This window comes from Paenibacillus sp. MY03 (genome assembly GCF_002165585.1).
Classification (GTDB): Bacteria; Bacillota; Bacilli; order Paenibacillales; family Paenibacillaceae; genus Pristimantibacillus; species Pristimantibacillus agaridevorans.
Genome location: NZ_MXQD01000040.1, coordinates 1 through 84139, shown reverse-complemented (window position 1 = coordinate 84139; position 84139 = coordinate 1). Strand labels below are relative to the sequence as shown.

Genomic DNA, 84139 nt, shown 5'->3' with positions numbered 1-84139 from the left:
CGCACCCCTACAAAGGACTGCGCTTTGACGTCAAGCTTTAAAAGGTTGTTCAAAAAGTCCGCTTTTGATCACGAAGTATGCCACGGAGCTTATTCGACATCGAATATGTAATGTAAGCGAAACTTCCGGTGCTCACGTAGCTTCCACTACGCTCCGCTCCTCAGTTTCTACTTGCATTCCATCTTCTACAGCGTTTTTGAAAAAAACGCAGCATCGGAAGCATTAGCTCATGTGCTGAAAACCGAACTTTTTGAACTCGCACTTTAAAAGGTTGTTCAAAAAGTCCGATTTCTCTTTAACAAAATGGAAGGGCGGTAGTTCAGGTGGAGCCATGGCATTACATCGCGTTGCTGGGCGCCGTTATAGCAGTATGGGCGCTCAGCCTGCCCAGGAATAAAGCGCCGAATCCGCCTGTACAGTCTGTGCAGAACATGGAGACGGCGCTGGAGCAATTTATGGAGAATATGGAGAAGGATAATGAAGAGCTAATGGAGATGATCGCCAATGCGCAGGCAGACTCCAAGCAGGAAACGGAACGCAAGGATGCACGCATAGCCGCGCTGGAACAACGTTGCGAGGCGTTGGGCGATCAACTGCAGCAAACGCTGGACAAGCTGGCGAACACAGCATCAGCGGCGGCCGCTGCTAACGTACCCGTCCATGAGGAAGCATCTGTTGTTTCGATGCCGGCACAAGGGGAGAGCTCCCGCTTGGACTACCATGATGCGCAATCTCAGCTAAGTGAGCAATCAAGCGCGAGACCTTCCGACCAATCACAATCCATAGCATCCAGATACTCGGATCTGTTCCGCCTGTATCAGGAGGGCAAATCCATCGAAGCGATTGCCAAAAAACTTGGCATGAACAAAGGCGAGGTTCAATTGATCATCGGCCTTGCCAAGCAGGAAGAGGCGCGGCATGTTTAACAAACGTTCATTTATGTTGGGATTAGGTCTTGGCATTATCGTCGGCGCCATGCTGCTTCAGTTGTTCTACATGGGCGAATCCAGTCAGAATCGATTGGATGAGCTTGGCAAGGAGATTGAACAAGGCGGTTTGCCAACCTCCTCGCAAGAGCCCGTTGAAAGCGGGGCATCGCAAGCTTCAACCGATTCCCGCGATCAAGCCGCAGCCGAGTCGGAGGAACCTGTACCATCGCTTCAGCCGGAAGCGACTGCTGCGACGGCTACGGAAACTCCGTCCGCTACGCCTCTTGCCGAGGCAACCTCCGAACCATTCGAACCATTTGTCGTACGGATCAAGCCCGGCATGAGTCTCACCGAAACAGCCGAGCTGCTGCTGCAAGCAGGCGCTATTAAGGATTCGCAATCATTTATCGATGAAATGAAGTCATCAAGCACGCCGGTACGAGCCGGTTATTTTTTGTTTGACCGCGATGAACTAAACGCGGAGCAAGCAGCCGCCATCGTCTCCGGAAAACCGATTACGGCTAAACAAGCCGAAAGATATCCTGCAAGGTGAAATGTCTATCGCCATCCTATGGCGGCGCAGAGCGTTTCATTGCGGGAATTAAACGATAAATTCAACGAAATTCGGCAAATATTGAGAAAAGCTTGTTGCATGCGTCAGTACAATGTGATATATTAATTGACGGTGTTAAAAACACACGCCGCTCAATTCCGTTGACGGTGCTTTCGCCCGGCGAAAGTTTCGACGGAAGAAGCGAACGGCGGAGGGACACACAAAAACCATTACAGGAGGTGTTGAAGAAATGGCGGTTATTTCCATGAAACAGCTTCTCGAAGCTGGGGTACACTTCGGTCACCAGACTCGTCGCTGGAACCCTAAGATGGATCGTTATATCTTCACAGAAAGAAACGGAATTTACATTATCGACTTGCAAAAAACGGTTAAAAAAGTTGACGAAGCATACAACTTTGTTAAATCGATCGCGGCTGAAGGCGGCACAATGCTGTTCGTAGGCACGAAAAAGCAAGCTCAAGACTCCGTAAAGGAAGAAGCTGAGCGTTGCGGCAACTTCTACATCAACCAACGTTGGCTCGGCGGCACGCTGACGAACTTCCAAACGATTCAGAAGCGTATCGATCGTCTGAAGCAACTGGAGAAGTGGGAAGAGGATGGCACTTTCGAGGTTCTGCCTAAGAAAGAAGTTATCATCCTTCGCAAAGAAAAAGAACGTCTTGAGAAATTCTTGGGCGGCATCAAAGGCATGAAGGGTCTGCCAAGCGCGCTCTTTATCATCGATCCGCGCAAAGAGCGCATCGCGGTTGCCGAAGCTCGCAAATTGGGTATCCCAATTGTAGGCATCGTCGACACGAACTGCGATCCGGACGAAATCGACTACGTTATCCCTGGTAACGACGATGCAATCCGCGCGGTTAAGCTGCTGACAGCTAAGATGGCGGACGCTATCGTAGAAGCTAACCAAGGCGAACAAACAACGGCTTAAGCCATACTTGCGAATTTACAATTTAGCAAACAACAAAGGGTGGTCAGATGGTGCAAACCTCTCGCTACCCTTTTTTTGACAAAAATTATGAGGCAAACTTTTAGGAGGGTTTTTTATGGCGGTTAGCGCTAGCGCGGTTAAAGAGCTTCGTGAAAGAACGGGAGCAGGCATGCTCGATTGCAAAAAAGCACTTGACGAAACAGGCGGCGACGTTGAAAAAGCGATCGCATTGCTTCGCGAAAAAGGCCTTTCGGCAGCAGCGAACAAAGCTGGCCGTATCGCCACTGAAGGCGTAGTAGAGTCTTACATCCATGCAGGCGGCCGTATCGGCGTTATCGTTGAAGTCAACTGCGAGACGGACTTCGTTGCGAAGACGGACCAATTCCGCGAATTCGCCAGAGATATCGCGATGCAAATCGCTGCATCTAATCCGAAATTCGTAAGCCGCGAAGAAGTTCCTGGCGACGAGATCGAAAAGGAAAAAGAAATCCTTAAAAACCAAGCTCTCAACGAAGGCAAACCAGAAAAAATCGTTGAAAAAATGGTCGAAGGACGTATCTCCAAGTACTACGAGGAATATTGCCTGCTGGAGCAAAGCTTCATTAAAGATCCAGACAAAACGATCAGCAACTTGCTGAACGAAAAAATCAGCAAAATCGGCGAAAACATCTCGATCCGTCGCTTCGTTCGTTACGAGCTTGGCGAAGGCCTCGAGAAAAAAGTCGACAATTTCGTAGAAGAAGTTATGGCTCAAGCAAAACTGTAATCCGAACGCGAGAGGCGGGGCGGGGCGTCCGCCCCGCCTCCTTTTTTTGAAACGGGAACGATCAGAAATACAATTCAAAGAACCTCACCCGAGGTGCATGATGGAGGTTAACATGTTGGAGCATCCTGTATACAAACGCATCGTGTTGAAAGTAAGCGGAGAGTCCTTGTCCGGGCAGGAAGGCTACGGCATCGAGGCATCGGTTATTTCGTCGATTGCCAATCAAGTAAAGGAAGTCGTGGAGCTTGGCGTTGAAGTTGCCATCGTCGTTGGCGGCGGCAACATCTGGAGAGGCATCGCCGGTACGGCGAAAGGAATTGATCGTGCTACGGCCGACTACATGGGCATGCTGGCGACGGTCATGAACTCGCTTGCGCTTCAAGACGCGCTAGAGCAAATCGATGTGCCAACTCGCGTTCAAACTTCGATCGCTATGCAACAAATCGCAGAACCGTATATCCGCCGCCGTGCGATTCGTCACCTGGAGAAAGGCCGCGTCGTTATCTTCGCAGCAGGCACGGGCAACCCGTTTTTCTCTACGGATACAACGGCTGCGCTGCGCGCCGCTGAAATTGAGGCCGAGGTTATCCTGATGGCGAAAAACAAGGTGGACGGTGTCTATTCGGCCGATCCATTTAAGGACGACACTGCGGAGAAATTCGAAGAGCTGACTTACCTGGATATGCTCAACCGCAATCTTGGCGTGATGGATTCTACGGCATCCTCGTTATGTATGGATAACAATATACCGCTAATTGTCTTCTCGATTACGGAGAACGGAAATATTAAACGTGTCGTCCTTGGCGAAAAGATCGGCACGATCGTGAAAGGAAGTGCGAAATAATGCCGCAAAGCATCAAAAAAAGCGCCGATGAGCGCATGGATAAAGCAATTGGAGCGTTCCGGCGCGATCTGGCCACGCTTCGCGCGGGAAAAGCAAGTCCCGCTCTGTTCGATCGGATTCAGGTTGAATACTACGGTGCAATGACGCCGCTTAACCAACTTGCGAATATTAATACGCCTGACAGCCGCACGCTGATGATTCAACCATGGGACAAATCGTCCGTATCCGCAATCGAGAAAGCGATTCTGAAATCCGATCTCGGTCTTACTCCATCCAACGATGGTTCCGCGATTCGTATCTCGGTACCGCCGCTTACGGAAGAACGTCGTGCCGATCTTGTGAAAACAGCCAAAAAATTCGCCGAAGAAGCAAAGGTCGCCATCCGCAACATTCGCAGAGATGCGAACGACGATATTAAAAAGCTGGAGAAATCCGATATTTCCGAAGATGAATCCCGTCGCCATCAGGAAGATATCCAGAAGGCAACCGACAAATTTATCGCAGAAGTCGAGAAAGTATTGTCCGCCAAAGAAAAAGAGATTATGGAAGTCTGATTGGCGAAGAACCTGCCTCTACACGCGGCCGCAAACGCATTGCGGCTCCCGATAGAGGTTTTCTCATTTCTTATTTCTGATTGGGAGGAAGTCAGATGATCAAGCGGCTTTGGGCAAATCGAAGCAAAGCGAAAGCGTCCTTACCGCATACCGAAGGCATTCCGCCCGAGAATGTACCGGAACATGTAGCGATCATTATGGACGGGAACGGCCGTTGGGCCAAGCGCAGGGGTCTGCCTCGCATGGCAGGCCATCATTCCGGCATGAAAACCGTGAAGCGCATAACCATCGAGGCTAATCGGCTTGGCGTCAAATATTTGACGTTGTATGCGTTCTCGACTGAAAACTGGAAACGTCCAAAAGCGGAGGTGGATTTCCTGATGAAGCTGCCTCAGCAATTTTTGGAGATCGAGCTGGAAGATCTGATCGCGAACAATGTGCAGGTTAAGATGATGGGACATCGAGAGGACTTGCCGCCTCACACGCTTAGCGCGGTTGAAGAGGCAATATCGAAGACAGCCGGCAATACGGGGCTAGTTCTAAACTTCGCCCTCAATTATGGGAGCCGCAAGGAGATGCTGGAGACGGTGCAAGCGATCGCTGCGGATGTGCGCGAGGGCAAGCTGACACCCGAACAGATCAATGATGAGTTATTCAGTCAAAGGCTGCTGTCCGGCGAACTGCCGGATCCGGATCTTCTCATTCGAACAAGCGGAGAGCTCCGATTAAGCAATTTCATGTTATGGCAATTGGCGTACTCCGAGCTGTGGTTTACGGACGTCTATTGGCCGGAATTCACGGAACAACATTTTCATGAAGCGATAGAAGAGTATGGACGCCGCGCCCGCCGATACGGCGGCGTGTAGCGCAACTAGACGGAGTGTGACCATCCTTTGAAACAACGATTGATAACGGGTATTCTCGCCGGGGCTTTATTTGTTGCGCTAACGATCGCGGGAGGCGCTTTCTATACCGGATTGCTCATTCTGCTTGCCATTATCGGATTTAGTGAATATGTACGCATGAATGGCGTTAAGCCGCTGCATCCAGCCGCACTGGTTGGTTATGCCGGCGTATTGCTGTTTGTGCTGCCCTGGGCTTCTTGGGAGATTGAGATTCCTTCGATGCCCACCATCGTTTGGATGCTCATGTTTCTGCTGTTAGCCGTTACCGTTTTGAGCAAAAACAACTTTACTATCGACGGTGCCGCTCTAATGCTGCTAGGAGCCATCTACGTCGGCTATGGCTTCTCCGCTATGATTGATGTCCGTACGATGGAATCAAACGGACTTTTCTGGTCATTCTTGTCATTCGGCTGTATATGGGCTTCAGATGTGGGTGCCTACTTCGTGGGCAAAGCGATCGGCAAACATAAGCTGTGGCCGGAAATCAGCCCCAACAAAACCGTGGAGGGAGCGCTTGGCGGAGTTGCGCTGGCACTAATCGTTGCGGTTGTATTCGCTTTGTCGGCCCCGGATATTATTGGCTTGCCGAAGGCGCTGCTGATCGGACTTGTGGCAGCTGTCGCCGGACAATTCGGCGACCTCATTCAGTCTGCCTACAAACGGGTCAGAGCGATCAAGGATACGGGAACTTTGCTGCCTGGGCACGGCGGCGTACTTGACCGCTGCGACAGCTGGATTATCGTATTTCCGCTGCTGCTGTTATGCGGCCTCATTCCGGTGTAGCAGTAATGGAGGAACATGGATGAAAAAAATAGCTTTGTTAGGCTCCACAGGCTCAATCGGTACGCAAACATTGGATATCGTTCGGCATCATCCCGAACGATTTACGATTACCGCTTTGACCGCAGGCTCGAATACAGAGCTGGTCGTTGCCCAAGCGAAAGAGTTCAAGCCGTCAATCGTGAGCATGGCTACCAAAGATCTTGCCGACCGCGTGTCGCCGCATCTGCCTGCGGGTACGCGTGTTGTATACGGCGATGAAGGTTTAATCGAAGCGGCCTCGGAGACGGACGCAGATACGGTAGTTACGGCCATAATGGGCAGTCGCGGCCTGCCAGCGACATTGGCGGCGATCGAAGAAGGCAAGGCAATCGGACTAGCCAATAAAGAGACGCTTGTCACAGCGGGGCATATCGTAATGGCTCGAGCCCAAGAGAAAAACGTTCCGATCATTCCAATCGACAGCGAGCATTCGGCCATCTACCAATGCTTGAACGGAGAACCAATGAGAGGTGTTCGGGGCATTACGCTCACCGCCTCCGGCGGATCGTTCCGCGACCGAACACGCGGCGAGCTGGAAGGCGTGACGGTTGCAGAAGCGCTCAGCCATCCGAACTGGTCCATGGGAGCGAAGATCACCATCGATTCGGCCACTATGGTCAACAAGGGATTGGAAGTCATTGAAGCGCATTGGCTGTTCGATCTTGCTTATGATCAGATAAACGTACTTATCCATCCCGAGAGCATCATTCACTCCTATGTGGAATTCGTCGACCATAGTATCGTCGCGCAGCTCGGCATGCCGGATATGCGTGTACCGATCCAATATGCCTTAACGTATCCGGAGCGTCATACGACTCCGACCGAAAGGCTGGATCTGGCCGCAATCGGCAAGCTGCATTTCAGGGAGATGGACTTCGAACGATATCCATGCCTGAGAATGGCATTCGATTGCGGTCGATTAGGTCGTTCGGCTCCTGCCGTATATAATGCAGCCAATGAAATCGCCGTGGATCGTTTCCTTCGAGGGGAGATCGCCTTCCTTGACATCGAACGGGTGCTGGAGACGGTGCTGGAGCGGCATGAGGTCAGCGAAGTCAATGATTTGGAAAGCATTGCAGAAGCAGACAATTGGGCTCGCCGCCTGGCGGCATCGGTCTGACTATCATCCCAGAAAGTGGTTCTCTTGTTTCGTACGGGAGAATAATGATAATCTATGTACAGGCCGTAACGAACAGGAGGCAAGGCTTCTATGGAAACAATTCAGGTCGTATTTATGACCGTGCTCGTTTTTTTCGTCATTGTGACAATCCATGAATGGGGCCATTACTTTTTCGCCAAGAGAGCCGGCATTCTCGTCAGGGAATTTGCAATCGGCTTCGGACCCAAGCTTTTCTCCGTCAAACGTGGAGAAACCAGATATACGCTAAGGCTGATTCCCGCGGGCGGCTTTGTCCGCATGGCTGGTGAAGATCCCGAAATAGTAGAGGTTCAGCCAGGTCAGACGGTAGCGGTTCGGATCAAGGATGATAAGGTGACGCGCATCTTTCTCGATCGCCTGGACGAGCGCAACGATACCGTTCGCGGCGAGGTTGAGCACGTCGATCTGGAGCGCAGCTTGTCCATCAGGCTAAACGTAGAGGGCGAGTCCGAAACGTATGTCGTGCACACGCAAGCGCTTGTGATCGCGAGAGGCAAAGATACTCAAATTGCTCCTATCGACCGTCATTTCGGCAGCAAACCTCTGCGCCATCGCGCGATGGCAATTTTTGCCGGTCCGATGATGAATTTTATCCTGGCTTTCGTTCTGTTCGGGGCATACGTCCAGATGGTCGGCGTTCCGGCAGAGAATCCGACCTACATGTCCATTACGAGAGTGGAAGAAAGCATGCCCGCTGCGGAAGCAGGTCTTAAGAAAGGCGATATCGTCAACTCCATTAACGGTATAGCGATCGGCACCGATCTCGACAAGCTGATTGATATTATCGCCAAGTCGCCGAACGTGGAAGTCAAGATTGATATTGTCAGGGACGGAGCGCCGCTCAGCATAAATGTGACCCCGAAACCGAATGAAGCCGGCGAAGGCAAGGTAGGAATCAGCGCCGCGCCTCCAAATCGCTCGGCATCGTTCGGGGAGACCATTACGAGATCAGCCACGCTCATGAAGGATATGACCGTTTATATTTTTGAAAGCTTCAAAATGCTGATTACGGGCCAGTTCAAGCTCGACGATCTGGGCGGTCCGGTTAGAACGGCGGAAGTAACGAGTCAAATTGCCAAACAGGGGATCGTACAGTTGACCTCATGGACGGCATTGCTCAGCTTGTACTTAGGCATCTTTAACCTGTTGCCCGTACCTGCACTGGACGGCAGCAGACTGCTGTTCCTTGGGCTGGAGGCGGTCAGAAGGCGGCCGCTCGATCCCAATAAAGAAAGTATGGTTCATTTCATCGGATTCGCGATGTTGATGTTATTGATGCTGGTTGTGACCTATAACGATATTTTACGATTAGTACGAGGGGAGTAGTCAGTCGCTCATGTCCAAGGATAAAGGATTCGTAACGGAAATTACGCCGCAAAGCGAAGATTTCTCAAAATGGTATATCGATGTCATCAAAAAAGCGGAATTAATGGATTATTCTCCTGTGCGCGGATGTATCGTATTCCGTCCGGAAGGATATGAGCTGTGGGAGAACATGCAGCGCGAACTGGACTCGAAGTTCAAGGAGACGGGACATCGCAACGCATATTTCCCGCTCTTTATTCCGGAGAGCTTCTTCCAAAAGGAGAAGGAGCACGTGGAAGGCTTCAATCCCGAGCTTCCTTGGGTAACCGAGGCGGCAGGCGAAAAGCTTGAAGAACGTCTGGCGATTCGCCCAACCTCGGAGACTATGATCGGCCATATGTATGCGAAGTGGATTCAGTCCTATCGCGACCTGCCTGTTTTGATCAACCAATGGGCGAACGTCGTACGCTGGGAAAAGCGCACGCTGCCTTTCCTGCGGACCAGCGAATTCCTGTGGCAAGAGGGTCATACGGCGCACGAGAACGAAGAGGAAGCCCGCCAGGAAACGATGCAAATGCTTGAGGTATACACCAATTTCGTCGAGAATTTCTTGGCGATTCCGGTTATTAAAGGCGAGAAAACGCCTTCCGAGCGGTTCGCCGGCGCGGTGGATACGTATTCCATCGAAGCGATGATGAAGGACGGGCGCGCGGTGCAGGCAGGAACGTCCCATTACCTGGGCACAAAGTTTGCCGTAGCGTTCGATATCAAATATTTGGACCGCGAGAATACGTTGCAGTTCTGCCATACGACTTCGTGGGGCGTCAGCACGCGCCTGATCGGCGCGCTGATCATGGTTCATGGCGACGATCGCGGCCTGGCGCTTCCGCCGAAGGTAGCTCCGACGCAAGTGATCATGATTCCGATTGGTCCCGCGAAGACTCGCGACCAAGTGGTCGGAAGAGTGGACGAGCTGTATGCCGAGCTTAAGAAAGCCGGAGTGCGCGTCCGCGTCGACGATCGCAGCGACGTAAGCCCTGGCTGGAAGTTCAACGAATACGAAATGCGAGGCGTACCGCTTCGTCTGGAGCTTGGACCTCGCGATATGGAGAACGGCGTTGTCGTCCTTGTTTCGCGCATTACAGGGGAAAAGCGCATTGTGCAGCAAGCCGATCTTCTTGTTGAAGTTCAGCGTATGCTGGACGAGACGCAGGTCGAAATGTTTGAGCGTGCCAAGTCGTTCCGCGAAAGCAACTCCCGCAGCGTGGACACGTTGGACGAGATGAAGGCATTCCTGGAGGAGCAGCGCGGATTCGTGGAAGCGGGCTGGTGCGGTTCCGAGGCATGCGAGAAACAAGTGAAGGAAGAGACGGGAGCGACGAGCCGCAACATTCCGTTTAACCCTGCATCGCAGAAATCAACCTGTTTGGTATGCGGCGACGCCTCCAAACACACTGTCGTATTTGCGCGCGCATATTAATATCGGCGTAGATCCAAAAGTTCGAATCGACAGGAGTGAACGATCATGACCAACGACAAGCGACAGCGCTTCGAGCTGCTTATGCAGCAAGCGGAGCTGCCGCAGGAGCTTATTCATACTTATTTCCAGGATGGCCATATCGAGCAAGTAATTGTAAGCAAGTCCAACCGTGAATGGACGTTTTGCATCCGCAAAACGTCCATAGTGCCTTTACAGGCCTATACTGGCTTCTGTGAAGCGGTTCGCCGGAAATTCCATCACATTGCCGACGTTTCGTTTTTGATCCAATATGAACCTGTCATCGATACGGAAAATATCGTTATGCAATATTGGCCGCTCTTTATGGAATGGGCTCAGCGAGAGATCGCTTCCGTTAACGGCTGGTTGCAGAAGGCGGCGCTTGCCGCTCAAGGCGATGCTATTACGCTGACGCTCATGGACTCCACAGGGCTTGAGCTTGCACGGAAAAAAAAGGTCGACGAAGCGGTCGTTTCATTCTATCGGACTTACTTTGACCGCGAATGCAAGGTGAAGCTGGCCGTAGGGGAAGCGAACCAGGAGATTTACGACCAATTTATGATGAAGATCGAGCAGGAGGAGCGGGAAGCCGTTCAGCAACTGATGGCGGAATCCTACGCGGAGAGCGAAGCCGGCGACGACGGCGAAGAAGCCGTGCGATTGGCTGTCGGCTACGACATTCGCGATGAAGCCGTGCCTCTCATGAACATTCAGGACGAGGAAAAGAAAATAACGGTGCAAGGCGCCGTATTCGGGCTTGATATGAAGGAGCTGCGCAACGGCAGCACGCTCTTTACCTTCAACGTCACCGACTTCTCGGATTCCATTGCGATGAAGATGTTCGCCAAGACAAAAGATGATGTCAAAATTTTGTCTCAGCTCGCAAATGGAAAGTGGGTGAAGGCGCGCGGACGGATCGAATACGACCGTTTTATGCAGGAGCCGGAGCTCGTTATGATGCCGAACGATCTGCATGAGGTTCTCGCACCGCCAGACCGTAAGGATCATGCCGAGGAAAAACGCGTCGAATTCCATCTGCATACGACGATGAGCACGATGGATGCCGTGACATCGATTGGCGACTATGTGAAGACGGCGGCAAAGTGGGGGCATAAGGCGATTGCCGTGACGGATCACAGCAACGTTCAATGTTATCCCGATGCCGTCAAAGCCGCCAAGAAACATGACATCAAAGTGCTGTTCGGCGTGGAAGCGAACGTCGTCAACGACGCGGTCCCCATGGTTCTGAATTCCCGGCAGGAGCCTCTTGCCACGGCAACCTACATCGTATTCGACATCGAGACGACGGGTTTGTCCGTCGTAAACAATAAGATCATCGAGCTCGCGGGCGTTCGGATGCGGGAAGGCAAAGAAGTGGATCGGTTCTCGACCTTTATCAACCCGCATGAGAAAATTCCGTATCATATTCAGCAGCTCACGAACATTAATGACGAGATGGTGCAGGATGCGCCTGAGCTTGAACCGAAGCTGCGCGAGTTTATCGAATTTATAGGCGACGATGTTCTGGTTGCGCATAACGCCCGCTTTGACATCGGCTTTATCCAGGCGAACTGCAAATCGCTGGGATTGCCCGAAGTAAACAACCCGGTGTTGGACACGCTGGAATTAGCGAGATTTTTACACCCGACGATGAAGAATCACAGGCTTAATACGCTGTCGGACAAGTATAAGATCAGCCTGGACAATCATCACCGTGCCATCGACGACTCCGTCGCGCTTGGCGGCGTATTGTTCGGCTTGATAGGCGACGCTGCGGAGCGCAACGTCAGGGATTTGCATCAATTAAATGATTATGTCGGTCTGGACTTATCCAATCAACGTCCTTTTCACTGCAATATTTATGCTCTAAATGCCGTGGGCAAAAAAAATCTGTTCAAGCTGATTTCGATTTCCCACACGGAATATTTTAAACGCGTTGCTACCATTCCGAAGAGCAAGCTGGTGGAGCTCAGAGAAGGATTGCTTGTCATCTCCGGCTGCGAGAAAAGCGAATTTTTCGAAACGGTGCTAAACAAGTCGCATGAAGAAGCGCAGGATATCGCGGAGTTCTACGATGTGCTGGAGATTCAGCCGATCGACTTCTACATGCATCTCGTGGAAAAAGGACTCGTGGGCAGCCGGGCCGAGATCGAAGGCGCGATGCGGCGCATCTGTCAGATCGGCGACGCGCTGGGCAAACCTGTCATCGCGACGGGCAACGTACATTATTTGAACCCGCGGGACAAGATGTATCGGGACATCACGATTGGCGGCATTACCGGATTCAGTCCGCTTAAGGGCATGCGCAAGCCGGACGCCCACTTCCGCACAACCGAAGAGATGCTGGAGGAATTCGCGTTCCTCGGCGAAGCGCGCGCCCGCGAAGTCGTCGTGACGAACACCTCGGCGCTCGCAGATCGCTTTGAGGCCTACGACATGTTTCCGAAGGAACTATTTACTCCCAACATCGAAGGAGCAGACGAGGAAATTCGGAACACCTGCTATGATACGGCGAAGTCCATGTATGGGGAAGATCTGCCGCAGGTCGTTATCGACCGGCTGGAGAAGGAGCTTGTCCCGATTATCAAATACAAGTTTTCCGCCAACTATCTCATATCCGAGAAGCTGGTGAAGAAGTCGAACCGGGACGGGTACTTGGTCGGCTCCCGGGGCTCCGTAGGCTCATCGGTCGTAGCGACGTTCCTCGGCATCTCCGAGGTTAACCCGCTTCCCGCCCATTACCTGTGCCTGAACAAGGAATGCAAAACAAGCGAATGGTTCCTCGACGGCAGCGTGCCGAGCGGCTTCGACCTGCCTTCCAAAGCTTGCCCGAATTGCGGGCAGCCGATGAAGGGCGAGGGACAGGACATACCGTTTGAAACGTTCCTCGGTTTCAAGGGCGACAAAGTTCCCGATATCGACTTGAACTTCTCGGGCGAATATCAGCCGATAGCCCACAACTTTACAAAAGAGATGTTCGGCGAGAAATGCGTATACCGTGCGGGTACGATCGGCACGGTCGCGGAGAAGACGGCATACGGCTTCGCCAAAAAATACGAAGAAGAGCATCACAAGAAGTGGCGCGGGGCTGAGCTTGCAAGACTTGCGAGCGGCTGTACGGGCGTTAAACGAAGCACGGGCCAGCATCCGGGCGGCATCGTGGTCGTGCCGGATTATATCGAGGTCGAGGACGTCACTCCGGTCCAGTATCCGGCCGACGACGTAAACGCCGAGTGGAAGACGACCCACTTCGACTATCATGCCTTTGACGAGAACTTGCTCAAGCTCGATATTCTGGGCCACGACGATCCGACGATGATGCGCATGCTCCAGGACTTGACCGGCGTCGATCCGACGACAATCCCCATGAACGATCCAAAAGTCATGAGCATGTTCAACTCGACGGCTGCGCTCGGCGTATCGCCGGAACAGATTCGCTCCTCTGTCGCCACTTATGGCGTGCCGGAGATGGGGACGAAGTTCGTCCGCCAGATGCTTCAGGAAACGCAGCCGTCGTCGTTTGCCGACTTGCTGCAAATTTCCGGATTGTCGCATGGCACTGGCGTCTGGCTCGGCAACGCGCAGGAGCTTATCAAGAACGGGACCTGCAACATCAAAACGGTAATCGGCTGTCGTGACGATATCATGTTGTATCTTATCTATAAGGCAGGGATGGACGCGGGTCTCGCCTTTAAAATTACGGAGAGCGTCCGAAAGGGCAGAGGTCTGACGCCGGAATGGATAGACGAGATGAAACGTTGCAAAGTGCCGGCGTGGTACATTGATTCCTGCTTGCGCATCGAATACATGTTCCCGAAGGCGCATGCGGCGGCATACGTTATATCCGCCGTGCGCACCGCCTTCTTCAAGCTGTATTATCCTATCCAATATTACGCGACCTACTTTACTGTTCGTGCGGACGATTTCGATTTGGAGCTGTTGTGCCAAGGTTACGAGGCTATCCTGCGCAAGCTGATCGAGATCGAAGCCAAAGGATTCAACGCAACGCCAAAGGAGAAAAACATGGTATCGCAGCTGGAGATGTCGCTGGAGATGACGGCTCGCGGCTTCTCGTTTAAGCCGATCGATCTGTATCGCTCCGATGCCATCAAATTCCAGGTGGATGGCGACTCGCTGATTCCGCCGTTTGCCGCAATTGCGGGAATTGGCGACAATGCAGCACGCAATATTGCTGCCGCAAGGAATGAAGGGGAGTTTCTGTCGATCGAGGACTTCCAGATGAAGTCCAAAGCGACGAAAACCATTATTGAAGTGCTAAACGGCATGGGCTGTTTCCGCGGACTGCCGGAATCCAATCAATTGTCGTTATTCTGACGCTAGGCCGTTGTGCAGCGCTAGAAATCATTCCTTGTCACTTATTTGGGATTATGTTATAATTTTTGTGGCAATGATGAGGATAGATCTTTGATGCAGAAGAGTGGGGAAACCCACTCTTTACGTTTTGTAATCGGACATTCTCGTTGCCCCGATCAGCGGAATTTACTTTTCCGCGCACGCAACCATTACAGGAGGTTTACTCAATTTGAGCACATCCACTATCAAATCCTCGATTGAGGCTATGGTGACGCCTTACCTCAACGAACAAGGTTTTGAGCTGGTCGATATCGAATACATCAAGGAAGGCAGCAACTGGTTCCTCAGAATCTTCGTCGACAAGGACGGAGGCATCGACATCGATGAATGCGGACGGATCAGCGAATTCGTCAGCGAGCAGTTGGATAAAAACGATCCCATCTCAGGCGCTTATTTCCTGGAGGTATCGTCCCCCGGGGCGGAGCGTCCGCTCAAGAAGCCCGAGGACGTGGTTAAGGCGATAGGCAAACATGTGTTCATCACTACATATGAGCCTGTTGACGGCTCCAAGGAATTTGAGGGTTTGCTCGTATCGTTCGATGGCGTGCAAGCCGTCATTCGCATAGGCAAAAAACAGCATACGTTGCCGTACGCCAAAGTCGCCAGCGCCAGATTGGCTATCGTATTTTAAGCGTTTAAGTACGTGTTCAAAAAGTTCGGTTATCAGTACCGAGAAGATTGGATGAAGGTAGAACCTGAGGAACGGAGCGTAGTGGAAGCTACGTGAGTACCGGAAGGTTCGGCTGAATTCAATATTCGACGTCGAGTAAACTTTCAGGATTACTTCGTAATGGGAAGCGGACTTTTTGAACTACCTCTTTAAAACTATTATCGTTTTTATTTTCGAAAGGAGGATCAACGTTCCAATGAGCATGGATTTTATTGAGGCGTTGCAAGAGATCGAGAGAGACAAAGGGATCGCCAAGGATGTGCTGCTCGAAGCCATTGAAGCCGCGCTCATATCCAGCTACAAACGTAATTTCAACACTGCTCAGAACGTGAGAGTGGACATTAACCGCCATTCCGGCGTGATTAAGGTATATGCTCGCAAAACGGTCGTCGATGAGGTGTTGGATCCGCGCCTGGAGATTACGGTGGAAGCATCTCGCGAAATTAACCCGCATTATCAACTGGATGATGTCGCCGAGATCGAAGTTACGCCGCGGGACTTCGGCCGTATTGCTGCACAGACAGCCAAGCAGGTCGTTACCCAACGGATACGCGAAGCCGAGCGCGGCCTTATCTACAATGCCTTTATCGACAAGGAAGAAGATATCGTGAACGGCATCGTGCAGCGTCAGGACGTTCGCAATCTGTTCGTCGATCTGGGCAAGGTAGAAGCGGTAATGCCGCTGACGGAGCTTATGCCAACGGATAAGTTCAAGCATGGCGACCGGGTGAAGTCTTTTATTACGAAGGTCGAGAATACGACCAAAGGTCCCCAAATCATTTTGTCCCGCACGCATCCGGGTCTGCTTAAGCGTTTGTTCGAGCTGGAGGTGCCGGAAATTTACGACGGCGTCGTAGAAATTCGTTCCGTCGCGCGCGAAGCGGGCTTCCGCTCTAAGATTGCGGTTCATTCGCGCAATGACGAGGTGGATCCTGTCGGCTCTTGCGTCGGACAGAAGGGGATGCGCGTGCAGACGATCGTGGGCGAGCTTAAAGGCGAGAAGATCGATATCGTTCGTTGGTCAGAGAATGTCGAGGAGTATGTCGCGAACGCGCTTAGCCCTTCCAAGGTGCTGGAGGTTATCGTATTCGAGCAGGAAAAGATGGCCCGCGTTATCGTGCCCGATTATCAGCTGTCGCTGGCAATCGGCATCAAAGGTCAAAACGCCCGTCTCGCAGCCAAGCTGACTGGCTGGAAGATCGACATTAAGAGCGAGACGCAGGCCGAGCAGGAATACGGCCGTCCGAAGTCCGCGATGGGCACCATGCATCAGGATTCCGTCTCGATCGATTAGTTAAGGCGGGCTAGTGCCGTAGATGTAGATAAAGGAGGGTGTGCGGTGAGACCGAGAAAAGTGCCGCTTCGCAAATGCGTCGCCTGTCAAGAAATGATGCCCAAGAAGGAACTTATCCGGATTGTTCGGACACCGTCCGGCGAAGTCGCGATCGACCTGACCGGCAAGAAGGCGGGACGCGGAGCGTATCTGTGCGGCAAGGTAAGCTGCTTTAAGCTGGCGAAGAAGACCAAAGCGTTGGACAGGGCGCTTAAGCAGTCCGTCGGCGATGATATTTATGATGCGCTCGAAAAGGAATTTGTTGCGGTAGAGGAACAGTTTATAGCCGCAAAGGAGCTGGAGTCCGATGACGAGGAAGCCTGACAAAGCGTTGTCGGCGCTTGGCATGGCCATGCGTGCGGGCAAGCTTATAACAGGTGATGAAATCGTGCTCAAGGCTGTCAGATCGGGCAAGGCCTGTCTGGTCATTCTTGCCGGTGACGCATCTCCGAATACGAAAAAAAAATTTAAAGACAAGTGCGGCACCTACGGAATACAACTCGCCGAGGCATACGACAGGGAACAGCTTGGCATGGCGATAGGAAAAGCGGAACGCGTCGTTCTTGCCGTGACCGATGTGAACTTCGGAAAAATGATCGAAAATCATCTGAGCCAAAATACGGAGGTGGATCCTATTGAGCAACAAACAGGACAATAAAGATAAGCTTCGCGTATATGAATATGCGAAGTCGCTAAATATGAGCAGCAAGGAAATTATTACGATTCTTAAAAGGCTGAACTTGCCGGTCAACAACCATATGAGCGTAATGGAGAACGAAATGGTTCATAAAGTGGAAGGTTTCTTCCGCGACATTAAAGCGAATGCGGCGGCGAAGCGCGCTCAGGAAAGCGGCGGAGCAGCCGTATCTGCGCAGGCTCGTCCGCAGACCGCGCAGCAGCAAGGCAATCGCGGCAACACAACTCAAGAGAGACAGGGGACAACGAACTCTATTAATACGAAAACACAACCATCCGAACAGCAGCAAACAAGGGATCAGCAGCGTGAGCAAAAACCACAGCAAGGCAATCGTCCAACCGGTCAAGGCCAAGGTCAAGGCGGAAACCGTCCATCCGGCGGTCAGGGACAAGGCCAAGGCGGAGGACGCTCCTATAACGGCGGTCAGGGACAGGGCCAAGGCGGCAATCGCCCATCCGGCGGTCAAGGACAAGGCCAGGGCGGCAATCGCCCATCCGGCAGCCAAGGTCAAGGCAGCTTCCAACGTCAGGGAGGACAAGGCGGTCAAGGAGGCCAAGGCGGCAATCGTCCTTCCGGCGGTCAAGGCGGAAACCGTTCAGGCTTCGGTCAAGGCGGTTCCGGCGGCCAGGGCGGCAATCGCTCCGGTTACGGTCAAGGCGGCCAAGGGGGCCAGGGCAATCGTACAGGCGCTCAAGGCGGCGGCCAAGGCGCTCAGGGTGGCGCTCGCACGGGCACTGCGCCTCAAGGACAGGCTCGCAGCTTCGATTCCCGTCCGGCACCGGCACGTACAGGCGGCGGAAGCGACGATCGCAGAGGCGGCGGCGATCGCTTCGGCAAGGGCGGCAACAGCGGCAACGGCAGTTCCAGACGTTTCGAAGATGGCCGCGGCGGCGGCTTCAACAAAGGGAACAATCGCGGCGGCAAAGGCCGTGGCAAAGGTCATCAGAATCAGCCTCCTCGCGAGAAGATCGACAACACGCCTAAGAAGATTATCGTCCGCGGCACGCTGACGGTCGGCGATCTTGCCAAGCTGCTGCATAAGGATGCTTCCGAGGTTATCAAGAAGCTTCTATTCCTGGGCGTTATGGCTACCATCAATCAAGAGATCGATATGGATGCGATCATGCTGATCGCAGGCGAATACGGTGTTGAGGTTGAAGTGAAAATTCCGGTGGAGGAAGACACCTTCGAGACCGTGGAAGAGACGGACGAAGAAGAGGATCTGCTCGTTCGCCCGCCAGTCGTTACGATTATGGGTCACGTCGACCACGGTAAAACGACGCTTCTCGACGCCATCCGCAAGTCGAACGTTTCAGGCGGCGAAGCAGGCGGCATTACGCAGCACATCGGCGCATACCAAGTCGAGATTAATAACAAGAAGATTACGTTCCTGGATACACCAGGTCACGAAGCGTTTACACTAATGCGTGCACGCGGCGCGCAAGTAACGGATATTACGATTATCGTAGTAGCAGCCGACGACGGCATTATGCCTCAGACGGTAGAAGCGATCAGCCATGCCAAAGCGGCTGGCGTTCCAATTATCGTAGCGGTTAATAAGATCGATAAGCCGGAAGCTAACCCGGACAAAATCAAACAGGAAATGACAGAATATGAGCTCGTGCCGGAAGAGTGGGGCGGAGATACGATCTTTGTGGAAGTATCCGCGAAGCAGCGCATCAACCTGGAAGGTCTGCTCGAGATGATTCTGCTTGTAGCGGAAGTCAATGAATTCAAGGCGAACCCGAACAAGCGCGCCCGCGCAACGGTTATCGAGGCAGAGCTGGACAAAGGCAAAGGTCCTGTAGCCCGTATTCTCGTGCAGCACGGAACGCTCCGTATCGGCGACGCATTTGTAGCGGGCAACTGTTTCGGTCGTGTTAGAGCCATGGTAAATGACAAAGGCCGCCGTCTCAAGGAAGCTGGCCCGTCGACGCCTATCGAGATTACGGGTTTGACGGAAGTGCCGCTTGCCGGCGATCCGTTTATGGTATTCGAAGACGAGCGCAAAGCACGCGCGATCGCAGATCGCCGCGCCATCAAACATCGCCAATCCGAGATGGGCGCCAATACGCGCGTTACCTTGGACGATCTGTTCAGCCACATTAAAGATGGAGAGATCAAAGATCTTAACGTCATTATTAAAGCAGACGTACAAGGCTCGCTCGAAGCGCTTAAAGGCTCGCTTGCCAAGATCGACATCGAAGGCGTTCGCGTCAAGGTCATCCACAGCGGCGTAGGCGCGATTACGGAATCCGATGTCATTCTCGCGGCCGCATCGAACACGATCGTTATCGGCTTCAACGTTCGTCCGGATCCTCAGGCGGAAGCAACGATTGCCCAAGAGAAGGTCGACGTCCGCATGCACCGCGTCATCTACAACGTCATCGACGAGATCGAGCAAGCGATGAAAGGCATGTTGGATCCGATCTACAAGGAAGTCATCATCGGACATGCCGAAGTTCGGAACGTGTTCAAGGTGACGAAAGTCGGCGCGATTGCCGGTTGCATGATTATTGACGGCAAAGTAACCCGTTCGGCCGAAGCGCGCATCGTTCGCAGCGGCATCGTCGTGTACACGGGCAAGATCGATTCGCTTAAGAGGTTCAAGGACGACGCCAAGGAAGTCGCTCAAGGCTACGAGTGCGGTATAACACTGGAACGCTTTAGCGATATTAAAGAAGGCGACGTAATCGAAGCCTTCATCATGGAGTCGGTTGAGAGGTGATTAAGCAATGGCAAAAATTCGGGTAGGCCGCGTAAGCGAGCAGATCAAAAAAGAGCTTAGCAGCATTATTCAAATGGAATTGAAGGATCCGCGCATCGGATTTATAACCGTTACGGGCGTGGAGACGACAAGCGATTTGTCGCAAGCGAAGATTTACCTTAGCGTACTCGGCAATGACGAGCAGAAGGAAGCAACGCTCAAAGCGCTGGCAAGCGCGACAGGCTTCCTTCGTTCGGAGCTTGGCAAGCGCATGAAGCTTCGCCACACGCCGGTGCTATTATTCAAGTTCGACAGCAGCATCGAATACGGCAGCCGGATCGAATCCTTGCTCGAAGATATTAACAAAGGAAGCGACGCGAAGTGACGCGGCCCCAGAGCTATAACGACTTGTTGAAAGAAGCATTGGCCTTCATCGAAGGTCATGCTTCCTTTCTTGTTGTCTCCCATGTCCAGCCGGACGGAGACGCCATTAGCTCAACATCGGTTGTGGCTTGGCTGTTATCCAAACTTGGGAAGACCGCTGTTCTGGTGAACGAAAGTTTGCTGCCTTCAAGGCTGTCATTCTTGCATCGATTCGAGGAGATTCATTCTTTAAAGGCTGTTAAACTTGAAGGCACTTACGATGCGATCATTGCGGTCGATTGTGCGGATTATCGCCGCATCGGGGAGGCAGCGAGCTTATTTGCATCCGGAGCAGCGCTGCTGAACATCGATCACCATCCGACAAATGACGGCTTCGGGACGTTGAATATCATTCGGCCGGAAGCTGCGGCAACCGTTGAGATTTTGTACGACTTGCTTGAAGCGGCGGACATCACGCCCGATCTCGATTGCGCGACTGCGATCTATACGGGGCTGCTGACGGATACGGGAGGTTTCCGCTATTCCAACACCAGCCCGCGCGTGATGGAGATTGCGGCGAATCTGCTCGCTATTGGCGTGTCCGGCAGCAGGCTTGCGGATCATCTGCTGGAAAAGATGACGATCGGCAAGCTCAAGCTGCTGCAAACCGCGCTTAGCCGTTTGACTTTCTCCGACAATTTGGAGATTGGCTGGCTGTACATGACAAAGGATGATCTGCGGGAATGCGGTGCGGTGCCTGACGATCTCGAAGGCATTGTGAACTACGCGCTTAACGTAGATGGCGTAGAAGTCGGCATTCTGTTTAAAGAGACGGAGTCCGGACAAGTCAAAGCCAGCCTTCGTTCCGCCGGCAAAGCGGATGTTGCCGCCATTGCCCAATCATTTGGTGGCGGAGGGCATGTCCGGGCCGCCGGCTGCACGCTGGATGGGCCGATATCGGCCGCGTCGGCGTTGCTCGTCGAAGCCGCTAGAAAGGCGCTGGTCTAACAATGGATGGCATACTTGCGGTATGGAAGCCGGCTGGCTGGACATCCCATGATGTTGTGGCCAAAGCAAGGCGACTATTAAAAATGAAGCGGATTGGTCATGCGGGCACTCTTGATCCTATGGTTACTGGCGTTTTGCCTCTATGCCTGGGCCGGTCGACGAGAGTCGTCGAGTATGTGCAGGAGCGGCCAAAGGCCTACGAAGCGGTACTGAAGCTGGGCATTGCTACAGATACAGAGGACATGACGGGCGACGTTCTGGCACAGGAACCTGTCCGCCGTTTCACGGAGCAAGAGCTGGAAGCCGTGCTGGGACAATTCCTGGGCGAGATTGAACAAGTGCCGCCGATGTTCTCCGCTGTCAAGGTAGACGGGAAGCGATTGTACGAGCTTGCCAGGGAAGGGAAAACAGTAGACCGGAAGTCTCGCAAAGTTCGCATACATGAGATTCGGCTCCTTGCTTCCGAGCTCGATATGGAACACCCGGAAATTACGTTCTCGGCCGTATGCTCCAAGGGGACATATATTCGCACGTTATGCGTCGATATTGGCAAGGCTCTCGGCGTGCCAGCCACGATGAAGAGCTTGACCAGAACGATGTCCGGCGGAATTCAGGCCGAGCAGTGCCTGACTCTGGAGGAGATCGAGCAATTGCAGGCCGCAGGCGAGCTCGAGAGCCGTCTTATCTCTCCAGAGGAAGCCATCGACCATATTCCGAAGGCAGTCGTTACGGAGGAAGCTGCAGCCAAGGCGCTGCGCGGACAAAAGCTGTCGCTTCGATCGGCATCTATTCAAGAGCCCTGGGTACATGGCACGCTGTTCCGCGTAACGGATACCCGCGAGTCGTTCATTGGCATTTTCGAATGCGACATGGAAATCTACGGCTTGCGCCCGGTCAAGGTTTTCTCTTGAAATTTCAATAAGGTTCAAAAAGTTCGGTTTTCAGTACCGTAGCGTATGCTTCCGATACTGCGTTTTTTTAAAAAACGTTGTAGAAGGTTGGATGAAGCGAAGTTTTTGAACTACCTCTTTTATGGAAATGCAGGTGTATTCGCGGTGAAAATGATTTCGATCTCTTATCCTTTTACGAATCTGGCAGAGCTTGTGCAGGAGAAGGCGGTCTCCATTGCGATCGGTCACTTCGACGGCGTACATCGAGGGCATCAAAACGTCATCCGGCAAGCGGTTGACGTTGCCCGCAAGGAAGGAATGCTGTCGGCTGTCATGACCTTCTCCCCGCATCCCAAGGAAGTGCTGGGCCATGGAGAACACTATTACAGCTGTCTGACTCCGCTTCACAAAAAGCAGGCGTTGTTCGAAGAGCTCGGCGTTGATATTATGTATGTGATGCGCTTCGACCTCAGCTTCGCCGCGGTATCGCCTTCCAAATTCGTCAGCGGCGTATTGCGTCCGCTCGGCGTCGGTCATGCCGTGGTTGGATTCGACTTTACTTTCGGCAGCAAAGGCGCGGGCAATGCTTCGACTCTGCTTGAGCTGTGCAAGCCGGATATCGGAGTCAGCATTGTCGAGCCATTATACGATAACGGCGTCAAGGTTAGCAGCACATATACGCGAGATTCGCTGGAGCAAGGCAATCTTGACAAGGCGAACAGCCTGTTGGGTCGTCCTTATGAAGTATCAGGAACCGTCGTTCACGGCGACGGGAGAGGGCGTACCATCGGCTTTCCTACTGCCAATCTCGAGCTGCATGATCCTTACGTAGCCCCGAAGCTTGGCGTCTATGCCATTACGGCATGGCTGGACGGTGTCGCATACAACGGCGTACTTAATCACGGAATGAAGCCGACCTTCAACAAGTCGGAGATCAAGCCCGTTATGGAAGCGAATCTGTTTGATTTCGACCGGGACATTTACGGCAAGGAAATCAGGGTGCAATTTAAAGCTTTCATTCGCTCGGAGCAAAAGTTCGGCTCGATTGATCAATTGATCAGCCAGATCGCTGCCGACGCGGCACAAGCTCGTGCGATTAATCAAAGTCTTTAGAACTCGACAACCTGCCTTGTCATGTGATATACTGATCAAAGTTGTGACCGAACGAAGTTTGTACAAGCATTCGGAAGCGGTCCAGCCGAACCTTGGCTTGGTTGTCCGCTCTCACCGGCGGCGGCGAGGCTAATGGCGATTAAGATAGAAGGAGGTGAACAAGGATGGCAATTACACAAGAACGTAAACAAGAGCTGATCGAGACTCACAAGACGCATGCAAGCGACACGGGGTCCGCTGAAGTTCAAGTCGCTATCCTTACGGAAAACATCGTGAACTTGACGCAACATTTGCGGGAACACAAAAAAGATCATCACTCCCGCCGTGGTCTGCTCAAGATGGTCGGTCAACGCCGTAAGCTGCTGGCTTACCTGAAGAACAAAGACGTAAGACGTTATAGCGCATTGATTGAAAAACTCGGCCTTCGCCGTTAAAACATGCGTAACAGAAAGCAACCTGATCGTCCCCATTGAGAGGGATACGGGTTGCTTTTTGTAAAATTACAAGAGGTTGTTCAAAAAGTCCGCTTTTGATCACGAAGTATCCCAAGAAGCATACTCGGCATCGAATATTGAATTCAGGCGAAACTTCCGGTGCTCACGTAGCTTCCACTACGCTCCGCTCCTCAGTTTCTACCTTTATCCAATCTTCTGCAGCGTTTTTGAAAAAAACGCAGCATCGGAAGCATATGCTATTGTGCTGAAAACCGAACTTTTTGAACTCTCACTATAAGAATCTTGATTCTACTATGAACGGAGGCTCGCGAATGATACATAAAGTTGAAATGACGCTTGGCGGAAGACCGTTAAGCTTGGAGACAGGCCGACTGGCCAAGCAAGCGAACGCAGCCGTAACGGTTCGTTACGGAGAGACGGTTATCCTTTGTACCGTCACTGCTTCTTCAGAACCAAAAGATCTGGATTTCTTCCCGCTGACTGTCAACTACGAAGAGAGATTGTATGCGGTGGGCAAAATCCCGGGCGGTTTCATTAAGCGCGAGGGCAGACCGAGCGAGAAGGCGATTCTGTCCAGCCGCTTGACGGACAGACCTATTCGTCCGCTGTTCCCGGAAGGATTCCGCAACGATGTGCAGATTGCCAACATCGTCATGAGCGTCGATCAAGACTGCACGCCGGAGATTGCGGCAATGATTGGTACTTCGGCAGCACTTTCGATCTCGGACGTTCCGTTCAACGGGCCGATTGGCGGGGTTGTAGTCGGCCGCATCGATGGCAAATTCATCATCAACCCAACGGTTGAGCAGGAACAAGAGACGGATATTTTTGTCGTTGTTTCAGGTACGAAGGACGCTATCATGATGGTGGAAGCGGAAGCGAACGAAGTATCCGAGGAAGTCATGCTGGAAGCCATCATGTTCGGGCACGACGCGATCAGAGGCATCGTGGCTACGATCGAAGAGCTGACGGCAGCTGCAGGCAAAGAAAAAATGGCAGTCAAGCTTCACGCCGTAAACGTAGAAGTGAACGCTGCGGTTCGCGCATTCGCATCGGAACGTCTGGTAGAAGCGATCAAGATCGCCGAGAAACACGCGCGTCAAGAAGCAATCGACGCCGTAAACGGCGATACCGTGACGCACTTCGAGACGGTCTACGCCGATACGCCAGAATGGCTGGGCGACGTGAAGGAAGTGCTTTACGACATCGTGAAGGAAGAAGTACGCCGCCTTATTACGCATGACAAGGTACGTCCCGACGGCCGCGGTCTCGATGAGATTCGTCCGATCGAATGCGATGTATCCTTGCTCCCGCGCACGCACGGCTCTGGCCTGTTCACACGCGGTCAGACTCAGGCGCTAAGCATCTGTACGCTCGGCGCAATGGGCGACGTGCAAATTCTTGACGGCATCTCGCCGGAAGAGACCAAGCGCTTTATGCACCATTATAATTTCCCGCCATTCAGCGTAGGCGAAGCTCGTCCTTTACGTCCTCCAGGACGCAGGGAGATCGGCCACGGCGCGCTCGGAGAACGCGCATTGTCCAAGGTTATTCCTTCGGAAACGGATTTCCCTTACACGATTCGTCTCGTATCCGAAGTACTTGAGTCCAACGGCTCTACGTCGCAGGCGAGCATTTGCGCCAGCACGCTGGCCATGATGGACGCAGGAGTTCCGATCAAAGCGCCGGTAGCGGGTATCGCGATGGGTCTGATCAAGGACGGCGAACATTTCTCCATCCTGTCCGATATTCAAGGGATGGAAGATCATCTGGGCGATATGGACTTCAAAGTGGCTGGTACCGCTGCCGGCGTTACGGCGATTCAGATGGACATTAAGATCGATGGCATCGACCGCGCGATTTTGCAGCAATCGCTGGAGCAAGCGCGTCAAGGACGGTTGCATATCCTCGGCAAGATGATGGAAGTGATGAGCGCGCCGCGTACGAACTTGTCGAAATACGCGCCTAAGATTTTGACGCTCCGCATTAATCCGGACAAGATCCGCGACGTTATCGGCGCCGGCGGCAAAATCATCAACAAAATTATCGAGGAAACAGGTGTCAAAATCGATATCGAGCAAGACGGCATGGTGTTTATCGCTTCCTCCAACGAAGAGATGAATCAAAAAGCCAAGTCGATTATCGAAGGCATCGTCAAGGAAGTCGTTGTCGGAGAGATTTATCTGGGAACGGTCAAACGGATCGAGAAGTTCGGCGTATTCGTCGAAATTTTGCCGAACAAGGACGGCCTTGTCCACATCTCCCAACTGTCTACGGAACGCGTAGCGAAATGCGAGGACGTTGTTAAAATTGGCGACCAGATTACCGTGAAGGTAACGGAGATCGATCAGCAAGGCAGAGTCAACCTTTCGCGCAAAGTGCTCCTGACGCAGGAAGCGTCCCCGGAAACCAAGTAATTTCGCTCGAAACTAAATAGGCACCAAGCGAAGAGTCAGATATCATCTGCCTCTTTTTGTTTGGGTACAAGCCGCATAAAGTTGTCCTTCCGCTCATAAGATGGTTCATAACCGCATATCGGACTCCAACAGCACCGCCGTTTTAGCTGTTCAGGCGCTGAAGGATTCCGGATGGGACTGGATAAGCGGGGAGTGGGGGACATGGCGCTGCGCAAAGCTGCTGCAATAGCGGCAAGCCTATTGATGGTGCTCGTATTTATACGATTAAACGGGGATATTAGCGCTTTTATCCACTCGGTTAAGGCCGGGCATGACGCGACTTACGCGTTCGGACCGCCTTCCTTGTCGGAAGAAGAGAAGAAGGAGCTGTACAATCGGATCGTCGCGGAAGCAGAAAGTCGGTATTCGGCGCCAATCGATGCTAGGATTGATCGGGTTTGGCATGCCATTCCCGGCTATAACGGACTTGCGGTCGATATCGAGCGTACCTACGAAGCGGCTCTTCAAGCAGCCAGGACGGATCCCATCCCATATCAATACAAAGAAATCGAACCGAAGATCGGTCTCGGGGATCTTGGCGCGCAGCCGGTCTACAGAGGCAATCCTAACAAACGGATGATCGCTTTTATGGTCAATGTCGCTTGGGGCAATGAGTACATTGATCCCATCCTGGAGACGTTTGCCAGGGAGAATGTCAAGGCAACGTTTTTTCTGGACGGTTCCTGGCTGAACAAGAACAGCGAGCTTGCCCGCAAAATTATGGATGCCGGTCATGAGTTATCCAATCATGCGTATTCGCATCCGGATATGAAAAATTTGAATCGAAGCGATCAGTCTTCCCAAATAACGCGTACAGAGAAGCTGCTGCAAGAGAGGCTGGGCATTGGCGATAATCGGTGGTTCGCCCCGCCGTCCGGTTCCTACAATGGAGCCACCTTGCAGGTCGCGAAGGAGCTAGGCTTGCAGACGGTGCTGTGGACCATCGATACGATCGACTGGATGAAGCCGGCGCCTAGTGCCATTGTGGAGAAAATCGACAGAAAGCTGGAGCCGGGGGCGCTGATTCTCATGCATCCGACAGCTTCTTCGAGCCAAGCGCTGCCTGGCATGATTGCAAGCGCCAAAGCGAAGGGATACTTGATCGGCACAGTAAGCCAGACGCTGTCTTCGGAGCGGACGCCCGCTGTTGTTGAGGGCGGAGTTGGATTCTGATATAGTGGAATCATTCGTGTTAATACAGATTGGCATAACGCCAATATAGGGGGACGCTTGGTGAATAAATACGTACTTAGCAACGGCTTGCGCGTCATGGTGGAAAATATACCTACAGTTCGTTCCGTTTCGTTCGGTATCTGGGTGAAGACAGGCTCGCGCAACGAGACGGTAGACAACAGCGGCATCTCCCATTTTATCGAACATATGTTGTTCAAGGGTACAGAGAAACGGTCCGCCAAGGACATTGCGGATCTGTTCGACGGCATCGGAGGCAACGTCAATGCTTTTACGTCGAAGGAATATACGTGTTACTTCGCGAAAGTGCTTGACGAACATCTGCCGCTTGCCGTGGATGCCTTGTCGGACATGTTCTTCCATTCGCAGTTCGACGAAGGAGAGCTGGCCAAGGAAAAAAACGTAATTCTTGAAGAAATCGCGATGTACGAGGATACTCCGGACGACAAGGTCCATGATGAAGCTTCGCGCGCCGCGTTCGGCAGTCATCCGCTTGCCTATTCCATTCTCGGGCTTAAGGAACGGCTTGAGTCGATGGGTCCCGATACGCTGCGCGGTTACATGAACGACAGATACACCATTGAGAACACCGTCATCAGCGTGGCGGGCAATGTGGAAGACGAGAAGCTGCTGGCGATGCTGGAGCAGTACTTTGGCGCCTTCTCGCGGCATTCGGAGCCTGTAGTCGTAACGCCGCCGGCTTTCCACGGGGACTATATCTTCTTTAAGAAAAAAACGGAGCAAAATCATCTCTGCATCTCCTTCCCAGGCTGCTCCAACGCCGATCCGCTGCTGTATCCGATGGTGCTGCTTAATAACGCGCTCGGCGGTGGCATGAGCTCGCGGCTTTTCCAGGAAATCAGGGAGAAACGAGGACTTGCGTATTCCGTCTATTCGTATCATACGGGTTATGCGGATTCGGGTCTGTTTACGGTCTATGCGGGTACGGCTCCGAAGCAGACGAAGGACGTGCTGGAGCTGACCATGGAACAGCTGCACGAATTGTCCGTCAAGGGACTAGGCGAAGACGAGCTTCATCGAGGCAAAGAGCAGCTTAAGGGATCTCTTATCCTGAGCCTTGAGAGCACGAGCAGCAGAATGAACCGGATCGGCAAAAACGAGCTGATGCTGGGACGCCATTACACGCTTGACGAGTTGCTTGCGCGTATCGATAATGTGACGATGGATCATATCCGCGAAGTAACCAAGCGGATGTTGGCCGTGCCTTTTGCAGTAGCGACAGTGGGCACGACCGACAAAGAATTTGCGGGATTGAGGAGAGATCAGCTTGTACCAGGTTCTGTTTAAACGATTGGAAGGCAACGAAGACATCGCGGTTCCTCGCAAAATGTCGGAGTGGGCTGCGGGCTTCGACCTGCAGGCTGCCGTAAGCGAGCCTGTAGTCTTGCAGCCGGGAGAGCGCAAGCTCATTCCGACGGGCTTCTCCATGGCGATGCCCATGGAGCTGGAAGCGCAGATTCGTCCGCGCAGCGGACTGGCATACAAGCATGGCATTACCTGCTTGAATTCGCCAGGCACGATCGACGCGGATTATCGCGGAGAGGTGAAGGTGCTGCTCGTTAATCTGGGGGCGGAGCCATTCGCCGTCACAAGAGGCGAACGTATTGCGCAAATGGTGTTCCAGGTCGTGCCCCAGGTGACGATCGAGGAAGCGGAGGAGCTTCCGGATACGGTGAGAGGCGCAGGCGGTTTCGGACATACCGGAGTGAAGTAATGAGGAAGTCGTACGGCTATCGGCTGTACGGCTTTTTTTGTTGCGCGCAAACTTTCACCCCGCTTTGGGCGGCGGCATAAGATGGTCTATATCCTTATGAGCATCTGATTGCTTATTTGTTTTTGAAAGGAGTGACGCTTAATGCTTACAGGCGTTCAAGTGCTGATGCTCGGCGGCGATGCCCGGCAACTGGAGGTTATACGCAAGCTGAGCGAGCTGGACGCTTCCGTCACCGTATGCGGCTTCGATGGCTTGCACTCTTCGCTCGACGGCGCCGTGCATGCCGAGTTCGAAGAAGCTTTGTTCGAAAATGTCGACGCGCTGCTGCTGCCTGCCGTAGGTACCGAAGACAATGGCCTGATTCACGCCGTATTCAGCGATCGGGAAATTGTGCTCGGCGAATCGCATATGGCGAAACTGCCCGCACATTGTACGGTTTATACGGGCATGGCAAAGCCTTACTTGAAACAATTGTGCGGGCAATACGGCCTGAAGCTGGTCGAGTTGTTCGATCGGGACGATGTAGCCATCTATAATTCCATCCCAACGGCGGAAGGCGCCCTGATGATGGCTATTCAGAATACGGATATTACAATCCATGGTTCACGAAGCATGGTGCTCGGCTTTGGCCGGACCGGCTTTACGATGGCTCGAGCCTTGCATGGATTAGGGGCTAAAGTCAAGGTTGGCGTCAGGCGCTCAGAGCATTTTGCAAGGGCGGCGGAGATGGGCTTCGAGCCTTTCTATACGGGGGCTTTACTGCATAATGCGGGCAACATTGACTTGCTTTTTAATACAATTCCGACTATGATAGTCACAGCGCAAATTATCGCAAATCTACCATCGCGAGCGGTTATCATCGACCTTGCCTCGAAGCCTGGCGGAACCGATTTCCGCTTCGCAGAGAAACGTGGCATCAAGGCGATGCTCGCACCCGGACTCCCCGGAATCGTCGCACCCAAAACAGCTGGACGCATCATAGCGGATTGCTTGACTCAGTTGATCATGGATGATACGAATAAGCGGGGGAATGGGATATGAATTGGAACGGAATTACGGTAGGTTATGCATTGTCCGGCTCTCACTGCACGTTCGCAGAAGTGATGCCGGAGATCAAGCGTTTCGTCGATGCCGGTGCAAATGTCGTGCCGATCGTTTCGAATACGCTGATTACGACAGATACGAGATTCGGAACGGCGAAGGAATGGCAAGAGCAGCTTAGGGGCATTACGGGCAACGAGATCATTTCGACGATCGTTCAGGCGGAGCCGCTTGGACCTTCCAAGCTGCTTGACGTTCTTGTTATCGCGCCTTGCACGGGCAACACGACGAGCCGGCTCGCTAACGCAATTACGGACAGCGCCGTATTGATGGCCGCCAAGGCGCAGATGCGCAACGGCAGACCGATCGTACTCGCCATTTCGACGAATGACGGCTTGGGCCTTAACGCCGCGAATATAGCGAAGCTATTAGTAGCTAAACATATTTATTTCGTACCCTTTGGTCAGGATAATCCGATTCAGAAGCCCAATTCGCTGGTCGCTCGTATGGATCTGGTGCTGGAAGCTTGCGAGGCCGCGCTTCAGGGCAAGCAGCTTCAGCCGATGCTGGTAGAGCGGCACGGATAATTGAGGCGTTCCACGACATTAGAAAACTTTGATGGATAACGAATGGGATTAAACGATCGAGGATGTTAAGCAGCTGCCTCTGACTTCCGAGGACCATCTACAAGGCTTGGCAAGGATCATGATCATATCGCAGCAATTATTTTCCACGGGTTCATGGATTCATTACGGATAACGTGCTGCTTCTCGTCTTCACTCGAAGATAGGAGGCTAACGGCTTGCGAATCCTCATACAGAAATTCGGAGGAACCTCGGTATCCAGCCCGGAAGCTAGAGAACGTGTTATTTATCATATCAATAGGGAACGGGGCGACGGCAATAGTCTTGTCGTCGTCGTTTCCGCTATGGGACGCAGCGGTGATCCGTACGCCACGGATACGTTGTTAGAGCTTGTCCGGCAAAGCGGAGACAGTCTACCGGCAAAAGAAAGGGATATGCTGCTTGGCTGCGGCGAGATTATATCGGCAGCCGTATTGTGCAGCATGCTCAATGCCAGAGGCATTTCCTCTGTTGCGTTAACGGGTGGAAGCGCAGGGATTTTAACGGACGAAAGCTTCGGGGCGGCGCGAATTAAGCGTATTGACCCGGAGCCCGTCCTCACGCAATTGGCTAAAGGCCAAGTTGTCGTGGTCGCCGGCTTCCAGGGCTTAACCGCCCAAGGCGACCTGACGACGCTTGGACGGGGCGGCAGCGATACGACGGCGACGGCAATCGGCGCTGCTTTGCGCGCGGAAATGGTCGATATTTACACCGACGTTAATGGCATTTTGACCGCGGATCCTCGGATCGTGGCCGATGCCAAACCGCTTCCTGTCGTAAGTTATGCGGAAATTTGCAATTTGGCAAGGCAAGGGGCCAAGGTTGTGCACCCCCGCGCGGTCGAGATTGCCCAGCAGGCGAAAATCCCGGTAAGGGTTCGCTCCACCTTCTCGGAGGAGGTCGGCACGCTCGTTACGGATGATGCTTCTGCGGCAGCCGATCATGATTTCAGGGACAGACATGTGACCGGCATTGCGCATGTGCCCGGCATTACCCAGATAGCGGTAAAAGCGATCGAGGGACAGAGCGACATGCAACTGCAAGTGTTCCAGACGATGGCCAGACATCATATCAGCGTAGACTTTATTAATGTTACGCCAAGCGGCGCTCTATACACGGTCTTTGACCGGGACGCGGATACCGCGGAACGGCTGCTTCGGGAAGCGGGCTTCGCGCCGGTGCTGACCCCTGGCTGCGCCAAGATCTCCGTCATAGGAGGCGGAATGAACGGTCAGCCGGGCGTCATGGCGCGTATCGTCGAGGCGTTGACGGAGCAAGGCATCAGCATCATGCAATCCTCCGATTCCAATACTACAATCTGGGTCCTGGTCCGCGACGAAGATATGGCGGTCGCGCTTCGGGCGCTGCATTCCAAGTTCGATCTTCATTTATGAAGCAATTAACAGCATTATTGTACAATTCTAGGAGGAGTCTCTATGGATTTCGGAAGATTGATTACAGCGATGGTTACACCATTTGATGCGGAAGGATCTATCGATTGGCAAACCGCCGGTAAGCTGATTGATTACTTGATTGACGAGCAAAGCAGTGACAGCATCGTTGTCTCCGGCACGACGGGCGAGTCGCCTACCTTGACGGAGGAAGAGAAGCTGAAGCTCTTCGCATTCGCGGTCGAGCACGCCGCTGGACGTTGCAAGATCATCGCCGGTACGGGCAGCAACGACACTGCCCATACGATTCATCTGACGAAATCTGCCCAGCAATGCGGCGTGGACGGAATCCTGCTTGTCGCTCCTTATTATAATAAGCCTTCCCAAGAAGGTTTGTACCGCCACTTCAAGGCTATAGCAGAATCGACCACGCTGCCGATCATACTCTATAACGTGGAGGGGCGCACGGGCGTCAATATTTCCGTAGAGACGACGCTTCGCCTGGCACAGCTTGACAACATTGTTGCAACGAAGGATTGTGCTTCGCTGGAGCAACTTACTCTGATCGTAAGCGGAGCGCCGGACGGATTCCGCGTATACAGCGGGGACGACGCCATGACGCTGCCGGCACTCGCTGTCGGAGCATACGGAATCGTCAGCGTGGCGAGCCACATTATTGGAGCCGACATGAAGGCGTTGGTTAATGCCTATGTAGAGGGTAATGTCGCGGAAGCAGCAAAGCTAAATGGAAAGCTGTTCACCATTTTCAAGGGTTTGTTCAACTGTCCTCATCCCGTGCCGAATCCGGTCGCGGTTAAATATGCGTTGTCGCTCAAAGGTTATCCCGTTGGCGGGGTGCGGCTTCCGCTGATCGATGCAAACGAAGCGGAGCGGGCTTTTCTTCGGGATTTGATTTCATAGTAAAACGGACATAACTGACGCTATTTTTCGATTTTTTTAGTTTTTCGACAGTCTAATGGACTAACAGAGGCTATCGATTCATTGTGGACGGCCGTCATCTGAGTCCGTTAGATTTGTTTGAGGTTAAAAATCGGACAAATAGCGTCGCTGGCGTCTGTTAGAGCAAGGACCGATGCGCTGCATCGGTTTTTTTTGCATATCTAAGGATGAAACGTTTTGGAGACGCTATCGGATAGAGGATTATCCGGTTGCACTTGTATTCCATCTTTTTCATCATGTATAATGATCACAAGTGATTGGGTGCGGCAAACAAAATCAATTCCAGTTCTTACCGTCAGAGCGGCATCTGGCGTTATCTGTAATACCAATAATCGGATAAAGCATGAATAATGACACTTTCTATAGGAGGTATAGATCCATTTGTCTAAGAAAAACAACAACCAAGATAAGCTGCTTATATTCGCACTGGGCGGAGTAGGCGAGATCGGCAAAAACATGTACGTGATCCAATATAACAACGATATCGTCGTTGTGGATTCGGGTCTCAAATTCCCGGAAGAGGACATGCTCGGCATTGATATTGTCATCCCGGATATTTCTTACCTGACGGAGAACCGCGACAAGGTTCGCGCCATCCTCATTACACACGGTCACGAAGACCACATTGGCGGTCTGCCATACGTGCTCAGACATCTTAATGTCCCTGTCTACGGAACAAAGCTGACGCTCGGACTGATCGAAGGAAAGCTAAAGGAAGCGGGCCTGCTGGGCGAGACGAAGCGCATCCTGATCAATGCGGATTCCGAGATTCAACTCGGCGCCATTCGTGCGAGCTTCTTCAAGACCAACCACAGTATTCCGGACTCCGTAGGCGTCTGCCTGGATACACCGGAAGGCATCGTCGTTCATACGGGCGACTTCAAGTTCGACCATACGCCAGTAAACGATCAGTTCGCCGACCTGCAGCGTATTGCCGAAATCGGCAGCCGCGGCGTACTGGCATTGCTGTCCGACAGTACAAACGCAGAACGGCCTGGCTACACGCCTTCCGAGAGCAAGGTAGGGGACGAGCTTGAAGATATCTTCCGCAAGTCCACTCAACGCGTCGTCGTTGCCACCTTCGCTTCCAACGTGCATCGGATTCAACAGATCATCAACGCTTCGATTGCAACTCGCCGCAAGATTGCAGTCGTTGGCCGCAGCATGGTCAACGTAGTCGGTATCGCATCGGAGCTTGGCTACCTTAACATCCCTGAAGGCATGCTGATCGAGCCGGAAGAAGTGAACAAGCTGGCCGCCGACCGCGTCGTTATTCTTTGCACTGGCAGCCAGGGAGAACCCATGTCCGCTTTGACGAGAATGGCGCGCTCCACGCATCGCAAAGTCGATATTTTGCCTGGCGACACGGTTATTATCGCCGCTACGCCGATTCCTGGCAATGAGCGTTACGTAGGACGTACGGTAGACGAGCTGTTCAAGCTCGGCGCCAATGTCATCTATGGACCAGGCTCCGTGTCTGGCGTCCACGTATCGGGTCACGGCAGCCAGGAAGAGCTTAAGCTCATGCTGAACCTCATCAAGCCAAAGTACTTTATTCCAATTCACGGCGAATATCGTATGCTTCGCTTGCATGGCAGACTGGGCGAGTCAATCGGCATCGATAAGGAAAATATTTTCATTGTCGAGAACGGCGATACGGTAGAATTCCAAGGCGGCGCAGGTCGCAAGGGCTCCAAGGTGCCGGCAGGCAATGTTCTTATTGACGGACTTGGCGTCGGCGACGTAGGCAACATTGTATTGCGTGATCGCAAGCTGCTGTCGCAAGACGGCATTCTGGTCGTAGTCGTGACGCTCAGCAAGCAGGATGGCACGATTCTATCCGGTCCGGACATCATCTCCCGCGGGTTCGTATACGTTAGGGAGTCGGAAGGCCTTCTGGACGAAGCCAACCGGATCGTCACTTCAACACTCAACAAGCTTATGAACGACAAAGTTAACGAGTGGGCATCGCTCAAGACAAACGTCAAGGACGCACTTGGACGATTCCTCTACGAACAGACACGTCGCCGCCCTATGATATTGCCGATCATCATGGAGGTTTAGACGGTATACAAATACCCATCACGATATAGAAATCGCTTTTCAGCCGGGCAACCGGAGGGAAGGCGATTTTTTTTTGGTCGGCTGCACCGTTATTTTAGTTCGGATAATTGTTCTCATGACATTCCATACTATGACAAGCTGCAGAACTACATGATGGATATGAGGGGGATATAAGCATGTCGTTTGGATACATGAATGAAGGAATTAAAAGCAATGGATCGGAGCCGCCGCCGGCCCAACCTGAACCGCAAGGAGCGCCTCAAGACGAGAAGCGGAAATCGGCTGCAATTGAAAGCATTCAGCAATTGGGAACCGTATCTCCGCCAGTTCCGGCGGAATCCAATATCTTTTGCATGACAATCATCGGACAAGTCGAAGGCCATCTCATTCTTCCGCCGCAAAATAAGACGACGAAATATGAACACATGATCCCCCAGCTTGTAGCCGCCGAACAGAATCCGAAAATCGAAGGGGTGCTAATCGTACTAAACACGGTGGGAGGAGACGTTGAGGCCGGACTCGCGATCGCCGAGATGATCGCGTCATTGTCGAAGCCGGTGGTAACGTTAGTGCTTGGCGGCGGGCATTCCATCGGCGTACCCATAGCGGTGTCAGGAGACCTATCCTATATCGCGGAAACCGCAACAATGACGATTCATCCCATCCGGATGAACGGACTGGTCATCGGAGTGCCGCAAACGTTCGAATATTTGGAGAAAATGCAGGAACGCGTCGTACGATTCGTTACTTCTCATTCGAATATCTCTGAGACTACTTTTAAAGAACTCATGTTCAAGACTGGCGAGCTTACACGCGATATCGGTACGACAGTAATCGGAGCTGATGCCGTAAAGCATGGCCTCATTGACAATATCGGCGGATTGGGAGATGCGCTTCGGAGTTTAAATGGATTGATTGAAACGAAACGTGCGGCAGCGCCTCAACCTTCGAGCATAGACGCATCGGTTGCAGCTGGAATTATGGCTGCGTCAAGCGAGGTCGGTTTAGAAGGAGGCGCTACGCAATGACCCTGCATACTATCATGCCTCTAGAGCTGGTTCTACAGGGCTACGGAGAAGAGGGGGAACCCATGCTTGACGTTACGGCAAAGGGTATAAGAATGCTTGTTATTCCCGTAGCGCCAGGCTGCGGTAAAATTGTAAGACTGTTGGATTGCTCCTTGTACGACTATCTGGATCCAACGCTGGCGCCGGGATCATTGATTGCGTTCGGCTTCGAATAGTTGTTCGGAAGTGAAATAGTCCGTCACCCGGAACTGTGCTATAATGGAAATCCGAGGTGACGGCATGGCAAAGAAAAAGGGACGCAAAAAATCGATTGGCGCTCAACTGAAGTATGAAGTATACGGTATTCTCATTATTACAATATCCATCATCGCATTATCCGGCGAAGCGACTGTTGGACGCGCCTTATCCAAGCTGTTTGGTTTGTTTCTGGGCAAATTTTATTTCGTGCTTGCGCTTGTCGGCATATACATAGGTCTTACTGTAATGGTTAAGAGGGCATGGCCCCGGGGCTGGACAAGCCGCAAGACGGGGCTGCTTGTGCTTGTGCTGGGCCTTGCGCTCAGCAGCTCGATCTCCGATGTAAACGCCAGATTCCAGGGCGTCGAAAGAGAGACGTTATCAGGCGGCGTTATTTTGGGAGCGCTTAGCCAGGGGCTGCAGGAGCAGCTTCTGACCTCGGCCTCTGACGGGGTGAGCGAACTCCGAATTCAAGACAAGCCTATTAGCGGAGGTTATGTCGGCGCGCTGATGTTAGCAATGTTATTCACCTTGTTTGGCTATTACGGAGCCGTCATTATTAATATTGTCATGTTCGCCATAGCGATCATGTTGATAACGGGCAAGTCGTATGTCGAGCTGGTCCGATTGATACGGACAAGATTCATACGGATGTTGAAGCTGCTTAACGCCAAACGAAGCAGCCACAAGGCGAAGCGTGAAGCTGCCGCTGCCGCTGCGGGAGCGACGGCTGCTCAGCCAAGCGGATTATACGATGACAATACGATCGATGATGATGATCAATTCTCCAAGCCGAGGCCAAAGAAACGTAAATCGATATTCTTCGCTTGGCGGAACGAAGAGAGCAAGAGCCATGCCTCCGAGGATGACGAGTGGGAGTTCACTGGCGATAAGGACGAACAGCCAGGCGCAGCGGTTAGTTCATGGGAAAACGGACTTGCCGAGCAGCCATGGGAGAAAACGGGCGAAAGCTCCGCTGAAAACGGCATAGGGACAGAAACGCATTTTGACGATAATAATGATTCGCTCCCTCCATGGATGCGGCAGGATGATCATAACCTTGCTGACACAGGAGAGACGGAGGGGAGCATACCTAACGATCCATCCTCCCCAACAGGAGAAGAGTACGGGGAGGCGCAGGCATGGGGGAATCCCGATTGGCCTCCTAACGCCCAACAGCAAGAATACGACGACAATCAAACCTATAACGAGATGAAAGAGACTGACGTGCTTGCGGAGAATCTTGACGATGTCGTAGACGGCATGCAAGACGAAACGTTCGACGAGGACGACAATAGCGCCGAGGCCGTTCAAGCAAGCGGCGAAACGGTTCCGCGAAGGCCGGTTGGCGAAGAAATGGTCGTCAGCGGAGCTCCTCCTGCACCGCCCGCACCCAAGCCATATCGTCTGCCGCCGTTCACTTTGCTGCAGAAGCCGCTTGGCATGAGCAGAGGCTCCGACGCTTCAGATATGTACGATTCCAGGCGCAAGCTGGAAGCGACGCTGGAAAGCTTCGGCGTACGCGCGAAGGTGCTGGACGTCGTTCGGGGGCCAGCGGTTACCCGTTACGAAGTTCAGCCCGCGACGGGCGTCAAGGTAAGCCGAATCGTTGGCCTTACCGATGATATTGCATTGGCTCTTGCGGCTAAGGATGTAAGGATGGAAGCGCCGATACCAGGCAAGTCCGCCATTGGCATCGAGGTGCCCAACATGGAAGTGTCCGTCGTCACCATGAGAGAGGTGATGGAGACGCCTGCCTTCCAGACGGCTACCTCCAAGCTCTCCATTGCGTTCGGCCGGGATATATCCGGTCAGACGATCGTCGGCAACCTTGCACGTATGCCTCACTTGCTGGTTGCTGGCGCTACAGGCTCCGGCAAGTCCGTCTGCATCAACGGCATTATTACGAGCATTCTGTATAAGGCCAAACCGGACGAAGTGAAATTCCTTATGATCGATCCTAAGATGGTGGAGCTGAACATCTACAACGGCATCCCGCATTTGTTGGCTCCGGTCGTCACGGATCCGCGCAGGGCATCGCTAGCGCTTAAGAAGATCGTCGTGGAGATGGAGAAACGCTACGAGCTGTTCTCCAAATCGTCGACGCGCAATATAGAAGGCTACAATACGCTGATGGCTGACAATCCGGCCGCCGTTTTGCCGTACTACGTCATCATCGTGGACGAGTTGGCGGATCTAATGATGGTAGCCGCGAACGATGTCGAGGACTCCATTGCGAGACTTGCGCAGATGGCCCGTGCAGCGGGAATTCATCTCATTATTGCTACTCAGCGGCCATCCGTCGACGTCATTACAGGCGTCATCAAGGCGAACATCCCTTCCCGAATCGCGTTCGGAGTCTCGTCGCAAGTCGATTCCAGGACGATTCTCGATATGGGAGGAGCCGAGAAGCTGCTCGGACGCGGAGATATGCTGTTCTTGCCCGTGGGCATGTCGAAGCCGATTCGCGTACAAGGCGCCTTCCTCTCCGATCAGGAGGTGGAAGCACTGGTAAGTTTTGCGAGGAATCAGGGAGAGGCGGAATACAAGGAGGATCTCGTGCCAGAAATTGACGCGGAATCCGAGGACGAAGACATGCAGCTTGACGAGCTGTTCGACCAGGCCGTACAGATCGTTGTGGAGGCGAAGCAGGCTTCCGTATCGCTGCTCCAGCGCAGGATGAGAATCGGTTATACACGTGCTGCGAGACTGATCGACCAGATGGAGGCACGCTCCATCGTTGGCCCTTACGAAGGAAGCAAGCCGCGCGAGGTGCTGATGTCACTCGAGCAGTTCCAAGCGAACCGCGCCAGCTCCTAAAGAGGTTGTTCAACACGCATTTAAACTTCTCTTTTGCCGAATTCTTGCATAGAAGGGAATCAATTTTCTCATACTACTCTCAGGTAACGCTATCCGTAGCGAACTAACTTGCATGAGAAAGGCAGATCCCTACATGAGAATTCGTTTGATCGTGGTGACTTCGCTCGTCGTGCTGCTTGCATTTAGCTCCTTCTACGCTATTAAGGGAAGCTTTGGTCCCGTATCGGAGACATTTAGCAGCGCAACTCTTAAGGTCGGCTCATCTGGTGCGGACGTGCAGGAGCTGCAAGGCAGACTGACCCATCTCGGCTATTATAATGGCAAGATAGACGGTGTGTTCGGTTCCAAGACGAAGGGGGCCGTGACCTGGTTCCAATGGAAATTCGGCCTGAAATCCGACGGTATCGTCGGCGCCGAGACGAAGAAGAAGCTGGTGAATGCAACGAAAAACTGGAAGCCGGGTTCTACTTCTCCCGGCGGCGCGGCTTCAGGCGGTACCGGAGGCGGGAGCAATACCGGAGGTAATGCAGGCACCGGCTCGGGAAGCAATTTGGCTCAATCCAATCGACTGGGACTTTCGGAGAACGACTTGAAGATTATGGCGAATGCCGTCTACGGCGAAGCGCGCGGCGAACCATACGAGGGGCAGGTTGCGGTAGCCGCAGTCATTCTGAATCGCGTCCGATCCGAGAGCTTTCCGAACACGGTTTACGGCGTTATTTTCCAACCGCGTGCGTTCACGGCCGTGGCTGATGGCCAAATCTATTTGACGCCGAATCAGAAGGCGAGAGAAGCAGTCGAGGACGCCCTTAACGGCTGGGATCCGACGGGCGGATGTCTGTATTATTTTAATCCGGATACGGCAACTTCCGCGTGGATTTGGACAAGAACGCAAATTAAGACGATTGGCAAACATATATTCTGTATGTAGGCCAAGTGCCGGCAATCGTCGGACAAACCTTGAAGCGACCGCTTCTGCTCGCAAGCAGGAGTGGTTGCTTCTTCCATTTCTGATCGGTTAAAATGGTAAAAACGGTTGCACCAGAAGGTGAAGCCGCTGAAAGGAGCCAACCTACGTGAGTGCATTCCAACGAGGGCAATTAGAGCGTATTCGCTTGCATGTACTGCCCACCAATCGGTTCAAAACGTTTGCGATTTCGTTGTTCGCGGGCCTTCCTCTCCAGGAGGATACGGTCACGCCTGTTGCTCTGATCCCGTTCGTGCTTCGCAGGGGGACGGCGTCCACGCCGGAGACGATCAATTTCCGCGAGAAGCTTGACGATATGTACGGAGCCGGCTTCGGCTTCGATGTATACAAACGGGGCGATTCCCAAATCATTCAATTCAAAATGGATGTCATTAACGACGCATTCGTCTCTTCCGAACATTCGCTGCTGGCTTCCTCGATCGAATTTTTGGGCGATGTCGTCACGAATCCGCTCATCGAAAACGGGGGCTTCCGTGCCAAGTACGTGGAGGCCGAGAAGGAAACGCTGCGCAAGCGACTGGAGGCTATTGTCAACGACAAGATCAGATATGCAGCGGAACGCTGCATCGAGGAGATGTGCGCGGACGATCCATATCGCCTGCATCCGCTGGGACAGCGGAGCGACATCGCGGCTATTACTCCGCAATCGCTGCGCGAGACCTATGATCAGTGGCTAAACGACGCAGCGCTGGATCTCTATGTCGTAGGCGATACGACACTGGAAGAAGTAACGAAGCTTGTACGCGGGGCTTTCCAACTGAAGAGCGGATCACCTTCTGCTTATAAGCATCCCGTAACGCAGCATGATGTGACGGAAGTGAAGAATGTCGTCGATCGTCTCGAAGTGAGTCAGGGCAAGCTGAACATGGGCCTTCGAACCGGAGTCGGCTATAATGATGCCTTGTATCCTGCCGCTCTGCTTTATAATGGAATTCTAGGCGGATATCCGCATTCCAAGCTGTTTATGAACGTAAGGGAGAAGGAGAGCCTCGCCTACTACGCGGCCAGCCGGCTTGACGGCCATAAGGGCATCTGCACGATACAGTCCGGCATCGAATTCGCTAATTACGAGAAAGCCGTCGCCATCATCAAAGAGCAGCTGGAATCCATGAAGCAAGGCCAACTGTCCGATCTGGAAATCAATCAAACGAAAGCGATGATCTCCAATCATCTCCGGGAGATGCAGGATTCCGCTTACGAGATGCTTTCGTACGATTTCAATAGCGTGCTGACGGGCAAGGAACGAACGGCGGGCGAGCTGCTTAAGCAAGTACAGGACGTGACGGCGGAAGATATCGTAGCGGTTGCGAAACGGGTGCAGCTGGATACGATCTACTTCCTGCGCGACCGGAAGGAGGCTTAGGGCAAATGGAAACTTTACGCTATCCGCATGTTCAAGAGACATTGTACCGGGAAGTGCTGAGCAACGGCCTTGAGATCGTCGTGCTCCCAAAGGAAGGCTTCCAGAAGACATACGCCACATTCTCGACGAAGTACGGCTCTGTCGACAATCATTTCTCCGTCTCGGGACAGGAGCCGGCAAAAGTGCCGGACGGCATCGCGCATTTTCTCGAGCACAAGATGTTTGAGGAGCCGGAAGGCGATATTTTCTCCGTGTTCGCGGCGCAAGGCGCATCGGCGAATGCTTTCACGACCTTTGACCGCACGGTCTATCTTTTCTCGGCCACGGAACAAATCAACGAAAATTTAACGACATTAATCAATTTCGTTCAAAACCCTTATTTCACCGATGCCAACGTAGACAAGGAGAAGGGGATCATCGAACAGGAAATCAATATGTATCGGGACAACGCGGATTGGCGCGTTTATTTCGGACTTATTGACGCCCTGTACCATACCCATCCGGTTCATATCGACATTGCCGGCACGGTGGAGTCGATCAAGCAGATCGATAAGGAGACGTTGTATCGCTGTTACGAAACCTTTTATCATCCGTCCAACATGATGCTGTTTGTCGTGGGAGGAGTCAACGCCGAGGAAGTGTTCCAGCTTGTCCGCGCCAACCAGGATGCCAAAACGTTCCAGCCGCTGGGTGAAATCAAACGTTATTTTGACCAGGAGCCTTCGTCCGTCAAAATTCCGCGCAAAGTCTCCAAGCTTCAAGTGTCGCTGCCTAAGTGTATGCTGGGCTTCAAGGAGAAGAACGTCGGCCTGGCAGGAGACGCCTTGCTGAAACGGGAAATCGTGACGAAGCTGATGCTGGAGGCGCTGATCGGTCCAAGCTCGCCATTATATCAATCGCTCTACGAACAGGAGCTGATCTCCGATTCGTTTGGCCACGAATATAATTCCAGCACCGACTACGCCTTCTCCGTTATTGGAGGCGATACGCCGAAGCCCGATACGCTTATCGAAGCGATTAAGTCCGCTGTATCCGAGGCGGTGGGCAGCGGCATCGAACAGACATCGTTCGAGCGCGCCAAGCGCAAAAAAATCGGCGGTTACTTGCGAATGCTGAATTCCCCCGAGTCCATCGCCGGAGAATATACCCGTTACCGGTTCCGGGACAGCGATATGTTCGACGTGATCAAGTTCTACGAGCAATGTACGCTTGACGAAGTCAATGCGCGGCTTCGCGAACACTTCGACTTCGGTCAGTTGGCCGTCTCCATCGTGGAACAAGGGACAGAATGAAGACGCTGCAAGAAACGACGGTATTGATAACGGGGGGAAGCCGCGGTATCGGCGCTGCCATCGCGCAGCGCTTCGCCGCGGAGGGTGTCAATATCGTCCTGCATTATTTGGAATCGCACGAACGAGCGAATGAAACGGCCCGGCGCTGCATGGCGCTGGGGGCCAATGTCATGACGATCGCAGCCGATCTAAGATCGAAGGATCAGCTTGCCCGCATGCGCGACAAGTTGTTAAGCCATAACATTAGGCCCGATATTCTGGTCAACAACGGAGGGATCGCCCACTATGGCATGCTTGCCGATGTTACGGAGGATGAGTGGGACGACGTTATGTCGGTAAATTTAAAGGGCATGTTTCTCAGTACGCAATTATTTATGCCGCATATGATTGCCCAACGCTACGGACGAATTATTAATGTATCGTCGGTATGGGGAATGTCGGGCGCTTCCTGCGAGGTGTTGTATTCGACGACCAAGGGAGGCGTTAACGCCTTTACCAAGGCGTTGGCCAAGGAGCTTGCTCCATCGGGTGTTACCGTCAACGCAGTTGCTCCAGGAGTAGTGGACACTTATATGATGGACGGATTTAATATGGAGGAGAAGGCTGCTCTGCAACAGGAAATACCGGCAGGCCGCTTCGGCTCGGCGGAAGAAATCGCTTCGCTCGTTTATTTTTTGTCGTTGCCGGAATCGTCGTATATTACCGGACAGATTATAAGCCCGAACGGCGGCTGGCATACTTAACCTTCGACCCACACGCGTAAGGGCTGTATAACGAAAGCTCGAAAGGTGCAGAATAAGGACTGTTGCTGATTCTTTTCCAAACCAATGAGGAGGCGAAGAGCCGTGTCAACTGTCCTTTCGAATTTCGATACTTGGAAACATTTTTTGTCCGACCGTGTAACGCAAGCGAAAAAGATGGGGCTTACCGAAGATACCATCGCTAATCTGGCGTATGAGATCGGCTCCTTCCTGGACGAGAAGGTCGACCCTAAGAATGATGAGGAAAGCGTGCTGAAACAGCTTTGGGATGTTGGCGACGAATCGGAGCGCAAAGCCATCGCAAGCTGTATGGTCAAGTTGGTCGAGCACTCGTAGTATTTTTTAAAAATTATAGGAAAGTATAATTTTTCTCATACTTGACCTATAATGCTCGAAATGAAACCCGCTGCGCCAAAAAACGGCAAAGGCGTTTCACCTTGACGTTTGCAGAAAGCCTCCACAACGGGGGCTTTTCTGCAATGTTTAATTTATATTTGCAGGAATGTGACGAAATTTGTAGAATAGAGAATTAGGGTTGCCCATCATACTTTATCTATTTTTTACGCTTCCAGGGGACGGTGAGAACAGATTGGAAATCAAGCAATGGTACATGGAATACAAGATACATAAAAATAGACCGGGTCTGCTTGGCGACATCGCTTCGCTGCTAGGTATGCTTGAAGTTAATATTTTGACGATCAATGGCGTCGAGGATCGGACACGCGGCATGTTGTTGCAGACGAATGACGAAGAGAAAATCGAGCTGCTTGGCAAGATGCTTCAAAAGGTAGATAATATTACGGTGAACAAGCTTCGCGCGCCAACAATCGTCGACATTCTGGCTGTACGTCATGGCAGATATATTGAACGGGATTCCGATGACCGGAAAACATTCCGCTTTGTTAGAGACGAGCTTGGCATGTTGGTCGACTTCCTCGGAGAAGTATTCAAGCGCGATGGCAATCATGTCATTGGACTCAGAGGGATGCCGCGGGTCGGCAAAACGGAATCCATTATTGCAGGAAGCGTATGCTCCAACAAACGATGGACATTCGTATCGTCCACGCTGCTTCGTCAGACGGTTCGCAGTCAACTGTCCGAAGAAGAGATGCAGCCGAACAACATCTTTATTATAGACGGGATCGTCAGCACGATTCGTTCCAACGAGAGGCATTACGCGCTGCTGCAGGAAATTATGGCTCTGCCTTCCACGAAGGTTATCGAGCATCCCGATATTTTTGTCAAGGAATCGCAATACGACTACAGTCATTTCGACATAATCATCGAGCTTCGCAACACGCCGGACGAAGAGATTTCATACGAATCCTTCACCGCTAATTACACGGACGAATTTTAATCTCCGTACTTGCCATTTATTGTTATGCTGAAAGGAGGATGTCCACATGTCAGAACTCGGAGCTTTGCTTAGAAGGGCCAGAGAGGAACGCGACTTGTCGCTGGATGACATTCAGGAATTGACGAAGATTCGCAAACGTTATCTGGAGGCGATCGAATCCGGCGATTACCGCGTGCTCCCCGGAACCTTCTACGTTCGCGCTTTCGTCAAAAACTATTCCGAAGCAGTAGGACTTGAGCCTGATGAAGTTTTGAGACTATACCAACATGAGATTCCTGCCGCGCCAATCGAGCAAACCGTCGAACCGATTCCTGCCCGTAAGCCGAGGCAAGTCAAATCCCAGACTTCGGAGCGATTTGGCAAGATCGGCTTCAATCTGGTTATGTGGCTGTTCCTCATTGTCATCGTTGTTGTGGTATGGTATTTTGTCATTAACAAAAATACCGATGATCCCAAGGCCGTCGACGAGACTCCGATAACGGAAAACTCGGAGCAGCCTCAAGAAACAAGCACGGGTTCATCGCCGGATGTGGCTCCTACGCCTCCACCTCCGACTAAAGCTCCGACAACTGTCGTATTCGACCGCAAGGCGGGCAGTGCCGATCAATACCTAATCGGTCCAGCCGGTGGTACACATCAATTGGAGATTAAGGTGAACGGCGGCCGCAATTGGATTGAGGTTCGCGAGGGCAGCTCCTCAGGCAACAAATTGTTTTACGCCAATGCGGAGGACGGCGCCGTGCAAACCTATGAATTGACAGGCGTTCTCTACATAAACGTCGGTCGCGCCGATCTCGCGGAGATCAAAGTCGATGGCGTTCTGGTGCCGGACGGCGACCGCGCGAACTCCAAGAAGCTGCTGCTTAAGCCGACTGAGGAAGATGCTGCTGCTGGCGACGGAACCGGTGTTGGTACGGAAGGCGGAGCGGGAACTGAAATGTCCGGCGAGGGCTCGAACTCCATTACCAAAGGCGAATGATGCTTATCATTATTCGAAAGTGTTTCAATTTTCATTAACAGCATTAATAACTAGAAGGGAGACCTATTACATATGAGTTCCGAAAGTTCATTTGACATTGTATCGAAGGTAGACATGCAGGAGCTGTCCAACGCGATTACGCAGGCAGAACGCGAGATCGAGACGAGATTTGACTTCAAAGGCAGCAAGAGCAGCATTGCCCTTGAAAAAGAAGAGCTGGTAGTCGGCTCGGACGACGAATACAAGCTCAAAAGCGTAATCGATATTCTTCAATCCAAGATGATAAAGCGGGGCGTGCCCATCAAGAATATGGACTTCGGCAAGCTCGAGGGCGCTTCCGGCGGCACGGTTAAACAGCGTATCAAGCTGAGACAAGGGATCGAACAGGACATCTCCAAAAAAATAAATATTCTCATTCGCGATTCCAAGCTGAAGGTGAAAAGCCAAATTCAGGGCGATCAATTACGTGTTACAGGCAAGAGCAAAGATGATCTGCAAGCGGTGATGGCTTTGCTGCGCGGCGCCGATCTGCCTATCGAGCTGCAATTTACAAATTATCGTTAAATGCGTCTTATGTATTAGAAACAATAAAATCGGCAATGAATTGGATGTATTGGTCGAACGGTACGGTGGTAGAAGCGATACTTATAACGGTCGTTCCATCCAGAAGGTTCGCGTAACGCATGCCTGTTAGTTTGACCTTTCTGGGGAGGGAAAATAGTGAATTTAGCCAACAAGATTACGCTGGCCCGCATCTTTCTCGTGCCAGTCATTATGTTTTTCCTATTAATTAAAGTGAATCTGGGATCGGTCAGCTTCTCGGACTTCACGATTTCCTACAATCAGATCGTAGCCGCGATCATCTTTATTATTGCGGCAAGCACGGATGGGCTGGATGGTTATATCGCCCGCAAAAACAAGATCGTTACGAATCTCGGCAAGCTGCTGGATCCGCTGGCGGACAAACTGCTCGTAGCCGCGGTGCTGATCTCCCTGGTGGAGATGGACAAGCTGAACGCGCTGATTGCCATCATTATTATAAGCCGCGAGTTCGCGGTAACAGGTCTGCGCCAAATTGCGCTTCTCGAAGGTTCCGTCATGGCCGCAAGCACTTGGGGCAAGTGGAAGACGGCGATACAAATTACGATGATCATCGCGCTTTTGATCAACAATTTCCCGTTTGCCCTTATCCACTTTCCGTTCGATGTTATCGCGAGCTGGGTGGCGGCTGCAATAACCGTGTATTCGGGCATCGATTATTTTGTCAAAAACAAACATTTAATTCCGGTCGAGTAAAGCGTGAGAGCACTTCCCTGCAAGCGGGAGGTGCTCTTGTCCTTCTGCAGGACTCGGGTGGAATTTTAGAGCATGGGGGCGAGGAATCATATGAAAGCGGAAATTATTGCCGTGGGAACAGAACTGCTGCTGGGTCAAATTGTAAATACAAACGCGCAAGCGATCTCGCAGCAGCTCGCTGATCTTGGCATCGATGTTTACTTCCAGACCGTGGTGGGGGATAATCCGGAACGTCTGCGCCAAGCAATCGAGATCGGCCGCGGCCGGGCAGATCTGCTGGTGTTCACTGGCGGTCTGGGACCGACTCAGGATGATCTGACAAAGGATGTGCTGGCTGACTACCTGGGAAGACCTATGGGAATACATGAGCCCTCTATGAGGGTTATCGAGGAACTGTTCTCGTCCCGCGGAGCCCACATGGTGGAGAGCAACATACGGCAAGCTCATCTTATATTGGGGGAAGGAAGCGATCCGCTCGATAATTCCACGGGACTTGCCGTTGGCAATGGAATAGAAGACAGCGGCACGCTCTACATGCTTCTTCCGGGCCCGCCCAGAGAGATGGCGCCGATGCTGCTGGGACCTGGAACCGCTTGGCTTAGAAGCAAGTTGCGGGAGGAGCGGCCTCTCTACTCCAGAGTGCTTAAATTCGCAGGAATCGGGGAGTCCAATCTGGAAGCGGCCTTGATCGATCTGATCGACGGCCAGAGTGATCCTACGATAGCTCCTTATGCGAAGGAAGGCGAGGTCGCGCTGCGGGTGTCGACCAAAGCTTCCAGCGAGGAGGAGGCCGCCATCAAAATCAACGCGACGGTATCCGTCGTCGCCCAGCGCGTCGGAGAGCATCTCTACGCGCAGAAGGATGTACCTATCGAGGATTCCGTCGTGGAACTGCTCAGAAACGCCAGGAAGCGTCTTGCAAGCGCCGAGAGCTTAAGCGGAGGACTGTTCGGAGAGCTGATTACGCGCGTCCCTGGAAGCAGCGGGGAATATGTCGGCGGCGTGATCACGTATACGAACTTAATGAAACACAAGCTGCTGGACATCCCGATGTCCCAGTTGGAGGGCGATGGCGCTCCCGGCGCCATCAGCGAGTCTACCGCCAAGTTAATGGCCGAAAACGTCATGAATATAACGGGAGCGGATTTCGGCGTCGCGCTTACCGGCGTAGCCGGCCCTGCGGAATCCGAAGGCAAGCCGGTCGGCCTCGTTTATTTCGCGGTTGCGGAGAAAGGCAAGGAGACGGTCGTGTATACGTCGCACTTCAAAGGCGTACGCGAGATGGTGCGCATTCGCGCCGTGAAATCCGCGTTGTACCGATTGTGGCAGGCGCTTAAAGCATAAGTTCGGAATTGTGCCCGATATTCTCAGCTGTATACGGTTGCCAATTGTCGAACCGTGCGCTATAATGAGGACTAGTTACCGGAAGAACCGTGGCGAAGATTACTTTGCTGCGGTTTTTTATTTTTTTGGGCCGGATTTAAGGTTCTGAAGAAGGGGGACGGGGGATGCGGTGAGCGCCTGAATAACGGGGTCGAAGATGCCTGGGAGTCAAAATTGCGAATGTGTGTTCGAAAAAACTATTGGCAACCCGTCCGAAATAAGGTATTATACAAATATAAATTATGAAGGATGTGAGTGAGTTGGCGGATCGTCGCGCAGCTTTGGATAATGCTCTTCGTCAGATCGAGAAGCAATTTGGCAAAGGCTCCATTATGAAATTAGGGGAATCGACTCATATGCAAGTAGAGACCGTGCCGAGCGGCTCGCTTGCCTTAGATATTGCACTTGGAATCGGCGGCTTGCCGCGTGGCCGGGTTATCGAAGTATACGGTCCGGAATCATCCGGTAAAACGACAGTAGCGCTTCACGCAATTGCGGAAGTACAACGTATTGGCGGACAAGCCGCGTTTATCGACGCGGAGCACGCGCTGGATCCGCTGTATGCCAGCAAGCTTGGCGTCAACATCGACGAGCTGCTGCTGTCCCAGCCGGATACGGGCGAGCAGGCGCTGGAGATCGCGGAAGCGCTCGTACGCAGCGGCGCCGTTGACATTATCGTTATAGACTCCGTGGCGGCATTGGTGCCGAAGGCGGAGATCGAGGGCGACATGGGCGACTCTCACGTTGGTCTTCAGGCACGTCTTATGTCGCAGGCTCTGCGTAAGCTGTCCGGCGCTATTTCGAAGTCCAAGACGATCGCAATCTTCATCAACCAGCTTCGCGAGAAGGTTGGCGTTATGTTCGGCAACCCGGAGACGACGCCAGGCGGACGCGCATTGAAGTTCTACTCCAGCGTTCGGCTTGACGTTCGCCGTATCGAGACGCTGAAGCAGGGCAATGACATGGTGGGCAACCGGACTCGCATCAAGGTTGTAAAGAACAAGGTAGCGCCTCCGTTCAAGCAAGCGGAGATCGATATTATGTACGGCGAAGGCATCTCCAAGGAAGGCAGCTTGGTCGACATCGGTGTAGAGATGGATATCGTTCAGAAGAGCGGCGCCTGGTTCTCTTATAACGGCGAGCGCCTCGGTCAAGGCCGCGAGAACGCCAAGCAATTCCTGAAGGAGAAGACCGACATTGCACACGAGATCGAAAGACAGATTCGTGAAGCCAGCAACCTGTCGGCTAATGCGTCTCAAGCGAACTTCTCGGCTGACGAGGACGAGGACGAAGACGAGTTGGAATTTGACGTATAGGCTATAGTAATATAGAATCGCCGCTCTCTTATGGGAGCGGCGATTGTTTTACCACAAATTAAACGCGGTCGCTCATCCTCGAACAACTTCGATTGAAGTTGTTCGAGGATGAGCAGGAAGGAAATATAGCATTGGAAGAGTCGAATATGTACATTATTGCTTCCGTGCGGCGCGACAAGAAGGAGAAGAGACGTTACCATCTCTATATGGCAGGAGAAGAAGAGCCCTTCTTGTCGGTGCACGAAGATATCATGATCAAATTCAGGTTATTGAAGGAAGTCGAGCTGGACGGGGATACCGTTCGCCACATTAAAGACGAAGACCAACGATACCGGGCTTACGTGCTGTCCGTGGCGTATTTGGGCGTCAAACCGAGAACGGCCAAGCAGATCGGCCAATATTTGGCCAAGAAGGAATTGGACGAAACCCATATAGAATATGCAATCCAGCGTTTAGAAACGGAGAAGCTTGTTGATGATGAAGAATATGCGCGTCAATTCGCGGAGAGCAGATTGCGTTCCGGCCAAAAGGGCAGACTGATGATTCGGCAGGAACTGCAGCAGCGTGGCGTATCCAAGCAACTCGCCTCCGAAGCGCTGTCCGCACTGGAGCGGAGCAGTGAGTTGGAGGCCGCGAAGACGCTTGCGCATAAGAAGGCAAGATCTTTGACAGGCGAGACCGCGAAGAGACGGACTAAGCTAATGAGCTTTTTACTCAGGCGCGGATTTCCTGGCGACATCGTCAGGGAAGCGATGAGGTCGGTCGACTTGTCATCTGATGACAGGTGGGAAGAGGAAGATGATGGCGTTTTGCTTGACAACTGAAATTGTGAAAAGATAAAATGAAGTTGTATTCCTTTACATTTGGATCGATTTTTCTTCCAAAGGTTGATTCAAATGTCTTATTTTCGTCAAAATGATCCATGATGAAACGGTTTGGAAGCCGGTTAAAAACCAAATAACATCCCAAGCAGTGCCTTGGTGTATGCAGCAAGGAGGTGAACAAGATGGTTGATACCTGGATCTTGATTCTTGTCTCTGTCCTTGTTGGCGCAATTTTCTTTGGGATTGGTTATTTTTATCGCAAGTCAATTGCCGAGGCCAAAATTTCGAGCGCTGAGCAAGCTGCGGTTCAAATCGTGGAAAATGCGAAAAAAGACGCAGAAGCTCAAAAGAAAGAAACGGTGCTTGAGGCGAAAGACGAAGTCCACAGACTACGTGCAGAAGCTGAAAAAGACATCCGCGAGCGACGCAATGAGGTGCAACGTCTGGAAAGACGCGTGCTCCAGAAGGAAGAGTCGCTGGATAAGAAGTTGGAAGCGCTAGAACGCAAAGAAGAAATCGTAGCCAACAAGGAGAAAAGAATCGAAGAAACACAAGAGCAAATTGATTCCATTTATAAACAGCAGCTTAGCGAGCTGGAGCGTATTTCCAGCTTGACAATGGAAGATGCGAAGTCGATCATCCTGAACAACGTCGAGCAGGAAGTTCGTCACGAAACGGCTCAGATGATCAAGGAGATCGAACAGCAGGCGAAGGAAGAGGCCGACAAAAAAGCGCGTGACATTATTTCTTTGGCTATCCAACGTTGCGCAGCCGATCATGTAGCAGAAACGACGGTATCCGTTGTCACTCTGCCGAATGAAGAGATGAAAGGTCGCATTATCGGACGTGAAGGCCGCAATATCCGTGCTTTGGAAACATTGACCGGTATCGATCTCATAATCGACGATACACCGGAAGCGGTCATTCTGTCGGGCTTTGATCCAATCCGACGCGAAATTGCCCGTACTTCGCTTGAGAAGCTGGTGGCCGATGGCCGTATCCACCCGGCCCGCATCGAAGAGATGGTCGAGAAGTCCCGCAAGGAAATCGACGAGCGCATTCGCGAATATGGCGAGCAAGCGACTTTCGAGGTTGGGGTTCATGGCTTACATCCAGATCTGATCAAGATTCTTGGAAGACTTAAATACCGTACAAGCTATGGTCAGAACGTACTGAAGCATTCCATGGAAGTTGCTTATCTGACTGGACTCATGGCAGCAGAGCTTGGCGAGGACATTACGCTGGCGAAGCGTGCCGGACTTCTGCACGATATCGGCAAAGCGCTTGATCACGAAGTGGAAGGTTCTCATGTCGAGATCGGCGTGGAGCTTGCGAAGAAATACAAGGAGCATCCCGTCGTCATCAACAGTATCGCATCCCATCACGGGGATACGGAAGCCACTTCCGTTATCGCGATGCTCGTAGGTGCCGCGGATGCGTTGTCGGCTGCACGGCCTGGCGCACGGCGCGAAACGCTGGAGACGTATATCAAACGACTGGAGAAGCTCGAAGCGATTACAGAATCGTTCGACGGCGTCGAGAAGTCTTATGCGATTCAAGCAGGACGCGAAGTACGCGTTATGGTTCAGCCAGAAAAGATTGATGATACGGAAGCATTCCGTCTTGCTCGCGATATTACGAAAAAAATCGAGGCTGAACTCGATTATCCGGGACATATTAAAGTTACGGTTATTCGTGAGACACGGGCAGTCGAATATGCCAAATAAACATGATGTTGAAAAGTGGCTGCCAGTCAGCCACTTTTCTGCATGATGGGCTACATAAAGAAAGGATACACAACGATGAAAGTATTATTTATCGGCGATATCGTCGGGAATGTAGGAAGAGGCGCTCTTAAGCAAGTGTTGCCCTCGCTGAGAAGTAAACATAATCCGGACTTGATCGTCGTAAACGGGGAAAATGCCGCAGCTGGCAGAGGCATCACGAAAGCGATCGCGAAAGAGTTTTTTGACGCCGGCGTTAATGGAATTACGATGGGTAATCATACATGGGACAACAAGGATATCTTCGAGTGGATTGACGATGAGCCCCGCATCGTGCGCCCCGGCAATTTCTCGCCAGAAGCGCCAGGGCAAGGGATGGCGATCATCGGCACGGGCAACAAAAAGCTGGCGATCATTAATCTGCAAGGAAGAGCTTTTTTGCCTCCGAATGACTGCCCATTCCGCAAAGCGGATGAGCTGATCGAGGAAGCGAAGGAGCATACAAATAACATTCTGGTTGATTTCCATGCTGAAGCGACCTCGGAGAAGATTGCGATGGGCTGGTATTTGGACGGACGCGCCTCCATCGTGCTTGGCACGCACACGCATGTGCAGACGAATGATGACACTATCCTTCCCGGTGGCACGGGTTATCTAACGGACGTAGGGATGGTCGGCTCCAAGGAAGGCGTGCTGGGGATGGAGCGCGACGCTGTGCTGCACCGCTTCCTGACGGGACTTCCGGCAAGATTTGTTGTGGATGAGGGCAAGTGGCATTTGCACGGACTTGTCATAACGATTGAGGATGGCGGCGGGCGCGCCTTGAAGCTGGATAAAATTCGGATGACGGAAGAGGATTGGCTTCTCATGTAGAGAAGTCTTTTTTCATATTCTGACTTTTCAGAATACTTTGTTAAGTTAGTCCATAAAAAGCAGGAATCTTTCTCATTCTCTCGAATAGTATTGTAAATGTGGAATCCATCCAACATTCTAGGGGAGGTACTATTCATGGATGTATTAAAGGTATCAGCCAAGTCCAATCCAAATTCAGTCGCAGGCGCATTAGCTGGCGTTCTGCGTGAACGAGGTGGAGCGGAGCTGCAAGCGATTGGCGCCGGCGCGCTCAACCAAGCGATCAAGGCGGTAGCGATTGCCCGTGGATTTGTGGCCCCGAGCGGGGTGGATCTCATCTGCATACCGGCATTTACGGATATTGTCATTGACGGAGAAGATCGTACTGCTATTAAGCTCATCGTCGAGCCGAGATAACAAGCGGCATACATCCATCGTTGTCGTCCACTGAGGCCTGTTTACAACGTAGACAGGTTTTTTGCTTTTTAGAAATGTATCGTTCGCCGTGTTTGGCAGCGAATAAAGAAGGAGGAATTTATTATGATCGATTTCCATTGCGATGTGCTTAGCAAGATGCGGAAGAACGACGCGCTTACGTTCCAAGGCGGGGCCGACGGGACTCTTGACGTCACCTATGAGCGGTTGCGCCAATCTGGAACCATGCTGCAGACGTTCGCTATTTATATATCGCCCCGCCAATCTGCCAATATCGAACCTGTTCTGGAATCCGTCGATTTGTTCTACGAACGTATATTGTCATGCCAAGAGATGCAGCTGGTCACAAGCGCAGCTGATCTGGAGTCCAGTATAACTAGCGGGAAAACCGGCGCTCTGTTATCGCTAGAAGGCGTGAGCGGATTGCAAGGGCGGCTGTCGATGCTTAGGCTATTGTACAGGCTGGGTGTGCGGGCGGCTGGCCTGACATGGAACGATGGGAATTGGGCAGCTGACGGCATCATGGAGCCGCGGGGATCGGGGCTGACGGGAAAAGGTCGGGAGTTCGTGTCGGCATGCAATGAGCTTGGCATCATTGTAGATGTTTCCCACTTGTCGGAGCAAGCCTTCTGGGATGTAGCTGGACTATCGACGAAGCCGATTATCGCATCCCACTCCAATGCAAGAGCCGTCTGCAATCATCCGCGCAACTTGACCGACAGGCAGTTGCAGGCCATTATTCAGGGAGAAGGCAGAGTGGGGATCACCTTTGTGCCTTGGTTCGTAACGTCGGACCGGGAGGCATGCGTGGCTGATCTGCTGGGGCATGTCGAGCATATATGTGCGCTGGGCGGGGAGAAACATATTATGTTAGGCTCGGATTTCGACGGGATCGATTCTTATATGACGGACCTGAAGCATCCAGGCGAAGTGTATCGGTTAAAGGAGGCACTGCTGGCTCGTTATTCGGAAGTTCAAGTTGCAGGTTTTATGCAGAACAATGCCTTAACGTTTCTGCGGGAGAATCTCCCGGCCGTTTAGCGCGCGGCAATTCCTTTACTAGCTATGCCATCTCATAATGGTATCATTATGATCGAAACATGTTATGTTTTAATTAAACGTTTACATATTGCAATTTGGCAGCTTCCAACATAAAATTGTTGTGACGATACAGCTTCTATTATATAATGGCTCAAGTTATCGAAGTTGTCAGGCTTTTTTACCACATAAGAAAGTATAAGTTTTCGGTCCCCGAAAACGACTTTCTTATTGGCGATAAATCCTACCTCTAAACGCGGTCGCTCAACTTCGAAAAGCTTCGATAGAGGATTTCTCATGATGCAGAGGAGATGGACATTTTGATTAGCCAATTGTCATGGAAGATCGGAGGACAACAGGGAGAAGGGGTGGAAAGTACCGACCGGATCTTCTCTACAGCGCTTAACCGACTAGGTTATTACTTATATGGATACCGTCATTTCTCGTCCAGGATCAAGGGCGGACATACGAATAATAAAATCAGAATCAGCACGAAGCCGATTCGTGCGATTTCGGATGATCTCGACATTCTCGTCGCGTTCGATCAAGAGAGCATTGATCTCAACGCGCATGAGCTTCGTCCCGGCGGCGTTGTCGTTGCGGACGCGAAGTTTGGTCCCACCATTCCGGAAGGCGTCGATGCCAGGTTGTTCGCCGTTCCTATCACGAAGATCGCAGAGGACCTGGGCACCTCGCTGATGAAAAACATGGTTGCGTCGGGGGCGTCCTGGGCGCTGCTTGGTTTGCCGTTGGATGTATTTAACAAGGCGGTCGAAGAAGAATTCGGACGCAAGGGCCCGGCCATAGTGGAGAAAAATATCGAAGCCGTAAAAAATGGCGCCGAGTTCGTTCTGGAGCAAGCCGGCGGTCCGCTGGAGGACTTCAGACTGGAAGAAGCAGACGGCAAACAAAAGCTGTTTATGATCGGCAACGAAGCGATCGGACTTGGTTCCGTCGCGGCGGGCTGTCGTCTTATGTCGGCGTATCCGATCACACCAGCTTCCGAAATTATGGAATATCTCATCAAGAAGCTGCCAAAGTTCGGCGGCACAGTCGTACAGACAGAGGACGAAATCGCCGCCGTCACCATGGCGATCGGCGCGAACTACGCCGGCGTACGAACGATGACAGCTTCTGCCGGACCAGGCTTGTCACTTATGATGGAAGCGATCGGCTTGTCCGGCATGACGGAGACGCCGCTTGTTATCATCAACACGCAGCGTGGAGGTCCGTCTACGGGTCTGCCTACCAAGCAAGAGCAATCCGACCTTAATGCAATGGTCTACGGCACGCACGGAGAAATTCCGAAGATCGTTATCGCTCCGGCGTCGATCGAGGATTGCTTTTACGATATGGTAGAAGCGTTTAACCTGTCGGAGGAATATCAAGTACCGGTCATCGTCATGACGGATCTGCAGCTATCGCTCGGCAAACAATCCTGTGAGATGCTGGACTTCTCCAAGGTCGAGATTAATAGAGGCAAGCTGGTGAAGGAGACTCCGCCGCTGGAAGGTCACGAGCTGTTCAAGCGCTACGAGCTCACAGAGGATGGCATTTCGCCTCGCGTGCTGCCTGGCGCCAAGGGCGGTCTGCACCATGTTACAGGCGTCGAGCACGACGAGGTCGGCCGTCCATCGGAGAATGCGGATAATCGCCGTCAAATGATGGATAAACGGCTTGGCAAGCTGAACGGCTTGCAGGTTCGCGATGCGCTGCGCATTGACGCGCCGCATGAGAACCCTGATCTGCTGGTAATCGGGATGGGCTCCACCGGAGGTACGATCGACGCGGCGAGAACCAAGCTGCAGGAGGACGGACTGACCAGCAATCATATTACGATACGTCAAATTCATCCATTCCCGACAGAAGCGCTGACGCCTTACTTGCAAAGCGCCAAACGCGTTGTCGTAATCGAAAATAATGCAACAGCACAGCTTGCGTCACAAGTGAAGATGAACGCCGGATTCGGCGACAAGATCAAAAGTTTGTTGAAATACGACGGTAATCCGTTCCTGCCGCTCGAAGTCTATCAAGCTTGTAAGGGGATGAGCGAAGATGGCAACATTTAAGGAATTCCGCAACAACGTCAAGCCCAACTGGTGTCCCGGCTGCGGGGACTTCTCCATTCAGGCTGCGATTCAGCGCGCAGCGGCTAATGTGGGATTGGAGCCGGAGCAGTTGGCCGTTATTTCGGGTATTGGCTGCTCCGGACGAATCTCCGGTTATATTAACGCGTACGGCCTGCATGGCATCCATGGGCGCGCTCTACCGATCGCGCAAGGCGTTAAGCTGGCCAACCGCGAGCTAACCGTTATCGCATCCGGCGGCGACGGCGATGGGTTCGCGATCGGCATGGGCCATACGGTGCATGCGATCCGCAGAAACCTCAATATAACGTATATCGTCATGGATAACCAGATCTACGGCTTGACGAAAGGGCAAACGTCTCCACGAAGCGCGGAAGGCTTCAAAACAAAATCGACGCCTGAAGGCTCCATCGAGTCGACGCTCTCCCCGCTGGAGATCGCCATGTCGGCAGGAGCGACCTTCGTTGCCCAGTCGTTTTCCAGCGATCTAAAGGGATTGACCAGCCTTATTGAGCAGGGGATCAAGCATGAAGGTTTCTCGCTTATCAACGTGTTCAGTCCGTGCGTCACCTTTAACAAGATCAATACCTATGATTGGTTCAAAGAAAATATCGTAAGCCTGGACGGATTCCCGGATTACGATCCAAGCAATCGTATGGCGGCCATGAATAAAATTATGGAGACTAACGGATTGCTGACCGGTCTTATCTACCAAAATACGACCCGCAAGTCGTATGAGGATATGATTACCGGCTTCAAGTCCGAAGGATTGGCCAATCAGGAGCTTGCTATTACGGAAGAGCAGTTCAATCAGCTTGTCTCGGAATTTAAATAAATGGTATGATGGGCATACGGTCATATTGACCGTATGCTTTCTTTTATTTTGGGATTATAGCAGGAAGGCAATCATTAATAAATAAATAGCGGAGTGGTGAATAGCATGAAAAAAGAAGTGCCCGTAGGCGTATCTGCGAGACATATCCATCTCTCGCAAGAGCATGTGGAATTATTATTCGGTTCGGGTTACGCGTTGACTGAGATGAAGCCGTTGTCGCAGCCCGGTCAATATGCAGCAAACGAAACGGTAGCCGTAGTGGGACCGAAGGGCTCGTTCCCGAAAGTCCGCATTTTGGGACCCGCGCGCAAAGCTACGCAATTGGAAGTATCGCGCACGGACGCATTCGCGCTTGGGGTTAATCCTCCGGTGCGAGAGTCCGGCAACATCGCGGGCTCCGCGAGCATCACGATTCAAGGCCCTGCAGGCGAAGTAACGATTGCGGAAGGCGTAATCGTAGCCGCTCGCCATATCCACTTCCATACGAGCGACGCAGAAAAATTCGGCATACAAGATAAAGCTCGGCTTCGCGTTCGCGTAGGCGGAGAACGCGGCGTGGTGTTCGAGCATGTCGTTGCTCGCGTATCGCCCGAATTCGCGCTCGATATGCATATCGATACGGACGAAGCGAACGCTGCCGGCGTCCGAAACGGCGATATCGCCGAAATTATCGACTAACTGGTACGCAATTGGAATCAAAACGAAAAAGGCTGCATGCCCGGAATGAAAGAATTCCGGCATGCAGCCTTTTCACATGTCGTTAATGTCCCATCATCATTGTGACATCAGGTCCCTTGTTTTCTCCTTCTTCATTGGGTTGCTGCTTCGGTCTACGAAGGACCAGCGCTACAAGAACGCCGAATACGCCAATACAAGCGAGCAAGAAGAAGGCATCTCCGAAGGAAAGATAAGCGACATCTGAGGCCGGGTGAGTCAAGGCGTACGATTTGTTCCGATCGGCCAGCAGCGTGGACAATCCCGCAATGGCGAAGGAGCTGATGACCTGCTGGGCGGCGGCCGTTAATGAAGTGACACGACCGACGAGATGCCTTGGAGCCGATTGAATAATATGCGTGTTGAGCGGCATCATGGAGAAGCCCATGCCTGCTCCGAGCAGAACCAGCGGAATCATAATTTCCGCGATCGTGGTCGACGCCGATATGCCGGATAGCAGGAATGCGCCAGTGGAGACCAGCAGCAGGCCAAACAATACGACGGGACGAGCGCCGAGCTTATCGAACAGCTTGCCGCCGATCGGCATGAAGAGTCCGGCAGCGAGCGCTTGCGGCAGGAGAATAAGACCGGTCTCGAACGCGCTGTACCCTTTGGCCTGAATGAGGAAGACGGGGAAAAGGAACAACGTGCCGAACAACGCGATCTGCACGATCCACTGGAGAATGATGCCTCTCGTGAAGTCGCTGGAACGAAAGACGCGAAGCTCCAGCAGGGGCGATGTACGGCGAAGTTCGACCGTGATGAAGATGATCAGGGATATAGCGCCAACGAAAAGCCCGATCAGCGTCTCGGGAGCTGTCCAGCCATTGCCGCCGCCATGCTCGCCGCCTGCAGAGCTAATGCCGTACGCCAATGCCGCGAAGGCAAGCGGCGCGAAGATCATGCCGAGCGTATCCAGCATCGGTACAGTCTGCCGCTCCAAATTCGGAAGCGTGCGCAGACCGACGATAACGGCTATTACGCCGATGGGGAGGTTAATGAGGAAGATCCAGTGCCAGGTAACGTATTCGACGAGCCAGCCGCCTACAACGGGGCCGAGGGCCGGAGCAAGCAGCATAGGGATACCGATCATGCCCATGACGGCGCCTTGTTTGCCCGGAGGGCTAAGCCGGTAAGTAAAAGCCATGGCGATTGGCGCAACCATGCCGCCGCCGAGACCTTGGATAATGCGGTAAGCGATCAACTGCTCGACCGTACCCGCGAGGGCGCATAGAGCGGAGCCCAGCGTAAATAAGACGATGGACATGAGGAAAATGCGTTTGGCGCCGAATCGATCGGACAACCATCCGGCAAGCGGAATAACGGCAGCTTGGGCGAGAGCGTAACCTGTAACGGTCCATTGCACAAGGGAGAAGCTGCTGCCGAAATCCTCCATAAATTGATTAAGCGCTACATTCATGGCAGTGCCGTCGAGAATGACCATGAACATCCCGACAATAATAGCGAGCAGAGGAAGCATGATCCCTCGAATCGACATTTCGCCGGGCGGCGTGTTTACTTTAACTGCTGACATTCTGATTCCTCCTACTCCGAATAACCGGATCTCTTTCTGTCTTTTGTTCTTGCGGATTGACCTTACATGTCGACAAGGCTACAATGTAAGTGAGCCACATACAGCGGACAATTGTCCGCAACTAGAATCATATATAATGGGCATGACGAAAGTCAATGCATTTTTTTGAAAACAAGGAGCAATGTCATGGCTGCATCAGATCATACGAGGTCGAAGGAAGAGCTAAGCCAAGCCATTCTGGATGCGGCTTCGAGGCTTTTCCTGGAGCAAGGAATCGAATCCGTCAGCATGCATCAGATCGCCAAATGCGCGGGTATCGGACAAGGAACGTTATACCGCCGATATTCCAACAAAGCCGATCTATGCATGGCAATGATGCATGATCAATTCGAGAAATTCAGCAAGGATATCGGCGCGTATTTGCAAGAGCATGCGGCGGAGTCTCCTTGCGCGAAAATTCGGGAAGTCGTCACTTATATTGTGCGATTCCTGGAGAATAAGTGGAAATGGATGGGGATTATCCAGTCGCAGATGATTCATGAAGGCGTCAAGACGGGAGAAGATTTCGTACAATCGCCGCCATACCGATTTCTGCATGGGATATTCGCGGACTTGTTGAAGGAAGGCGCCGATGAATCCGATCCGCGTTATCTTCACGCCGAATTTATCTCTCATTCCTACATCTCGGTGTTATCGCCGCATACGTGCAAACATCTGGCTTTCACCAAAGGATATACGTCTGACCGGATCGTCTCCGAATTTGTAGACTCCTTAGTAAAGCCGTTATTCCATTAGAACGGAAGGAAACTATCCATGAAATCATAGATTCCGGCAAGCGGTTATGGTATAATCATTCATTGATGTTTCATTGTTTAAAATTGATTCACCGCCCATAGAGAAATTATCGAACAGGGATGTGTGTATATAGTGACGACGAAGGATTACTCCAAGTACTTTGATTTCTCCGATGCCAAGATTATAGGAGAAGATGACGGCGTAACGACCATCCGGATCAAGGGACGCAACATTCAGCTTAACGCGGCGCCATCCCATTCGGATGAGAAGAAACGCGGCAAAGAAGACATTAAGGTCCATTACGACTTCTCTATACCGGAAGAACTTAGAACGATGGGCGTCGGCAAACATTACCTCATTCAGACTTATGGCTGTCAGATGAACGAACATGATACCGAGGTCATGCGAGGCATGTTTGAGTCCATGGGATATGCGCCAACCGAGGATCGGACGTTAGCCGACGTCATTTTACTTAATACTTGCGCCATTCGCGAAAATGCAGAGGACAAAGTGTTTGGCGAACTGGGACATTTAAAGATACTCAAGAAGGAAAAGCCTGGACTGCTGCTCGGCGTATGCGGCTGCATGGCTCAGGAGGAGTCGGTCGTCGGGCGAATTCTGCAGAAACATTCGTTCGTCGATATGATCTTTGGCACGCATAATATTCACCGGCTGCCGCAATTGCTGCAATCCGCTTATTTTAGCAAGGAGCTTGTCGTCGAGGTATGGTCCAAGGAAGGCGACATTATCGAGAACATGCCCAAGAAACGGGAAGGGCTTCGGGCATGGGTCAACATTATGTACGGCTGCGACAAATTTTGCACTTATTGTATCGTGCCGTATACTCGCGGCAAAGAGCGGAGCCGCAGACCCGAGGACGTCATTGCAGAAGTGCGCGAGCTGGCGCGGCAGGGCTATAAGGAGATCACGCTGCTCGGTCAAAACGTGAACGCGTACGGCAAGGACTTCGAGGATATCGACTATCGTTTCGGTCATCTGCTGGACGAGATTCGAACCATCGATATCCCGCGGATTCGGTTTATGACCAGCCATCCGCGCGATTTCGACGATCATCTCGTCGACGTGCTGGCGAAGCGCGGCAATCTAGTGGAGCATATTCATCTGCCCGTTCAATCCGGCAGTACGGAAGTTCTAAAGAAAATGAGCCGCAAATATACGAGAGAGAGATTTTTGGAGCTCGTAGCGAAGATCAAAAATGTTATTCCCGACGCGGTACTGACATCCGATATTATTGTCGGTTTCCCGGGCGAGACGGAGGAGCAGTTCGAGGAGACGTTGTCGCTGGTGCGGCAGGTTCGCTTCGAATCGGCGTATACGTTTATCTACTCGCCTCGCGAAGGAACGCCGGCCGCCGCCATGGAAGACAATGTGCCAATGGAAGTCAAGAAGCAGCGGCTTCAGCGGCTGAATGCTTTAATCGCGGAAATTGGCCGCGAGAAGCATGAAGAGTTGATAGGTGAAATCATTGAAGTGCTTGTAGAGGGCGAAAGCAAAAACAATCCAGACGTATTATCCGGACGCACCCGCACAAATAAGCTCGTCCATCTGGAAGGGCCCAAGTCGTGGATCGGAACGTTCGTTCAGGCGCGCGTCGTCGAAGCGCAAACCTGGTATATCAAAGCAGAGCCTGTCCATTCGGCTTCGAAAGAAGCCGTTAGTTAACGTAAATCGAGGAGAGATTACTGATGGGAGTACAAGGCGGACATACGCACGAGAACGGAGTGGCATGCAGCCACGTTGGCGGCACGACGGATATTCCATCGTACCATACGCGCGACCTGATCGTGAAGGACGATATTATGGCGAAGACGAAGGAACTGGCGGAGGTTATCTTCAATTCCGCCGAGGTTCAGCAATATCGGAAGGCAGAGCAGCAAATTAACGATAATGAACGCGTTAAATCGTTGATCGGTCAGATTAAGAAAAAACAGAAGGAAGTCGTCGCCTTCGAAAAGACGTTCAAAAATCCCGACATGGTCAAAAAAATCGAAGCGGAAATGGAAACGCTGCAGGATGAGCTGGATGGCATTCCGATCGTCGCTCAATTTCAGCAAAGCCAATCCGACATCAACTACTTGCTTCAACTTGTCGTTACGGTTATTCGCGACACGGTCTCCGATCGTATCAATATGGAAGACGTAACACCGGAAGAAGATCCGGAGACTTGCAGCGACTAAGTTGCATTTCATACGAAATGGCGGTGCTGGGGGATCTCCCTGCACCGCCTTTTCTGGTTTTCTCGCCGTATCTGTTTTTCGTGATGACGATTAAGCATATGTTTTTCATTTGTTTACTTGAAAGCAACCCCAATTCGAGCGCCATAGTCGTTAAAATCGCCTATGGGTTGTTATTGCTGTCAATTCGAGCGCCATAGTCGTTAAAATCGCCTATGGATTGTTTTTGTTGTCAATTTGAGCGTCATAGTCGTTAAAATCGCCTATGGGTTGTTATTACTGTCAATTCGAGTGCCATAGTCGTTAAAATCGCCTATGGGTTGTTATTACTGTCAATTCGAGTGCCATAGTCGTTAAAATCGACTATGGGTTGTTTTTTGCTGTCTTTACAACACAGGACTTATTGAAATTGAACCGATCAAATAGCCTTTGAGGCAACGGCCCATTAGTTATTTAACGAATGATCATCGTTTCTTGATGACTGGCAGACGGTGCGCCAGCCGAACTGCTGCGAATTCGTAATATGAGCGATGCAAGTCCAATTGCGACTGCCACGCCAAGCGCGGACTTGATGGCATCTCCTAAAATAAACGGATAAAAACCAGCGACCAATGCTTCATGAAGCGTGAAATCGAGGATCTTCATCATCCAAGGAATACCGAGAACATAGGTAAGCAAGGAGCTCAAGCCTTCCATAATAACGAAAAGCACGATAGCCGCGACGGCCTTGTTCCGCATCAGCCTCTCGTTTTCCAACATTTTGCCGACCACCAGACTAATGAACATGGCGCAGAACGGAAAAGCGAAGATAAAGCCGCCGGTTGGCCCCAATAACAGCGATAAACCGCCTTTGCCCCCGATGAGAGGCAATCCTGTTGCAGTCAACGCGATGACGGCAAGGATACTGGCGAACGCTTGCTTCGGCTTGAGGAACAAGCCGGCAAGAATGACGGCGAAGGTCTGCAGCGTGATGGGGATAGGCGTCAACGTCAGCTTCATCTGTTGCAAGCTTAGAACGATAAACAAGGCAGAGAAGAGAGCTGTGAACACTAAGCTGCGAATAGATAGTACATTTTTCATCATATAGCTCCTTTTAGAGGTTGTTCAAAAAGTCCGCTTCCCATTACGGAGTAATCCTAGAAGCATACTCGACGTCGAATATTGAATTCAGCCGAACCTAAGCAGATGCTTTCGAAGTTTGTTTCCTCCGGAAACATTGCAGGTGCTCACGTAGCTTCCACTACGCTCCGCTCCTCAGGTTCTAGCTTCATCCAATCTTCTCGGTACTGATAACCGAACTTTTTGAACTCGTTTTTTTAGTAGTTGCAACTTTATTGTTAACCATTTATCATGAATTGTGGTTAACGATTTGAATTCTATCACAGCGTTCCAACATTGTGAAGAGGTCGGGGTGATTTTTTTTGGGAGCGGAGATCATCGTCCGTGGAACGAATTTGAGCTTGTCGGCGATATCGCCTAATGGCAGAGATCGAATCGCGATTCTCCATTCGGTGAACTTCACCATCAAGCAGGGGGAGTGGATTACGGTAATCGGCGGCAATGGAAGCGGGAAAAGTACGCTTGCCAAGGTTATCGCCGGAATGCCTCTTACGGGTGTGTCGGGGCGTCTGGAGAAAAGCGCCAAGACAGGACCTTCGACGCCGATCGTGCTGCAGAATCCTGACGCTGGTCTGGTCGGAGCAACGCCATGGGAAGACGTAGTCATTATGATGGAGCAATGGGGTTCCGTGGAGGGCGGCCGAATACCGGAAGCAGCTGAGGATGCGCTAAAGAGGCTGGGGCTGGACGGCAGGATGCAGCAGGCGCTTGATACTTTATCCGGCGGCCAGAAGCAATTAACCGCGATTGCGGGTTGTTTGGCCACGTCGCCTAACTTTATTATTTTGGATGAAATAACGTCCATGCTGGATCCGGATATGTCCCGTGAAGTGTATAAGCGGGTTCGGCATCTGCATAAGGCCGGCATGACTATGTTATGGATCACGCAGAAGCTGGAGGAGCTTGAAGGGAGCGATACCGTCTGGGTCATGGCGGGCGGCGAGATGGCATACGAAGGCACAGGCCTCGGATTGTTCCGGAGAAGCGGCCCCGGCGCATGCGACAGTCCATCGGAAAGATATGGATTCGAGCCTCCATATTCCGTTCAGGTCGGCTGGGAGCTGGAAGTATTGGGCGTTCCAGCGCCGGACATCCCTTTGTATCTGGAGAAGCTCCAAGGGGCGGTGGGCAGCAGGTGACCGATAATTGGACGCTTAGGCGCGTATCTGTTTTGGGGGATGACCGCGCAACTCCATTGCTGCATGATGTGGATGCCGAATTTCATGCCGGTCAAATTACGCTGATCATCGGCGCCAACGGAGCGGGCAAGTCGACGCTGCTCGAGACAATCGCAGGCTTGCGCAAGCCGGCAAGCGGCGATATTTGTCTGGGCGGTCAAACGTTGTGGCTGCCTAAGCGCAGGCAGCCGCTTAACCGCGAGGCGCTGCTTCGATTCGGAATCTCCATGCAGCAATCGGAATCCCAATGGTTCGCATCGAACGTTCGAGAGGAATTCGTTTATTCCCTGAAACCATATGGTTCTTACGATGAGTCAGAGAAAGATCGAAAGATACATGGGGCATTGGAAGCGGCGGGTTTGGCACCCGAACTGCTGGAGCGGGATCCGTGGACATTAAGCGGCGGGCAGCAGCGCAGGCTTGCGCTTGCTTGTCTTCTTGCCTGCGAGCCGGAATGGCTTCTTCTGGATGAACCGACGGCTGGTCTGGACGCAGGCGGCAGGGCCATCCTATGCGAGCTTCTGAGAACCTATCGATCCCAAGGTCGTGGAGTGATTATAGTGACTCATGATCTGGATACGTTTCTCCCGCTGGCGGACGACGTGCTTGTCGTGGAGGGAGGGACCGTCCGTCCAGCGACAACGAATGAGCGGACGATGCGGGAGTCGCCTCGCGACATGGCTGTGCGCCTGACGAATTCCAAGCATGATGGGAATACGCCTCGGCAAACCGAAATTCATAATCGCAAGGTTATTCAAGAAACGGAAGCGGCAGCAGGGAATCAACGCACGCGGCCGGCATGGCAACGACCGCATACGTTCGATCCGCGAGCGGTTGTATTCGCTTATCTGTTGATGTCAACCATTCTACTTCTGCAAGATTCCCTGCTCCAGTTAACCTTATCCGCAATTGTAGTCGCAGCAGCAGTCGCACCGTTTTGGCCGCTGTTCCGTCACTGGCTGCCCGTTATTCGAGGTTATGCCATTCTGTCGGCCGTGCTCATTCTGATCGGCGGCCTGTCGTTCGAGCCTTTCTCTCTGGAGTGGGGGCGAGTGGAGACAACCGCAATCCGGCTTCTTCAGCTCATGTTCGTCATGGTGCTGGGAATGCCTATACTCGGTCTAATGACGCCTCTTAGGCTGCAGCGAGCGCTGGACCAGACGTTTGGCTGGCTGTCGAAGCTTAAGGTTCCCGTTGGTTCCCTGACGTTGCTAGTGACGCTTATTTTCCGATTTATCCCCTTGCTGATGAGAGAATGGGGCCGGTTCGGCAAGCTTGCCCGGGCGAGGGGCAAAGAAACGACGGCTTCCGGCGGCATTCCCGCCAAGCGAATACATCGCATGTTAATGCCATATCTGCGAGCGATGCTCCGGCTAGCGGAAGAGATGTCCGGCGCGCTTGAAGCAAGAGGCTTTGACAGGCCGCGCGGCAACCCCGTGTACGGATTCAAGCTTAAACCGGGCAGGGCGGATGTCTGGCTGCTGGCCGCGGCGATAGGATGCTGTTCCATCTTGTATTTTGTTGGTGGGCTGCTTTAACGAGGTTTGGCTGATTCGAAAATGGGGACGTCCATAGCGGAGTTATTATGGATCCAGCGATCGGCCTCCTCTATCCATGCGCCGCCTTCATCAGCCAGTACGACCTCCCATCCCATGGTTTCCGCCATATCCAGATTGCCCCGCTGGTCGTCCACGAACAAAACGTTGGACTGGGAAGGCAATAAACTCGCGGCGTGAGCAAACAGCTCGCGCTGCGGTTTTTTCCAGCTTTGTTCGCTCGAGATGACAATATGGGTCAAATAACTTCGAACGGGCTGCAACAGAGGCGCGACCCAAGACAACAAATGATTGCTTAAAATATGCAAGTCCGCCGCACGGCTCCACTCCGGCAATCGTTGAAGCGCCGGAAGCGGAGACAGACATCCCGCAAGCGTGTGCTTCGCTGCCGATGGACTCAACTTCGGCGCTTGATCCTGCAGCCATCCCCAAAATTGCTCCTCCAGGATTTCCCCTCTCCACAATTTCGAACTGATCTCCTGCTTATAAATTTTGTACAGCTTTGAATGTTCCACTTCGGCAGCCTCCGAGACAAGCATCCAGAATTTCGGCGAGAGATTGGCGGCAAGCACGCCGCCGATATCCAGCACAAGCTGCGGGCGGGTCGCAAGTTCTTCGGACCTGCCCCGCGGCTCATTCGATTGGTCTGATGAAGATACGGTAAATTGCGGATGGCTTGTGAAACTTCGAGAAGTCGATAACGTTCGCATAAGGTTAAACCTCCTGATTGTCGGAAAAAGAAATAGCTGTGTTGGGCGTGTTGTTGTATAATCAACGCATTCTAGTTCAAGGGCAAGTCCTTCTTCTGGCGTAAGCTGCTCCGCCTGCGATCGGCCCAAGACCAGCGCCACACAAGCGCCGAAGCTGCGGCGGCAAGCAACGCGCCGAACAGAAAGCCGCTGTCGAGGCCCCATTGCTCATTCAGCCAGCCGGCCAGAAACGGACCGGAGAACATCCCGATGGCGTACAACGCTTGATACAAGCCCATGGCTGTAGCTCTCCCCGACTTGTCGACATCGCGAATGGCCATGCCGAGCAAAAGCGGCATGTGAAGTCCTTGCGCCAGACCGTTTAAGGCTTGCGTTGCGTAAAGCCATTCGATGGAAGGCGCCAGGACCATGGCCGCGGTGCATATGCCGCTGATGATGAAGCCGGACGCGATCGTGCTCCAGTAACCGAAGCGGGGCACAAGCCAAGCCGGGCTGCTGAACGAAGCAATGGCGTGCGGAAGCATGAACGAGAACACCAGAATCGTCAGCTCCGTGCCGGTCGCTCCAAATTCCTGCGCCTTGAGCGGGGTAAAGCCGAACATGGTGATAAACAATACGCCATGAGCAAGTACGGACAACAAGGAAACCCGCAGCAATGTTGCATTTCGTACGACAGTAGCGATCTGGGCGAACGACATCCCCGTTTGCGCATGCCCGCTCGTATCCGATTCTCGCAGAAGGAAAGCGAGCACCAGCCCGACAGCGGCAACAACGGCGCCTAGAACGAAAGGCGCCGAAGAGCTGAAGCCGTCGTTTAACCAGCCGCTGAGCAGCATGCCCAGCATCTGGCCGGAAACGGTCATCAGGCTGATGTTGCCCATCGCGCGGCTTGTGCCGCCGCTGCCGAAGTAACCTGCATACATGACCGTAAAGGCGACCCAAGTGGATGCGCACACGCCGGCAATGACACGACCTGCCAGGGGCCAAATCCAGGAGCCGGGGACAAGGAACAAGAGACAGCTGGCAATGGCGGTCAGCATGCCGAGCAAAATGAAAGGCTTGCGGCGTCCCCAGCGGTCGGAGAGGATTCCCAGCGGGAAACGGACGAGCATCTGCACAAAGCCGTAGCTGCCGAGTACGATGCCGATAAACTGCAGGGAAAAGCCGCTGTCTTTTAAATAGGGTGACAGGGTAGGAACATAGATGTACATCGAAGTCCAGTACAGGACGGTAACCGTCATAAATAAGCCGCGTTGCGCGGCGCTAATCGTCGTCATGTCGGAAAGCTCCTCTCTGATATCCAATGGTAGCGGAAGGGAGCCGCATTGGCAATATACAAGAGGTATAAAAGGGAGGCTGAATCTATGTTTCGTGTGCTGCTTGTCGATGATGAAGCGTACTTCAGGCAAGGGTTGAAGGAGCTGATCGGTTGGGAGAAATGCGGGTTTACCGTATGCGGCGAATCCGATAATGGAGAAGACGCCCTGGAGATGATCGTCCAGGATCCGCCGGACCTGGTCATTACGGATATCCGCATGCCTGTCATGGACGGTCTCGCCCTCGTTCAGAGAGCGGTGCAGGTCCATCAACTGCCGACAAAGTTTATTATTGTAAGCGGTTACGACGAATTCAAATACGCCCAGCAAGCCGTCAAATACGGCGTATGCGATTTCATTCTTAAGCCCATCGACGAGACGGTCATGGAGACGACGCTGCTCGAACTAAAGGAAAAGCTGGAACTGGAAGCCGCGGCCGCCAACCAGCAGCAGCATCGGCTCGGCAGCGAACGAATCGCAGCTTTAATCAAAGGGGAGTGTTCTGTGGAAGAGGCCGAGCGGTGGCGTGCGTCCATGGAGCTTCCGAAGGCCGGTCACCTGTACTATATGTTTGTGGAAATGAACGATAGCGACGAAGCTCTTTTGAACCCGGGCAGCTCACCGGTCCTGGACGTGCGGGAGCTCACGCTTGCAACGCTGAAGGAGATCGCTCCTTCCATGCCCGCGCTTCATACCTACGAACATAGGGGAAGATTGGGGGTCGTCGTGGCAGAGGCGTCTCTTCCGGAGCATTGGACCATAGAGCGACTTGCCAAGTCGCTGCAGGTCAGACTGCAATCGGCGGCCGGAACTCCCGTCTGCGTGTTTGTCGGCCATCCGGTAACGCATCTGTCGGAGCTCAAGGAGGCCTATATCAGCGCAAGAGAAGCCATGTTGTACAAATACATGGACGAGAGGAGACTCGTGTTCCTGCATGAGGAGCTGCGCTCCAAGCCTCTGCAGTACATGATCATGGATCATACGTTATTCCAAGGTCTAAAGGAAGGCATGGAGGAAAATAACGAAGCGGCGATCCGGCAGGCGGTAGACGACATCTTCTTGCAGTTCCGGGATCGATGTTATGTACCGGAGGCAGTGAGGACCAGCCTTCATCGGTTCGTATCCGAAGCGTTGTCGACGCTAGAAAGCATGGAAGCCGATGTAGGGACAATGACGTACAGGGAACCGATGATTTCCTGGTATGACCGCAACGTAACGGCGGCGACGCTCAAGCGGCTGATCCAGGGCTTTGTGCTGGAATGCTCGCTGCTTGCGGCTCGTCAACGCAAGGAGATGGCGGGAGGCGGCGTGCAGAAAATAAAGGGTTATATTGACGCGAACTTTGCCACGAACATTAATTTAAAGTCGATCGCGGCGAAATATTATATGAACCCGGTCTATCTCGGACAGTTGTTCAAAAAAACGTACGGCACCTATTTCAACGACTACGTCCTGCAGCTAAGAGTCGGCGAAGCGAAGCGGCTGCTCAGGCTGACTGATCTTCGCGTCTACGAAATCGCGGAACGGGTCGGCTTCAATAATGCCGAATACTTCGTGTCGCAATTCGAGAAGCTCGAGCGCATGACGCCGACGGAGTATCGCAACAGCTTGCGCTGAACAGAAGGAGGAGCATGGCGATGATAGCCAAATGGCTAAACGGAAACAAGATCGGCATTCACCATATCAGGCTTCGCAATAAAATGATGATCGTGTACATCTTCTGCGTATTCCTGCCCATCCTCATCACGAACATCGTGTTCTATCAAGTGACGAGCGAAAACGTAAAGCGGCAGAATCTGGAGGATACGACTCGGGCGCTGGAGCAAATAAAAAATCAACTGCTTACGGAGCTGGACGGCGCGATTAACGTCTCCTCCGGATTTTTTACCGACAACAAGCTGAACGAGCTGCTGGAGAACGAATATAAACGGCCGGCCGACTATATCGAAGCCTACGATTCCTACTTTCGCCGCATTCTGAACAGCTACACGCCGATCTACGCTTCGGTGCAGAATATTAAAATCTATCTGGACAACCCGACGCTGCTGCATTCCGGCGGCATCGGATATTTGTCTCCCGAGATCAAGGAAAGCGAGTGGTACCTTGCATTAGGCGGCCCGTCATCGAATGCAACCGCTTTCGTTCGTTCGCCGCGCGAGGATCTGCTTGTTGCCAGCGGCGAAGGCGTCGCCGTGGACACGTTTAGCCTGGTGCGAAGAATGAATTATTTTGACTCGTTAAACAATTGGGAGAAGGTGCTCAAAATCGAGCTCAAGATGTCTTCGATTCATACGATCTTCTCCAATCTGAACGTGCAAGGAAATGTATACCTCGTTAACGGAGAAGGCGAAGTAGCCTATTCCAACAATACGGAAACGGATTGGTTCACCGTTCGTCAACCATTCGACCAGCTTCGGTTTCCGTCGGATTCGGTGCTTCTTCGGACAAGCTACCCGGCGGGCAGCCTGCTGGGCGATTGGCAGATGATCGCGGTCGTATCGGAGAAGGACATTTTCAGCGAGCTGCGCAAGTCCCGGGAGTTCGTGTATTGGATGTCCGGCATCAATCTAATCGTGCCTACGCTCATTATCGGCTGGATTGCCAGATCCATTACGGCCAGGCTGGGCAATATTCTCCGTTATATGAAGCGGGTAAAAAATCAGCACTTCGATACGATGCATCAGGAGGAGAGCAACGACGAGATTGGCCAGTTGACGGGCGAATTCAATCGGATGACGCTGCAGATCCGGAGTCTGATCAACGATGTCTACGTCGCCGACATCCGGCAGAAGAGCCTGGAGCTGGAGCGGCGCAAGGCGCAGCTCAACGCGCTGCAAAGCCAGATCAACCCGCATTTCCTGTTCAATGCGCTGGAGACGATCCGAATGCGGAGCGTCATCAAAAAAGAAACGGAAACGGCTAAAATCATTCATAACATGGCCAAGCTGTTCCGCAGCGCCTTAACTTGGAAGCGCGATATGGTTACAGTTAGAGAGGAGCTGGAGTTCGTCAACTGCTTCCTGGAAATTCAACAATACCGGTTCGGCGATCGCCTGACCTTCGATCTTGACGTCGACTCTGCTGCCGGGGAGCTGCTTATCCCCAAATTTGTTTATTTGCCTTTTGTCGAAAATGCCTGTATTCATGGCGTAGAGCAAGTGAAAAAAGGCGGCCATATCGATCTTCGCATTCATTCGGAAGAGGGGATGGTGCACTTCTCCATCCAGGACAACGGCGGCGGCATGCCACCGGAGCAGATGGACAAAATACGCTCCTATCTGGCGGAGGAGGAGGAGCTTGGCGAGCGAATCGGCGTTCAAAATGTTATTTATCGGCTTAAGCTCATCTACGGCCAAGAGTTCCAGTTCGACATAGACAGCGAAGCCGGGCATGGAACATCCGTGCGTATCGGAATTCCGGTAGCACGAAGCATGAACTTCTAAGTGCGAGTTCAAAAAGTTCGGTTTTCAGCACCGAAAATTTCTAAGATTTTTATAGTAGGAACTAAAGTTATGGGGGTCATCAGCGCTCCCCTTCGAAGTTACAATGAAAGTGCTTTCAAATATTCGTACAGGGGGCAACACGATGAAGAAACGATTTCTCGTATCGGCAGTAAGCGTACTTACGTTAACCTCGCTCGTCGCATCGGCTTGTTCGGATGGCAATTCGAAGTCGGAACCGACCAAAGCGCCGACAAACAATGCGGGCGGACAGGCGACGGAAACGGAGAAGCCGCTGGATAAGGTGACATTTACGTACTTCAATGGCGCCGGTGCCGCCAAGGACATTAATACGAACGAAACGACGATCGGCAAAATGCTGGAGGATCAGACCGGCGTAAATTTTAAAATCGAAAATTTGGTTGGCGATCTCAATACCAAAATCGGAACGATGATTGCCTCCAACAAGTACCCGGACGTGATGATTCCGGATGCCGCGATTGACGAGATTCTCGGAGCGGGAGCCTTCATCGATTTAACGGATCTGATCGAGAAGCACGGTCCGAACATCAAGCGCGTATATGGACCTTACTTTAATCAAATGAAAGCGGAAGACGGCAAAATTTATTTCCTGCCGTTCTCTAACGTAGTCGGCGAATACGTGCCGGATCCCAACATTAATCAAGGCGCCTTCTGGGTCCAGCGCCGGGTGCTGAAGGAAGCGGGTTATCCGAAGATTAAGACGTTGGACGAATACTTCAATCTGATCCGCGATTACGCGTCCAAGCATAGCGGAGAAGACTTGACGGGATTCGTGGCTCTGACGCACGACTGGAGATTCTTCGCGACCTCCAACCCGCCGATGCATCTGGAAGGGTTCCCGAACGACGGCGAGGTCATCGTGGATATGAACACGTTCGAGGCCAAAACCTATTCCGCTGCGGACTCGACCAAAAGATGGCTCTCCGAGCTGAATAAATTAAATGCGGAAGGCCTGTTCGACAAAGCTTCGTTCGTCGACAATTATGACCAATATCTGGCGAAGCTGTCCTCTGGCAAGGTGATCGGATTCTTCGATTACGGCTGGCAGATCGCCAACGCGCAGAACGTGCTCAAGGATGCGGCCAAAGCGGATCCGGCCAAAGACGACTTCGTGTATTTCCCGTTGCCGGTTACCTTCGACGGGCAGAAGGATCAATACCTGGATCCTCCAGGCTTCGTGAAAAACCGCGGCATGGGCATTACCGTCAGCGCCAAAGATCCGGAAAGAATCATCAAATACCTTGACAACCTGCTGACGGAGGAAAACCAAACGCTGAAAAGCTGGGGAATTGTGGGAGAAACTTACGAAGTGGATGCAAACGGAAGGTACTACCGCACCGCTGAGCAGATCAAAAAAATCGATGAAGCGTTCCGCGAGAAATTCGGCTTCAAATACTATGATTGGAACTGGCCGCAATACGGCACGAACTCCACGCTAGCGAACGGCAACGCTTTTGCGCCTGGTCTGCAGCCTGAAGTATTCCAGATGGACCTTACCGATGCGGATAAAGTCATTCTGGATAAATACGGCGCTCAGACATATGCGGAAATGTTCGCCGCTCCGGACGATCGCCCGTGGTTTCCGGCTTGGGGCATTCCGAAGGAGCAGGGCTCCGCTCCGCAAATTTACGAAACGAAGAAGACGGAAATCGTCAAAAAGTATTTCCCTAAACTCGTTCTCGCCAAGCCAGCCGAGTTCGAAGGCATCTGGAACGAATATTTGGGCGAATTCGGCAAGTTGGACACGGCTGATTACGAGGCGTTCGTTACTACCGAAGTGAAGAAGCTGATCGAAGCCGCCAAGTAATCGAGGCGATATTTATGGCGATGCTTGGAGAGGCCGACCTGACGCCTGCCGCGCGGGCTCGGCCTCTCGCGCGTCCGAATTACCATGCAAAGCCGGAAGGAGAGAGACAGGATGGAGAAACACGCTGCGGGCTTGGCATCCGGGACGGTACCAAGCAAACCGCCGTCTGGCATCAAATCGTTCCTCATTAAACTAGGCAGACAACATCCGCTTATTGTCATGTCCGTCCCGTTCCTGATTTGGTTGTTCATTTTCAAATACGTGCCGCTATGGGGTTGGACGATCGCATTCCAGAAGTACAAGCCGGCGCTTGGTTTCTGGGATCAGGAATGGGTAGGGCTTCAGCACTTCCGCTTCTTGTTCGAAGACGAGAGATTCCTGCGGGTTCTTCGGAACACGCTCGCGATGAGCGGCATCAATCTGGTGCTGGGATTCGCAACCGCGATTACATTGGCGCTCCTGTTGAACGAGCTAAGGCAAGTCGCGTTCAAGCGACTGGTGCAAACGGTCAGTTATTTGCCGCACTTCATTTCGTGGGTAGTCGCGGCCGGGATCATCCAGACGACTTTATCGCCCGACGGCATCATTAACGAGCTGTTGATGAAAGCGGGATGGATCAAGGAGGAAATATTGTTCCTTGGCATTCCGGAATACTTCTGGAGCATCTTCGGCGCCGGGACAGTGTGGAAGGACGTTGGCTGGAATACGATCGTCTACCTTGCCGCCATGACGATGATCGACCCCGCCCAATACGAGGCGGCGGAGATGGACGGTGCGGGCCGGTTCAAGAGGATGTGGCATGTGACGCTTCCGGGCATCAAGCCCGTCATCGTCGTCTTGCTCATTATGAATATCGGCTACCTGATGGAATCCGGCTTCGAGCCGCAATATTTGCTGGGCAACGGAATGAACGTGGACTTTTCTGAGAATCTTGATATTTTCGTATTGAAATACGGCATTGCGCAAAGCAACTTCTCGCTCTCCATCGCGGCGGGAATGTTCAAGACGATCGTCAGCTTCATCCTGTTGTTCGCCGCGAACAACATCGCGAAGAGGCTGGGCGAAGCCAGATTGTATTAGAAGGAGGGAGCCGGATGGCCGGAATGACAATCAAGGGATTCAAAAAACGGAGCAGAAGGCCGATGTCGCTTGGCGACCGCATGTTCGAATACGGCAACTTTATCTTCCTTACGCTGCTGATGGTCGTGACATTGTACCCGTTCCTCAATACGCTGGCCGTGTCTCTGAACAACGCCAACGATTCGATTCGCGGAGGCATCTATCTTCTGCCGCGGATATGGACGATTGAGAATTACAAATACGTGCTGGGAGAAGCGACGATCTTCCATGCCACGATGATCTCCATCTTGCGTACCGTTATCGGCACCGTCCTGACAGTGTTCTGCTCCGCGATGGTGGCGTATACCGTAAGCAGACAAGAGTTCGTGCTGCGGAAATTCGTGACGATCGCATTCATTCTGACGATGTATATTAACGGAGGGCTTATCCCGAACTTCTTGCTTATCCGGGATTTGGGATTGATCGACAGCTTCTGGGTTTATATCTTCCCAGGCTTGATCGGCGTATTCAACCTCATCATCATACGATCCTTCATAGAAGGTCTGCCGGAGAGCATACTGGAATCTGCCCGTATCGACGGAGCGGGCGAGTACCGCAACTTCTTCAGCATCGTGCTGCCGCTCAGCACGCCGGTGCTGGCAACCGTGGCGCTCTTCAGCGGCGTCTATCAATGGAATCAATGGTTTGACGTGTTTTTGTACAACTCGTCCAATGTCGAATTAAGCACCTTGCAATACGAACTGCAGAAAATATTGCAAAATTCCAACGCATCGATGACGTCGAAATCGGCAAGCGACGGGTTCGCCAACGTAGGCCAGCAAGGCTCGGGGGTTACGCCGTTCTCCATACGCGCCACAATGACGATTGTCGCTTCTCTCCCGATCATCATGGTGTATCCGTTCCTGCAGAAGTATTTCGTCAAAGGGATGATGGTGGGCGGAGTGAAGGGCTGAGGGAGCAATAGGGCTGACGGAGATATCCGGCGACAAGTGACGGGAGGCTTAACAGGATGACTGAACGACAAGGCGCTTATTACACGGGCAACTACCGCGATTTGTTCGCGGAATGCGGGTATGAGCCGCAAGAAGTCGATAATAGGCTGGCGGAAGCCTGGGAAGCGCTGTTCGGCGAGAACGAAGAGACGCGAATCTATTATCCGATGGGCGAGACGCAAGGCTATTTGCTGGATACGGGAAACCTGGACGTGCGATCGGAAGGCATGTCATATGGCATGATGATGGCGGTGCAGTACGGACGCAAGGATATATTCGACCGAATATGGAATTGGACGTACTCCTTCATGTATATGAAGGAAGGGGTTCATAAGGGGTATTTCGCCTGGTCGTGCAAGCCCGACGGGACGCGATTGTCGAACGGGCCGGCGCCTGACGGGGAAGAATATTTCGCCTTGGCGCTGCTGTTCGCATCCCACCGATGGGGGGATGGCGAAGCTCCTTATGATTATGGCAAGCAGGCTCGCGATCTGTTGCGCACATGCATCCATCAAGGCGAGGACGGAACCGGGTATCCGATGTGGAACCAAGACAACAAGCTGATCAAGTTCGTGCCGGAGGTCGAGTTCTCGGATCCGTCCTATCATTTGCCCCACTTTTACGAGCTGTTCGCGTTATGGGCTTACCCCGAAGACCGAAGCTTCTGGGAAGAGGCTGCTTCGGCAAGCCGGGATTATATCCAGCTTGCGAGTCATCCCGAAACGGGACTGACGCCGGAGTATGCCTATTATGACGGAACGCCGAACGATACGCGCGGCTATGGACATTTTTTTAGCGATGCTTACCGCGTCGCGGCGAATATCGGTTTGGACTGGGAGTGGTTCCGAAAGGACGAGAGGCAGCGGAGTCTTGCAAATCGCATACAGTCCTTCTTCGCAGACAAACGGCCGGAGGATTACCGCAGGTACCGGATTAACGGAGAACCTTTCGAGGAGAAGGCATTGCATCCCGTCGGCTTGCTGGCCTCCAATGCCGCCGCGTCGCTTGCCGCGGACGGACCGCATGCCGAGGACAACGTCAGGCTTCTGTGGGAAACTTCCGTAAGAACGGGCGACCGCCGCTATTACGACAATTGTTTGTATCTGTTCGCGATGCTGGCGCTAAGCGGGCGATACCGGATTTGGTTTCCTTCGGAAGAATAACAAATTTTACAAAATTGAAATAAGCAGTCTCCGGCTTGCTATTGCTTGCCCGGGACTGTTTTTTGTCATTTCCAAACGATAGACTGCCCAGAACAGGAAACTTTCGCCAACGACTTTCGTATAACGTATAGGTTTTGGGCATATTCGCCGTATCGCGCAATCATTCGAAACTTGAGGAGAGACATGCAAATGGAAAATAACAAGGAAAAGCTCGAATCCGGTAATCGCGGGTGGACGAGCAATGGGATGAAAGAGCTGAGAGACTGGACTTTATCGTTAGGCATTGCAATTACTTTGGCCATGTTGTTTCAGACATACGCTTATGCCCAGACGGAAGTACATAACGTGTCCATGCAAAATACGCTCGTCGAAGGAGAACGGCTGATCGAAGATAAGTGGTCGTACCGTGTAAGCGAGCCGAAGCAAGGGGATATCGTCATCATTAACGGACCTGAGCATGAGCTTCGTCTTGTAAAGAGAGTCATCGCGCTGGAAGGTCAAACGGTAGACATCGTTGATGGAGCTGTATTCGTGGACGGAGTCAGGCTTGAGGAGCCTTACGCGAAAGGCGAGACGTTTCCGGGCAGTCTGGATGTACCCTTCGCCGTTCCGGCCGGACATGTGCTTGTATTAGGCGATAATCGAGAAAGAAGCCAGGACAGCCGCGACTTCGGACCTGTCGCGCTATCCAGCTTGGAGGGCAAGGCGGTGTTCCGAATTTGGCCAGTCGACCGGATCGGCAGTTTGAAATAACTTTCGTAACGTAATAAATTTGTAATATTTGATTACAATTTCGTTTAGAATTAGCCTTTATGATAAACGATAGATGAAACATCCTAACTGGGGAACGGAGCGTGATGCATGTCCATTCGCTTGAAACTGTATATGTCTTATCTGGCGATGGCCGTCGTCCCGGTCATCCTGTTAATATTGTTCATCATGATCATATTCGCCAGCAGCGGCAAGCAGGACATTAGGGATCTGACAGAGGTGAAGCAAGACGAAAATTTCAACCAGGCCTTGGTTTATGGTGAACTCATGTATGTGCTTCGGGAAGACACGGGTCAGCTTCAGAATCCGGACTTCCTGACGGATCTGCAGGAGCGGCTTAGCGAGCAGTGGGCGGGCCTCATTATTTCCAAGGATGACAAGGTTACCGATGTTTCTCCCTTTCTGAGCTCGTTATCGGAAGGAGAGGATTGGCAAAAACTTGCGGATGAGCCTAACGAAAGATTATTTTTCCACAATTATCGGTTTACATCTCATGAGCTCGACTTTCAGTACCCGGATGGGGGAGAAGGAAAAGCGCTGTTGCTCTATCGGGTAGAACAAATTCCGTTCTTCTGGCATCCCCTGACGATGATTCTTATGTTGTTGTCGATCGTGCTGTCAAGCATGCTGCTCACCTACTTCGTATCCCGAAGCATTATCAAGCCGCTTCAGTCGCTCCGGTCTGCAGCACTGCAGATCAAGGAAGGCAATCTGGCAGAGCCGGTCTCTCCCAGAAGAAGAATGTTCAAGAAGAAAGCGGGCAGCGGAGACGAAGTAGCCCAGCTTGGTGCCGCCTTCGAAGAAATGCGGGCGAGGCTAAAGCATTCCATTGACCAAAGCCTTCAATATGAAGAGAACCGCAAGCTGCTGCTATCCCATATTTCGCATGATCTAAAAACGCCGATATCCGCAATTAAAGGATATGTCGAAGGGATCATGGATGGAATCGCCAATACGGATGAAAAGCGAAGCCGCTATATGGGTACGATCTACCGCAAAGCGTCGGAGATGGATCACTTGATCGACGAGCTGTTCCTGTTCTCCAAACTGGATTTGCAGAAGGTGGTTTACGACTTCAAGACGGTGGATATCGCGAGATACGTGGATGACTATCTCGAGGAGCAGCGCTTCGAGCTCGAGAAGGATGGCATCGTACTTCAGCTTCATAATAAGGCGATGCAGGCGGGACTGCTGGTGGCAGCCGATCCGGACAAGCTGAACCGGGTGTTTGCCAACATCTTGTCCAATGGAATCAAGTATATGAATCAGCAGTCCGAACGGAGCGAGGCTACTATCGTCGTTACGGTACAAAAGTCCGAAGGAGATGCACTTATCACCTTCCAGGACACGGGTCCTGGAATCGAAGAAGAGGATTTGCCTCATATATTCGAAGGTTTCTACCGCGCGGAGCAATCCCGTAATTCCGAGACGGGAGGCAACGGGCTTGGACTAGCCATCGTAAAGCAGATCGTAGAAGGACACGGAGGCACTGTATGGGCTGAGAACGCGGCGGAGGGCGGAGCGATATTTTGCCTGAAGCTGCCAGCAATAAAGGCGGTGAACGAACTATGAAAAACATCCTGATTATTGAAGACGAGAAGTCCATTGCCGAATTGGAAAGAGATTACCTGGAAAGCCACGGCTATTCGGTAGAGATCGAAAGCCGCGGCGATGTTGGGCTGCAGAGAGCATTGGAAGGCGGTCATGATCTTATCATCCTGGACGTCATGCTGCCTAAGGTTGACGGCTATGAGATCTGTCGTCAAATTCGCGGCAAACATAATATGCCCATCCTGATGGTTACATCAAAAAAGGAAGATATCGACAAGATCCGAGGTCTTGGACTCGGGGCAGATGATTATATAACGAAACCTTTCAGCCCAAGCGAGCTTGTAGCCAGGGTCAAAGCTCATCTCGCCAGGTTCGACAGGCTGACCGCGGATAAACGCAATCCCGGCAATATCGTACAGATTAGAGGCCTGCTGATCGATAAGTCGGCTCGCAGAGTTACCATCCACGAGAAAGAGACCATGCTGACCTCCAAGGAATACGAGCTGTTGCTGCTTCTCGCATCGCATCCCAACCGCGTATTCGAGAAAGAAGAACTGTTCGAGCGCATATGGGGACTGGATTCCAACGGCGATGCCGCTACGGTTACCGTCCATATCCGCAGACTTCGCGAGAAGATCGAACATGATCCGTCCAACCCGCAATATATCGAGACGATATGGGGCGTTGGTTATAGATTCAAGATTTGACGATAGACAGAGGAGTGGGAGACGTTGAAGAGTATTATTCATTTTTCGCTGAACAACAAATTCGCTTTATGGATCATCACGCTTATCGTGTTGTTCACTGGCTTGCAGGCCGGTACCAGCATGAAGATGGAGACGATTCCGGACATTACGATTCCGATCGTCAGCGTCACGACTGTATATCCGGGAGCAGCGCCGGAAGAAGTAATGGACAAGATAACGAAGCCGATCGAGCAGCGTACGCGGAACATGTCCGGCGTAAACAACGTATCATCGACGTCTTTCGAAAACGCATCGTCCGTCGTAATCGAATTCGATTACGAGACGAACATGGAAAAAGCGGAGCAAGAAGTAAAGAGCCTGCTCGGGGAAATCGGGTTCCCGGAAGGCGTACAGACGCCGTCCGTATCCCGAATCAGCCTGAACGCATTTCCCGTATTGTCGCTTAGTATCTCCAATGATTCGCTTGATTTAGCTCAGTTGACCAAACAGGTTAACGAAAGCGTCATTCCGAAGCTTCAAGGACTTGAGGGCGTTGCGGATGTTCAGATCTCCGGACAGAACGTGGTAGAAGGCCAGCTTGCCTTCAAGCCGGAAGTTCTCGCCGAGATCGGCATGACCGAAGAGATGGTCAAAGGAATAATTCAAGCTTCCGCGATGTCCGTGCCTCTCGGCATTTTCGAATTCGGCGAATCCGAGAAATCGGTTTTGGTCGACGGCAATATCGTAAGCGAGGATGATCTTCGCAATCTGATCATTGTACCTGGCGTCAAGCTCAGCGATGTGGCCGACTTGACGGTTGTGGACAAGGCGGAATCGATCTCCCGAACGAACGGCAAAGATGCCATTGGCGTCAGCATCGTCAAATCGGCCGATGCCAATACGGTTGACGTCGTCAATCTGGTTAAGGATGAGATGTCGAACATACAGGCGGACATCAATGGATTGACGGTAGAACATTCCTTCGACCAAGGCGAGCCGATCGAAGAGTCGGTTCACACGATGCTGAGCAAAGCGATTATCGGCGCGCTTGCCGCTATCGTCATCATCCTGTTGTTCCTGCGCAACATCCGTTCGACGATTATCTCCATCGTATCCATTCCGCTGTCTATCCTGATGGCGATGCTTGTTCTGAAACAGATGGACATTACGCTTAACATTATGACGCTCGGCGCAATTACCGTCGCCATTGGCCGGGTTATCGACGACTCCATTGTCGTCATCGAAAATATTTACCGGCGAATGTCGCTTGCCGGCGAGAAGCTGAGCGGCAAGGAGCTTATCGCGGATGCGACTCGCGAGATGTTCGTTCCGATCATGGCATCGACAATCGTTACGGTAGCGGTATTCTTGCCGCTGGGCTTTGTGTCCGGCATGGTCGGCGAAGTATTTATGCCGTTCGCGCTTACCGTCGTGTTCGCCCTGCTCGCATCCCTCATCGTTGCGATCACGGTCGTGCCAATGATGGCCCATATGATGTTCCGCAATGGTCTAAAGCCTGAGCAAAGACACGAAGATAAGCCTGGTCGTTTGGCGTTATGGTACAAAGGCGTATTGAACTGGTCGCTTAACCACAAGCTGGTCACGTTCGGCATCGCGGTTCTGCTGCTTGTAGGCAGCTTCGCGCTTGTTCCCGTCATTGGCACCAGCTTCCTGCCAGCCGACGAACAGAAAGCTGTAATCGTTACTTACAACCCGGCTCCTGGCGAAACAAGAGAGCAAGTAGAAGAGCTGGCGCTAAAGGCCGAAGCGCTCCTGGTGCCTGAGAAACGCGAAGGCGTCAAGGTGCTGCAATATGCGGTCGGCGGAGCAAATCCGATGAATCCGGGCGCGTCCAAACAAGCATTGTTCAACATCAATTACGATAAGGATTTTGAAAACTTCTCCGAAGAGAAAGCAAAAATCCTTCCAATGCTGCAAGAGCTTGGCGGACAGGGCGAGTGGAAGGAGCAAGACTTCACCGGCGGCGGACTCGGCGGATCCGGCGTGACCATGCAAGTATTCGGTCCCGACATGAAGGCGCTGGAGCCGGTTGTAAGCGAACTGATATCGAAGCTGCAAGAGAATGACGAGTTGACGAAGATCGACTCCAGTCTGGCGCAGACGTACGAACAATACCGTATCGTCGCCGACCGCGACAAGCTGAGCCAGCATGGATTGACGGCAGGACAGGTTGCAATGGCGCTTAGCCCCGTGCGCAGCAATCCTGTGCTGACGACAATCGAAGTGAACGGCGAGGATGTTAATATCTATGTAAAAACGGAAGAAAAAACGTACACCAGCTTGTCCGATCTTGAAAATGTATCCATCATGACGCCAATGGGAACGGAAGTCGCCCTTAAAGATGTCGTCACGATTGAAGAGGGCGAATCTCCGAATACGATTACGCGTCTCAACGATCGTGTGTATACGGAAGTATCCGCAGAGGTAGCTTCCTCCGATGTTGGCGCCGTTTCGAGGGATATTCAGAAGACAATCGACAACATGGAGCTTCCTGGCAACATCGAGATTACGATGGGCGGCGTAACGGAACAAATTAACGAAACGTTTACCCAGTTGGGCCTCGCGATGCTCGCTGCGGTTGCCATCGTGTACCTGGTGCTTGTATTAACTTTCGGCGGCGGACTGACTCCGCTTACGATTTTGTTCTCCTTGCCGTTTACCATTATCGGCGGCCTGGTCGCCTTGTGGATTGCAGGAGAGACGCTCAGCGCAACAGCAATGATTGGCGCATTGATGCTGATCGGCATCGTCGTGACGAACGCGATCGTATTGATCGACCGTGTTATTAACAAGGAGCGGGAGGGCTTGTCCGTACGCGAAGCGCTGCTCGAGGCCGGCGTTACGCGGCTTCGCCCGATCCTGATGACGGCGATCGCAACGGTAGGCGCTTTGCTTCCTTTGGCACTCGGCTTCGAGTCCGGCGGTCTCATCTCGAAGGGGATGGCGGTTACGGTAATCGGCGGCTTGATCAGCTCGACGCTGCTCACGTTGATCATCGTGCCAATCGTTTACGAGGTGCTGAATCGCAAAAAAGCAAAAAAAGGAAAAATAGCTACAGCAAAATAAATTTCGAGCAGTCCCGCGAGCGAATCATTTGCGGGACTGTTTTTATTATGGAAATTTTGCAACCCCAAGACTTGGGGAAGTAAGTAAGCAAGTTTTTTTTCAGATGAAAACGATTGAAAAATCTAACAGATCTTAGCGGCACCTTTTGTCCTTTGATGAAGCATAAAACTAAGCTTCGTTTGCCGTATGGGTGGCTCGAGTAGCCGATGAAGTATAAAATCTTCATTCGACCACGATACTCACCTGTTCTGCCCTTTGCTCAACCAAAATAAACTGTGAAATAATGAAGTAAATTAAACTGTAAAAACAAATGGAATAGAGGTAGGGATGGACCTTGTGGTCCAAAGTAACCGTGCTTGATGTAAAAAGTATCAATAGCTTCGTATTAAATAAGGGGAAAAACTCAGACTGTTGAATAACCTCATTTATGCGG

General features: G+C 52.3%; 72 protein-coding genes. 68 read left to right on the top strand and 4 right to left on the bottom strand.

The genetic code is table 11. From position 1 onward, the window contains the following. The first annotated feature begins 323 nt into the window (after positions 1–323). The 53 genes from B1748_RS26410 to pduL all read left to right on the top strand — a co-directional run bounded on the left by B1748_RS26410 (position 324) and on the right by pduL (position 58648). Positions 324–926, top strand: coding sequence for a DUF6115 domain-containing protein (locus B1748_RS26410; protein WP_087570939.1), 603 nt, complete (start codon positions 324–326; stop codon positions 924–926). Beyond that, positions 919–1482: a hypothetical protein gene (locus B1748_RS26405; protein ID WP_087570938.1), complete on the top strand. Its 564-nt coding sequence runs from the start codon at positions 919–921 to the stop codon at positions 1480–1482. Before B1748_RS26410 ends, B1748_RS26405 begins: the two co-directional genes overlap by 8 nt. Before the next feature lie 250 nt (positions 1483–1732). Further along, complete coding sequence (gene rpsB, locus B1748_RS26400) at positions 1733–2431, top strand: 30S ribosomal protein S2 (RefSeq protein WP_087570937.1); 699 nt, start codon at positions 1733–1735, stop codon at positions 2429–2431. A 115-nt stretch (positions 2432–2546) separates the two neighbouring features. Next, positions 2547–3197 carry a translation elongation factor Ts gene (tsf, locus tag B1748_RS26395; protein ID WP_087570936.1) on the top strand — a complete coding sequence of 217 codons (651 nt, stop codon included), beginning with the start codon at positions 2547–2549 and terminating at the stop codon, positions 3195–3197. Between the two features lie 115 nt (positions 3198–3312). Next, positions 3313–4041, top strand: coding sequence for a UMP kinase (gene pyrH, locus B1748_RS26390; RefSeq protein ID WP_087570946.1), 729 nt, complete (start codon positions 3313–3315; stop codon positions 4039–4041). After that, a complete protein-coding gene (frr, locus tag B1748_RS26385) occupies positions 4041–4595 on the top strand; it encodes a ribosome recycling factor (RefSeq protein ID WP_087570935.1) in 555 nt (184 codons plus the stop codon). The genes pyrH and frr overlap by 1 nt, the downstream gene beginning before the upstream one ends. Positions 4596–4690: 95 nt before the next feature. Next, the gene (locus B1748_RS26380; RefSeq protein ID WP_087570934.1) at positions 4691–5461 is read left to right on the top strand and encodes an undecaprenyl pyrophosphate synthase; all 771 of its coding nucleotides are present in this window, start codon (positions 4691–4693) and stop codon (positions 5459–5461) included. 27 nt (positions 5462–5488) lie between these two features. Beyond that, complete coding sequence (locus B1748_RS26375; protein WP_087570933.1) at positions 5489–6283, top strand: phosphatidate cytidylyltransferase; 795 nt, start codon at positions 5489–5491, stop codon at positions 6281–6283. Positions 6284–6302: 19 nt separating this feature from the next. Further along, a complete protein-coding gene (locus tag B1748_RS26370; protein ID WP_087570932.1) occupies positions 6303–7442 on the top strand; it encodes a 1-deoxy-D-xylulose-5-phosphate reductoisomerase in 1140 nt (379 codons plus the stop codon). Between the two features lie 90 nt (positions 7443–7532). Further along, positions 7533–8807: an RIP metalloprotease RseP gene (rseP, locus tag B1748_RS26365; RefSeq protein ID WP_087570931.1), complete on the top strand. Its 1275-nt coding sequence runs from the start codon at positions 7533–7535 to the stop codon at positions 8805–8807. Positions 8808–8817: 10 nt separating this feature from the next. Continuing rightward, on the top strand, positions 8818–10266 hold the full coding sequence (proS, locus tag B1748_RS26360) for a proline--tRNA ligase (RefSeq protein WP_087570930.1): 1449 nt from the start codon (positions 8818–8820) through the stop codon (positions 10264–10266). 45 nt (positions 10267–10311) lie between these two features. Next, on the top strand, positions 10312–14619 hold the full coding sequence (locus tag B1748_RS26355) for a PolC-type DNA polymerase III (protein ID WP_087570929.1): 4308 nt from the start codon (positions 10312–10314) through the stop codon (positions 14617–14619). A 208-nt stretch (positions 14620–14827) separates the two neighbouring features. Further along, positions 14828–15289, top strand: coding sequence for a ribosome maturation factor RimP (gene rimP / locus B1748_RS26350; RefSeq protein ID WP_087570928.1), 462 nt, complete (start codon positions 14828–14830; stop codon positions 15287–15289). Between the two features lie 235 nt (positions 15290–15524). Next, entirely contained in the window at positions 15525–16622 is a 1098-nt protein-coding gene (gene nusA, locus B1748_RS26345; protein WP_087570927.1) for a transcription termination factor NusA, read from the top strand. Positions 16623–16667: 45 nt separating this feature from the next. Continuing rightward, a complete protein-coding gene (gene rnpM, locus B1748_RS26340) occupies positions 16668–16985 on the top strand; it encodes an RNase P modulator RnpM (protein ID WP_087570926.1) in 318 nt (105 codons plus the stop codon). Further along, entirely contained in the window at positions 16969–17319 is a 351-nt protein-coding gene (locus B1748_RS26335; RefSeq protein WP_087570925.1) for a L7Ae/L30e/S12e/Gadd45 family ribosomal protein, read from the top strand. Before rnpM ends, B1748_RS26335 begins: the two co-directional genes overlap by 17 nt. Before the next feature lie 40 nt (positions 17320–17359). Beyond that, the gene (gene infB, locus B1748_RS26330; protein WP_373271305.1) at positions 17360–20086 is read left to right on the top strand and encodes a translation initiation factor IF-2; all 2727 of its coding nucleotides are present in this window, start codon (positions 17360–17362) and stop codon (positions 20084–20086) included. A 7-nt stretch (positions 20087–20093) separates the two neighbouring features. Continuing rightward, a complete protein-coding gene (gene rbfA / locus B1748_RS26325; protein ID WP_087570923.1) occupies positions 20094–20450 on the top strand; it encodes a 30S ribosome-binding factor RbfA in 357 nt (118 codons plus the stop codon). Beyond that, on the top strand, positions 20447–21436 hold the full coding sequence (locus tag B1748_RS26320; RefSeq protein WP_087570922.1) for a DHH family phosphoesterase: 990 nt from the start codon (positions 20447–20449) through the stop codon (positions 21434–21436). The genes rbfA and B1748_RS26320 overlap by 4 nt, the downstream gene beginning before the upstream one ends. Positions 21437–21438: 2 nt before the next feature. Next, positions 21439–22347, top strand: a complete 909-nt coding sequence (truB, locus tag B1748_RS26315; RefSeq protein ID WP_087570921.1) for a tRNA pseudouridine(55) synthase TruB — start codon at positions 21439–21441, stop codon at positions 22345–22347. Positions 22348–22497: 150 nt separating this feature from the next. After that, positions 22498–23439 (top strand): bifunctional riboflavin kinase/FAD synthetase, encoded by a 942-nt coding sequence (locus B1748_RS26310; RefSeq protein ID WP_306299343.1) that lies wholly within the window; start codon positions 22498–22500, stop codon positions 23437–23439. A 164-nt stretch (positions 23440–23603) separates the two neighbouring features. Beyond that, positions 23604–23873: a 30S ribosomal protein S15 gene (rpsO, locus tag B1748_RS26305; protein WP_087570920.1), complete on the top strand. Its 270-nt coding sequence runs from the start codon at positions 23604–23606 to the stop codon at positions 23871–23873. Between the two features lie 332 nt (positions 23874–24205). Beyond that, entirely contained in the window at positions 24206–26311 is a 2106-nt protein-coding gene (gene pnp / locus B1748_RS26300; RefSeq protein WP_087570919.1) for a polyribonucleotide nucleotidyltransferase, read from the top strand. Between the two features lie 171 nt (positions 26312–26482). After that, positions 26483–27523, top strand: coding sequence for a polysaccharide deacetylase family protein (locus B1748_RS26295; RefSeq protein ID WP_256975942.1), 1041 nt, complete (start codon positions 26483–26485; stop codon positions 27521–27523). Between the two features lie 60 nt (positions 27524–27583). Continuing rightward, a complete protein-coding gene (locus B1748_RS26290; RefSeq protein WP_087570918.1) occupies positions 27584–28849 on the top strand; it encodes a M16 family metallopeptidase in 1266 nt (421 codons plus the stop codon). After that, positions 28830–29276: a dUTP diphosphatase gene (gene dut / locus B1748_RS26285; RefSeq protein WP_087570917.1), complete on the top strand. Its 447-nt coding sequence runs from the start codon at positions 28830–28832 to the stop codon at positions 29274–29276. The genes B1748_RS26290 and dut overlap by 20 nt, the downstream gene beginning before the upstream one ends. 141 nt (positions 29277–29417) lie before the next feature. Further along, positions 29418–30317, top strand: a complete 900-nt coding sequence (dpsA, locus tag B1748_RS26280; protein ID WP_087570916.1) for a dipicolinate synthase subunit DpsA — start codon at positions 29418–29420, stop codon at positions 30315–30317. Then, entirely contained in the window at positions 30314–30904 is a 591-nt protein-coding gene (locus B1748_RS26275) for a dipicolinate synthase subunit B (protein ID WP_087570915.1), read from the top strand. The genes dpsA and B1748_RS26275 overlap by 4 nt, the downstream gene beginning before the upstream one ends. Positions 30905–31119: 215 nt before the next feature. Beyond that, positions 31120–32334: an aspartate kinase gene (dapG, locus tag B1748_RS26270; protein ID WP_087570914.1), complete on the top strand. Its 1215-nt coding sequence runs from the start codon at positions 31120–31122 to the stop codon at positions 32332–32334. Positions 32335–32376: 42 nt separating this feature from the next. Then, the gene (gene dapA / locus B1748_RS26265; protein WP_087570913.1) at positions 32377–33252 is read left to right on the top strand and encodes a 4-hydroxy-tetrahydrodipicolinate synthase; all 876 of its coding nucleotides are present in this window, start codon (positions 32377–32379) and stop codon (positions 33250–33252) included. 420 nt (positions 33253–33672) lie between these two features. Continuing rightward, complete coding sequence (locus tag B1748_RS26260) at positions 33673–35355, top strand: ribonuclease J (protein WP_087570912.1); 1683 nt, start codon at positions 33673–33675, stop codon at positions 35353–35355. A 191-nt stretch (positions 35356–35546) separates the two neighbouring features. Further along, the gene (locus B1748_RS26255; RefSeq protein WP_087570943.1) at positions 35547–36383 is read left to right on the top strand and encodes a ClpP family protease; all 837 of its coding nucleotides are present in this window, start codon (positions 35547–35549) and stop codon (positions 36381–36383) included. Then, the gene (locus B1748_RS26250; RefSeq protein ID WP_087570911.1) at positions 36380–36598 is read left to right on the top strand and encodes a YlzJ-like family protein; all 219 of its coding nucleotides are present in this window, start codon (positions 36380–36382) and stop codon (positions 36596–36598) included. The genes B1748_RS26255 and B1748_RS26250 overlap by 4 nt, the downstream gene beginning before the upstream one ends. Positions 36599–36662: 64 nt before the next feature. Next, complete coding sequence (locus B1748_RS26245) at positions 36663–39440, top strand: FtsK/SpoIIIE family DNA translocase (RefSeq protein ID WP_087570910.1); 2778 nt, start codon at positions 36663–36665, stop codon at positions 39438–39440. 133 nt (positions 39441–39573) lie between these two features. Then, on the top strand, positions 39574–40371 hold the full coding sequence (gene sleB, locus B1748_RS26240; RefSeq protein ID WP_087570909.1) for a spore cortex-lytic enzyme: 798 nt from the start codon (positions 39574–39576) through the stop codon (positions 40369–40371). A gap of 145 nt (positions 40372–40516) precedes the next feature. Next, positions 40517–41791 carry an EF-P 5-aminopentanol modification-associated protein YfmF gene (yfmF, locus tag B1748_RS26235; protein WP_087570908.1) on the top strand — a complete coding sequence of 425 codons (1275 nt, stop codon included), beginning with the start codon at positions 40517–40519 and terminating at the stop codon, positions 41789–41791. Between the two features lie 5 nt (positions 41792–41796). After that, positions 41797–43083, top strand: a complete 1287-nt coding sequence (yfmH, locus tag B1748_RS26230) for an EF-P 5-aminopentanol modification-associated protein YfmH (protein ID WP_087570907.1) — start codon at positions 41797–41799, stop codon at positions 43081–43083. Next, entirely contained in the window at positions 43080–43826 is a 747-nt protein-coding gene (gene ymfI, locus B1748_RS26225; RefSeq protein ID WP_087570906.1) for an elongation factor P 5-aminopentanone reductase, read from the top strand. Before yfmH ends, ymfI begins: the two co-directional genes overlap by 4 nt. 102 nt (positions 43827–43928) lie before the next feature. Then, positions 43929–44180, top strand: a complete 252-nt coding sequence (locus B1748_RS26220) for a DUF3243 domain-containing protein (protein WP_087570905.1) — start codon at positions 43929–43931, stop codon at positions 44178–44180. Between the two features lie 253 nt (positions 44181–44433). Next, a complete protein-coding gene (locus tag B1748_RS26215) occupies positions 44434–45201 on the top strand; it encodes a DUF3388 domain-containing protein (RefSeq protein ID WP_087570904.1) in 768 nt (255 codons plus the stop codon). A 46-nt stretch (positions 45202–45247) separates the two neighbouring features. Beyond that, a complete protein-coding gene (locus B1748_RS26210; protein WP_087570903.1) occupies positions 45248–46180 on the top strand; it encodes a helix-turn-helix domain-containing protein in 933 nt (310 codons plus the stop codon). 72 nt (positions 46181–46252) lie between these two features. Then, positions 46253–46744 (top strand): YajQ family cyclic di-GMP-binding protein, encoded by a 492-nt coding sequence (locus tag B1748_RS26205; protein ID WP_087570902.1) that lies wholly within the window; start codon positions 46253–46255, stop codon positions 46742–46744. 156 nt (positions 46745–46900) lie between these two features. After that, entirely contained in the window at positions 46901–47476 is a 576-nt protein-coding gene (pgsA, locus tag B1748_RS26200; protein ID WP_087570901.1) for a CDP-diacylglycerol--glycerol-3-phosphate 3-phosphatidyltransferase, read from the top strand. A 90-nt stretch (positions 47477–47566) separates the two neighbouring features. Next, complete coding sequence (locus B1748_RS26195; RefSeq protein ID WP_087570900.1) at positions 47567–48820, top strand: competence/damage-inducible protein A; 1254 nt, start codon at positions 47567–47569, stop codon at positions 48818–48820. A 299-nt stretch (positions 48821–49119) separates the two neighbouring features. Next, positions 49120–50175, top strand: a complete 1056-nt coding sequence (gene recA / locus B1748_RS26190; RefSeq protein WP_087570899.1) for a recombinase RecA — start codon at positions 49120–49122, stop codon at positions 50173–50175. Positions 50176–50306: 131 nt separating this feature from the next. Then, entirely contained in the window at positions 50307–50999 is a 693-nt protein-coding gene (locus tag B1748_RS26185) for a RecX family transcriptional regulator (protein WP_256975938.1), read from the top strand. Between the two features lie 182 nt (positions 51000–51181). Further along, positions 51182–52726 (top strand): ribonuclease Y, encoded by a 1545-nt coding sequence (rny, locus tag B1748_RS26180; protein WP_087570898.1) that lies wholly within the window; start codon positions 51182–51184, stop codon positions 52724–52726. A gap of 75 nt (positions 52727–52801) precedes the next feature. Next, the gene (locus B1748_RS26175; RefSeq protein ID WP_087570897.1) at positions 52802–53596 is read left to right on the top strand and encodes a TIGR00282 family metallophosphoesterase; all 795 of its coding nucleotides are present in this window, start codon (positions 52802–52804) and stop codon (positions 53594–53596) included. Positions 53597–53731: 135 nt separating this feature from the next. Beyond that, positions 53732–53992, top strand: coding sequence for a stage V sporulation protein S (locus B1748_RS26170; RefSeq protein ID WP_006036664.1), 261 nt, complete (start codon positions 53732–53734; stop codon positions 53990–53992). A 78-nt stretch (positions 53993–54070) separates the two neighbouring features. Then, positions 54071–55051, top strand: coding sequence for a dipeptidase (locus B1748_RS26165; protein ID WP_373271304.1), 981 nt, complete (start codon positions 54071–54073; stop codon positions 55049–55051). 317 nt (positions 55052–55368) lie between these two features. After that, the gene (locus B1748_RS26160; RefSeq protein WP_087570895.1) at positions 55369–57117 is read left to right on the top strand and encodes a 2-oxoacid:acceptor oxidoreductase subunit alpha; all 1749 of its coding nucleotides are present in this window, start codon (positions 55369–55371) and stop codon (positions 57115–57117) included. Continuing rightward, complete coding sequence (locus B1748_RS26155; RefSeq protein WP_087570894.1) at positions 57104–57970, top strand: 2-oxoacid:ferredoxin oxidoreductase subunit beta; 867 nt, start codon at positions 57104–57106, stop codon at positions 57968–57970. Before B1748_RS26160 ends, B1748_RS26155 begins: the two co-directional genes overlap by 14 nt. A gap of 105 nt (positions 57971–58075) precedes the next feature. Next, positions 58076–58648, top strand: coding sequence for a phosphate propanoyltransferase (gene pduL / locus B1748_RS26150; protein ID WP_087570893.1), 573 nt, complete (start codon positions 58076–58078; stop codon positions 58646–58648). A gap of 82 nt (positions 58649–58730) precedes the next feature. Here pduL and B1748_RS26145 read toward each other — a convergent pair whose 3' ends face one another. Beyond that, complete coding sequence (locus B1748_RS26145; RefSeq protein ID WP_087570892.1) at positions 58731–60218, bottom strand: DHA2 family efflux MFS transporter permease subunit; 1488 nt, start codon at positions 60216–60218, stop codon at positions 58731–58733. Between the two features lie 186 nt (positions 60219–60404). Here B1748_RS26145 and B1748_RS26140 point away from each other — a divergent pair, with 186 nt between their 5' ends. The 3 genes from B1748_RS26140 (at position 60405) to B1748_RS26130 (ending at position 63211) form a co-directional block, all read left to right on the top strand. Further along, on the top strand, positions 60405–61013 hold the full coding sequence (locus B1748_RS26140; RefSeq protein ID WP_087570891.1) for a TetR/AcrR family transcriptional regulator: 609 nt from the start codon (positions 60405–60407) through the stop codon (positions 61011–61013). Between the two features lie 132 nt (positions 61014–61145). Further along, on the top strand, positions 61146–62696 hold the full coding sequence (gene miaB, locus B1748_RS26135) for a tRNA (N6-isopentenyl adenosine(37)-C2)-methylthiotransferase MiaB (protein ID WP_256975937.1): 1551 nt from the start codon (positions 61146–61148) through the stop codon (positions 62694–62696). Between the two features lie 23 nt (positions 62697–62719). Next, the gene (locus B1748_RS26130; protein WP_087570890.1) at positions 62720–63211 is read left to right on the top strand and encodes a YlbF/YmcA family competence regulator; all 492 of its coding nucleotides are present in this window, start codon (positions 62720–62722) and stop codon (positions 63209–63211) included. Positions 63212–63661: 450 nt separating this feature from the next. Here the strand turns inward: B1748_RS26130 and B1748_RS26125 are convergent, their stop codons facing one another. After that, entirely contained in the window at positions 63662–64288 is a 627-nt protein-coding gene (locus B1748_RS26125; protein WP_087570889.1) for a biotin transporter BioY, read from the bottom strand. A 341-nt stretch (positions 64289–64629) separates the two neighbouring features. Here B1748_RS26125 and B1748_RS26120 point away from each other — a divergent pair, with 341 nt between their 5' ends. After that, positions 64630–65466, top strand: a complete 837-nt coding sequence (locus B1748_RS26120) for an ATP-binding cassette domain-containing protein (RefSeq protein WP_087570888.1) — start codon at positions 64630–64632, stop codon at positions 65464–65466. Continuing rightward, the gene (locus B1748_RS26115; RefSeq protein WP_179215837.1) at positions 65463–67043 is read left to right on the top strand and encodes an ATP-binding cassette domain-containing protein; all 1581 of its coding nucleotides are present in this window, start codon (positions 65463–65465) and stop codon (positions 67041–67043) included. The genes B1748_RS26120 and B1748_RS26115 overlap by 4 nt, the downstream gene beginning before the upstream one ends. On the opposite strand, the gene B1748_RS26110 is transcribed toward B1748_RS26115, so the two are convergent. Both B1748_RS26110 and B1748_RS26105 read right to left on the bottom strand, forming a co-directional pair. Further along, positions 67040–67771, bottom strand: a complete 732-nt coding sequence (locus B1748_RS26110; RefSeq protein WP_087570886.1) for an HAD family hydrolase — start codon at positions 67769–67771, stop codon at positions 67040–67042. The genes B1748_RS26115 and B1748_RS26110 overlap by 4 nt on opposite strands. A 71-nt stretch (positions 67772–67842) precedes the next feature. Next, complete coding sequence (locus B1748_RS26105; RefSeq protein ID WP_087570885.1) at positions 67843–69048, bottom strand: MFS transporter; 1206 nt, start codon at positions 69046–69048, stop codon at positions 67843–67845. 87 nt (positions 69049–69135) lie between these two features. On the opposite strand from B1748_RS26105, the gene B1748_RS26100 reads away from it, so the two are divergent. From B1748_RS26100 to B1748_RS26055, 10 genes are all read left to right on the top strand, one after another. Next, a complete protein-coding gene (locus B1748_RS26100) occupies positions 69136–70704 on the top strand; it encodes a response regulator (protein ID WP_087570884.1) in 1569 nt (522 codons plus the stop codon). A gap of 20 nt (positions 70705–70724) precedes the next feature. Further along, on the top strand, positions 70725–72530 hold the full coding sequence (locus B1748_RS26095) for a sensor histidine kinase (protein WP_087570883.1): 1806 nt from the start codon (positions 70725–70727) through the stop codon (positions 72528–72530). Positions 72531–72672: 142 nt separating this feature from the next. Beyond that, a complete protein-coding gene (locus tag B1748_RS26090; protein ID WP_087570882.1) occupies positions 72673–74376 on the top strand; it encodes a type 2 periplasmic-binding domain-containing protein in 1704 nt (567 codons plus the stop codon). Positions 74377–74487: 111 nt separating this feature from the next. Continuing rightward, a complete protein-coding gene (locus B1748_RS26085; RefSeq protein ID WP_087570881.1) occupies positions 74488–75456 on the top strand; it encodes an ABC transporter permease in 969 nt (322 codons plus the stop codon). 14 nt (positions 75457–75470) lie between these two features. Next, positions 75471–76409 carry a carbohydrate ABC transporter permease gene (locus B1748_RS26080; protein ID WP_087570880.1) on the top strand — a complete coding sequence of 313 codons (939 nt, stop codon included), beginning with the start codon at positions 75471–75473 and terminating at the stop codon, positions 76407–76409. A gap of 56 nt (positions 76410–76465) precedes the next feature. Further along, a complete protein-coding gene (locus tag B1748_RS26075) occupies positions 76466–77611 on the top strand; it encodes a family 8 glycosyl hydrolase (RefSeq protein ID WP_087570879.1) in 1146 nt (381 codons plus the stop codon). Between the two features lie 189 nt (positions 77612–77800). Continuing rightward, positions 77801–78364, top strand: coding sequence for a signal peptidase I (gene lepB, locus B1748_RS26070; protein ID WP_179215836.1), 564 nt, complete (start codon positions 77801–77803; stop codon positions 78362–78364). A 108-nt stretch (positions 78365–78472) separates the two neighbouring features. Next, on the top strand, positions 78473–79954 hold the full coding sequence (locus tag B1748_RS26065; RefSeq protein ID WP_087570878.1) for a sensor histidine kinase: 1482 nt from the start codon (positions 78473–78475) through the stop codon (positions 79952–79954). Next, the gene (locus B1748_RS26060; RefSeq protein WP_087570877.1) at positions 79951–80640 is read left to right on the top strand and encodes a response regulator transcription factor; all 690 of its coding nucleotides are present in this window, start codon (positions 79951–79953) and stop codon (positions 80638–80640) included. Before B1748_RS26065 ends, B1748_RS26060 begins: the two co-directional genes overlap by 4 nt. A gap of 24 nt (positions 80641–80664) precedes the next feature. After that, on the top strand, positions 80665–83706 hold the full coding sequence (locus tag B1748_RS26055) for an efflux RND transporter permease subunit (protein WP_087570876.1): 3042 nt from the start codon (positions 80665–80667) through the stop codon (positions 83704–83706). Positions 83707–84139: the final 433 nt, after the last annotated feature.

Bases quoted from the DNA above. Each gene is read 5' to 3' on its own strand.
- pnp (WP_087570919.1), top strand. From the start codon at position 24,206: ATGATACATAAAGTTGAAATGACGCTTGGCGGAAGACCGTTAAGCTTG.
- B1748_RS26250 (WP_087570911.1), top strand. From the start codon at position 36,380: ATGACCCTGCATACTATCATGCCTCTAGAGCTGGTTCTACAGGGCTAC.
- B1748_RS26355 (WP_087570929.1), top strand. From the start codon at position 10,312: ATGACCAACGACAAGCGACAGCGCTTCGAGCTGCTTATGCAGCAAGCG.
- B1748_RS26125 (WP_087570889.1), bottom strand. From the start codon at position 64,288: ATGAAAAATGTACTATCTATTCGCAGCTTAGTGTTCACAGCTCTCTTC.
- B1748_RS26060 (WP_087570877.1), top strand. From the start codon at position 79,951: ATGAAAAACATCCTGATTATTGAAGACGAGAAGTCCATTGCCGAATTG.
- B1748_RS26140 (WP_087570891.1), top strand. From the start codon at position 60,405: ATGGCTGCATCAGATCATACGAGGTCGAAGGAAGAGCTAAGCCAAGCC.
- rpsO (WP_087570920.1), top strand. From the start codon at position 23,604: ATGGCAATTACACAAGAACGTAAACAAGAGCTGATCGAGACTCACAAG.
- B1748_RS26195 (WP_087570900.1), top strand. From the start codon at position 47,567: ATGAAAGCGGAAATTATTGCCGTGGGAACAGAACTGCTGCTGGGTCAA.
- frr (WP_087570935.1), top strand. From the start codon at position 4,041: ATGCCGCAAAGCATCAAAAAAAGCGCCGATGAGCGCATGGATAAAGCA.
- B1748_RS26130 (WP_087570890.1), top strand. From the start codon at position 62,720: ATGGGAGTACAAGGCGGACATACGCACGAGAACGGAGTGGCATGCAGC.
- B1748_RS26370 (WP_087570932.1), top strand. From the start codon at position 6,303: ATGAAAAAAATAGCTTTGTTAGGCTCCACAGGCTCAATCGGTACGCAA.
- rseP (WP_087570931.1), top strand. From the start codon at position 7,533: ATGGAAACAATTCAGGTCGTATTTATGACCGTGCTCGTTTTTTTCGTC.
- B1748_RS26295 (WP_256975942.1), top strand. From the start codon at position 26,483: ATGGGACTGGATAAGCGGGGAGTGGGGGACATGGCGCTGCGCAAAGCT.
- dpsA (WP_087570916.1), top strand. From the start codon at position 29,418: ATGCTTACAGGCGTTCAAGTGCTGATGCTCGGCGGCGATGCCCGGCAA.
- B1748_RS26380 (WP_087570934.1), top strand. From the start codon at position 4,691: ATGATCAAGCGGCTTTGGGCAAATCGAAGCAAAGCGAAAGCGTCCTTA.
- B1748_RS26335 (WP_087570925.1), top strand. From the start codon at position 16,969: ATGACGAGGAAGCCTGACAAAGCGTTGTCGGCGCTTGGCATGGCCATG.
- infB (WP_373271305.1), top strand. From the start codon at position 17,360: ATGAGCAGCAAGGAAATTATTACGATTCTTAAAAGGCTGAACTTGCCG.
- yfmH (WP_087570907.1), top strand. From the start codon at position 41,797: ATGGAAACTTTACGCTATCCGCATGTTCAAGAGACATTGTACCGGGAA.
- B1748_RS26255 (WP_087570943.1), top strand. From the start codon at position 35,547: ATGAATGAAGGAATTAAAAGCAATGGATCGGAGCCGCCGCCGGCCCAA.
- B1748_RS26405 (WP_087570938.1), top strand. From the start codon at position 919: ATGTTTAACAAACGTTCATTTATGTTGGGATTAGGTCTTGGCATTATC.
- rbfA (WP_087570923.1), top strand. From the start codon at position 20,094: ATGGCAAAAATTCGGGTAGGCCGCGTAAGCGAGCAGATCAAAAAAGAG.
- B1748_RS26155 (WP_087570894.1), top strand. From the start codon at position 57,104: ATGGCAACATTTAAGGAATTCCGCAACAACGTCAAGCCCAACTGGTGT.
- B1748_RS26065 (WP_087570878.1), top strand. From the start codon at position 78,473: ATGTCCATTCGCTTGAAACTGTATATGTCTTATCTGGCGATGGCCGTC.
- B1748_RS26090 (WP_087570882.1), top strand. From the start codon at position 72,673: ATGAAGAAACGATTTCTCGTATCGGCAGTAAGCGTACTTACGTTAACC.
- B1748_RS26105 (WP_087570885.1), bottom strand. From the start codon at position 69,048: ATGACGACGATTAGCGCCGCGCAACGCGGCTTATTTATGACGGTTACC.
- B1748_RS26245 (WP_087570910.1), top strand. From the start codon at position 36,663: ATGGCAAAGAAAAAGGGACGCAAAAAATCGATTGGCGCTCAACTGAAG.
- ymfI (WP_087570906.1), top strand. From the start codon at position 43,080: ATGAAGACGCTGCAAGAAACGACGGTATTGATAACGGGGGGAAGCCGC.
- truB (WP_087570921.1), top strand. From the start codon at position 21,439: ATGGATGGCATACTTGCGGTATGGAAGCCGGCTGGCTGGACATCCCAT.
- proS (WP_087570930.1), top strand. From the start codon at position 8,818: ATGTCCAAGGATAAAGGATTCGTAACGGAAATTACGCCGCAAAGCGAA.
- B1748_RS26095 (WP_087570883.1), top strand. From the start codon at position 70,725: ATGATAGCCAAATGGCTAAACGGAAACAAGATCGGCATTCACCATATC.
- nusA (WP_087570927.1), top strand. From the start codon at position 15,525: ATGAGCATGGATTTTATTGAGGCGTTGCAAGAGATCGAGAGAGACAAA.
- B1748_RS26170 (WP_006036664.1), top strand. From the start codon at position 53,732: ATGGATGTATTAAAGGTATCAGCCAAGTCCAATCCAAATTCAGTCGCA.
- B1748_RS26085 (WP_087570881.1), top strand. From the start codon at position 74,488: ATGGAGAAACACGCTGCGGGCTTGGCATCCGGGACGGTACCAAGCAAA.
- rpsB (WP_087570937.1), top strand. From the start codon at position 1,733: ATGGCGGTTATTTCCATGAAACAGCTTCTCGAAGCTGGGGTACACTTC.
- B1748_RS26100 (WP_087570884.1), top strand. From the start codon at position 69,136: ATGTTTCGTGTGCTGCTTGTCGATGATGAAGCGTACTTCAGGCAAGGG.
- lepB (WP_179215836.1), top strand. From the start codon at position 77,801: ATGGAAAATAACAAGGAAAAGCTCGAATCCGGTAATCGCGGGTGGACG.
- B1748_RS26205 (WP_087570902.1), top strand. From the start codon at position 46,253: ATGAGTTCCGAAAGTTCATTTGACATTGTATCGAAGGTAGACATGCAG.
- pduL (WP_087570893.1), top strand. From the start codon at position 58,076: ATGAAAAAAGAAGTGCCCGTAGGCGTATCTGCGAGACATATCCATCTC.
- tsf (WP_087570936.1), top strand. From the start codon at position 2,547: ATGGCGGTTAGCGCTAGCGCGGTTAAAGAGCTTCGTGAAAGAACGGGA.
- dapA (WP_087570913.1), top strand. From the start codon at position 32,377: ATGGATTTCGGAAGATTGATTACAGCGATGGTTACACCATTTGATGCG.
- B1748_RS26145 (WP_087570892.1), bottom strand. From the start codon at position 60,218: ATGTCAGCAGTTAAAGTAAACACGCCGCCCGGCGAAATGTCGATTCGA.
- rny (WP_087570898.1), top strand. From the start codon at position 51,182: ATGGTTGATACCTGGATCTTGATTCTTGTCTCTGTCCTTGTTGGCGCA.
- B1748_RS26175 (WP_087570897.1), top strand. From the start codon at position 52,802: ATGAAAGTATTATTTATCGGCGATATCGTCGGGAATGTAGGAAGAGGC.
- B1748_RS26310 (WP_306299343.1), top strand. From the start codon at position 22,498: ATGATTTCGATCTCTTATCCTTTTACGAATCTGGCAGAGCTTGTGCAG.
- B1748_RS26075 (WP_087570879.1), top strand. From the start codon at position 76,466: ATGACTGAACGACAAGGCGCTTATTACACGGGCAACTACCGCGATTTG.
- B1748_RS26210 (WP_087570903.1), top strand. From the start codon at position 45,248: ATGTCAGAACTCGGAGCTTTGCTTAGAAGGGCCAGAGAGGAACGCGAC.
- B1748_RS26275 (WP_087570915.1), top strand. From the start codon at position 30,314: ATGAATTGGAACGGAATTACGGTAGGTTATGCATTGTCCGGCTCTCAC.
- B1748_RS26110 (WP_087570886.1), bottom strand. From the start codon at position 67,771: ATGCGAACGTTATCGACTTCTCGAAGTTTCACAAGCCATCCGCAATTT.
- B1748_RS26080 (WP_087570880.1), top strand. From the start codon at position 75,471: ATGGCCGGAATGACAATCAAGGGATTCAAAAAACGGAGCAGAAGGCCG.
- sleB (WP_087570909.1), top strand. From the start codon at position 39,574: ATGAGAATTCGTTTGATCGTGGTGACTTCGCTCGTCGTGCTGCTTGCA.